General features: G+C 65.8%; 108 protein-coding genes and 6 pseudogenes (1 of these 114 cut by a window edge). 58 read left to right on the forward strand and 56 right to left on the reverse strand.

Features of this window, described 5'->3' with window-relative positions:
- The 5 genes in view from ACSQ89_RS30120 to ACSQ89_RS30140 are tightly spaced (at most 34 nt apart) and all read left to right on the forward strand, a layout consistent with a single transcriptional unit that may run on beyond the window.
- Positions 1-497, forward strand: the 3' portion of a protein-coding gene (locus tag ACSQ89_RS30120; protein WP_436296689.1) for an SDR family NAD(P)-dependent oxidoreductase. Its footprint begins 262 nt before the window's first position; the window shows 497 of its 759 coding nt (coding positions 263-759); its start codon lies off the left edge, out of view; the stop codon is at positions 495-497.
- 10 nt (positions 498-507) lie between these two features.
- Positions 508-1260, forward strand: coding sequence for an SDR family NAD(P)-dependent oxidoreductase (locus ACSQ89_RS30125; protein ID WP_436296690.1), 753 nt, complete (start codon positions 508-510; stop codon positions 1258-1260).
- 26 nt (positions 1261-1286) lie between these two features.
- Positions 1287-2663: an amidase gene (locus tag ACSQ89_RS30130; RefSeq protein WP_436296691.1), complete on the forward strand. Its 1377-nt coding sequence runs from the start codon at positions 1287-1289 to the stop codon at positions 2661-2663.
- 34 nt (positions 2664-2697) lie between these two features.
- A complete protein-coding gene (locus tag ACSQ89_RS30135; protein ID WP_436296692.1) occupies positions 2698-3687 on the forward strand; it encodes a Bug family tripartite tricarboxylate transporter substrate binding protein in 990 nt (329 codons plus the stop codon).
- Between the two features lie 20 nt (positions 3688-3707).
- The gene (locus ACSQ89_RS30140) at positions 3708-5138 is read left to right on the forward strand and encodes an amidase (RefSeq protein ID WP_436296693.1); all 1431 of its coding nucleotides are present in this window, start codon (positions 3708-3710) and stop codon (positions 5136-5138) included.
- A 298-nt stretch (positions 5139-5436) separates the two neighbouring features.
- Here the strand turns inward: ACSQ89_RS30140 and ACSQ89_RS30145 are convergent.
- Positions 5437-5540: pseudogene (locus ACSQ89_RS30145) on the reverse strand (P-type conjugative transfer protein TrbG); the annotation flags it as partial.
- A 166-nt stretch (positions 5541-5706) separates the two neighbouring features.
- Between ACSQ89_RS30145 and ACSQ89_RS30150 the strand changes: the two are divergent.
- The gene (locus tag ACSQ89_RS30150; RefSeq protein ID WP_436296694.1) at positions 5707-5928 is read left to right on the forward strand and encodes a hypothetical protein; all 222 of its coding nucleotides are present in this window, start codon (positions 5707-5709) and stop codon (positions 5926-5928) included.
- Positions 5929-6092: 164 nt separating this feature from the next.
- On the opposite strand, the gene ACSQ89_RS30155 is transcribed toward ACSQ89_RS30150, so the two are convergent.
- The 13 genes from ACSQ89_RS30155 to ACSQ89_RS30215 are packed head-to-tail and all read right to left on the reverse strand — an operon-like array spanning position 6093 to position 17688.
- Positions 6093-6878: a pyrroline-5-carboxylate reductase gene (locus ACSQ89_RS30155; protein ID WP_436296695.1), complete on the reverse strand. Its 786-nt coding sequence runs from the start codon at positions 6876-6878 to the stop codon at positions 6093-6095.
- Between the two features lie 13 nt (positions 6879-6891).
- Positions 6892-8127 (reverse strand): amidohydrolase family protein, encoded by a 1236-nt coding sequence (locus ACSQ89_RS30160; RefSeq protein WP_436297258.1) that lies wholly within the window; start codon positions 8125-8127, stop codon positions 6892-6894.
- A 25-nt stretch (positions 8128-8152) separates the two neighbouring features.
- Entirely contained in the window at positions 8153-8692 is a 540-nt protein-coding gene (locus ACSQ89_RS30165; RefSeq protein WP_436296696.1) for a GAF domain-containing protein, read from the reverse strand.
- A 5-nt stretch (positions 8693-8697) separates the two neighbouring features.
- On the reverse strand, positions 8698-9600 hold the full coding sequence (locus tag ACSQ89_RS30170; RefSeq protein ID WP_436296697.1) for a branched-chain amino acid ABC transporter permease: 903 nt from the start codon (positions 9598-9600) through the stop codon (positions 8698-8700).
- Positions 9600-10466, reverse strand: a complete 867-nt coding sequence (locus ACSQ89_RS30175; protein WP_436296698.1) for a branched-chain amino acid ABC transporter permease — start codon at positions 10464-10466, stop codon at positions 9600-9602. Before ACSQ89_RS30175 ends, ACSQ89_RS30170 begins: the two co-directional genes overlap by 1 nt.
- A 10-nt stretch (positions 10467-10476) precedes the next feature.
- Positions 10477-11691, reverse strand: coding sequence for an ABC transporter substrate-binding protein (locus ACSQ89_RS30180; RefSeq protein WP_436296699.1), 1215 nt, complete (start codon positions 11689-11691; stop codon positions 10477-10479).
- 45 nt (positions 11692-11736) lie between these two features.
- Positions 11737-12444, reverse strand: a complete 708-nt coding sequence (locus ACSQ89_RS30185; protein ID WP_436296700.1) for an ABC transporter ATP-binding protein — start codon at positions 12442-12444, stop codon at positions 11737-11739.
- Positions 12441-13196 carry an ABC transporter ATP-binding protein gene (locus ACSQ89_RS30190; protein WP_436296701.1) on the reverse strand — a complete coding sequence of 252 codons (756 nt, stop codon included), beginning with the start codon at positions 13194-13196 and terminating at the stop codon, positions 12441-12443. Before ACSQ89_RS30190 ends, ACSQ89_RS30185 begins: the two co-directional genes overlap by 4 nt.
- 31 nt (positions 13197-13227) lie before the next feature.
- Entirely contained in the window at positions 13228-13935 is a 708-nt protein-coding gene (locus ACSQ89_RS30195; RefSeq protein WP_436296702.1) for an ABC transporter ATP-binding protein, read from the reverse strand.
- Positions 13932-14687, reverse strand: coding sequence for an ABC transporter ATP-binding protein (locus ACSQ89_RS30200; RefSeq protein ID WP_436296703.1), 756 nt, complete (start codon positions 14685-14687; stop codon positions 13932-13934). Before ACSQ89_RS30200 ends, ACSQ89_RS30195 begins: the two co-directional genes overlap by 4 nt.
- Positions 14688-14704: 17 nt before the next feature.
- Entirely contained in the window at positions 14705-15595 is an 891-nt protein-coding gene (locus ACSQ89_RS30205) for a branched-chain amino acid ABC transporter permease (protein WP_436296704.1), read from the reverse strand.
- Positions 15595-16467: a branched-chain amino acid ABC transporter permease gene (locus ACSQ89_RS30210; RefSeq protein WP_436296705.1), complete on the reverse strand. Its 873-nt coding sequence runs from the start codon at positions 16465-16467 to the stop codon at positions 15595-15597. Before ACSQ89_RS30210 ends, ACSQ89_RS30205 begins: the two co-directional genes overlap by 1 nt.
- Positions 16468-16476: 9 nt before the next feature.
- The gene (locus tag ACSQ89_RS30215; RefSeq protein ID WP_436296706.1) at positions 16477-17688 is read right to left on the reverse strand and encodes an ABC transporter substrate-binding protein; all 1212 of its coding nucleotides are present in this window, start codon (positions 17686-17688) and stop codon (positions 16477-16479) included.
- 180 nt (positions 17689-17868) lie between these two features.
- On the opposite strand from ACSQ89_RS30215, the gene ACSQ89_RS30220 reads away from it, so the two are divergent.
- Positions 17869-18468, forward strand: a complete 600-nt coding sequence (locus tag ACSQ89_RS30220) for a LuxR C-terminal-related transcriptional regulator (protein WP_436296707.1) — start codon at positions 17869-17871, stop codon at positions 18466-18468.
- A 249-nt stretch (positions 18469-18717) separates the two neighbouring features.
- On the opposite strand, the gene ACSQ89_RS30225 is transcribed toward ACSQ89_RS30220, so the two are convergent.
- The 5 genes from ACSQ89_RS30225 to ACSQ89_RS30245 all read right to left on the reverse strand — a co-directional run bounded on the left by ACSQ89_RS30225 (position 18718) and on the right by ACSQ89_RS30245 (position 24082).
- The gene (locus ACSQ89_RS30225; protein ID WP_436296708.1) at positions 18718-19581 is read right to left on the reverse strand and encodes a tripartite tricarboxylate transporter substrate binding protein; all 864 of its coding nucleotides are present in this window, start codon (positions 19579-19581) and stop codon (positions 18718-18720) included.
- A 177-nt stretch (positions 19582-19758) separates the two neighbouring features.
- Complete coding sequence (locus ACSQ89_RS30230; RefSeq protein ID WP_436296709.1) at positions 19759-20997, reverse strand: NAD(P)/FAD-dependent oxidoreductase; 1239 nt, start codon at positions 20995-20997, stop codon at positions 19759-19761.
- Positions 20998-21035: 38 nt separating this feature from the next.
- Positions 21036-22052 carry an Ldh family oxidoreductase gene (locus ACSQ89_RS30235; protein WP_436296710.1) on the reverse strand — a complete coding sequence of 339 codons (1017 nt, stop codon included), beginning with the start codon at positions 22050-22052 and terminating at the stop codon, positions 21036-21038.
- A gap of 19 nt (positions 22053-22071) precedes the next feature.
- Positions 22072-23076, reverse strand: coding sequence for a 4-hydroxyproline epimerase (locus ACSQ89_RS30240; RefSeq protein WP_436296711.1), 1005 nt, complete (start codon positions 23074-23076; stop codon positions 22072-22074).
- Between the two features lie 97 nt (positions 23077-23173).
- A complete protein-coding gene (locus ACSQ89_RS30245) occupies positions 23174-24082 on the reverse strand; it encodes a dihydrodipicolinate synthase family protein (RefSeq protein WP_436296712.1) in 909 nt (302 codons plus the stop codon).
- Between the two features lie 463 nt (positions 24083-24545).
- Here ACSQ89_RS30245 and ACSQ89_RS30250 point away from each other — a divergent pair, with 463 nt between their 5' ends.
- The 3 genes from ACSQ89_RS30250 to ACSQ89_RS30260 are packed head-to-tail and all read left to right on the forward strand — an operon-like array spanning position 24546 to position 26915.
- Positions 24546-25178, forward strand: a complete 633-nt coding sequence (locus ACSQ89_RS30250) for a GntR family transcriptional regulator (protein ID WP_436296713.1) — start codon at positions 24546-24548, stop codon at positions 25176-25178.
- A gap of 29 nt (positions 25179-25207) precedes the next feature.
- Entirely contained in the window at positions 25208-26461 is a 1254-nt protein-coding gene (locus ACSQ89_RS30255; RefSeq protein ID WP_436296714.1) for an aconitase X, read from the forward strand.
- Positions 26451-26915, forward strand: coding sequence for an aconitase X swivel domain-containing protein (locus ACSQ89_RS30260; RefSeq protein WP_436296715.1), 465 nt, complete (start codon positions 26451-26453; stop codon positions 26913-26915). The genes ACSQ89_RS30255 and ACSQ89_RS30260 overlap by 11 nt, the downstream gene beginning before the upstream one ends.
- Positions 26916-26925: 10 nt before the next feature.
- On the opposite strand, the gene ACSQ89_RS30265 is transcribed toward ACSQ89_RS30260, so the two are convergent.
- Positions 26926-27870, reverse strand: coding sequence for a LysR family transcriptional regulator (locus ACSQ89_RS30265; RefSeq protein WP_436296716.1), 945 nt, complete (start codon positions 27868-27870; stop codon positions 26926-26928).
- Between the two features lie 93 nt (positions 27871-27963).
- On the opposite strand from ACSQ89_RS30265, the gene ACSQ89_RS30270 reads away from it, so the two are divergent.
- The 3 genes and pseudogenes from ACSQ89_RS30270 (at position 27964) to ACSQ89_RS30280 (ending at position 31329) form a co-directional block, all read left to right on the forward strand.
- Positions 27964-29799: a gamma-glutamyltransferase family protein gene (locus tag ACSQ89_RS30270; RefSeq protein WP_436296717.1), complete on the forward strand. Its 1836-nt coding sequence runs from the start codon at positions 27964-27966 to the stop codon at positions 29797-29799.
- A 47-nt stretch (positions 29800-29846) separates the two neighbouring features.
- Positions 29847-30812, forward strand: a pseudogene (locus tag ACSQ89_RS30275) (Bug family tripartite tricarboxylate transporter substrate binding protein).
- Between the two features lies 1 nt (position 30813).
- Entirely contained in the window at positions 30814-31329 is a 516-nt protein-coding gene (locus ACSQ89_RS30280; RefSeq protein ID WP_436297259.1) for a GAF domain-containing protein, read from the forward strand.
- A gap of 636 nt (positions 31330-31965) precedes the next feature.
- Here ACSQ89_RS30280 and ACSQ89_RS30285 read toward each other — a convergent pair.
- Entirely contained in the window at positions 31966-32160 is a 195-nt protein-coding gene (locus ACSQ89_RS30285) for a DUF1508 domain-containing protein (RefSeq protein ID WP_436296718.1), read from the reverse strand.
- 89 nt (positions 32161-32249) lie between these two features.
- Here ACSQ89_RS30285 and ACSQ89_RS30290 point away from each other — a divergent pair, with 89 nt between their 5' ends.
- The gene (locus ACSQ89_RS30290) at positions 32250-32948 is read left to right on the forward strand and encodes a LysR family transcriptional regulator (protein WP_436296719.1); all 699 of its coding nucleotides are present in this window, start codon (positions 32250-32252) and stop codon (positions 32946-32948) included.
- On the opposite strand, the pseudogene ACSQ89_RS30295 reads toward ACSQ89_RS30290, so the two are convergent.
- Positions 32924-33295, reverse strand: a pseudogene (locus tag ACSQ89_RS30295) (LysR substrate-binding domain-containing protein); the annotation flags it as partial. The gene ACSQ89_RS30290 and the pseudogene ACSQ89_RS30295 sit on opposite strands and share 25 nt — an antisense overlap.
- Before the next feature lie 7 nt (positions 33296-33302).
- Here ACSQ89_RS30295 and ACSQ89_RS30300 point away from each other — a divergent pair.
- Complete coding sequence (locus ACSQ89_RS30300) at positions 33303-34259, forward strand: site-specific integrase (RefSeq protein ID WP_436297260.1); 957 nt, start codon at positions 33303-33305, stop codon at positions 34257-34259.
- A 291-nt stretch (positions 34260-34550) separates the two neighbouring features.
- Here ACSQ89_RS30300 and ACSQ89_RS30305 read toward each other — a convergent pair whose 3' ends face one another.
- The 4 genes from ACSQ89_RS30305 to ACSQ89_RS30320 all read right to left on the reverse strand — a co-directional run bounded on the left by ACSQ89_RS30305 (position 34551) and on the right by ACSQ89_RS30320 (position 36127).
- Positions 34551-34949 (reverse strand): PIN domain-containing protein, encoded by a 399-nt coding sequence (locus tag ACSQ89_RS30305; RefSeq protein WP_436296720.1) that lies wholly within the window; start codon positions 34947-34949, stop codon positions 34551-34553.
- Positions 34949-35170 (reverse strand): AbrB/MazE/SpoVT family DNA-binding domain-containing protein, encoded by a 222-nt coding sequence (locus tag ACSQ89_RS30310; protein WP_436296721.1) that lies wholly within the window; start codon positions 35168-35170, stop codon positions 34949-34951. Before ACSQ89_RS30310 ends, ACSQ89_RS30305 begins: the two co-directional genes overlap by 1 nt.
- Before the next feature lie 131 nt (positions 35171-35301).
- A complete protein-coding gene (locus ACSQ89_RS30315; RefSeq protein WP_436296722.1) occupies positions 35302-35784 on the reverse strand; it encodes an ATP-binding cassette domain-containing protein in 483 nt (160 codons plus the stop codon).
- A gap of 103 nt (positions 35785-35887) precedes the next feature.
- On the reverse strand, positions 35888-36127 hold the full coding sequence (locus ACSQ89_RS30320) for an Atu4866 domain-containing protein (RefSeq protein ID WP_436296723.1): 240 nt from the start codon (positions 36125-36127) through the stop codon (positions 35888-35890).
- A gap of 155 nt (positions 36128-36282) precedes the next feature.
- Between ACSQ89_RS30320 and ACSQ89_RS30325 the strand changes: the two genes are divergently transcribed.
- The 12 genes from ACSQ89_RS30325 (at position 36283) to ACSQ89_RS30380 (ending at position 46905) form a co-directional block, all read left to right on the forward strand.
- Positions 36283-37002, forward strand: coding sequence for a TetR/AcrR family transcriptional regulator (locus ACSQ89_RS30325; RefSeq protein ID WP_436296724.1), 720 nt, complete (start codon positions 36283-36285; stop codon positions 37000-37002).
- A gap of 128 nt (positions 37003-37130) precedes the next feature.
- Entirely contained in the window at positions 37131-38828 is a 1698-nt protein-coding gene (locus ACSQ89_RS30330) for an MBL fold metallo-hydrolase (RefSeq protein ID WP_436296725.1), read from the forward strand.
- Between the two features lie 23 nt (positions 38829-38851).
- Positions 38852-40114, forward strand: coding sequence for an alpha/beta hydrolase (locus ACSQ89_RS30335; protein ID WP_436296726.1), 1263 nt, complete (start codon positions 38852-38854; stop codon positions 40112-40114).
- 18 nt (positions 40115-40132) lie between these two features.
- A complete protein-coding gene (locus ACSQ89_RS30340; RefSeq protein WP_436296727.1) occupies positions 40133-41014 on the forward strand; it encodes a VOC family protein in 882 nt (293 codons plus the stop codon).
- 27 nt (positions 41015-41041) lie between these two features.
- The gene (locus ACSQ89_RS30345; protein WP_436296728.1) at positions 41042-42712 is read left to right on the forward strand and encodes an AMP-binding protein; all 1671 of its coding nucleotides are present in this window, start codon (positions 41042-41044) and stop codon (positions 42710-42712) included.
- A complete protein-coding gene (locus tag ACSQ89_RS30350) occupies positions 42709-43182 on the forward strand; it encodes an acyl-CoA thioesterase (RefSeq protein WP_436296729.1) in 474 nt (157 codons plus the stop codon). Before ACSQ89_RS30345 ends, ACSQ89_RS30350 begins: the two co-directional genes overlap by 4 nt.
- The gene (locus ACSQ89_RS30355; RefSeq protein WP_436296730.1) at positions 43179-44318 is read left to right on the forward strand and encodes an FAD-dependent monooxygenase; all 1140 of its coding nucleotides are present in this window, start codon (positions 43179-43181) and stop codon (positions 44316-44318) included. The genes ACSQ89_RS30350 and ACSQ89_RS30355 overlap by 4 nt, the downstream gene beginning before the upstream one ends.
- 13 nt (positions 44319-44331) lie before the next feature.
- Positions 44332-44628 carry a hypothetical protein gene (locus tag ACSQ89_RS30360; RefSeq protein WP_436296731.1) on the forward strand — a complete coding sequence of 99 codons (297 nt, stop codon included), beginning with the start codon at positions 44332-44334 and terminating at the stop codon, positions 44626-44628.
- Complete coding sequence (locus ACSQ89_RS30365) at positions 44625-45311, forward strand: Bug family tripartite tricarboxylate transporter substrate binding protein (RefSeq protein ID WP_436296732.1); 687 nt, start codon at positions 44625-44627, stop codon at positions 45309-45311. The genes ACSQ89_RS30360 and ACSQ89_RS30365 overlap by 4 nt, the downstream gene beginning before the upstream one ends.
- A gap of 11 nt (positions 45312-45322) precedes the next feature.
- On the forward strand, positions 45323-46072 hold the full coding sequence (locus ACSQ89_RS30370) for a maleate cis-trans isomerase family protein (RefSeq protein ID WP_436296733.1): 750 nt from the start codon (positions 45323-45325) through the stop codon (positions 46070-46072).
- Complete coding sequence (locus ACSQ89_RS30375) at positions 46065-46325, forward strand: helix-turn-helix domain-containing protein (RefSeq protein WP_436296734.1); 261 nt, start codon at positions 46065-46067, stop codon at positions 46323-46325. Before ACSQ89_RS30370 ends, ACSQ89_RS30375 begins: the two co-directional genes overlap by 8 nt.
- A gap of 184 nt (positions 46326-46509) precedes the next feature.
- A complete protein-coding gene (locus tag ACSQ89_RS30380; RefSeq protein ID WP_436296735.1) occupies positions 46510-46905 on the forward strand; it encodes an avidin/streptavidin family protein in 396 nt (131 codons plus the stop codon).
- Between the two features lie 4 nt (positions 46906-46909).
- Here ACSQ89_RS30380 and ACSQ89_RS30385 read toward each other — a convergent pair whose 3' ends face one another.
- Together ACSQ89_RS30385 and ACSQ89_RS30390 are read right to left on the reverse strand one after the other, a co-directional pair.
- A complete protein-coding gene (locus ACSQ89_RS30385; RefSeq protein ID WP_436296736.1) occupies positions 46910-47713 on the reverse strand; it encodes a BPL-N domain-containing protein in 804 nt (267 codons plus the stop codon).
- 236 nt (positions 47714-47949) lie between these two features.
- A complete protein-coding gene (locus ACSQ89_RS30390) occupies positions 47950-49581 on the reverse strand; it encodes a long-chain fatty acid--CoA ligase (RefSeq protein ID WP_436296737.1) in 1632 nt (543 codons plus the stop codon).
- Positions 49582-49736: 155 nt separating this feature from the next.
- Between ACSQ89_RS30390 and ACSQ89_RS30395 the strand changes: the two genes are divergently transcribed.
- Positions 49737-50561, forward strand: a complete 825-nt coding sequence (locus ACSQ89_RS30395; RefSeq protein ID WP_436296738.1) for an SDR family oxidoreductase — start codon at positions 49737-49739, stop codon at positions 50559-50561.
- Positions 50561-52075 (forward strand): AMP-binding protein, encoded by a 1515-nt coding sequence (locus ACSQ89_RS30400; RefSeq protein WP_436296739.1) that lies wholly within the window; start codon positions 50561-50563, stop codon positions 52073-52075. Before ACSQ89_RS30395 ends, ACSQ89_RS30400 begins: the two co-directional genes overlap by 1 nt.
- Positions 52076-52117: 42 nt before the next feature.
- On the opposite strand, the gene ACSQ89_RS30405 is transcribed toward ACSQ89_RS30400, so the two are convergent.
- The 14 genes from ACSQ89_RS30405 to ACSQ89_RS30470 are packed head-to-tail and all read right to left on the reverse strand — an operon-like array spanning position 52118 to position 65768.
- On the reverse strand, positions 52118-52897 hold the full coding sequence (locus tag ACSQ89_RS30405; protein WP_436296740.1) for an enoyl-CoA hydratase/isomerase family protein: 780 nt from the start codon (positions 52895-52897) through the stop codon (positions 52118-52120).
- 31 nt (positions 52898-52928) lie between these two features.
- Entirely contained in the window at positions 52929-53783 is an 855-nt protein-coding gene (locus ACSQ89_RS30410) for an ABC transporter ATP-binding protein (RefSeq protein ID WP_436297262.1), read from the reverse strand.
- 5 nt (positions 53784-53788) lie between these two features.
- The gene (locus ACSQ89_RS30415) at positions 53789-55024 is read right to left on the reverse strand and encodes an ABC transporter substrate-binding protein (protein WP_436296741.1); all 1236 of its coding nucleotides are present in this window, start codon (positions 55022-55024) and stop codon (positions 53789-53791) included.
- Between the two features lie 59 nt (positions 55025-55083).
- The gene (locus ACSQ89_RS30420; protein WP_436296742.1) at positions 55084-56136 is read right to left on the reverse strand and encodes a branched-chain amino acid ABC transporter permease; all 1053 of its coding nucleotides are present in this window, start codon (positions 56134-56136) and stop codon (positions 55084-55086) included.
- 1 nt (position 56137) lies between these two features.
- Entirely contained in the window at positions 56138-57019 is an 882-nt protein-coding gene (locus tag ACSQ89_RS30425; RefSeq protein WP_436296743.1) for a branched-chain amino acid ABC transporter permease, read from the reverse strand.
- On the reverse strand, positions 57019-59004 hold the full coding sequence (locus tag ACSQ89_RS30430) for an AMP-dependent synthetase/ligase (protein ID WP_436296744.1): 1986 nt from the start codon (positions 59002-59004) through the stop codon (positions 57019-57021). The genes ACSQ89_RS30425 and ACSQ89_RS30430 overlap by 1 nt, the downstream gene beginning before the upstream one ends.
- The gene (locus ACSQ89_RS30435) at positions 59001-59789 is read right to left on the reverse strand and encodes an ABC transporter ATP-binding protein (RefSeq protein WP_436296745.1); all 789 of its coding nucleotides are present in this window, start codon (positions 59787-59789) and stop codon (positions 59001-59003) included. The genes ACSQ89_RS30430 and ACSQ89_RS30435 overlap by 4 nt, the downstream gene beginning before the upstream one ends.
- Before the next feature lie 10 nt (positions 59790-59799).
- Positions 59800-60636 (reverse strand): SDR family NAD(P)-dependent oxidoreductase, encoded by an 837-nt coding sequence (locus ACSQ89_RS30440; RefSeq protein ID WP_436296746.1) that lies wholly within the window; start codon positions 60634-60636, stop codon positions 59800-59802.
- Positions 60633-61064, reverse strand: a complete 432-nt coding sequence (locus ACSQ89_RS30445; RefSeq protein WP_436296747.1) for a MaoC/PaaZ C-terminal domain-containing protein — start codon at positions 61062-61064, stop codon at positions 60633-60635. Before ACSQ89_RS30445 ends, ACSQ89_RS30440 begins: the two co-directional genes overlap by 4 nt.
- A gap of 1 nt (position 61065) precedes the next feature.
- Complete coding sequence (locus ACSQ89_RS30450) at positions 61066-61515, reverse strand: MaoC family dehydratase N-terminal domain-containing protein (RefSeq protein ID WP_436296748.1); 450 nt, start codon at positions 61513-61515, stop codon at positions 61066-61068.
- 9 nt (positions 61516-61524) lie between these two features.
- On the reverse strand, positions 61525-62706 hold the full coding sequence (locus ACSQ89_RS30455) for a lipid-transfer protein (RefSeq protein ID WP_436296749.1): 1182 nt from the start codon (positions 62704-62706) through the stop codon (positions 61525-61527).
- A gap of 8 nt (positions 62707-62714) precedes the next feature.
- On the reverse strand, positions 62715-63644 hold the full coding sequence (locus ACSQ89_RS30460; protein ID WP_436296750.1) for a 3-keto-5-aminohexanoate cleavage protein: 930 nt from the start codon (positions 63642-63644) through the stop codon (positions 62715-62717).
- On the reverse strand, positions 63637-64551 hold the full coding sequence (locus tag ACSQ89_RS30465) for an SDR family oxidoreductase (protein WP_436296751.1): 915 nt from the start codon (positions 64549-64551) through the stop codon (positions 63637-63639). Before ACSQ89_RS30465 ends, ACSQ89_RS30460 begins: the two co-directional genes overlap by 8 nt.
- 5 nt (positions 64552-64556) lie before the next feature.
- Positions 64557-65768, reverse strand: coding sequence for an acyl-CoA dehydrogenase family protein (locus ACSQ89_RS30470; RefSeq protein ID WP_436296752.1), 1212 nt, complete (start codon positions 65766-65768; stop codon positions 64557-64559).
- Between the two features lie 196 nt (positions 65769-65964).
- On the opposite strand from ACSQ89_RS30470, the gene ACSQ89_RS30475 reads away from it, so the two are divergent.
- From ACSQ89_RS30475 to ACSQ89_RS30555, 17 genes and pseudogenes are all read left to right on the forward strand, one after another.
- Complete coding sequence (locus ACSQ89_RS30475) at positions 65965-67449, forward strand: acetyl-CoA carboxylase biotin carboxylase subunit (protein ID WP_436296753.1); 1485 nt, start codon at positions 65965-65967, stop codon at positions 67447-67449.
- Positions 67449-67955, forward strand: a complete 507-nt coding sequence (locus ACSQ89_RS30480; RefSeq protein WP_436296754.1) for a biotin/lipoyl-containing protein — start codon at positions 67449-67451, stop codon at positions 67953-67955. The genes ACSQ89_RS30475 and ACSQ89_RS30480 overlap by 1 nt, the downstream gene beginning before the upstream one ends.
- The gene (locus ACSQ89_RS30485; protein ID WP_436296755.1) at positions 67952-69559 is read left to right on the forward strand and encodes an acyl-CoA carboxylase subunit beta; all 1608 of its coding nucleotides are present in this window, start codon (positions 67952-67954) and stop codon (positions 69557-69559) included. Before ACSQ89_RS30480 ends, ACSQ89_RS30485 begins: the two co-directional genes overlap by 4 nt.
- 8 nt (positions 69560-69567) lie before the next feature.
- Positions 69568-70359, forward strand: coding sequence for an enoyl-CoA hydratase/isomerase family protein (locus ACSQ89_RS30490; protein WP_436296756.1), 792 nt, complete (start codon positions 69568-69570; stop codon positions 70357-70359).
- 21 nt (positions 70360-70380) lie between these two features.
- On the forward strand, positions 70381-70833 hold the full coding sequence (locus ACSQ89_RS30495; RefSeq protein WP_436296757.1) for a MaoC family dehydratase: 453 nt from the start codon (positions 70381-70383) through the stop codon (positions 70831-70833).
- Between the two features lie 20 nt (positions 70834-70853).
- Positions 70854-71708 (forward strand): HpcH/HpaI aldolase/citrate lyase family protein, encoded by an 855-nt coding sequence (locus ACSQ89_RS30500; RefSeq protein WP_436297263.1) that lies wholly within the window; start codon positions 70854-70856, stop codon positions 71706-71708.
- 62 nt (positions 71709-71770) lie between these two features.
- Positions 71771-72520, forward strand: a complete 750-nt coding sequence (locus ACSQ89_RS30505) for a TetR/AcrR family transcriptional regulator (protein WP_436296758.1) — start codon at positions 71771-71773, stop codon at positions 72518-72520.
- A 233-nt stretch (positions 72521-72753) separates the two neighbouring features.
- Entirely contained in the window at positions 72754-73566 is an 813-nt protein-coding gene (locus ACSQ89_RS30510) for an ABC transporter ATP-binding protein (protein WP_436296759.1), read from the forward strand.
- Entirely contained in the window at positions 73563-75614 is a 2052-nt protein-coding gene (locus tag ACSQ89_RS30515) for an AMP-dependent synthetase/ligase (RefSeq protein WP_436296760.1), read from the forward strand. The genes ACSQ89_RS30510 and ACSQ89_RS30515 overlap by 4 nt, the downstream gene beginning before the upstream one ends.
- Positions 75614-76501, forward strand: a complete 888-nt coding sequence (locus ACSQ89_RS30520; RefSeq protein ID WP_436296761.1) for a branched-chain amino acid ABC transporter permease — start codon at positions 75614-75616, stop codon at positions 76499-76501. The genes ACSQ89_RS30515 and ACSQ89_RS30520 overlap by 1 nt, the downstream gene beginning before the upstream one ends.
- A gap of 4 nt (positions 76502-76505) precedes the next feature.
- Positions 76506-77582, forward strand: coding sequence for a branched-chain amino acid ABC transporter permease (locus ACSQ89_RS30525; RefSeq protein ID WP_436296762.1), 1077 nt, complete (start codon positions 76506-76508; stop codon positions 77580-77582).
- 239 nt (positions 77583-77821) lie between these two features.
- Positions 77822-78103 (forward strand): annotated as a pseudogene (locus ACSQ89_RS30530) (ABC transporter substrate-binding protein); the annotation flags it as partial.
- A gap of 32 nt (positions 78104-78135) precedes the next feature.
- Positions 78136-78915, forward strand: coding sequence for an ABC transporter substrate-binding protein (locus ACSQ89_RS30535; protein ID WP_436296763.1), 780 nt, complete (start codon positions 78136-78138; stop codon positions 78913-78915).
- Between the two features lies 1 nt (position 78916).
- Positions 78917-79714, forward strand: a complete 798-nt coding sequence (locus tag ACSQ89_RS30540; protein ID WP_436296764.1) for an ABC transporter ATP-binding protein — start codon at positions 78917-78919, stop codon at positions 79712-79714.
- Positions 79715-80065: 351 nt separating this feature from the next.
- Positions 80066-80920, forward strand: a complete 855-nt coding sequence (locus ACSQ89_RS30545) for a DUF4158 domain-containing protein (RefSeq protein WP_436296765.1) — start codon at positions 80066-80068, stop codon at positions 80918-80920.
- A 1280-nt stretch (positions 80921-82200) separates the two neighbouring features.
- Positions 82201-82890: a YfbU family protein gene (locus ACSQ89_RS30550; protein ID WP_436296766.1), complete on the forward strand. Its 690-nt coding sequence runs from the start codon at positions 82201-82203 to the stop codon at positions 82888-82890.
- Between the two features lie 529 nt (positions 82891-83419).
- The gene (locus tag ACSQ89_RS30555; RefSeq protein ID WP_436296767.1) at positions 83420-84205 is read left to right on the forward strand and encodes a hypothetical protein; all 786 of its coding nucleotides are present in this window, start codon (positions 83420-83422) and stop codon (positions 84203-84205) included.
- Positions 84206-84415: 210 nt separating this feature from the next.
- Here ACSQ89_RS30555 and ACSQ89_RS30560 read toward each other — a convergent pair whose 3' ends face one another.
- Positions 84416-85462 (reverse strand): ParB/RepB/Spo0J family partition protein, encoded by a 1047-nt coding sequence (locus ACSQ89_RS30560; RefSeq protein WP_093111848.1) that lies wholly within the window; start codon positions 85460-85462, stop codon positions 84416-84418.
- Between the two features lies 1 nt (position 85463).
- The gene (locus tag ACSQ89_RS30565; protein WP_436296768.1) at positions 85464-86660 is read right to left on the reverse strand and encodes a ParA family protein; all 1197 of its coding nucleotides are present in this window, start codon (positions 86658-86660) and stop codon (positions 85464-85466) included.
- A 625-nt stretch (positions 86661-87285) separates the two neighbouring features.
- On the opposite strand from ACSQ89_RS30565, the gene ACSQ89_RS30570 reads away from it, so the two are divergent.
- The 3 genes from ACSQ89_RS30570 (at position 87286) to ACSQ89_RS30580 (ending at position 90552) form a co-directional block, all read left to right on the forward strand.
- Positions 87286-88638, forward strand: coding sequence for a hypothetical protein (locus ACSQ89_RS30570; protein ID WP_436296769.1), 1353 nt, complete (start codon positions 87286-87288; stop codon positions 88636-88638).
- Positions 88639-88916: 278 nt separating this feature from the next.
- Positions 88917-89228 (forward strand): helix-turn-helix domain-containing protein, encoded by a 312-nt coding sequence (locus tag ACSQ89_RS30575; RefSeq protein ID WP_436296770.1) that lies wholly within the window; start codon positions 88917-88919, stop codon positions 89226-89228.
- Positions 89221-90552, forward strand: coding sequence for a HipA domain-containing protein (locus ACSQ89_RS30580; RefSeq protein WP_436296771.1), 1332 nt, complete (start codon positions 89221-89223; stop codon positions 90550-90552). The genes ACSQ89_RS30575 and ACSQ89_RS30580 overlap by 8 nt, the downstream gene beginning before the upstream one ends.
- Before the next feature lie 581 nt (positions 90553-91133).
- Here ACSQ89_RS30580 and ACSQ89_RS30585 read toward each other — a convergent pair.
- From ACSQ89_RS30585 to ACSQ89_RS30615, 7 genes are all read right to left on the reverse strand, one after another.
- The gene (locus tag ACSQ89_RS30585) at positions 91134-92363 is read right to left on the reverse strand and encodes a porin (protein WP_436296772.1); all 1230 of its coding nucleotides are present in this window, start codon (positions 92361-92363) and stop codon (positions 91134-91136) included.
- Positions 92364-92455: 92 nt separating this feature from the next.
- The gene (locus ACSQ89_RS30590; RefSeq protein WP_436296773.1) at positions 92456-93466 is read right to left on the reverse strand and encodes a YeiH family protein; all 1011 of its coding nucleotides are present in this window, start codon (positions 93464-93466) and stop codon (positions 92456-92458) included.
- Between the two features lie 7 nt (positions 93467-93473).
- Positions 93474-95102 (reverse strand): 3-(methylthio)propionyl-CoA ligase, encoded by a 1629-nt coding sequence (locus ACSQ89_RS30595; protein ID WP_436296774.1) that lies wholly within the window; start codon positions 95100-95102, stop codon positions 93474-93476.
- A 122-nt stretch (positions 95103-95224) separates the two neighbouring features.
- Positions 95225-96196, reverse strand: coding sequence for a quinone oxidoreductase family protein (locus tag ACSQ89_RS30600; RefSeq protein WP_093111857.1), 972 nt, complete (start codon positions 96194-96196; stop codon positions 95225-95227).
- A 66-nt stretch (positions 96197-96262) separates the two neighbouring features.
- Positions 96263-97234, reverse strand: coding sequence for a Bug family tripartite tricarboxylate transporter substrate binding protein (locus ACSQ89_RS30605; protein ID WP_436296775.1), 972 nt, complete (start codon positions 97232-97234; stop codon positions 96263-96265).
- A 20-nt stretch (positions 97235-97254) separates the two neighbouring features.
- A complete protein-coding gene (locus ACSQ89_RS30610) occupies positions 97255-98313 on the reverse strand; it encodes a 3-keto-5-aminohexanoate cleavage protein (protein WP_436296776.1) in 1059 nt (352 codons plus the stop codon).
- 46 nt (positions 98314-98359) lie between these two features.
- Positions 98360-99208, reverse strand: a complete 849-nt coding sequence (locus ACSQ89_RS30615; protein ID WP_436293132.1) for a TauD/TfdA dioxygenase family protein — start codon at positions 99206-99208, stop codon at positions 98360-98362.
- Between the two features lie 117 nt (positions 99209-99325).
- Here ACSQ89_RS30615 and ACSQ89_RS30620 point away from each other — a divergent pair, with 117 nt between their 5' ends.
- The 3 genes and pseudogenes from ACSQ89_RS30620 to ACSQ89_RS30630 all read left to right on the forward strand — a co-directional run bounded on the left by ACSQ89_RS30620 (position 99326) and on the right by ACSQ89_RS30630 (position 101382).
- The gene (locus ACSQ89_RS30620) at positions 99326-100375 is read left to right on the forward strand and encodes an AraC family transcriptional regulator (RefSeq protein WP_436293131.1); all 1050 of its coding nucleotides are present in this window, start codon (positions 99326-99328) and stop codon (positions 100373-100375) included.
- Positions 100376-100516: 141 nt separating this feature from the next.
- Positions 100517-101053 (forward strand): annotated as a pseudogene (locus ACSQ89_RS30625) (3-keto-5-aminohexanoate cleavage protein); the annotation flags it as partial.
- Positions 101054-101088: 35 nt separating this feature from the next.
- Positions 101089-101382 carry a hypothetical protein gene (locus ACSQ89_RS30630; RefSeq protein WP_436293130.1) on the forward strand — a complete coding sequence of 98 codons (294 nt, stop codon included), beginning with the start codon at positions 101089-101091 and terminating at the stop codon, positions 101380-101382.
- Between the two features lie 39 nt (positions 101383-101421).
- On the opposite strand, the gene ACSQ89_RS30635 is transcribed toward ACSQ89_RS30630, so the two are convergent.
- Genes ACSQ89_RS30635 through ACSQ89_RS30645 form a run of 3 tightly spaced genes read right to left on the reverse strand, consistent with a single transcriptional unit; the run spans position 101422 to position 104154 of the window.
- Positions 101422-102702, reverse strand: a complete 1281-nt coding sequence (locus tag ACSQ89_RS30635; RefSeq protein ID WP_436293129.1) for an MFS transporter — start codon at positions 102700-102702, stop codon at positions 101422-101424.
- A gap of 12 nt (positions 102703-102714) precedes the next feature.
- Complete coding sequence (locus ACSQ89_RS30640; protein ID WP_436293128.1) at positions 102715-103470, reverse strand: MBL fold metallo-hydrolase; 756 nt, start codon at positions 103468-103470, stop codon at positions 102715-102717.
- A 30-nt stretch (positions 103471-103500) separates the two neighbouring features.
- Entirely contained in the window at positions 103501-104154 is a 654-nt protein-coding gene (locus ACSQ89_RS30645) for an ArsR/SmtB family transcription factor (protein ID WP_436293127.1), read from the reverse strand.
- A 156-nt stretch (positions 104155-104310) separates the two neighbouring features.
- Between ACSQ89_RS30645 and ACSQ89_RS30650 the strand changes: the two genes are divergently transcribed.
- Positions 104311-104622, forward strand: a complete 312-nt coding sequence (locus ACSQ89_RS30650) for a hypothetical protein (protein WP_436293126.1) — start codon at positions 104311-104313, stop codon at positions 104620-104622.
- Between the two features lie 72 nt (positions 104623-104694).
- On the opposite strand, the gene ACSQ89_RS30655 is transcribed toward ACSQ89_RS30650, so the two are convergent.
- Positions 104695-105033, reverse strand: a complete 339-nt coding sequence (locus tag ACSQ89_RS30655) for a MerR family DNA-binding protein (RefSeq protein ID WP_436293125.1) — start codon at positions 105031-105033, stop codon at positions 104695-104697.
- A gap of 143 nt (positions 105034-105176) precedes the next feature.
- Here ACSQ89_RS30655 and ACSQ89_RS30660 point away from each other — a divergent pair, with 143 nt between their 5' ends.
- Together ACSQ89_RS30660 and ACSQ89_RS30665 are read left to right on the forward strand one after the other, a co-directional pair.
- Complete coding sequence (locus ACSQ89_RS30660) at positions 105177-106199, forward strand: PDDEXK nuclease domain-containing protein (protein ID WP_436296777.1); 1023 nt, start codon at positions 105177-105179, stop codon at positions 106197-106199.
- A 297-nt stretch (positions 106200-106496) separates the two neighbouring features.
- Positions 106497-106712: a hypothetical protein gene (locus tag ACSQ89_RS30665; protein WP_436296778.1), complete on the forward strand. Its 216-nt coding sequence runs from the start codon at positions 106497-106499 to the stop codon at positions 106710-106712.
- A gap of 342 nt (positions 106713-107054) precedes the next feature.
- On the opposite strand, the gene ACSQ89_RS30670 is transcribed toward ACSQ89_RS30665, so the two are convergent.
- Positions 107055-108026 carry a Bug family tripartite tricarboxylate transporter substrate binding protein gene (locus tag ACSQ89_RS30670; RefSeq protein ID WP_436293122.1) on the reverse strand — a complete coding sequence of 324 codons (972 nt, stop codon included), beginning with the start codon at positions 108024-108026 and terminating at the stop codon, positions 107055-107057.
- A gap of 125 nt (positions 108027-108151) precedes the next feature.
- On the opposite strand from ACSQ89_RS30670, the gene ACSQ89_RS30675 reads away from it, so the two are divergent.
- From ACSQ89_RS30675 to ACSQ89_RS30685, 3 genes and pseudogenes are all read left to right on the forward strand, one after another.
- Positions 108152-108952 (forward strand): IclR family transcriptional regulator, encoded by an 801-nt coding sequence (locus ACSQ89_RS30675; RefSeq protein WP_436293121.1) that lies wholly within the window; start codon positions 108152-108154, stop codon positions 108950-108952.
- Between the two features lie 84 nt (positions 108953-109036).
- Positions 109037-110245 (forward strand): alpha-hydroxy acid oxidase, encoded by a 1209-nt coding sequence (locus tag ACSQ89_RS30680; protein ID WP_436293120.1) that lies wholly within the window; start codon positions 109037-109039, stop codon positions 110243-110245.
- Between the two features lie 46 nt (positions 110246-110291).
- Positions 110292-110684, forward strand: a pseudogene (locus ACSQ89_RS30685) (RraA family protein); the annotation flags it as partial.
- Positions 110685-111272: the final 588 nt, after the last annotated feature.

A 111272-nucleotide genomic window follows, 5' to 3' on the forward strand; every position in this document is an offset into this window, starting at 1 on the left:
CGGCCGGCGTGGATGCGCTCAAGCCGCTCGAAGAGACCGGCGATGCCGAATGGGCGCACATCATGGCAGTCAATCTCACGGGGCCGATGCTGGTGTGCCGCGCCGCGATGCCGCATTTGCGTGCGGCCGGCGGCGGCAGCATCGTCAACATCGCTTCGGGCGCCGGGCTGCGGCCGCTACCGCACCGCACGGCCTACTGCGCCACCAAAGCCGCGGTCATCATGTTCGGCAAGGCGCTGGCCATCGAGGCAGCGGCCGATGGCATCCGCGTTAACGCGGTGTGCCCGGGCGCGATCGACACGCCGCTCTTTCGCACCAGCTACGAGCGCAGCGACGATCCGCAACGCGCGCTCGACGAAATTCGCCAGCGCTACGCCCTGGGCCGCGTGGCCGCGCCGGAAGAGGTTGCCGAGGCCGTGCTCTACCTGAGCGGGCCGGGCGCCAGCTACATCACGGGCACCGCGCTGGCCGTCGACGGCGGGCGCACCTTTCATTGAAGAACCGGCCATGTCATTCGACAAGCGCATCGCCGTCGTCACCGGGGGCGGCCAGGGCATCGGTGCCGCCACGGTGCTCGACTTCCTCGCGCGCGGCGCGCGCGTGGCGGTCCTCGACCTCGACTGCGCGCCGCTGCAGCAGCAGCTCGCCGCGCGGCCCCAGGCGGCAGGCCGCTGCCTGTGCGTTTCGGGCGACTGCACCGACGCCGCCGTGGTCGCTGCCTTCTTCGACCGGGTCGAATCGGAAATGGGCGCAGTCGACATCCTGTTCAACAATGTCGGCCAGAGCGCACGCGAACGCGGCGGTGCATTCATCGAATCGGACGAGGCCGTGTGGCGCTTCGTCATCGAGGTCTCACTGCTGACGGCGATGCGCGCCTCGCGCCGTGTCGCGCCGGGCATGAAGGCGCGCGGCTTCGGCCGCATCGTCAACATGAGCACCGATGCGGCCTTCGTCGGCGACGTGGGGCTGGCCGACTACGCTGCCGCCAAGATGGGCGTGGTGGGCTTCACGCGCTCGCTGGCGCGCGAACTCGCGACGCACGGCGTCACCGTGAACGCCGTGTGCCCTGGCGCGATCCGAACGCGCGCGCACGAGCGGCTGCGGCCGGAGGTGCTCGCGAAGATCGTCGCCGACACGCCCGCCGGCTTCATCGGCGCGCCCGAAGACGTGGCCGCCGCAGTGCGCTTTCTCGCGAGCGACGACGCCCGCTTCATCACCGGCCAGACGCTGCTGATCGACGGCGGTCGCTGGATGCTTTGACCGACTCTTCCGCAAAGGACACGACCATGGACTTGATGGACCACAACGCGCGCGATCTGGCCGCGCTGATCCGCAAGAAGGAGGTGTCGCCCGTGGACGCCGTGCGCGCGGCGTTGGCGCGCATCGAGGCGCGCAACAAGCTCAACGCCTTCATCACCGTGACCGGCGAGCAGGCGCTGGAGGCCGCGCGCCGCGCCGAGGCCGCGGTGATGGCCGGCGACACGCTCGGCCCGCTGCACGGCGTGCCGTACTCGGTGAAGGACCTGACGCTGACAGCCGGCGTGCGCACCACCATGGGCTCGGCCATCTATGCAGACTCCGTGCCGAAGGAAGACGCGGTGGCGGTGGCGCGAGCCAAGGCCGCGGGTGCGATCCTGATCGGCAAGACCACCACGCCCGAGTTCGGCCACAAGCAGGTGCCGACCGCGCCGATCTTCGGGCGCACGCTGAACCCGATCGACGCGCGCTACACGCCGGGCGCGTCGAGCAGCGGCGCGGCCGTGGCGGTCGCGGCCGGCTTGGGCTCCCTCGCGCTCGGCACCGATGGCGGCGGCTCGATCCGCATCCCGGCCTCGTGCTGCGGCATCGTCGGCCTCAAGGCGACGCTGGGCGTGGTGCCGCACCTGCAGGCGCCCGACCTGTACTCGGCCAACTCCTTCACCGGGCCGATGGCGCGCGACGTGGCCGACACGCAGCTGCTGTTCGACACGATCAAGGGCTTCGATCGACGCGATCCCTATGGTCTCGGCGGCCCGATGCCAAGGCGCGCCGTTCCCGCTTCGCTGCGCGGCCTCAAGGTGGCCTGGTTGCTCACCGCCGGCAACCCGGTCGATCCCGAAGTGGAAGCCGTGACCACGGCGGCCGTGCGGGCGATGGAGCGCGAAGGCGCGATCGTCGAGACCGTGCAGCTCGACCTCGTGGCGCTCGAACGCCACTTCCTCGTGATGCTGCAATCGATGCTGGCCGCGCGCGTCGGCGCCAATCTCGAGCGCTTCGGCGACCGGCTCGACGCCACGCTGATCGATGCCGTGCACAAGGGCCGCCGCCACAGCGCGGTCGACCTGCACGAAGCCACCTTCGCCAAGACGCGCTGCTTCACCGAACTGCAGGGCCTGTTCGAACGCTTCGACGTGCTGGTGTCGCCCACGGTGTCGGCGCCGCCGCTGCCCATCGACATGGACGTGAGCGGCGAGGTCGAGATCGCCGGCAAGCCTGCGGGCACCATCCGCGGCGCCTGGTACCCGTACACCTACCCGATGAACCTCACGGGCCATCCAGCGCTCTCGATGCCCTGCGGCAAGAGCGCGATCGGCCTTCCCATCGGGCTGCAGCTCGCCGGTCGTTGGTACGACGACGACTACCTGCTGGCCATCGCGCGGCTCGTCGAGCAGGCGCTCGGCTGAACTTTCCTTTCTTCTTTTCACCACCGAGGTTTCCATGCGAGCGTCCTCCCTTCGCCTTCTCTGCATCGCCGCCTGCGCCGCGGCCACCGTCCAGGCAGCGCAAGCCGAACTGCCGCCGGGCCTTGCGGGCGGCAACCTCAAGATCGTCGTGGGCTACGCGGCCGGCGGCGCGGCCGACACGGTGGCGCGGCTCTACGCCGAGCAGCTCAAGGACGCGGGCTTCGGCAGCATCGTCGTGGACAACAAGCCGGGCGCGTCGGCGCGGCTGGCCTGGGACGTGGTGAAGAAGTCCAAGGCGGACGGCCTCACGCTCTACCTCGCGCCCTCGCCGCTGCTCACCATCCTGCCACTTACCTACAAGACGCCGGGCTACGACGCCGAGAAAGACCTCACGCCGGTTGCGCTGCTGGTGGAGATTCCCACCGCCGTCGTCACGGGGGCCTCGCAGCCGTATAGCTCCATGAAGCAGTATGTGGAATGGGCAAAGAAGAACCCGACCAAGGCCACGCTCGGGCTCGCGACCATCGGCAGTTCCGGGCACCTGGGCGCCTTCGCGCTCGCCAAGGCGCAAGGCTTCGAGATCACACCCGTGGCGTACCGCGGCGCATCGCCCATGCTGGTCGATGTGGTCGGCGGCGAACTCTCGATGGGCTGGGACGCCGCCGCCAGCATGATGCCGCTCTACAAAGGCGGCAAGATCAAGTTCCTGGGCCTGAGCGGCGACCGCCGGCTGCCTGCGCTGCCCGAGGTGCCCACGGCCAAGGAGCAGGGCTTTCCGGAGTTCGTGGCGGCGACCAGTTGGTATGGCGTGTACGCGCCCGCCGGCACGCCGCCGGCCGCGCTGGCCGCGCTCGAGAAGAGCTTCCTGGCCGCCGCCGCGAAGCCCGAGCTCGTGCGCAGCCTCGAAGCCGCAGGGCTCGTGGCGCATTCGGAAGGCCGCGCCGACCTGGCCCAGCGCGCGCAGCGCGAGCGCAGGAACTGGGAGCCGATCGTCAAGGCCGCGGGCATCGTCGTCGACGAATGACCAAGGAAAGCAGAGCCACCATGTCCGACGAAGCCCTCTTCTTCACGCCCGCCACCGAGTTGGCGAGCCTCCTGCGTTCGGGCAAGCTGTCGCCGGTCGAGCTGGTCAGGGCCGTGCTCGACCGCGCCAAGCGCCTGCAGCCACGGCTGAACTGCTTCATCACGCTCACGGCCGAGCGCGCCCTGGCCGAGGCACGCCGTGCCGAAGCTGACATCGTGGCTGGCCGCCCGCTCGGCGCGCTCCACGGCATTCCGTTCACCGTGAAGGACCTCGTGAACACCGAGGGCGTGCCCACCACCTTCGGCACCGTCGTCCATCGCGACAACGTGCCGTCCGAAGATGCCGTCAGCGTGGCGCGGCTGCGCGCGGCCGGCGCGATTCTGATCGGCAAGACGACGACGCCAGAGTTCGGCTCTGGCCCGATGACCAACTCGCCGTTGTTCGGCAGCACGCGCAACCCGTGGGACGCCTCGCGCACGAGCGGCGGCTCCAGCGGCGGCGCGGCAGCCGCCACTGCGGCGGGCATCGCTCCGCTGGCCGTCGCGACCGACGGCGGCGGCTCGACGCGCATTCCGGCCGCCTGCAACGGCGTGGTCGGCCTCAAGCAGTCCAACGGCGTGATCCCGCACAGCCAGGCGCAGGACCTGTTCGGCAACCAGACTTACGTCACGCCGACGACGCGCACAGTGGCAGACACCGCGTTGATGCTGCAGGTGATGGCCGGTCCTTCCGCGGTGGATCCCTGGTCGATCGGCCTGCGCGCCCACGACTATGCCGAGGCTGCGCGACCGCAGGGCGACCTGCGCGGCAAACGCGTGCTGCATTGCGTCGCGCCGCCGGGCCGGCCGGTGTCGAAGGACGTGGAACGCAGCTTCGAATCCGCCCTGCAGACGCTCGCCGGCCTCGGCGCCACGCTGGAGCCTTTCGCTGGCGGCGGCTTCGATGTCGAGCCCATCTGGCGCGCCATCAATCACACCGTGTGGCGCGCACGCTTCGCGCCGCTGGTCGAAAAACACCCCGAGACCTTTAGCGAAACCTTCAAGCGGCAGATCGCATCGGCGGCCAGCGTGAGCGGCGTCGAATACCAGGAAGCGATGTTCGCGCGCTCGGCACTCTTCAAGCGGGTGCAGGGGCTTTTCGAACGCGCCGACGTGCTGGCGACGCCGACGCTGTCGCGCTCGGCGCTGCCGATCGACCAGGATCTTTTCGGCGCGATCGACATCGACGGGCAACGTTTCGACAACGTGCGTGCGTACTGGTACCCGTGGACCATGCTGTTCAACATGACGGGGCATCCCGCCATCAACCTGCCCAGCGGGTTCGGCAGCGACGGCATGCCGCTGGGCCTGCAATTGGTAGGACGGTTCCAGGAAGACGCGCAGTTGCTGCAGATCGCGAGCCATTTCGAAGCGGCATCGAACTTCGCAATGCACCGGCCTTCCGGCCTCTAGGAATCAGGACCGCCGACCATTTACCTGTATTGGTTGAAAGCCAGCTCAAGGCACGATCCAGCCTGACGACGGGCCGACCATGAAATAACTTATGCCCACTGCGCCCTGAGCCCAATCGACCTCGTGACTGACTTCACCCCGATGCTTGGCTCGTCGATGACGACTCTTCTGGACATCGACCCAAGGCTGAAGCTTGTTCCATCGAGGCACTCTAGGTCGCCGCGAGGCTTTCTGCACCGAAGCGCGGCGCGTGCGATAGCCACGACCTGACTGGATGAATGAGCTCAACATGTGCGGGATCAGCGAGCTGCCCATCGCCCTGTGGCCCCTCACGAACAACGGCGGCAGTTCGCCTTGTCCGACTCCGCCCGGGAACTGGATGTACACCCGCTGCCCGTCGTTCCCACTGTTTCCCCTACCGCCCCCCCCGTCTTCGGCGCCCCGCGTCGAAAAAGGCCGTTATCAGCGCTGTGAATGACAAACATCAGGAAGCTGAACTTCCCATACCTAAGGGAAAACCCTAATATCCGGTCTTCGGCCTTGGCCACTTGTTCCTGGGAGGAACACGATGACTTCTTTCGTCGACCTGCGTCCGCAGCGCGCAATGGGGAACACCGCGTTTTCCTTGGCCAGCCAGATTTGGGGCCGTACCGCCGCCGCGGTGCAGGGTTTGGCGCAGCGCCGTGCCAACGCCTTGGCCGACGAGCGCTTCCTGGAGCGCGCCAGGCGCGATCCGCGCCTGCTCGCAGAACTGCAGGCAGCGATTGCGCGCCATCAATTCACCTCCTGAAGGTCCGCCGCCGCAGCATCCAGTCGCCGAGGCTGTGCGGGTAAGCAGGGCTCCTGCTGCACGCATCGCCTTGCATGGAGAGCACGCGTTCTAAGTGAGCGTTTTGCTCCGTTCCCGGTGTCCTTTGCACGGAAAGACATAAGCGCCAAGCCGGAGCTGTGCACTCAAGCCTGCGTTGAGGTGCCGCCCCGAAGCCGCTCCATGACACCGTCCAAGGCGCTGTAGACGGCACTGAACACCCCAGCAGCCGCCAGGGCCTGAGCCAGCTGCTCGTTCAAACCACCTTTCGTGGAGAATTCTTCTCGCATTGCTGCGAAATCCCCGCTGGGGGCGGACCTGGCGGTGCTCCCCAGGGCATAGAAGATCTGCGAAGCAAATCGCGCTCCCAGGTCCTCCGATATCCCCGCTCCGGCGAGCCAAGTCGACACGGTGTGGAGCAACTCGAAGTACGAGCCCATGATGGACGTTGCGGCCATCAACGCGTCGAACGCCTCTTCGGATTCGACCGGAATGGCGCTGCCCAAATGACCGAAAAGCTCTACGACGGCCTCGGGCGCGGCATACAGGGCCATCGGCCCGATCAGGTTCGCAACGAATGGCAACGGCGCTGCGCGTGCAACGGTTGCCGCGGGAGCCACCATGGATCGGACGCAGTCAATCGGCCATGTGGCAACCAAGCTCACAACATGATGGACGCGCCTGAAGCGAAGTCCGCGCAGCACCTCCTCGGCGACCTGCGGTCGCACGGAAAGCACGACGAGGTCGCTGGCATCCAGTACGGCCTGATTCGACTTCGCCACGCGGACGTTGGCGAAACGCGCTTCGAGCTCCTGCGCGATCGTCGCATTGCGAGGCGAAACAACGATCTCCAAGTAAGACACCTCGGCCTTGGACAGCCCCTCGACGATGGCCGTAGCGATCGCGCCGGTGCCGATGAATCCGAGCCTCATCGCTCGCGGATCATCAAACGCCGGTGCGACTGGCCCATGCGCCCGCCTTCAGGACGCCAACGATGCGTTCTCCCTGGCCGCCGAGAACACGGATGTCGGCCAGAGGATCGCCATCCACAACGAGCAGGTCCGCAAAAGCGCCTGCCTTGACGATGCCGAGTTCGTCCTTCTTCCCAACGATCTCGGCGCCTACTGCGGTGGCCTGGCAGATTACTTCGAAGGTGCCAAGGATCTCGGCGCGAATGCTCAGCTCGTCGCTTTGGAACTGCTGCATGTCGCCCAGCAGGTCGCTGCCCAGGCCCATTTTCACGCCGTGACGCTTGAAGATCTCCAGCGCCTTCAACCCTTGCAGCCTGACCGACTCGTTCTTGGCGAGCACGTCTGCCGACAAACCCATTTGGGCGCCGACGCGACTCATCGCGTCATAAGTGACCAAGGTAGGCACCGCGAAAGCGCCGTGCTTGGCCATTGACGCGGCAGCCTCGTCGTCCACGAGGTTGCCGTGCTCGATCGTGCGAATGCCAAGCTCGACCACGCGTTTGATCGCCTTGCCGGTGTAGGCATGGGCCATCACATAGGTTTGATGCGACGCGGCCTCTTCCACGATCGCCCTGACCTCGTCCACCGAGAACTGCAGATTGCCGATCGGATCCGTCGGCGAGGCGACGCCGCCTGAGGCCATGATCTTGATCTGGTGGGCGCCGGCGCGCATCTCTTCTCGAACCGCCTTGCGCACCTCGTCGACGCCGTCGACGATACGACCGATGGCGCCGAGGTTGCGATTGCAACCGCACGGATCGGGGTCGGAGTTGTCGAACCGATCCCTGAAGTCGCCGTGGCCGCCGGTCTGGGAGAGCGCCTTGCCTGCAACGAAAAGTCGCGGACCCGCAATCACGCCCTCCTCGATGGCCTTGGACATCGCGTAGTCCGCGCCACCGGCGTCACGCACCGTGGTGAAGCCGCGGCGCAGCATGCCGGCAAGGATGGGCACCGCGCGCAGCAACGCAAAGGTGTTGGGCAGACGCCCGTTGAGGCCCAGGTTGGCAACGGACGCGATCACATGCGCGTGGCAGTCGACCATCCCCGGCATCACGGTGCGGCCGCCGACGTCGATGACCTCTGCGCCGTCCCGATCGATGGGTCGGGTCGTTACTTCGCGAATGCGATCGCCTTCGATCAGGATGGAATAACGACCATCGTCGGCTTCGTGGTCGGCGTCGAGGACGCGCGCGTTGGTGAGAATGATCATGAGAGGACTTTCGGGGACGTGGAATTCAGACGTGTTCCAGGGGGCCGTCGTCGGACGGTCCGGCCGGCGCATGCGCCAGGTATTCGGCCAGAGGAGCCGCGGCGAGTTGCGCGAAGACGAGCGCCGCGGGCCCGCTGGCTGCGTCGTACTGCCCGGCCCCGTCAAGCAAGTTCAATGTACCGATCGTGACGCCGTTCTTGCGCACAGGGATGTTCAGCACGCTGTCGCAGCCGATCGAGGCGAGCAGCTCATGTTCCGAGAACACCGCCTTGATGTCGGCCTTGTTCGACCCGACATAGATCCGGCCCTCGCGCAGCACGTGCCGCGTCCAGTCGCTGTCGGTCACCGCCTTGGCGCCGCCCACCGGATTGATGTCGGGCCGGCTGCTGTGCACGCGTCGCAGGCGTCCTTTCGCCATGTCGAAGGCCAGCACGGTGAACAGCCGGTGGCCGAACGCCGTGGAGAGTGCACGCTCGAACTCGAGCCAGATGTTCACCTCGCCCGGCGCGCGCTGCAGCGTGGAGGCGAGACCGGCAATGCTGGCGAAGGGTTCAGTCAGGTTCATGGTGATCAGGTGCGAGGGGTAGCGAGCGCAATCCGCTCGGAAAGGAGGCCCGTCGGTTTCCACAACAACACGATGAGCAGCGCGGCGCCGACCAGCATCTCTCGCACAGCGGCGAGCTGGACGGGTTGCAGGCCTGGCAGGACATCCGCGAAGAACCGTGTGGCTTCCAGGAAGACCACCACGGCATACGCCCCTACCACCGCGCCGAGCGGCCGCCCGACGCCGCCCGCCGTGACGGCGAGGAAGATGTAGATGGTGATGAGCGACTGGAAGTGGTCGGGCGAGACGTAGGACTGGAAGTGCCCGTAGAGGGCGCCCGCCACTGCAGCGATCGCGGCAGCCAGCGCGAACGCTTCGTACTTAAAGCGCAGCACCGGCTTTCCTGCAAACCGTGCCAGCTCCTGATCCTCCCGGATCGCCTTCAGCGTCCGACCGTACGGCGAAAGGTCGAGCCGCCGAAGTGCGAGCCAAACCAGGCACACGATGGCCGATACGAGGATCAGGTAGAAGATCGGGAAGCCGGTCTGCCCCAGCGATTGCTTGAAGGGGCCGGGGATCCCGGAAATGCCATCGGCGCCGTTGGTGAGCCAACGCTCGTTCAGCGCGACCAAGCGCACGACTTCGCCGAAACCCAGCGTCACGATGGCGAGGTAGTCATCGCGAAGCCGCAGCGTTGCGAAGGTGATGACCAATCCCGCGACCACGCCGCAAGCAATGGCGATCAGCCAGCCAAGAATGACCGGCGCGCCGCTGCCCGTGACGATCGCCGACGCGTACGCCCCGACGGCAAAGAAACCAGCCAGGCCAAGGTTGACCATGCCCGCCATGCCCCACACCAGGTTGAGGCTCAACGCCAGAAGCGCATAGATGCCGCCGATGGTCAGCGTGAACAGAACGTACGAGGCCATCAGGTGCTCCTTTCGCCGAGCAGGCCGCGCGGGCGGAACGTCAATATCGCAAGAATCGCGAAGAATGCGATGGCGCCGCGGTACGTCGCCGGCACCGCCAGGAGCGAGACCTCCTCGGCCACGCCAATGGCAAGAGCGCCGACCACCGCGCCAGGAATGGATCCGAGGCCGCCAAGGACCGCGGCGGCAAATACCGAGAGCAGCACGCGATATCCGGTCAGCGGATCAATGGACGTGTCCATGCCAAGAAGCACCCCGCCCACGCCGGCCAACGCCGCACCCACAGCAACGGCGAAACCGGAGATGATCTTCGGGTCGATGCCTTTGAGGCGCGCCAAGTCATCGTTGTCCGCGACCGCGCGCATCGCCCGGCCGAAGCGACTGAATCGAAGGAAGGCGAAAACGCCGCCCATGACCACGACTGCAATGGCGAGGTTCTGAAGCTGCTGCGATCCAACACGGATGGGACCGAAACGCATGTCCGGGTGGATGGGGAGGTCGAAGCCCTGCAGGTCGTTACCGAAACTGAAGCGGACGATGTTTTCCAACACCACGTTCAGCGCGATCGATCCGATAGCCGCGGTCAAGGCGCCAGCCGGACGCAGTGGCGCCAGCGCGGTCTGTTCGGCGAGCAGGCCCACCAATCCCGAGACGACAGCGGCGAGCAGCAGGAGCGGAACGATGCCCATCCCGAAATGCTGGTTCGCATAGATAGCCGCGAAGCCGCCGATCGTCATGTAGGCGGCGATGGCGAAGCTGGGATATCGCAACACGGCGAAGATTGTCGTGAACCCGATGGCGGGGAGCGCCATGAGCGATCCCGTCATCAGGCCACTCACGATCGCCTGGAGCAAAGATGAAAACATCAACGGCCGATCAGACGATCTTGAGCAACGCCAACTTGCCAGCCTTCACCTGCTCGTAGCGGAACTTGCTGTCGATGATGTCGCCGATGTCGGTGAAATCGCAAGGACCACTCGCACCGTCGTAGTCGATCTTTTTCTTGGCGGCCAGTTGCTTCATGCCTTCGACGGCGTTGTCCACCTTGATCCGGTCCGACCCCTGACTGATCGTGCGCACGTTGGTCTTGATCGTGGTGCCGTTCATGTCGCTGCCGCCAACGGCAAGGGCAAGAATCACCAGGTTGATCTGGTCGTACATCTGCACCGTGTACGGATCCGGGTTGGACATTCCCGCCAGCTTGGCCACCCGGGCATAAGCGTTGGATCCTTCGGCCGGCGACGGCGAGATCGTGAACGTGCCTTCGACGATCTCGGGCTGGACGCTCTCGATCAGCTTCTGATTGACGGCATAGGCGAAGGCAATCTTCTTGCCCTTGTAGCCTGCGCGGAAGAGATCCTTCAGCATCACGGTCGTGTCGGGCGTGTAGCCACCGAAGATGATGGCGTCGGGCTCGAATCGGAGGATCTCGTCGACTTCCGAGCGGTACGAGGGACGCTTGTCGTCATAGACCAGCGATCCAACGGAGCCTCCGGCTTTCTTCACTGCCGCGGTGATGCCTTCGAGCTGGGTCTTGACGAACGGCGTCTGGGGGGAGATGAAGAAGACCTTTTTCGCGCCGTTCTCGACCGCGAAGGCGCCGAACTTCTGCCCTTGCAAAGTCGTGTTCGGCTGGGTGCGGATGAGGTAGCCCTGATGCGGCAGGAGCGTGATCGAATCGGCGCCCGAGGTGGTGGTCTGGAAGGTCTTCGACTCCCAGCACAGCGGCGCCACCGCCGTGGTCACCGCTGATGCCCATGTCCCCATCACCGCCGCGACCTTGTCGACGTCGATGAGCTTGCGCGCAGCGCGCACGGCTGCTTCCGCACTTGTCTGGTCGTCTTCGATGAAGAGCTCGACCTTGCGTCCAAGGATGCCCCCGGCCGCATTGACCTCATCGACCACGCCCTTTGCCACCTTGGCCATGGGACCGCCGTACGGGCCGCCGGAGCCCGTCAGCGGAAGCAGCGCACCCAGCCGCACCCGCGCGCCCTGCGCCCACGCGGAAGTTCCGGCAAGTACGCCGGCGGAGGCCAGCGCACCCAACTGGAGGATGTCGCGGCGGTTCCAACGAATGATTTGCTGATTCATGATGGGCTTCCTGTGAAGTGGAATCGAGGTTGCTGGGTTTAGCGGTCATCCGCCAAGGAAAAGGCGTCGCGTTTCTGGATCTGCGGCGAGCGCAGGGCCCGTGCCTTCAGACGCGGCTCGGCCTGCCACCAGGACATAGCCGCGCGTCGAGATCGCCAATGCCTCGACCGCATGCTGCTCGACCATCAGCACCGGCAGCCCGCTTTGATTGAGCGCGACGATGGCCTCGAACAGTTCGTCGGCGGTCTTGGGTGACAGCCCTGCCGTCGGCTCGTCCAGCAGGATCAGCTTGGGATCCGTCATGAGGCCCATGGCCATTGCCAGGATCTGCCTTTGCCCGCCCGACAGTGTTCGAGCCATGGCACGCCGCTTCTCGGCGAGCATCGGGTAGCGCTCGAAGGCTTGCTCAGCCCGCTGCTTCTGCAGCCGTGGCGCCGAGAACGCGCTGATCATGAGGTTCTCGAGGACGCTGAGCGTGCCGAACACATTGCGCTCCTGCGGCACGAAGGAGATGCCGGACTTTGAGCGGCCGAGGGCATCGGCGGCGGTGACGTCCGCGCCGTCCAGCGTGATGCAGCCTTCCTTCGCCTTCACCAATCCGGCGACGGCCTTCAGCAAAGTCGACTTGCCTGCGCCGTTCGGCCCGATGATGGTTACGATCTCGCCGGCGCCGACGTCGATGGAAGCGCCCTTGAGAATCTGTTCCGAAGCGCCGTAGCCGGCAATCACGTCCTTGACGACGAGAAGAGTCAATGCCGCCTCCCCAGATACGCTTCCTGGACGCGGGAATCGGCCACGACATCGTCGAAGCGGCCGGCGGTCAGCGTCTTGCCATCGGCCATCACGATCACGGGATCGCAAAGATCGCGGATAAGCGCCATGTCGTGCTCGATGAGACAGATCGTGATCCCGGACTTGTTCAGGGACACCAGGTGCTCGCCGATCTGCGCGGTCAGCGTCGGATTGACGCCAGCCATCGGCTCGTCGAGGAGAATCATTCGTGGGTCGGCCATCAATGCGCGGCCGATCTCCACCAGCTTCTTCTGCCCGCCGGACAGCGCCGTGACGGGGTTGTCGATCACGGGGTCCAGCCGGAGTCGCTTGGCAATCTGCCAGGCCTTTTCCGAAAGTTGCTCTTCTCGCTCACGAGAGCGGCGGCTGCTCGTCAGCGCATCCCACAAGCCCTCGCCCGGCTGCGCCGGCCCATAGAGCATCAAATGCTGGAACACCGAAAGCTTGGGGAATCCGCGCGCCAGTTGAAAGGTCCGGATCAGCCCGCGACGAACGATGTCGTCGGGTTGCCTTCCCGTGATCTCCTGGCCATCGAACTTGATGCTTCCGATATTCGGTGCGTAGAGACCCGAGACAACGTTGAAGAGCGTCGACTTGCCTGCACCATTGGGCCCGATCAAGCCGGTGATCGTGCCGCGCGCGATGGACAGGTCGACGCCACGCAACGCGGCCACGCCGTAGAAGCTGCGGACAACGCCCGAGATGGTCAGCATGATCGGGCCCTCGCGATGTCTGCAACGCCCCTCATTCGTGCTTCCCCAGGAACAGATCCGACGCCTTCGGGTCGTTGAGCAGGTCGGCCGCGAGACCGGTCATGGCGACACGCCCTTGATCGATGATGTAGCCGCGCTGGCTGATCGCAAGCGACTGGCGCGCGCGCTGCTCCACCATCAGCACCGTGACACCGCTCTGCGGAAGCACACGAACGTAGTCGAGGATTTCGTTCACCCGCGCCGGCGACAACGCCGCCGTCGGCTCGTCGAGCAGCAGCGTGCTGGGCTCGCGCATGAGTGCGCGGGCAAAGGCCAACTGCTGGCGCTCGCCGCCGGAGAGCGTGCCGGCCGCGCGGCGTCGATAGCCGGCCAGGGCCGGGAACAGCGCGTACATCGCGTCCGCACGATCGCGCGGACGCTTCACGCCCTGCACCACCAGCAGGTTCTCGTGCACGGAGAGGGAGGCGAACACGTTCGCGACCTGCGGGACGTAGCCGATGCCGCAATCGAGCCGGGCCTCGACGGACTTGTTCGCAAGGTCGAGTTCACCCAGCATCACCGAACCGGCGCTGCGGGGCAGCAGGCCCATGATCGCCTTGATCACCGTGGACTTGCCGGCGCCGTTGGTGCCGGCGATCGTCACGATCTCGCTGGGATGGACCTCGAGCGACACGCCCTTCAGGATGTCGACCTCGTTGTAGCCGCCCGTGAGGTCGTCCACTTTGAGTAGCGGCTTCATGCGGCGGCTCCCATGTAGGCGGCTCGCACCTGCGGATGCTCGAGCACGGCACCGGGCTCGCCATGGGCGATCAGCTTGCCGGTATCCAGTACGTAGAGGTCGGTGACCAGGCGATTGAGCGCCATGAGGTTGTGCTCGATGATGAGAAAGCCGATGCCACGCTCCTTGTTGATCTCGCGGATGCGCTCGGAGATCTCCTCGATCAGCACGGGGTTCACGCCTGCATAGGGCTCGTCAAGCAAGATGAAGGACGGCTCGGACATGAGCGCGCGGCCGAGTTCGAGCAGCTTCTTCTGGCCGCCGGAGAGTCCCCCTGCGGGCTTGTCGGCCACTGCATGAAGCTTCAGAAAGTCGATCAGCTGATCGGCCCTGGCCATCACCTCGTCTTCGAATCGCTTGACCTTTGCGGGCATCAAGAAGAGTTCGACCAAGGACTCGCCAGGCTGCTTGCGCGGCCCCACCATCAGGTTCTGGCGGACCGTGAGATGCTTGAACTCGCGCGGAATCTGGAACGTGCGTCCCAAACCGAGTTGCGCGCGCCGCGCGGGCGACGCATGTCCGAACGAGTTCTCCCCAAAATGGATCTCGCCGCCATCGGGCTTCATGAGGCCGCTCAACACGGAGAACAAGGTGCTCTTGCCCGCGCCGTTGGGGCCGATCATCCCGTGCAGCCCATTCAGGGAGACGTCGAAGCTCACGCCCTGCAGGACTTTGAAGTCGCCATAGGAAAGCGAGATGTCCCGCGTGCTCATCTGGGTCGCGCCGGAATTCACGTTGCTCCCCGTGAGCCGAACACGCCTTGCGGCCGCCAGCGCATGAACAGGATCAGGACCAGGCCGACGATGCCGAGCTGCAGGCTCCCCATGTGGGCATCGGAGACGCCTGGAATGACGCCGCGCAAGAAGCGCACGCCTTCCGTGAAGAAGACCAGGATGACCGCACCCACGATGGCGCCGGACAGCCGCGCCACGCCGCCCATGATGATGGCCATCCAGATGTAGAAGGTCACGAGCGGCACGAACAGGTCGGGCACGATGTAGGTCATGTAGTGCGCGTAGAAGGCACCCGCGAGACCGGCGATGGCGCCACCGAGCATCAGGATCTGCGTCTTGAAGACGGCAGGTTCCTTGCCGAGGACACGCACGGCGATCTCATCGTCGCGAATCGCCTGGATCGTTCGACCGTAGGGGCTCGCGGTCAGCCGCCGCAGAAAGAGGATCACCAGGACGATGCACAGGACCAGCATGCCGAGCAGGAAGAACTCGCTGAACCGTGGATTGCCCCAGCCGGCGCCCAGGCGCGGAACGCCGGCGATACCTCGGACGCCTTCGGTGAGCCATTGCTCCTGCACCAGCACCAGCCGAACGATCTCGGAGAATCCCAGCGTGACGATGGCCAGGTAGTCATCGCGCAGCCGAAGCGCCACGCGCCCGATGGGCCACGCAAGCAAGGCGGCAAGGATCGCGGCCGCAGGGAACGACAGCAGCGGACTCAGGCCGGCGCGCATGGTCAGCAGCGCCGAGGTGTACGCGCCGACCGCAAAGAACCCTGCGAGGCCGAAGTTGATCAGCCCGGTGAACCCGTACTGCAGGTCGAGCGACAGGCTCAGCAACACGTAGATGCCGACGATGACGGCAATGGTGAGGAGGTAGGTGTCCATCAGCGCACCTGCTGAACGCGGTTGAACAGGCCCTGCGGGCGAACCAGCAAGACGATCACCATGACGACGTAGCCGATCGCAATCTTGTAGACGAACCCAGTAAAGGGAGTCGCCAGTTCCTGCAGCACGCCGAGGAGGATGGCACCGATGACCGCACCCACGGGATTGCCCAGGCCACCAATCACCGCCGCAGCGAACGCCGGCAGCAGCAGGTTCCATCCCGAGTCGGGATAGACCACCGTTCGCATGCCCGAGACTGTCCCTGCGATGCCGCAAACGACGCCTGCCATGGTCCACATCGCGAGCATCGAGCGTTCCTTTCGGATGCCGCTCACCCGGGCCAGATCAGGGTCGTCGGCGATGGCGCGCAGCGAGCGTCCGAGCGGCGTCCAGAAGAGAATCGCGAACACGGCGACCAAAACCGCGATGGTCAGCGCAGCCAGGCTGACGTCCGCGGGGAGAATCGCCACATCGCCGAAGCGCATCGCGCGCTGCAGCGGCATGTCGAAGGCCTTGGGCTCGTGCCCGAAGGCGACGCCGAGTGCCGAGCGGTAGACGAAGCCGACGCCGATCGAGGTCAGCATCAGCGTGATGACCGATCGACGGATGACGGGCCGAAAGGCAAGCCAGTACGCCAGCAGCGCAGCCGCGGCACCGGCCGCCGCGCCGCCCAGCCCGGCGATGATCAACGAGCCGGTGAGCTGGTGGGCAGCGAAGCCGCCGAAGCCGCCCACCGCCACGAAATCGCCCGTCGCCGCGTTGGGGAACCGCGCCAACCCATAGATCAGCGTCAGAGCGAGCGCAGGCAGCGCCATGACCAGCCCCTCAACGAGACCGTTGATCGCCAGATTGATGAAGTCAGCGTAGTTCACGTCCGAGCCTTACAGCTTCACGACGTACTTGCGGACCAGTTGGCCTTTCTCGATGAAGGATGCGGCGAAGTCGGGCGTGACGTCGTTGAACTCATCGAAATTCAGCGCGCTGGACGCGCCGATGTAGCTGATACGCCCACCTGCCTCAAGCTTTTTCTTGCCCTCGGCGAACGTGTAGACCTGCGTGCCGCCGGCCGAGCCGATCTCGTGCACCTTCTTCGCCAGATCCGGGCCGCTGGCGTTCGGGCCCAGCGCCTGGACTGCCAAGCCGAGGATGATGGCCTGGTCGTAGGCCATGGCGGCATACGCGTTGCCCTGAACGTTGATGCCCGCCTTTTGCGCCGCATCGGCGTAGTGCTTGAAACTGGGTGCGGTCTCGTTGGACACGGTCTCCACCGAGATGATGCCCTCCGTCACCTGCGGGCCCAGCGCCTTGATCAGGTCCGAATTGGCGGCCCATCCCGGAATGATCCACTTGGTGTCGACGCCCGACTGGTACCACTCGCGCAGGATGATGGTGGTGTCCGCGAGGTAGGAGCCCGTGACGATCACGTCAGGCTTGGCACGAAGCACCGACTGCAGCTCCGAGCGGTACGACGGGCGGTTGGGTTCGTAGACCACACTGGCCACGACGTCCTTGCCTTGGGTCGCCTTCCAGGCTGCGGCAAAGCCTTCGGTGTTGCCGAGGCCCGAGGCGTTATTGAACGCCATGGTCGCGGGCTTCGTATAGCCCTGCCTCTTGGCAATCTCGGCAAATGCGCGACCGAAACGCCCGTTGGTTGCCTGGAAGCGGAAGCCGAGTTTTTTCTCGTTCACGGGAGCGCCGCTCAGCGCGGGAGCGCCCGATGCGTGCATCAGCAGCACGTTCGCTTCGTTGGTCAGCGGGATCACGGCGAGCGATTCACCCGAACTCCAGACACCAATCACGGCGCGGGCGCCGGACACGGAGATCAACTTCTTCGCGCCGAGAACGGCCGCCTGAGGCGCGCTTTGCGAGTCCTCCGAGGCCAGGACCAGCTTGGCGCCCTTCGCGCCGCCAGCCGTGTTGATTTCGGCCAAGGCCATCTCGATGGCCTTGGACATCCCGCCGCCATACGGCGCGCCGGCCCCGGTGACCGGCGTCAGGGCACCGACGGAGAACGTCGAGTTCTGCGCTTGGGCACTCCACGAAAAACTGGCAAGCGCGAGCGCGCATGCGGAAAGTCTGAGCACATGGTTCATTGCTGTCACTCCTGAGTTTTCGATGTGATGAATGGAATCAGCGTGTTAGCGGCTGTCAGGCTTGCCGGGAGAGTCGCTATGTAATCTCCGCAACACCTAAGGCGTTAAGACTATATATGAGTCCTATACTCTTGCGCCAATAGGTGTCGCACACCTAAGGGGTAGTACCAAGGAGCACCAATGACGCGCAAGAAGGCACAGACTTTGGGCAGCAGCACCACGCTGGGTGCGGTGGACTATCGGAGGGCGTTCCAAGACGCACCCGTAGGTCAGATGATTTGTAGGGGCCGCGTGATCGTTGACGTCAACTACGTCTTCGCAGAGATGTTCCGCTGCACGAGGGAAGACCTCATCGGTCACTCGACGCAGCGACTTTTCCCGTCGGCATCGCACTACGAGGAGACCGGAAAGCGCATCGCTCCGTTGCTCGGCAAGAAGTGGGTCTATGCGGACAACCGTGTCATGCGGCGTCAGGACGACGAGCTGTTCTGGGTCCATGTCAGCGGCTTCTCCTGGACGCCGGAGGATCCGCATCGCGAGACCATCTGGGCGTTCACCGACCTCTCGGAAGGAAAAAAGCTCAATTCGGAGCTCCGCGGTTCTATGACCCCACGCGAGCGCGACATCGCCGCGCTGCTGATCGACGGCAAGAATGCAAAGGAGATCGGCAAGGCCCTCGGCATCAGCTTTCGGACCGTGGACATCTACAAGACGAGGCTCTTGCGGAAGTATTCGGTGGCAAGCACCCCGGAGCTGGTGAAGCGGATGCTGCAGATCTGAGCCGATGCAGTCGCGGACGATGCCCGTTCGTCCCGCTGCACGCTCGAAAGAACCGCTCAGTGGGCTCTCCAGTACGCCGGTTGGTCGGGGTCTTATGCTCAAGCAGCCCCCAATCTGTCGGCGCCAACAGTCCAACTTTTGGAAGAGATTGACAACCCGTTCGACAAGCCGGCGCGCACCATGAAACGGACCCAATATATTGGATACATCCCGTAGAGAGGTTCTGCGCGCCCGAAAGGTGCTTGCTGCCTACTGCTTCAAATCCAGCTTGGGCACGAGCTTCTTGAACGCATCGTTCTGACGCGTGATCGCACCCGCAAACTCAGGCGTGTCCGCGTAGGCCAGCGTGAGGTTCTGCTTCTTGATCGTTTCCTGGAACGCCGGGGTGTCGTAAATCTTGTGGGCCGCTTCGCGCCACTTTTCAACGACTTCCTTGGCCGCGCCCTTAGGCAGACCGATGCCGCGCCAGACGCTGAACTGCAGGTCGGCGCCCTTTTCCTTCATGGTTGGCGCATCGAGGCCGGTCACCCGCTTGTCAGACATCACGGCCAGGGTCTTCAGCTTGCCGCTCTCCACGTGGGGGCGCAGCTCGGCATACGCAACCGTCGTGGCCTGCACGTCACCCGACAGCAAGCCCATGATGGCCGGTGCGGAGCCTTGATACGGAACGTGCGTGAACGACGTGCCGGTCTTGTCGCCCAGCGCGGCAGCCGCCATGTGCGGGATCGTGCCGTTGCCTGCGTTGCTGATCGCGACCTTGGCAGGGTTCGCCTTGGCATACGCGAGGAACTCTTCAATGGTCTTCCAGGGCGCGTCCGCGCGCACCGTGACTGACGACGGATCGTCGGTGAAGCGCGCGATCGCCTGGAAGTCATCGACTGTGGTCTTGCCGATGCCCATGAGCGGGACCACGAGCATCTCGGGGGTCATCAGGACAAGCCGATAGCCGTCTGGCGCCGTGCTGGCGACGTAGGACCAGCCGATCGAGCCGCTGGCACCCGGTTTGTTGACCACGATGGTCGGCTGCGGCAGGAACGGCCTTGCCGCCTCAGCGATGGCGCGCGCTGTGTTGTCGCTGCCGCCGCCTGGCTGGTAGGCGACCATGAGTTCCATCGGCTTGGTCGGATACGGGTCGGCCGCGTTCGCGGTGGCCACGCCTCCCGCGCATAGCGCGGACACGATAAGGAGACGAAAGATTTCCATGATGCAGGCTCGCTGTAAAAGTACGTTAGTGGCGCCGGTTTGTCTCAGTTCTCTCGCCGTGGCGCCGGTGCCGACGAGGGCTCGGGTTTAGAAACGGGTGATGGCGTACGGCGCCAAGTCCACCGACGGCTTCTCATGGGCGAGGATCTCGCCCACAAGCGCACCGGTCGTGGCCGACTGCGTGAGCCCAAGATGACCGTGGCCGAAGGCGTAGACGACGCCAGGAGCGGAGGCCGACTTGCCAATGACGGGGAGTGAATCGGGCGTGGTAGGACGATGTCCCATCCACTGCTTCGCGCCGCTTTCGTCCAGATCGGGAAGGTAGCGATGGGCGAGCTTCAAGAGCGCGGCGCTGCGCTGATAGTTCGGCGGTGCATCCAGCCCTGCGAACTCGGCGGCCCCACCGATGCGTAGGCCGATCTGCAGTGGTGTTGCAACGAATTTGCGCTCCGCAAAGATCACCTCTCGATTCAGGCGGGTCGCGCTGGCCGGCAGTGTCGTGTTGTAGCCGCGCTCGCTTTCCAGCAGCGCTCGGTCGCCGATGGTCTTGGACAGGCGTGCAGACCACGCCCCCACGGCCACCACCAGGCGATCACCGTCGAAGCGTTGGCCGCCAGCGAGGATGACAGCGGGCCGCGCGGAGTTGGCCGCGTCGAGTCGAACGGCATCGCCCCTGATGAAAGTTGCACCCAGCGCGTTAACGCGATTTCGCAGTGCCGTCACGACCCGCTCAGGATCGTTCAGATGGGCCCAATCCTCAAGCATGACGGCACGCACGAAGACCGGCGCGAGCTGAGGCTCCAGTGCGCGCAGTTCGGCGACATCCACATTGCGAAACCGGACGCCGAGCGAGCGCTTGAGCTCCCATTCGTCGACGTCATTCGCGAAGGCTTCATGGGTCTCGTACACCGTCAGCGCGCCGCGCTTGTGAATGTCTGCGCTCAAGCCGATGTCAGCGAGCACGGCCTCGAAGTCACGCAGCGCACGGTTGTTCAGCGCGGCCAGCGCCTTCGCGATGCGCAGATAGTTCGCGGGTTCGGCGACCTTGCGCAACGCAAGGAACCAAGGCAGGAGGCTCGGCGCATGGGCCGCGCGGATCGCCAGCGGGCCCAGGGGATCCATGAGCCACTTCAGGGGTTGAAGGCCGAGGCCGGACAGATTCAGCGGCGCGCACTCGCTGACAGCGATCCCGCCGGCATTGCCGTGGGAGGCGCGATCCCCCTCGAAATCGCGATCGACGATCGTGACTTGCCACCCGCGGCGCTGCGCCGCCCAGGCGCAGCTCAAGCCTACGATTCCTGCGCCGACGATGATTGCTTTGGGCATGTTTCCGGTCCTATTGGAGTTTTTCTGATATCGCCGAATCACCGCAGCAAAGCGAGAACCTCGGAATAGAGAGCGCGCGGAAGCGTCACGCCATGCGCCACGCTGCGCGCTCGTGCTTCGAAGCGTCGCTGCGAAGGAAGGCGGGCGCCTTGCCCCGTGATGGTCTCAAAGAGACGCTCCGCACGGGCCCGGTCGCCCTGCAGATCGCCGAGGCCGAAGGCGGCGGGGTCGAACGCGAGAATCAGTTCCCCGTGGCACGGCGTGCCACCTTCCCCGGCGTCCAAGGCGAGGGAATCGATGCTGGTCAAATCGCCGATCAAGGGACCCGCCAACATCTCCACCATGGTCGACAGCGCCGAGCCCTTGTGGCCGCCAAACGTCAGCATGGCGCCACCGTTGACCACTGCCGACGGATCAGTTGTCGGACTGCCTGTAGCGTCCACACCCCAGCCCAGCGGAATCTCTTTGCCGCTGCGGCGATGCAGTTCGATCTCGCCTCGCGCGGCCGCGCTGGTGGCGAAGTCGAAGACATAGGGTGACTTGCCGGGGCGCGGCCAGCCAAAGGCCAGCGGATTGGTTCCCAAGGCGGGCCGCGAGCCGCCAGCGGGCGCGACCCATGCGTGGCTCGGCGTCATCGCCAAGGCGACGAGACCTTGCTCGGCGAGCATCTCGACCTCCGGCCACAGCGCCGAGAAGTGGTAGCAGTTGTTGATGGCCAGTGCCGCAATGCCGGTGCGCCGAGCCTTCTCTGCAAGGACCTTGCTACCAACTTCGAAGGCAAGCTGAGAGAAGGCGAACTGTGCGTCGACCGCCACGATCGCTGGCGAGCGGTCGCTAACGATGGGCTCCGCCGTGCCCGAGACCTTTCCCTTCCGCAGCGTGTGCGTGGTCACCAGCAGGCGGTAGACGCCATGCGAATGGCACTCGTCGCGCTGGCCGGCAGTGATCACGCGCGCGATGGCCTGCGCATGCGCATCCGACATCCCGTTGTGGGACAGCACGCGCACGGCGAGCGCGTGCACCTCGTGCAGGGAGAGTTGAACGGTCTCGCTCATCGACTTGTCCTGCGCCTGATCACTTGAGCAGGAAACCGTTGCGAAGCGGGTCGCGATCGTTGACGAAGATCGTGTTGTGCCCCGTCACGCGAGCCCAGCCTTCGACGCTCGGTCGGATGCCCTCGTACTCGCCGACCTTCACACGCTCGAGGGCCAAGCCATTGAATGACGTGCCGATGATGCTTTCGTGAACAAATTTCTCGTTGATCCCCAGCTGCCCCTTGGCGACGAGCTGCGCCATGCGAGCCGAGGTGCCGGTGCCGCACGGCGAACGGTCGATGGCCTTGTCGCCATAGAACACGGCATTGCGCGCCGTTGCGCCCTTCATCTTCGGCTTGCCTGTCCACATCACGTGCGACAGGCCATTGATCTCGGGCGTCTCGGGATGCACGAAGCTGTATTTTTCGTTGGCCTTCTGGCGCAGCACCGGGCTCAGGCGCTGGATGTCCGAGGGCTTCAAAGCTTCGAGATCGTCGTACGACGCTTGGCTCTCGACGATCGCGTAGAAGTTGCCGCCATAGGCGACGTCGAACGTCACTTCACCGAAGCCTTCGAGCTCTACCGAAAGATCACGCGAGTGAAGATACGAAGGCACGATCGTGAGACGCACCGAATCGACGTATTGCCCGGTGTCGTCCATCTTGTAGTTCGCAATGACGAGGCCGGCAGGCGTGTCGAGACGCAGCTCACCCGGAGTCCGAGGCTCCACGAGGCCGTGCTCGATCATGAAGGTGACGGTGCCAATCGTGCCGTGGCCGCACATGGCAAGGCAGCCGCTGACCTCGATGAAGAGGATCGCGATATCGCAGTCCGGTCGCGTAGGCGGATACAGGATCGTCCCGCTCATGACGTCGTGTCCACGCGGCTCGAACATCAACGCGGTGCGAACCCAGTCGAAGTCCCGCTCGAAGTGAGCACGGCGCTCGATCATCGAGTTGCCATCCAGCGCCGGCGCGCCGCCGGAGACGAGTCGCACCGGGTTGCCGCAGGTGTGGCCGTCGATGCAGAAGAAGGTGTGATTCATGGTTCGGCCTCTCGTCGTTGGATGTCAGTTCAGCACGCGTTGCAAGAACTGTCGCGTGCGCTCTTACTCTCGCGGAAGGAGATCTGCCTTGACCTATTCAGAAGCCCAGGGCCTTAAGGTCGGCCATGGCTTTCTTGGTGATGGCGATCGTGCGTTCGCGCTCTTCGCCGACCAGGTTGAGCCGCGGCGGTTTCACGGTTTCGGCAGTGCCGCTGACGATGTTCTCGGCCAGCTTGATGTGCTGGACCAGCTTCACGACCGTGTCCAGATAGAACAGCGGATCCAAAGCCGCGTAGAGCTTGCGTGCCTTCACGAAGTCGCCTGCAACGGCGAGTTTCAGGAGTTCGACCGAAGCTTTCGGAACGGCGTTGGCCATGCCCGAAACCCAGCAGCTGACGCCCAGCGCAGCACTTTCGACAATGAGGTTGTCCACGCCGCAGACCACGGCCAGGCGATCGCCGAAGCGGGAGATCAGGTCGGTCACCCGATGCGTCTCGTACGACTCTTCCTTGATCGCGACGATCGTCTTTTCTTCGAGCAGCTTCGCGATCACGTCGCTCGTGAGGTCGACGCCGTAGCCGCGCGGGTTGTTGTACAGAAGGATGGAAAGGCTGCTCGCGCGCGCCACGGCCTTGTAGAACTCGACCGTCTCGTACGCGTCCGACTTGTAGGTCAGGCCGGGAAACACCATCAGGCCGTCGACGCCGATCTTTTCAGCTTCCTTGGCGAACGCCACGGCCAACTCGGTATTGGTTTCGGCCAGGCCGGAGATGATCGGCACGTGGCCCTTCACAACCTCCTTGGCCGTGCGCAGGACGGTGAGCTTCTCTTGCGGCGACAGCTGGGCGTTTTCGCCAACCATTCCCATCATCACGACGCCACCGACGCCCGCGTCGATGAGGCGCTCGAGACCGGCCTTGATCGCGTCGATGTCGAGGGAGAAATCAGCCTTCAGCTTGGTGGTGACGGCGGGGAACACGCCCTTCCAATTGACGGTGGATGCCATGTGCAAAATCCTTTCGAAGTGCCGCTTCGTGCGGCGAAGTGGTTGAGACGGAAAGCGCGAAAAATCGAAATGTTTGGACACAATATATTGGATACAATTCATGCAAGCGACGCAGGAATCGTGCCGCGACATGGAATCTGCTCCCCAAACCATCGCGCTGCGGAGTCTCCCTGCGACTGGCTATTGGATACAATATAATCCGAATTAGACCATCAACTGGCCGACCGCAGCAAGGGGTTTCCCACTAGTTCGAGTTGCATGAATGGCATGCGCTCCGCACGATTTCGATGCACCAGCATGAGGTCCGCGTCTTCCAGCCAAATGGTCGCACCAGAGAGACACAATGCCCAAGCCACGAACCGACCTCGATGTGCTCAAAGACCCCCCGCCCTCTCCAGGGCTCGGCAGCGCAGCTCGCGCTGCAAGCGGTCGCTTGGTTCGCAAGACTGCAGTGGAGCTGGTTGTGGACGAACTCCGCTCGCGCATCCTGTCAGGCCAGCTGGCACCGGGCTCGGCGCTGCGCCAAGAGGCGCTGGCCGACGAGCTCGGGGTCAGCCGTATTCCCCTTCGGGAAGCCATGCGTCTTCTCAGTTCGGAAGGCTTGGTCGACGTGTACCCGCACAAGGGGGCCTACGTCTCAATGTTGTCCAAGGACGAGGTGCGAGAGTTCTTTGACCTGCGCCTTCGTTTGGAGCCGTGGCTTTTCCATGAGGCAGCGATGCGCACTTCGATCGCCGAGCTGGACCGAGCCGAACGGCTGGTCCACAAGATGGATGATGTCGGCGCGGCGCAATGGGGCGCCTTGAACTGGGAGCTGCATGAGCTGCTGTACTCGGCAGCGGAGCGGCCGGCAGCCATGAGCATCGTGCGCGCACTGCACGAGAAGTCCGAACGCTACTTTCGCTTCCAGGTCGTCAACGCGCCGATCCGCCAGCAGGCACACGAAGAACACTTGGCGCTCATCGCCCTGTGCCGGCATCGGCAGGCAGACAAGGCGCAGACGGCGTTGGAGCAACACATCGCCGATGCGGCTGAGCAGATCCTTGCGATCGTCGGCCGCTTGCTCGACGAAGCGCCGACCGAGCGCGCGGCATAAGACCGCGCTCGCCGACAGATCGGACAGCAGTGATCGAGCTCACACTGAATGACCAGCAGATGCTGGATGGCGAGCGAGGCCAAGCCGCCGCGCTGGCGATGCGCATCCTCGTGCGCTCGGCCGCAGTAATGGGCGCCCAGCGGCTCCTGGACATCGAGGGTGCGCATATCGATGGGTGCCTGTACCACGGCCAGGCAAGCCTCGATTTTGTCGAACGCTTGGTACGGGACGGCGGTAAGGTCGTGGTGCCGACGACGCTGAACGTCGGCTCGCTGGACCTCATCCACCCCGAGCTCTTCCGAGGCGACGAGGCGCTGCGTTCCAACGGACGACGCCTGATGGAGGCGCATCTCGCGCTCGGCTGCGAGTCGAGCTTCACTTGCGCCCCCTATCAGCTCAAAAACCGCCCCAAGCTCGGGCAACAGATCGCATGGGCTGAATCCAATGCGATCGTGTTCGCCAATTCCGTGCTCGGCGCGCGGACGAATCGCTACGGCGACTTCATCGATCTCTGCGCAGCCATCACCGGCCGCGCCCCCATGAGCGGCCTCCACCTGGCCGAGAACCGGTTCGGGCAGGTACTGTTCCTCGTCGAGGACTTCCCCTCGGACTCGAGCAGTCGCGACATCTCGTTCGCATCGCTCGGATTCCTTGTCGGCCAGCGCGCGAAAGGACTGATCCCGGTGATCGCCGGCTTGCCGCTCGACACCACCGAAGACGAGTTGAAGGCGCTCGGCGCGGCCGCGGCGGCGAGCGGTGCCATCGCCATGTTTCATGCCGTGGGCATCACGCCCGAAGCACGCAGTCTGGATGTCGCCTTGGGATCGTGCGAGCCGCAAAGCACCCTTCATGTTTCTGCGGCTCAGCTTGTCGAGACTCGTGCACGCCTCAACCGCGCCCGAGCTGGTGACGCGATCGCGGCAGTCAGCGTCGGAACGCCGCACTTTTCGCTATCCGAGTTCACGAACCTGGAACGGCTTCTGAATGAAGCCGATGCGCCTCTGCGCAGCGACTTCTACGTCAACACCAGCCGATTCATCCTGTGGCAACTCGAAGGCAGCGAGATTGCGCGAAAGCTGCGGCAGCGCGGCGTCGAGATCGTGACGGATACATGCACCTACATCACCCCGATCATGAAGAACACCAACGGCCTGGTCATGACGAACTCCGGCAAATGGGCGCACTATGCGCCGTCGAAACTCGGCGTCGAGGTTGCGTTCGGCAGCCTGCGCGAGTGCGTTCAATCTGCCGTGCTCGGGAAGGTGTGGTTCGATGCTGCCTGATGCCGCCATTCTTTCGGCGTGGCTCGCCGTAGAAGGAGAAGGATTCGGCCCGATCCTCAAGCTGGAGGCGCCCCTGAGCTTCTGGGGAGGCCTCGATTCAGGCACCGGCCTGATCATCGAGCGCACGCATCCGCAGTTCGGCGCGTCATTGAGCGGGAAGGTTCTGGTGATGGAGCGGGCCAAGGGATCGAGTTCGAGCAGCAGTGTGCTGGCAGAGGCCATCAGAAACAGCAAAGGGCCCGCTGCCATCGTGATGCGCCATCCCGACCTGATCGTGGCGCTCGGTTGCATCGTGGCATCGGAACTCTATGGGATCCACGTCCCACTCGTGGGTGCGGACGATGCCCTCTATATCGCCTTGGGGAGGGCCGACGGTGACACGACAGTTCACGTCAGCTCGGGAGCAACGCACGGCTCGGCGCAGCGCGCCGCGTGCGATGTACGGATTGCCTAGTCGACTCTCGCTAGGGTTTCGCGACGCGGGCGCGCCGCAGCCCCTCGGTCAACGCATCCACGATGCCCGCATTGGCGGCATCGCGCAGCCGCACCACGCCCACCGGCGGCAGGTTCCACTGCAGGCGCTGGGGCATCACGCGGGCGCCGCTCGCATCGGCCACTTCCTGCGCGATATCGTCGGGCAGGATGGTGATCGCGTCGGGCATGTGGCGCAGCACCGAGACCAGCGTCTTGTGCGCGTAAGCCTCCAGCATGGGCACGGGCACCGGTTGCCCCGCCGAAGCAAAGATGGAATGGATCATCTGGCGGATCGGCGTATCGGCCGGCGGAAAGATCCAGCGCAGGGACACGAAAGCCTCCCAATCCAGTCCGCGCCGCAGCAGCCGCTGGGCGGCTGCGCGCGACACCACGAGGCGCGGCTCCTGCTTGTAGAGAAACTGCTGCGCCAGTCCGGCTTCGGCGCTGGCCGGCGTGAAGCGGCAGATTGCGCAGTCCAGCGTCCGTGCCTGCACCGCCTGCACGAGCGCATGGGTCGTGGCCTCTTCCACCACGAAGCCCAGGCGCGGCCGCAGTGCCAGCAAGTGCTGCCAGACGGCATCCTGCGTGACGCGCGAAAGGAAGGGGATGACGCCGAGGCGCAGCCGCCCCTGCAGCCCCGTGCCGAGCGCCGCCAGATCCTGGCCCAGCGATTCGGCATCGGCCAGCGCCACCCGTGCCCGCGCCAGCACCAGCGCGCCCGCGGCCGTGGGCTCCAGGCCGCGCCGGCTGCGGGTGAACAACGCGGTCATGAAGATGTTCTCGATCTCGCCGAGCGCGCGCGTGACGGTGGGCTGGCTCAGGCCGAGGTGCTGTGCCGCGCGGCTGACCGAGCGCTGGCGGTCGAGTTCCGCGAGAAGGGCGAAATGGCGCAGCTTCAGCCGTAGCGCGAGATGTTGCAGGGTGGGCGCGGACATCCCGCCATCCTAAGCAAGATGCATAGCAGCCAATGCATGCATTCATCAGAAAATATGCAGCCGCGGCTATTCAGGATTTCTAAACTCGCCTGGATGTTCACCACCCGCCCCGAAATCGTCGGCACCTTCGGCGTCGCCTCCTCGACCCACTGGCTGGCCTCGCAGACCGCGATGGGCGTGCTCGAGCGCGGCGGCAACGCCTTCGACGCCGCCGTTGCCGCAGGCTTCGTGCTGCAGGTGGTGGAGCCGCATCTCAACGGCCCCGGCGGCGAGGCACCGATCCTGCTGTGGAGCGAGCGCGAGCGGCGCATGCGCGCCATCCGCGGACAAGGCTGCGCACCGGCCGAGGCCAGCCCCGCAGCCTTCCGCGCCCTCGGTTTCGAGCAGGTGCCGGGCATCGGCCTGTTGGCGGCGACGGTGCCGGGCGCCTTTTCCGCGTGGCTCACGATGCTGCGCGAGCACGGCACCTGGTCGCTGGGCGAGGTGCTGGCGCCGGCGATCGGCTATGCGCGCGACGGCTTTCCGCTGGTGCCGCGCGTCGCGCAGGCGATCCTTGCCGTGCGCAGCCTGTTCCTCGAGCACTGGCGCTCATCGGCCGATGTCTGGCTGCCCGGCGGCAAGCTGCCCCAGCCCGGTTCGCTGTTCCGCCTGCCGATGCTGGCCGCCACCTATCAACGCATCGTCGAGACCGCCGAGTGCGAGGGCAGCGGCCGCACCGGCGTGATCGATGCGGCGATGCGCACCTGGCAGCAGGGATTCGTGGCGCGCGAGATCGATCGCTACTGCCGCGGCACGGCCGTGCGCGACAGCAGCGGCGAGGCGCACGCCGGCCTGCTGCGCTACGAAGACATGGCCGCCTGGACCGTCCACACCGAAGCGCCGCTCACGGCGGACTTCGGGCGCTACACGGTCGCCAAGTGCGGCTTCTGGAGCCAGGGCCCCGCCTTCCTGCAGCAGATCGGCATGCTGCGGCACGCAGGGCTCGAGGACCACCTGCCGGGCACGGCGGGTTTCGTGCACCGCATCACCGAAGCCGCCAAGCTGGCGCTGGCCGACCGGCTGGCGTGGTACGGCGCGGCGCCCGGTGCGCGCGCCGACACCCAGCAGGCGCTGCTGTCCGAGGTCTACCTGCGCGAACGCTGGGCCATAATCGATCCGCAGCGTGCGTCCGACGTGCTGCGCCCCGGCCAGCCCCATGGCCTCGCGCCGCGCCTCCCCGACCTGGACGTGAGTGCGCGGACCCTGCGCACGGCCGACACGCGCTTCGGCATCGGCGAGCCCACCTTCGCCGCGCTGCCGCCGGTCGCCGAATGGGCGGAGCGGGAGATCTTCGTGGGCGACACCTGCCACATCGACGTGATCGACCGGCACGGCAACATGGTCGCGGCCACGCCCTCGGGCGGCTGGCTGTCCTCCAGCCCCGCGATTCCGGCGCTGGGCTTCGCGCTCAGCACGCGACTGCAGATGACCTGGCTCGACGAGGGGTTGCCCAACTCGCTCGCACCGCGCATCGCGCCTTGCACCACGCTGTCGCCGTCGATGGCGCTGCGCGACGGCGAACCCTACATGGCGTTCGGCACGCCCGGCGGCGACCAGCAGGACCAGTGGTCGGTCGGCTTCTTCCTGCGCCATGCGGTGCACGGCCTGAACCTGCAGGAAGCCATCGACGCGCCGGCCTGGCACGTCAAGCACGCACCCAGCTCCTTCTGGCCGCGCCAGACCACGCTCAACACGCTCACGCTGGAATCGCGCTTCGACCCCGAGGTGCTCGAGCGGCTGCGCGCGATGGGCCACGGCGTGCAGGTCGGCGATGCCTGGTCAGAAAGCCGCATGTCCGCCTGCAGCCGCGAGCACGACGCCCAGGGCCGGCTGGTGCTGCGCGCCGGCGCCAACCCGCGCGGCATGCAAGGCTATGCGGTGGGCCGCTGAGCTCCGTCTTCCTTCAACTTCTTCATCTTCGTTCCAAGGACATCGCCATGCTCCAACGTGTCTTCCGGGGTCTGCTTCTGCTGGCCCTCTCATGTGCCGCGCAGGCCGCCCTGGCCGCCTACCCAGAGAAGCCGATCACACTGATCGTCCCCTGAGCCGCCGGCGGTTCGACGGACATCCTGGCGCGCGCCATTGCCGAGCAACTGAGCAAGTCGATGGGCCAGCCCGTGGTCGTCGACAACCGCGTCGGCGCCTCCGGCAACATCGGCTCCAACTTCGTCGCCAAGGGCAAGCCCGACGGCTACACGCTGCTGATCGGTTCCATGAGCACGCATGCCATGAACCCGACGCTGATGCCCGGCATGCCCTTCAAGGGCGCGGAGGACTTCACGCCCATTGCGCTGGTGGCCAACGTCATCAACACGATGGTGATCAACCCCTCGGTGCCGGCCAAAGACTTGCGCGAGTTCATCGCCTACGCCAAGGCCAACCCGGGCAAGCTGGCCTACGCCTCGGCCGGCGGCGGTTCCACCAACCACCTGAGCGCCGAGATGTTCAAGAAGGCGGCCGGCATCGACATGCTGCACGTGCCCTACAAGGGCGGCGCGCCGGCCGTGCTCGACACGGTGAGCAACCAGACCCAGGTGCTGTTCTCCGCCGGCACGCAGACGCTGCCGCACGTCAAGGCCGGAAAGCTGCGCCTCCTGGCCGTGACCGAGCCGAAGCGCTCTGCCCTCCTGCCCGACACGCCCACCGTCGCCGAAACGCTGCGCGGTTACGAGATGAGCGTGTGGTACGCCGCCTTCGGACCCGCGGGCATGCCGGCGGAACTGGTCACGCGGCTCAACGCCGAGATCAACAAGGCCCTGGCGGTGCCGGAAGTGCGCGCCCGCATGGACGCGATCGGCGTCGAGCTGGTGAAGAGCACGCCCGAGCAGTTGGCCGCCTCGCTGCGCAAGGACACCGAACGCTACGACAAGGTCATCAAGGACCTGGGCATCAAGCTTGAATGACGTGCTGCCCGTCGCGGTCTGCGAACGGCTTTGCGACGCGTTGCCGCGGGCAGTCACGCTCGACGCCGCGCTGTGGCACATCGAGGCTGCGCGCCAGGAGCTGCTCGGGCCGGGACTGCTCACGGTCAACCTGAACGCGACGGCCCCGGACGATCCGCCGGACGAAGTGCAGCTGCAGCGCCTCTGGTCCTCCGATCCGCAGGCCTATCCGGTGGCCGGCCGCAAGCGCAAGACACTCACCCCTTGGACGCGGCAACTGCTGCTGCGCGCCGAGGTCTTCGTCGGCGAAGGCGAGGCCGCGCTGGCCGAGGTGTTCGACGACCACGCGCTCATCGCTGCCCTGGGCCTGCGCGCCGTCGTGAATGTCCCGCTGTTGGAAGACGGCCGATGCGTGGCGACCTTCAACGTCTTGGGCACACGGCCGTACTGGGAGCCGAGGGAGGTCGCCGTAGTACGGCTGCTGGCACTGCTGGCCACGCTATGGGTGCTTCAAACGCGTCGCGAGGCGGGCTCTTGACCAACGGCCTTGCGAGCGTCTGGCACTGGCACCGGCACGAGCCCTTGCAACACGCCCACGAACACTATCCCGACATTCACCATCGTCACCCACACTGAACGCGTTCAACGATCCCCGTGGCGTCACGGGGCCGTCATGTGTGCACACGAATCGCCCTGGTGCCCCTTCTCGACCACAGCGGCGGGCGCGCCAACCTCTGGAAGGAAAGTACAGAGAGCGGCGCACCTGCGATGCCTGGACTCGATGCATTGCCCCAAACCTCGGAGCACACCCTGGCCGAACGCCTTGACGACATTTCCGCGAAGGCCCTGACAGCCTACCTGCGTAGCAAACCCGCAAGCGGGCAACCAGCCTCGGCGGCAGTGACGGCGGCTAACTTGCGCGAAGACAAGCGGCGCAGGTGGCATTCTTTGCTTCAACCCTCATGCGAATTCGGTCGCTCTTCGATTCAGGCGATCGCGCTGCCATACCCCTCGCAGGTCTGCCGTGAATTTTCTGTGGCCCGCTATGCTTGCCGCGATCGATTGGTTTCAGGCGCAGCGCTCGAACTGCGCCGCGACCGCGGGAAGGCCGAGCACGGCACCGGCGGCGAAGACCGCAAGCACGCGGCGACGGGGCGTGATGCTTGTCGTCATATCAGCGCTCTCGGACCGGCGCCTCGGACGACTGCCTGACCTTCTCGATGGCCGCAAGGCAGTCAGCCTTGTTGTAGTACTTCTCCACGTTCACCGCCATCTTGCGGTTGTCTTCACCACAGAGCGTCCAGCACCAGAGTTGGAGCTTCCCTTGGCGACGCGCCCGGCGTGGCGACGTGCTGCCGGGCTTTGACATGCCCTTCTAGACCGGCATCTTCGCATCAGCTACGCCGATTTCCGCGCCGGGGTTCCCGTGCCTGCCGGACAATCCCGCCACGATCCAGCATGAGCAAAGCGATGCCGTCCAAACCTCTCGAACCAGTTGCGCCCACACGAGTGCACTTCGACATGACGACGCTGCGCCTTTTCATCGCAACGACGGAGCTCGGTGGAGTGACGCGCGCGGCCGAGCGCATGCACGTTGCGCCGGCCGCGGCGTCGCGGCGCATTCTGGAGTTGGAGGCGCAGTTCGGCTTGAGGCTGTTCCGACGTCTGCCGCACGGGATGGCGCTGACTGACGCGGGCCGCACGATGCTGGCTCACGCACGCAGCATGACTCATACCGTCGTGCGCATGCAGGACGACGCAGCATCGTACCGACACGGCGAGAAGGGCGTGGTCCGACTGGCGGCGCCCAAGTCCGCATTGATCCAATTCCTGCCCTTCGACATCCAGCGCTGTGGCGAAACCTGCCCCGACGTTCGCATCGACCTGCAGGAAATGAACAGCCAGATCGTGCAGCAGGCACTGAGTCGAGGAGTAGTCGACCTGGGCATCTATGAAGCCGGCCTGGGTTCGATCGACCTGCCCACCCTGCCCTACCGCAGCGACCGCCTGGTGCTGGTACTGGCACGCGGTCATCCGCCGGCCGGCCGCAGCCGGGTGACCATCGACGACATCCTGTCATGGGACGTGATCGGTCTCAACGAAGGAGTCATATCCGGCGCGATGCCCCCGCATCATCCGATTCCGTGTGTCTTCTGAAGGTCCCGCGCGAATGCAGCGGCGATAAAGTCCACGAACGAGCGCACCCGCCCCGCGAACTGATGCCGATGCGGATAGACGGCATAGATGTCCGCGGGCGGTGTCTCGTAGTTCTCCAACACCTGCTTGAGACGACCCGTGCGCAGGTACTTCGTCAGATCCCACTCGGCGCGCATCAGGATGCCATGGCCGTCCAGGGCCCAATTGACGGCGACGTCCCCGTCGTTCGTGCTCATCGCACCTTGAACTTTCACCACCTCCTCTCGACGTCCTGAACGCAGGCGCCAGACGCCATAGGCGTCCTCGCCGTGGCGAATGCTGATGCAGTTGTGCGTGGCAAGTTCGCTGTTGCGCATGCCCGTGTCGGTACCGGTCGTCATCCAGTTCATCGTCGACCACGCCGCGCGCAAATCCGACGCGCGAGACCCGGACGGCGAAGCCGGCCTGTTGACGGACTTGAAAACCGGCTTGGTCAGCGAGCTGCCGCCCGACGTCGACCAGGCGCTGGTCGCCAACGGCTATAAAGCCCGGCTCGGCGCGCCCGCGCTCAACACGCTCGTGCACCGCATCGCGGTGCTGTCCAAGGCGCACCAGTTGGCCAAGGAGCCGAATCCTTGCGCCGACCCGCTGGTGCGCGAGCTGCTCGGCCGGACGCGCCGTGCCTATGCCAAGCGCGGCGCGCGGCCGCACAAGCAGCGCGCACTCACCAAGGATCCATTGCAAGCCGTGCTCGCGACCTGCGACGACACCCTGCGAGGAAAACGCGATCGCGCGCTCCCCCTGTTTGCATGGGCGACCGGCGGGCGCCGGCGCTCGGAGGTGGCCGCAGCCACGCTCGAGAACCTGCGGCGGGTCGACGCGAAGTCATACCTCTATACGCTCGCGCACTCCAAAACCAACCAGGCCGGCGCGGAGCGCCCCGAAGACATGAAACCCCTGGTGGGCAGCGCGGCGGCGGCCATGCAGGACTGGCTCGCCGTGCTGAAAGAAAAAGGGATCAAGGAAGGCGCCCTCTTCCGCCGCATCCGCAAGGGCGGCCACGTCGGTGAGGCGCTCGCGCCTGCCGCGGTGCGCGACATCGTGAAGGAGCGGTGTGCGATGGCGGAACTGGACGCGGGTTTTAGCGCGCATTCGTTAAGGGCGGGGTTTGTGACCGAGGCGGGTCGGCAGAACATGTCGCTGCCCGAGACGATGGCGATGACAGGGCATCAGAGCGTTGCGACCGTGATGGGGTATTTCAGGGCCGAGAGCGCGCTGGGGAGCAAGGTCAGCCGGATGCTCGATGAAGATGAACGACCCGCGAAACCATAAGGTAGCTTCGGTGCCATCGCTACACGCAGCATCAGCAGTCGCGCGCGGTCAGCAGGAATGTGCAGCGCTGCGCGGGCGTCAGCGGACTCGCCAACATGGGTTGTGTCGCATAAACGCGCGGAGCCCTCTGACACCAAGGCCGGCCGCATGCGCTCAAATGCGAGCCAGCAGAACTTTGACGCTGTCAACTCGGCGGAGGCGCGTATGGTGAAGTCGATCGCCTTGCGACCATCCAAGCCCGGTCACGTCAGAAGCTCCACCTGCAATCCCGAGGCAGGCAAGAGAACACCCTCACACCAGGTGTGAGGCCCCATCGACCTTCGATGCGCCTTTATCGAAGGTCCACAACGGCGATTCGCCCGCCAACGCGGCCAGCGCCACATGAAGGCAATCGGCGAAATCCGCTGTGCCCTTTGAATACGCGGAAAGCGCGTGCTCCAGGGCTCCCTCCGAAGCGAAGCAAAGCTCGGTCGTCGAGAGAAGCTGCGAAAAGATCTCAATCATCTCGGCCTTGCCGAAACCGAAGGCCGAACGAAGGACCCATTCGAGCTCGATGGACACCGTCACAGGGACGTAGAGCGTTTGCCCCTCATCGATGCACTTCTGGAACAGGCGGCGTGCGGCCAACAATTGCTTGGCATCGTCCCTGACGATGTAGCGCACGAGGACATTGGTGTCGAGCGCCGCCATCAGCGCCAGGGGTTCATTTCTGCGATCGAGACGTGCTTTCCTCTGGGCGGCTTGAATGCTCCAGCCAGGTCGAGGATCGACCTGGTTTTGGCCCGAACGACAATGCTTCCGTCCGGCATCACGTGCCAGACCAAGCGAGTGCCTGGCGCGGCACCTATCTGCTCTCGCACTTCTGCGGGAACGGTTGTCTGGCCCTTCGAGGTGATGGTGGATTCGATCACGATGATTCCTTACGTATTGCCATATTGTAAGGAACGGTGATGCGCGATGCAAGTCCGTCGCCCGGGAGAACTCACCATCGACCGTCGTCGGTTCGTCTCAATCGGTGATCAGTTCCACACGATCTTGATCTTCATCGTAGCCTGGCTTCCGGGAACACCGCGAGCATGCGGCGTTGCCGATGGCGGCGCGCTGCCGCATGCCGCCGGAGAGTTCGCGCGGATAGCGGTCGCCGAACTCGGAGAGCCCGGTCAGCTTGAGCAGCTGCGCCATCGACGCGCGATACGCATCGGTCGGTTTTCCGGCGAACTCGATCGGCAGCAGGATGTTGCGCTCGATGGTGCGCCACGAGCAGCGCATCGCGCTGGAACACCATGCCCACATGATCGGGCGGCCCCGCGACGGGCCGGTCGTCGACCCGCAGCTCGCCGTCGCTGATGGTTTCCAGGCCGGCCACGCAACGCAGGAAGGTGCTCTTGCCGCAGCCGCTCGGGCCCAGGATGCTGACGAACTCGCCGGGCCGCACGTCGAGCGAGATGCCGTCGAGCGCGGTCAGCGCGCGTGCGCCTTCGTAGACCTTGCGCACACCCGCGGCATGGATCGCGGCGGCGCTCATTTGGGTGCCGCCGCGGAGAGCGTGACGGGCCGGACCAGGCCCGGGACGAAGAAGTCGCTGCCGTCCTTGATCGCCTTGAGAAGGCCGGCATCGCCGAGCGTCTTCACGCGACGCCCCAGTCGGCCGCCACCGGCGCGCCGAGCGGCTGGCCGGCGGGCGCCGGCAACTGGAAGAAGCCGCGCAATGCGTCGATCTGTCCGCGCAGCACCTTCTTGTCGAGCTTGGCCTGCGGGCGCTGCGCGACGATGGCGTCGACCGCCTCGTCATCATGACCGCTGTAGCGGCCTTGGTAGGCGCTGCGGCGGTTGCCACGGGCCTCGTCGTAGCGTCTGCCGGGCAGCAATAAGCCTCAATAAGGAGTGCGCGAATGACGACCCCGTGACGTTCAATGGCCAGCGCCACGCCATCGAAGCCGCGGCAGACACCGTTGTCGGTACGATTCGTTTGTCAAGGCGCCATGAGCCGCAGGACACATGATCGACCGATGCGAGAGAAAACATGACCACCCCGACCACTGCCGCCAAGGCGCGGCCCACGCGCAACGACGCGCAGCGCCAGGCGATCCTCGATGCCGCATCGCTGCTGTTCATCGCCAAGGGCCTCGGCGGAACCAACATCAACGACATCGCCGACGCGGTCGGGATGACGCGCACCGCGCTCTACTACTACTTCCCGAGCAAGGAGTCGATGCTCGAAGCGCTGACCGAGGAGGTCACCCAGAAGGCCAGCCAGCTCGCTCAGACGGTCTCGAACCGCGACGAGCTGCCGGCCGACGAGTCGCTGCGCGAGCTGATTCGGCAGCACGCCGATCTGATCCTGTCCCACGCGTTGCAGTTTCGTATCGTCGAGCGCAGCGAAAGCAGCCTGCCCGAACCGCACCGCTCGGCCGCGCAGAGCGCGCGGCGCACCTTGCTCGATCAATTCGTGCGCGTGATCCAGCGCGGCATCGACGGCGGCCAGTTTCGTCGTGACGCGGACGCGCGCATCGCGGCCTTCTCGATCATCGGCATGTGCAACTGGACCGCCTGGTGGTTCAACGCCGACGGCAATGTGTCCGCCGATACCGTGGCCGCCACGATCGTCGATTTCGGATTGCGCATGCTCGTGCCCGACAAGCCGCGCCGCGCGCGCGCCGCCGGCGTCGAAGACGCGATCGGCCAGATGCGCGAGGCACTTGCGGTGTTCGAAGCCCAGGCGAAACGGCCTGCCGGGCGCTGAGAAAGGCAACCGGCCAAGATCGCTGCAATCTCGGGGGTTAACACCAAAGTCAAATATTTGACACTTCTGTCGAATCCACCTAGCATTGAGTCACATCAATGAGAGGCGCCGCGCGTCGGCGACGACAGATGAGTCCATCCGCTTCCCCGGTTCAGGCCACCGCCGGCTTGCTCAACACCGACTGGAACCCGCGCGACGTGCCGGCCGGCGACCACAAGGAACCTGGTCCCATGAGGCGGTTGCTGACCATCCTGTTGCCGTTTTTCGTAGCCGCCTGCGCCACGGCACCGGAGCCGCGAGACCTGGTCAGCCGCGCCATCGACGCCATGGGCGGTGAAGCGGCGCTGGCCACGGTCAGGACCGTCGCCGTCAATGGCACGGTGCGGCAATACGACCCGGAGCAAACCTATGCGCCCGGCGATGCGCCCAGGCTCACCAACGACTCGCAGTTCACGCAGCTGACCGACCTGGTGGCGCAGGCCAGCCGCATCCAGTGGGTCAAGAATTTCCACTATCCGTACGTCGTCACGCGCACTTTCACCGAGATCGTGACCCCTGAGGCCGGCTACGTGGCGGGCATCGACAGCCTGGAGCGCAACCGCCAGAGCCTGCAGGCCACGTCGCCCGCACATGCCATGTCGGGCCTGCGCCTGGCCATGACACAGCGCGAGCTTTTGCGCGTGTCGCCCTGGCTGCTGCTGCAGATGCGCTCCCACCCCGAGCGCCTCAGCCGGCGCGCCGACGTCGTCATCGGATCGCTGGCCTATCCGGCCGTCCACTACAGCAGCGGCGAGCTGGCTTACACCGTGATGTTCGACGCCACCACCGGCCTGCCTGCACGCATTCGCACAGCGGACTACGACAACATCTGGGGCGACGTGGACATGGACGTCGTGCTGTCCGACTGGCAGCTGCAGGGCGGCGTGCGCCTGCCGATGCGCCAGCGCCATGAAATGCAAGGCCGCCTGATCCAGGAAACCGTGATCACGCAATGGGCCCTCGACACGCCGCCGGCAGCCGGCACCTTCGAGCCGCCGGCCGCGGTCAAGTCCGGCGCCCCGGCGCCCGCCACCGGCAAGCTCCACACCCAGTGGCCGATTCGCCGCCAGTTCATCGGCACCTACCTCGATTCCGACAACATCAGCTTCGACTCGCGCGCCGGCACCGATGCGGGCCTGCGGTTCACCGAGCTCGCGCCCGGTGTTCAGCACCAGGTGGGCGGGTCGCACAACAGCCTCATCGTCGAGATGCGCGACCACCTCATTGTGGTGGACGCGCCGGTCACCGACGGCCAGTCGAAATGGACCATCGCCGCCGCCCACGCCAAGTACCCCGGCAAGCCGATCCGCTACCTGGTTCTGACCCACAGGCACATGGACCACGCCGGCGGCTTGCGCGCCTTCATCGCCGAGGGCGCGCAACTGGTGGTGGGACAAGGCACGGGCGAGCATTTCCGCAAGGTGCTGGCCGCCCCGACCATGCGCAGCCCCGACCTGGCCGTGCACGACTTCAGCGGCACCCGCATCACCGAGGTGGCGGACCGCCTGGCCTTCAACGACGGCCAGCGCGAGGTCACGATGCACCGCATCGACAACCCCCACGCAGCGGACATGCTGCTGGTGTACGTGGCGCACGCGCGGCTGGGCTTCGTGGCGGACCTGTGGGCGCCCGGCCTACCCCTTCCCCCCCGCATGAACCCGGGCTTGCAAGCCCTGGTCAACGGCGTGCGGCAAGCCGGCATTGCGCCGCTGCGCTTTGCCGGCGGCCACGGCTCCGTGGCCCCCTACCAACTGCTCGAAGACTTGATGGCCCGGGGCGCGAACTGAAGCTTCAACGAGGAGACAACGACATGAGTACACCCACTTCCTCGGGGCAGGCGACCGCCGGCTTCCTCAACACCGACTGGAACCCACGCAACGTGCCGGCCGGCACGACCACCACGAACGTGGTGTTGCGCACCGCGGACAGCGCCGCCACCAGCGGCTCGCTGTACGAACCCGCCACGCCGAGCGACACCGTCGTGTGCGTGATGCACCCGCGGGAGTTCATGGCCTGCCACTACCTCATCCCCGACATCGTCGGCGCCGGCTACGCGGCCTGGTCGCAAGCGCCACGCTCGGTCGGCAACGACTTGCGGCTCGAACATGAATTCGCGCTGCACGACGTGGCCGCCGGCCTGGCGCATCTGAAGTCGCGCAGCTTCCGCCGGATCGTGCTGCTGGGCAATTCCGGCGGTGCCGGGCTCTACGCGTTCTATGCGCAGCAGTCGGCGCTGCCCTGCGCCGAACGCACCGCCAAAACGCCCGGCGGCAAGCCCACCCAACTGGCGGAGCTCGAGATGCCCGCCATCGACGGCCTGGTCTTCATCGGCCCGCACCCGGGCCAGGGTGCGCTGCTGATGAACTGCATCGACCCGTCCGTCGCGAACGAGGCCGATGCGCTGTCGGTCGACCCCGCACTCGATCCGCTGAGCTCTGCCAACGGGTATGCCGGGCTGAAGGGCACGCGCTATGAAGATGCGTTCGTCGAGCGCTACCGCGCCGCGCAGCGCGAGCGCGTGGCCCGCATCGACGCCACGGCCCGCGCGCTGATCGAAAGACGTCTCTCGGCGCGCAAGCGCGCCAAGGCGGCCGGCCCCACGGCCACGGCCGAAGACAAGCGCATCGCCGCCCACACGCCCATCATCAACGTCTGGCGCACCGACGCCGACCTGCGCTGCTTCGACCTCTCGCTCGACCCCTCGGATCGCAAGTTCGGCTCGCTCTGGGGTGCCGATCCGTACGCATCGAACTACGGCGCGGTCGGCTTCGCCCGCCAATGCACGCCGGAGAGCTGGCTCTCGACCTGGTCGGGCCTGTCGTCCAACGCCAGCCTGGCGAAGACCGCCGCGTCGATCACGCAGCCGGTGCTGGTCGTCGAATACACCGGCGACCAGGCCTGTTTCCCGGGCGACGTGCGCTGCATCGTCGACGCCATCGCCTCCACAACCAAGCGCCACGAACGGGTGCGCGGCGATCACCACGGCCGCGCACTGTCAGCCGACGAAGAGCCCGGCCGCCTGGCCGCCGGCCGCCTGCTCGCGGACTGGCTGCGCGAGACCTTTCCCGCCTGACCCGCAACTGGAGACCCCATGTCTGCCTCGACCCTTCCCACACTGGCGCTTCGCGGCGTCGACCACACCGCCCGCCCGACCTGGAAGCTGCGCGAAACGATCGAGTTCTACCGCGACAAGCTCGGCCTGCCGCTCGTGCACGTGATCTCCGCGCGCGGCTGGGGCCCGGCCACGCATCCCGACTTCCTGCACTTCTTCTTCGACAGCGGCAACGGCAGCACGATCGCGTTCTTCTACTACCTCGGCAGCGACCAGCCGGCCAGCCTCGACGGCCGCGCCGCGATGAAGCCGCTGCCGGAAGACCATGTGTTCGACGCCACCCACACAGCCTGGCTGGTCGACGGCCCAGACGAACTCCAGGCCTGGAAGCAGCGCCTCGAGGCCCAGGGCCTGGACGTGTCGGTCGAGACGCGCCACGAGGTGATCGAGTCGATCTACGTGCGCGACCCGAACGGCTACTTCGTCGAGTTCACCCGCAAGCTGCGCCCGCTCGACGACATCGATGCGACCGACGCCGCGCTCACGCTGCAGGCGGCGATCGAGGCGGAAGACGCTGCCGCGAGTGCCGGCAGGCGCGTCACCGCGATCGACGAGATCTGGTGGCGCAAGGCGGCTTTGCTGGACGAACGCGACGGCCGCAACGGCGGCGGGGTGCGCATCTACGTGCCCAAGGTCGACGAGTTCGCCGCGCTCGTGAAAGACGCGGCCGCGCGCGGTGATTGCCGCGTCCAATCCAGCGAAGGCTACGACTGCATCGAGGCCGACGAGCCGATCGAGTTCCGGCGCAAAGTCCTCGATCTGAAGCCTGCGGTCTGGTACGGCCTCTTCACGGGCGGCGTGCATGGCCGCGTCGAAGTGCTGGATCGCGAGCGCGTCGTCATTGCACCATCGCACGCCTGAGCGGAAGACAAAGTCAGGAGACACACCGTGACGAAAATTCTGAGCCCCATCGAGGGCGTGAGCTATCCACCGCCGGAGCGCGCCGCCGCGTCGCTCGCCAACGGATCATGGGTCGCCTCGACGGTCGGCGACGCACTGCGCGCCACCGCGAAGCGCTATCCTGACCGCGCCGCGTTCATCAGCGACGAGCGCACGCTGAGTTACCGCGAATTCGACATGACGACCGAACGCCTCGCGGCAGCGCTGCTTAATCTGGGCCTCGTCACCGGCGACCGCGCGATCTTCCAGCTCGGCACGAACGTCGAGACGGCCATCGTGCTGCTCGCCTGCTTCAAGGCCGGCATCGTCCCGGTGTGCTCGCTGCCGCAGCACCGCGAAGTCGAGATCGGCCAGTTGGCCCGGCAGTCCGGCGCGCGCGGGTACTTCGTACAGGCCGACTTCAACAGCTTCGACCTCGTCGGCTTCGCAGCCGGCATGGTCGAGAAGCATGCGACGCTGAAGCACCTGGTAGTCGTGCGCGGCGCGGCTGCCGGCGCATCGAGCATGGAGACCATGATCGACGGCATGCCGCTCGCCGCAGCGCAGGAGCGCCTGTCGCACCTGCCGCTGGGCAGCGAAGACGTGCTGAGCTTCCAGCTCTCGGGCGGCACCACCGGCGTGCCGAAAATCATTCCGCGCTTCCATGCCGAATACCTCGGCCATTCGGCGGGCTGGATGCGGCGCTATCGCATCACGGCCGAAAGCCGCGTGATCTGGTCGCTGTCGCTGCTGCACAACGCCGGGCAGCTGTACGCGCTGATCCCGACGGCTGCCTTCGGCGTGACCACGGTGCTGATGCCCAGAGTCGACATCCGCCGCATGCTCGAGCTGATCGAGCAGCACCGGGTCACGCACGCGCTGTCGATCGGGCCGATCGCGCCGCAACTGCTGGCCTACACCGACATCGCGCAGCACGACCTGTCGTCGCTGCAGCTGTTCGCCACGATGAGCCGCGCCGACAACCTGGAGAAGCACCTCGGCCTGCCCTGCTCCAACCTGTACGGCATCACCGAAGGGTTGCTGCTGGGCTCGCCCGCCGACGCACCGGCCTTCGCGCGGCATCACACGCAAGGCGCCTCGGGCTGTCCGCAAGACGAGATCCGCCTGCTCGTGCCCGAGAGCGAAGAACCGAGCGCGCCCGGGGAGATGGGCGAGATGTGCTTTCGAGGCCCGTCCAGCCTGACCGGCTTCTTCGACAACCCCGAGGCGAACGCGAAGGCTTTCACTGCCGACGGCTTCTACCGCACTGGCGACATGATGACTGCGCACGTCGTCGACGGCCTCACCTGCTACGCCTTCGAAGGCCGGTTGCGCGACAACATCAACCGCGGCGGCGAGAAGATCGGTTGCGAAGAGGTCGAAGGCTTCATCAGCCAGCACCCGGCGGTGGCCGACGCCAAGCTGGTGGCGATGCCCGACCCGTACTACGGCGAAAAGGCCTGCGTCTACATCGTGCCGCGCCCCGACATGACGGCGCCCGACGTGAAGGCGCTCGGCGCCTTCCTCGTCGGCCAGGGCCTCGCCAAATACAAATGCCCGGAGCGTGTCGAGGTGGTCGACAGCTTCCCGCTCACGCGCGTCGGCAAGGTCGACAAGCCCGCGCTGAAGCAGCGCATCGCCGCCCACCTGGCCGCCGAGGCCGCAGGGAGCGCACCGTGATCGCCACCGAGCAGGTGCTGAGCCAGCTGCCGCTCGTCATACGCCGCCGCGTGAAGTGGGGCGAGTGCGATCCGGCCGGCGTGGTCTACACGGTGACATTTTCAGAGTACGTGATCTCGGCTGCCGAGCTGTTCTACGGCGCGCTCTTCGGCACCACGCCGCAGCGCGCCAAGCGGGAGCAAGGCTTCGGTACGCCGAGTCGCGCGCTCAGCTTCGACTTCCAGCGCTCGCTGCGCCCCGACGACGAGTTCGACATGACCGTGACGGTGGCCGACATTCACAGCCGCACCTACGTGTTCGACATCACGGGCCGCACGCCCGAGGGCGATGTCGTGTTCGTCGCGAAGCTCACGCCGGTGTGCGTGGCGCGCGACGAACGCCGTTCAATCGAGATTCCGGACGCCTTCCGCCAGGCACTGCAGCACTATCGGGATGCCTGCACGAACGCTCCCAGGAGCCCAACACCATGAAGGTCGCCGTCATCGGCGCCGGCCCCGCCGGCATGTATTTCTCGCTGCTGGCGAAGAAGCACGATCCCTCGCACGAGATTCGCATTTACGAGCAGAACCCGGAAGGCGCCACCTACGGCTGGGGCGTCGTGTTCTCGGACATCGGGCTGGGCTTCCTGAAGGAAGCCGACCCCGAGTTCTTTGCCGAGTTCACCGCGCACCACGAGAAGTGCGACTACATGGAGGTGGTGCACCGCGGCACCCAGGTGCAGATCCACGGCAACCACTTCTCGCGCACCGCCCGCATCGACATGCTGAACACGCTGCAGCGCGCCTGCCAGCGCCTGGGCGCGCAGATCGCGTACGGCTGCCGCATCGACGACGTGCAGGCGCTGGCGCGCGAGGTCGACCTGGTGGTCGCCGCCGACGGCGGCAACAGCACGGTGCGCAGGCAGTTCGCAGACCATTTCAGGCCCAGCTTCGAAAAGCGCCGCAACAAGTTCGCCTGGTACGGCACGCGCCAGCGCTTCCACCCGGTGTCGTTGATCTTCCGCGAGACGCCGCACGGCGTATTCATCGCGCACAGCTACCAGTACAGCCCCGAGCTGAGCACCTTCCTGGTCGAGGTGGACCCCGATACCTGGCAGCGCGCCGGCCTCCACACAGCGAGCGAGGACGAGAGCCGGCGCTTCTGCGCCGAGGTGTTCCGCCCCGAGCTCGGCGGCAACGAGCTGCTGACCAACCGATCGCTCTGGTTCGAGGCCAGCATCGTCAAGAACGAGCAGTGGACGCATCGCAACATCGTGTTGCTCGGCGACGCGCTGCGCACGGTGCACTTCTCGCTCGGCTCGGGCACGCGCATGGCGATGCAGGACGCGATCGCCTTGCAGCGCGGCCTGGCGGCGCATCCGCAGGATCTGCCGACGGCCTTCGCCGTGTTCGAGGCGACGCGCCGGCCGGCCTCGTCGAGCTTCCAGAGCGCGGCAGCGAAGAGCCTCGACTGGTACGAGAGCGTCTCGGACAAGCTGCACCTCGACCCCGTCAGCTTCGCCTACGACTACATGCGGCGCACCGGCCAGGTGTGCCACGACGACCTGAAGCAGCGCGACCCGCATTTCACCGCGGCGTACGACGCACTGCACGCCCACCGCACTTGAAGGAGACATCGCCATGAACTCGTTGTTTCATACCCGCCTGCTGGGTATCGGTGCGCTGTGCCTGACCGTCGCCACCACCGCCTCCGCACAGACCTTTCCGATCAAGCCCGTTCGCGCCGTGCTCCCCTACTCCGCCGGCAGCGGCCCCGACACGGTGATGCGCAACGTCGGCGAGAGGCTCGGCCGCGAATGGGGCCACCAGGTGCTGGTCGACAACAAGCCCGGCGCCAACAGCTGGCTCGCACTCGGCGAGGTCAAACGCGCTGCGCCCACGGCCATACCCTGCTTGTCGTCGATGCCACGCCGATGACCTTGCAGCCGAACCTCTACAAGCAACTGCCCTTCGATCCGGTGAAAGACTTCGAGCCTGTCACGCCGCTGTATTCGACTCACTTCTTCATCGTCGTCGGCGCCAACTCGCCGTGGAAGAACGTGGCCGACCTGATGGCGGCCGCCAAGGCGAAGAAGGGGCAGGTCAGCTACGGCAGCTGGGGCATCGGCAGCGTGGCCCATGTGGGTACGGCCCAGCTCGAAGGCGCAACCGGCATGCAGATGATGCACGTGCCCTTCAAGGAGTTGCCGCAGCTGTACACGGCTGTCGCGACAGGCGAAGTCGACTGGGCCTTCGGCACGGCCGCCACTGTGGACCCGCTCTACCGCGCCAAGAAGGTCAGGCTGCTGGCCTATGCCGGCCCGAAGCGCCTGGCCGGCTACGAGGACGTGCCGACCGTCGCCGAGGCCGGCGGCCCGGCCGGCTTTGAACTGCGCACGTGGGTCGCGCTCTATGCGCCCAAGGGCACGCCCAAGCCGGTGATCGACCGCATCAACGCGAGCGTGGCGAAGACCCTGGCAGAGCCGGAGGTGCGCGCGCGTTTCGCAGGCTTCGGTTTCGAGCCCTGGAGCGCGCCGCCCGCCGAAATCACGCGTGTCACCGCTGTCGACACCCGCCGCTTCGCCGACATCGTCAAGCGCGCCAGCATCTCATTGGACTGAGAGGAACCCCCATGAGCCGCAACTTCCGGATCGGGCAGATCGTGCCCAGCTCCAACACCACGATGGAAACCGAAGTGCCCGCGATGCTGCGGGCTCGCGAAGCGATCCGACCCGAGCGCTTCACTTTCCATTCGAGCCGCATGCGCATGCACAAGGTGACGAAGGAAGAACTCGAAGCGATGAACAAGGAGAGCCTGCGCTGCGCAGCCGAGCTGGCCGATGCGCGGGTGGATGTGATGAGCACCGCCTGCCTGGTCGCGATCATGGCGATGGGGCTCGGTTACCACCGAGAGACCGAACGCGAGCTGACGGCGGTGGCGCGCGCCAACCAATCGCTCGCACCGGTGATGACCTCTGCCGGTGCGCTGGTCGAAGGGCTGAAGACGCTGGGCGCGAAACGGATCTCCCTCATGGCGCCCTACATGCGGCCGCTGACCGACCTGGTGGTCCAGTACATCGAGAACGAAGACATCGAAGTCATCGACTCGATCTGCTTCGAGATCCCGGACAACCTCGAGGTCGGGCTGCGCGACCCGATGCAGTTGCTCGACGACGTGAAGCGGCTCGACACCCGCGGCGCCGACGTGGTCGTCGCATCGGCCTGCGTGCAGATGCCCTCGCTGCCGGCGGTGCAGCGCATCGAGGACATGCTCGGCATCCGCACGGTTTCGACCGCGGTATGCACAGTGCGCCGCATGCTCGATCACCTGGGCCTGGAGCCGGTGGTGCCGGGCGCCGGCGCCCTGCTGGCCGGTGCTTGATCTCAACGACTTCCGCTATTTCGTCCGCATCGTGGAGTGCGGAGGGCTCACCGCTGCCAGCCGCCATCTAAACGTGCCGAAGTCGACGGTGAGTCATCGTCTCCGGCAGCTGGAGACATCGCTTGGCGTGCGGCTCATCAATCGATTGCGTTCCACAACCACACCATCCATCAACGCTCCGCTGCCGCAGAGATTGATCAGATGGGGTTTGATAAAGGAGTGCCGTGGAATGGTCGCACCGGGCTGTCACTAAGGTGGTTGGTGTCCATTTTTTCGGTCCTTGCCGCCTGCTGAGGCGAGAGCGGCGCTCGCGATGCTGGCAGTCGCCGCTTGACCTTCAACGGCGCAAAATCATCATACGCCCGTCGCCGTTACGTCGTCGGTGACGTGTTCTTCAGTGCATCGACTTCCGATCCACGCAACGCAAAGGAGACACCATGACAATCCGTATTGGCCGATGGCTCGGCCGCAACGGAGGCGGACTCGAGATTCTTTCTATCGGGCCAGGTGCCCACTTCACCGGCCGCTACCAGACCAAGGTGGGGAAGCCTAGCCCCGAAGCATGGTTCGACGCGCACGGAATGACAGACGGCGCTCTTATCGGATTCACGGTGCTCTGGAAGAATCAATCGGAGCAGCATGCCTCGCTGGCAAGCTTTGCCGGTCGTTACCTGGCCCAGGGTGAGCAGGATGGCTTCGGCGACTCATCGAGAGAGCGGATCGAGGCCCAATGGCATCTTGCCCGCCTCTACGACGATGATGATCCCAGCAAGCCGCACGCGATGTGGGAGACCTTTCTCACCAACTCTGCGGTCTGGTATTGGACGCCTTGAACGGTCAGCGTAGCGTGAGTCCGGCGTGAACAAGCAACTGGCGAAAAACCTCCAATCGCGCCTTTCCGGTCTCTGCAAGCTTGTGGCACACGTGCATGTGTGCGGCCATGTCGCTGTGTCCGCACAGTGCGTCCTTGCACTCCCGCTCCGACATCTCCAAGTGGACACCCGTCAATATGGCGCTCCCGTTGCCCACACGTGAGCTCACGATGGCGGGCGGAGCGCCCGCTATGCCCGTGTACACGGCCAGGATCTGCGCTACATCGCTCGTCGCGTCGCCGAGATCGAAGCGGCAGCCGCCATGGTAGTGCGCGTAGAGCGTCACTGGGGCGGCAGTCAGTCGATCTGTCGTCCGAATTTCAGCCGCTGCAGCGCTCCTCGGCGTTGCGTCGTAGGAGACACCCCCGGTGAGTTGGGGCAGCGAGCCCACTGCGACGGCATCCACGAACCTCAGTTCGCGTGCGCCGCAGATCGCACCATCGGTTCCGGCATGGAACGCGAGTTCCCTGCAGCCGTAGTACGCGCCTGCGCAGATGCCCAGATAGCGGCCACCTTCCTCGACGAACCGCCGAATGCGCTGGTTGGGGGCGCCGTTCAACGCTTCACAAAAAGGAAGGTCAGCACCACCCGGCATGACAAACAGAACGGCGTCATCGAAGAGCGCCGCGTCATCCTTGATGTCGCCGGCCATGACCGCTCGGATCTCGTAGGCAGCGGGAAGAAGCTGCTGTGCGATCGCTCTCATCACGCGTGACGTCCCGTCGAAAGTTCCGGCGTCGATATAGGTCAGGATCTTCGGTTTCGGCATGCTGGTTCTCCAGATCGTTTCGATTGCGTGCTGGCAGATCGAGTTCACCTTTGGGCTCGCGACCAGAGATCCTGGATGCCGCACAAGATTCTGTTCCGGCGGAATGCGATTTGCGAGAGGAACAAATCCGCGGTCGACCGCGATGGCAACGACTTTCTGCTCTGGGCCAAACTCGATACCCACAGCCGGCCCCAGTGGTCGCGCTGGCGCGACGGCGGGCGTGATCCCCCGAAGCGTCAGCTCGGCGACACCGACACGCGGTCGCGGTACATCTCGCGCATGCGTGTTTTCAGGAACTTGCCCGTCGCGGTCTTGGGAATTGCATCGACCCACTCAAAGTCATCCGGCAGTTGAAAGCGTGCGAGTTTGGGTCTCAGGAATTCGCGCAACGTCGCCGCATCGACCTTCGCTCCCGGGCGCTTCACGACCACCACCAGTGGACGCTCGCCCCACTTCGAATGCTGAATCGCCACCACCGCAGCTTCTGCCACGCCAGGATGGCCCATCACAAGATTTTCGAGGTCGACCGAACTGATCCATTCGCCGCCCGACTTGATGAGGTCCTTGCTGCGGTCAACCAGGTGCATGTAGCCATGGGCGTCGATGGTGCCCACATCGCCGGTGCGCAGCCAGCCATCGGCGGTGAACTTGCCAGGGTCATCGGGCGTCGCGTGGTAGCTGCCCGTGATCCATGGCCCGCGCACTTGCACCTCGCCGGCGGCCTTGCCGTCCCATGGCTGCACGCCATCAACCTCATCGACGATGCGCATCTCGACCATGGGCGCAGCCACACCCTGCATCGCGCGGATGGCGTGTTGCTTCTCCTCCGGCAGCAGGGCATGCTCCGGCTTCATGATCGGGAAGCTGCCCATCGGCGAGGTCTCGGTCATGCCCCAACCTTGCACGATGTGCATGTCGTATCGCTCAAAGTTGGCGATCATCGACTGCGGCACCGCCGCGCCGCCGATCAGCATGCGCATGCCCTTGACCAGGTTGCGCTGACGGGTTGGCTGATCGAGCGCCTGGTAAATCATCATCCAGATGGTCGGCACGCCAAGGGCCATGGTGGCCTGCCCTTCTTCCATCAGGTCGAGCAGGTCTTCACCGCCAAGGTGTGGGCCGGGCAGGATCTGGTTCGCACCGACCATCATGGCCGAGAAGGGCACCGCCCATGCGTTGGCGTGGAACATGGGCGTGACCATCATCACCCGGTCGCGCGCCGACAGCGAGAACAGGTCGGGAATGCAGCCGGTGATGGCGTGGAGCACCATCGAGCGGTGCGAATACACCACGCCTTTGGGCCGCCCGGTGGTGCCGGAGGTGTAGCACATGCCGACGGCTTCGTTCTCGTCCTGCTCCGGATACTGGTAGCCGGCGGCGTCGCCGGCGATGAAGTCTTCGTAGCTCTCCGCGCCCTCGGCCAGCGGCGTGCCGCCAAAGGGCACGACGATGACGCGCGGCGGATCCTTCAGCAAAGGCCGGACACGCTCCCAGATCGGCAACAACACGTCGTCGATGACGAGCACGCGATCGCCGGCGTCTTCCATGATGTAGGCGATGTCCTCGGGGGACAGCCGCAGGTTGAGCGTGTGCAGCACGGCGCCGGCTGCCGGGATGCCAAAGTAGCACTCCAGGTGCCAGGCATGGTTCCAGCTCATCGTGGCGACAGCCTCGCCCCTCGCGATCCCGGCCTTGTCCCGCAAGGCCTGTGCGAGCTGACGGGCACGCCGGTAGATCTCCGCATAGCTGCGTCGGTAGGTGGACTTGTCGGGTAAGCGGCCGAGCACACTCTGGTCGCCGAAATAAGTGCCGGCGCGCTCGAGGATCAGATTGGTGCTGAGCTGCACCGGCATCATGGTCGATTTCATACTGCTCTTGCCCCTTCTTGACTCGATCTCTGATCTACTTTGAGCTACTCTCAATTATGAATTTCCAAGCGCACGAACAATCATAGGGAAAACGACATTGGCGTGAAATTGAGCTTCACTCAAAATATCAAGCTCGATCCAAACATGAGGTGTCGATGCGTATCGATCTGCAGTTCAAAGGACGTCATGTCATTGTCTTCGGGGGTACCACCGGGATCAACTTCGGCATTGCCGACGCCTTTGCCCGGCAGGGCGCGGACGTGAGCGTGGTGAGCCGCCGGCGCGAGAACGTCGACCATGCCGTCGCCGCACTGACCGGGCACGGGCATCGCGTGGCGGGCTTTTGCGCTGATGTACGCGATTTCGAGGCGGTCGGACAAGCCATGGCCGAAGCGGTCGCGAAGTTCGGCGCGGTCGATGTGATGGTGTCGGGTGCCGCAGGCAATTTCTTCGCTCAGGCGCGACATATGTCGGCCAACGGGTTCAAGGCCGTCGTCGACATCGATCTGCTCGGTACCTTTCACGTCATGCGACAGGCTTACGAGCACCTACGCAAGCCCGGCGCCTCGGTCATCAACATCACGGCGCCCCAATCGACGATCCCGATGCGCTTTCAGTCGCACGCCTGTGCGGCAAAGGCCGGGGTCGATCAGCTCACCCGCGTGCTCGCGCTCGAGTGGGGCGTAGACGGGATTCGGATCAACGCCATCTCGCCGGGCCCGATCGATGGTACCGAGGGCGTCAAGCGCCTCATGGCGCAAAGCGACGAGGAACTCGCGCAGGCCACGAGCATGGTCCCGCTGAAGCGGCTTGGAACGCTGGACGACATCGCCAACCTGGCGCTGTTCCTCGCTTCACCCTACGCCAGCTACATCTCGGGCGCCGTGATCCCCTGCGATGGCGGCGGCGCATTGGAAAGCGTCAAGCCCGTTCTCGAGGCCACGGGCCGGCTGGCCGAGGCCCAGGCAAGGAAGGTGTGATGGAGCGCGCGAGCGACTACACGCTGGCCGACGTATTGCGCCGCAACGCCACGGTCCATGGCGACGGCATCGCGTTTCGCGAGCAGGACGGCGCGGTCACGCACCAGGCGCATTGGCGGCGCGTCCAGCAATTGGCCGCCGGTTTGCACCGGCTCGGCGTCGCGCAAGGCGATCGCGTCGCCATCCTGTCGAAGAACCGGATCGAGTACGTGGAGTTGCTCGGCGCTGCGGCGCAGCTGGGCGCCATCGTGTCCGCGATCAACTGGCGCCTGTCCGCTGCCGAAGTGCTGGCCGTGCTGGAGAACGACACGCCGAAGACGGTTCTGGCCGAGGATGAGTTCTGGCCCTTGCTCGATCTCGCCCTTGCGCGCACCGGCCCGGATCTGGAACCGATCACCATCGGAATTCGCCGCGAGGGCTTCCAATGCCTCGACGATCTGTACATCGACGACGGCCCTCCCCCATCGACGCCCCTGTCTGCCGACGCCCCGCTGCTGCTGATCCATACCGCCTGGACCGACGGCCGTCCCAAAGCGGCCACGCTCTCGCACGCCAACCTGATTTCTAACGCCATCCAACTGCAAGGCGCATGGAAGCTCGGAGCTGACGACGTTCATCTGTGCTGCCTGCCCTTGTTCCATTCGACGGCCATCTCGCTGGTGCTCGCCGTCCAGTTGGCCGGTGGCGGCAGCGTGCTGACGCGCCAGTACGAACCGCAGGAAGCAGCCTTGCTGGTGGAGCGCCACCGAGCCACCGTGCTCGGCGAATTCGCGCCCATGCTCGACGGCCTGCTCTCCGCGTGCGATGGCATGCCTTCGCGGCTGCGCAGCCTCCGGCATGTGTGCGGCCTCGACTCGCCCGAGACGATTCGCCGCTTTGAAGTCGCCTGCCCTGACGCCACCTTCTGGGCCGGCTACGGGCAGACCGAGGTGTCGGGGCTGGCGACACTCGGGCGTTTTCGCGATGCGCCCGGCACCGCCGGATTTTCGTTGGCGCTGTGCGCGATTGGCATCGAAGGCGACGACGGCCGGCTTGTGCCAGACGGCGAGGCTGGCGAAATCGTCGTGCGCGGGCCGTCGGCCTGCCTGGGCTACTGGCAGCGTCCGGAGGACAACGCGCGTCTGCTGCGCGGCGGCTGGCTGCACACGGGCGACAGCGGTCGCATCGATGAGCATGGCCGCCTCTGGTACACGGGCCGGCTGGCCGCCAAGGAACTGATCAAGACGGGGGGTGAGAACGTCTACCCCTCCGAAGTCGAGGCCGTGATCCGCCAGCACGCCGGCATTGCGGAGGTCGCCGTGATCGGCGTGCCGGATGCCCAGTGGGGCGAGTCGATCAAGGCGATCTGCGTGGCCGCGCACACGCCGCCACCCGCGCAGGAAGAAGTCGCCGATTTCGTCGCCAGCCGCATCGCGCGTTACAAGCGGCCCCGTTTCGTGGTGTTCGCGGATTCGCTGCCGAAAAGGCCGGACGGATCGGCGGATCGCGAACAGATTCGCAAGCTTCACGGTTAGCACCCCCGGCCCGCGTAGACCTCACGCGGACCGGTGATCGGCTCACCGCCCGTTGAACCGCGGCCGCTGCTTCTGCAGGAAGGCCGCGACCGCGCCTGTGAAATCTTCCGTTCGCGCATTGGCGACGAATTCCTCTTGCTCCAGGTCGAGTTGCGTCGGTAGGTCGTTCTCCAACGAAGCGCGGATGAGCCGCTTCATGCGACCGATGGCCAATGTCGGGCCGGCGGCCAGGCGCTGCGCCACCGCGTCCACGCCGGCGTCGAGCTCCGCCAGCGGCACCACCTTGTTGACAAGGCCATAGCGCCAGGCCTCGGCCGCATCGAAGCTTTCGCCGAGCAGCGCGATCGCCATCGCATTGCGCATCCCGGCGACGCGCGGCAGCGACCATGAGGCCGACCCGTCGCAGGTGGCGCCGATGTTTACGTAGGCCAGGTTGAATTTCGTGCCCTCGGCGGCGATCGCCAGGTCGCACGCCATGGCCAGGCTCAGGCTGCCGCCGGCGACCACGCCATGCAGGCGGGCGATGAAGGGCACGTCCAGCCTGGCCATCAGCTTGACCGCCTCGTGCACCGGCCCGATGAGGCCCGGCACCGCCGAGGCCGCATCGTCACCGGCGAGTTCGTTGAGGTCACCGCCGACGCCGAAGACATCGCCCTCCCCGCTGAGCACGACGGCGCGGATGTCCGGGGACGCCGCGATCGCCTGGCAGCAGGCGAGGAAGGCGCGGGCCATCGGCACGTTCACCGCATTGAGTTGCGCGGGGCGGTTGAAGCGCAGGCGGGCGACGGCGCCCTCGCGCTGCAGGATGACGGGTTCGCTCATGAAAGATCCCTTGAAAGAAGGCCAATGCGCATCAACCGAGCCACCGTTTTCGGCGACGATAGTGCTTGGTCGCGCGATAGTTCTTGCGCTCGCCCGCGACGCTGACCCCGAGATAGAACTCCCGGATGTCCTCGTTCGCGCGCAGCTGTTCGGCCGGCGCTTCGAGCACCACGCGACCGCCTTCCATGACGTAGCCATGGTCGGCCAGTCCCAAGGCAGCCTGCGCGTTCTGCTCGACGATGAGCAGCGACAGCCCCTGGGTCTTGAGCTTGGCGAGCAGCGCGAAGATCTCCTCGATCATCTTCGGCGCCAGACCCAGCGATGGCTCGTCGATCAGCATCAGCCGCGGCTTGCCCATCATCGCGCGCCCGATCAAGAGCTGCTGCTGCTCGCCGCCCGAAAGGTAGCCGGAGGTGCGGTCGCGAAGTTCGGCGAGCCGGGGGATCGTCGCGTAGACGAATTCCAGTCGCTCGCGCACGCTCGCCATGCCGGGCAGCAGATGGCCGCCGATGACCAGGTTCTGTTCCACGTTCAGGTGGCGCAGCACCTTGCGCCCCTCGACGACGTGAATCAGTCCGCGAGCCACCGTGTCCAGCGCAGCCAGGCCGGTGATGGCCTGGCCGCCGAAGCGGATGCTGCCGGCCGACACCGCGCCGTCGTCGATCGACAGGATGCCCGAGATGGCCTTGAGCGTCGTGCTCTTGCCGGCGCCGTTCGGCCCCAGCAGGACCGTGCAGCGGCCCTCCTCCACGCGCAGGTTCACACCCTTGAGCGCAAGGATCACCTTGGCGTAGAGCACCTCGAGGTTCTCGATCGCGAGCAGTTCGCTGTGCGCAGCCTCCTGCGCCACGGTCGCCGCGGGCCGCTCCATCACCGCCGCGTCCATGTCGTTCACCAGAGGTCCATCTTCGGGACTGAATAGCCCAGGACTGCCGGCATCAGCTTGCCGTCCTTGACGACGCCGATGTTCACCTTCGGGTTCTGCACCGGGAACGGCGCGGAAATGTCGTACTTGATATCGCTCGAGTACCCGAACAGGCTGGCGCTCGTGAAGGTGGTCTCCAGCAGCGTCTTGTGGATCAGCTCGCCGGTCAGCTTGTCGGGCCCGTACTTCTTCGCGCCCGCCTCGACCGCGCGCACCAGCAGCAGCGCCTGCGCGATACCGCCGATCGTGATGCCGTTCCACGGTGCCTTGAGGCCGTACTTCGCCGCCAGCATGTCGTAGAAGCGCTTGACTTCGGTGTCGTCGTCCGTGGCCAGGGCGCCGCCCTGGGTTTCGAAGTCTCCTTCCATCGAGCCGATGCCGCCCATCGGCTTGGCGATGAAGCCCGGCGCGTTGTGCATCGCGAAGGCCACCGGCACCTTCTTGTTGAGCGCCTGCAGCGCGCGCTTGATGGCGATCGCCTGCTGGATCGATGCCGGCGCGAGGATGACTTCGGCGCCCGAATTGGTCACGCGCCGCATCTGCAGCGTCAGGTCGGCCGGCTGCGCTTCGGCGAACACCACCTCGACCAACTCGACCACCTTCGGATTCGCCTTCGCGAACGCGGTCACGCCCTTGGCCACATCGACATAGCTCGGCGACGACTCGGAGGTGACCAATGCCACCTTGATCGGGCGCTTGCCTTCCGCCTTGGTCTTCTGGTACCAGTCGATGAAGCCCACGAACTCATGAACGAAGGTGGGCCTCAGCGACAGAATCCACTGGTTGGGCCGCCACGCGAAGCCGTTGCTGGCCGAGGCGCTGAACATCACCACCTTGTCATTGGGCAGACGCTGCTGCAGCGCCGCGGTGTCGGGCCCCCCGAGCGCGAAGCCGACCAACGGCTTCTCGGCCAGGATGCCGGGCCACAGGCTTGCCGTCTGCGCGGTTTCGAAGCGCGTGTCGTAAGCCTTCATCTGCAGCTTGATGCCCTGCTTGGCGCCGACTTCCGCGTTCCACCAGTTGATGACCGCCTCGCGGCCGCCGCCGATGGAAGGCATGACCGTCGAGAACGGCCCTGAAAAGTCGGACAGCGAGGGCACAACGTAGGTCGTCTGCGCATGGGCCATGCGCGGTGCGATCGAGCAGGCCAGCGCGGCCGTGGCGAGCGCCGCAGCGTATCGGATGGATGCGGTGAGTCTCATGATGTGTCTCCGGTGTAGTGGGCTAACAGGGGCGCCGTCGCGCAGGGAAAAATCCGCCGTCAATAAGGGAAAGGCCAACGCCGCCAGGCCTGCTTCGTCGTGTTCACACGGTGCATCAATCCCTTGGGCTCGAACAGCAGGAACAGGATCACCACCGTTCCGAGCAGCACGTTCATGCTGGCGAAGACGATGTCCTGCCCGACGATCGGGAAGGTCTGCGACAGCGACGAGCCGAGGCTCGCGACGCCTTCGCGCGCCAACTGGATCAGCACGGTGCCGATCAACGCGCCGACGATGGAGCCGAGGCCGCCGACGATCATCATGGAGATCAGCCAGATCGAGCTGAACAGCGTGAACTGCTCGACCGACACGTGCCTCAGCGCGATTGCCCACAGCCCGCCCGCGATGCCGGCATAGAACGCGCCGACGAGGAAGGCGCGCATCTTCGTCATCATGACGTTGATGCCCATCATCCCGGCCGCGACATCGTCGTCGCGCACGGCCTCGAAAGCGCGGCCGTGGCGGGAGCGCACGATGCCGAAGGCACCGAAGGTCATGATCACCAGCACGATCAGCGCGAAGTAGTAGATCGCCGTGTCGTTGGCCAGATTGATGCCGAAGGCCGTCGCGCCCTCCAGGTGCACGCCGCCCGGCCCGCCGAACCAGTTACGCGGCAGGTTGAGCGCGAAGAAATGGAACAGTGCCTGCGCGGCGATGGTCGTCAAGGCCAGGTAGAAGCCCTTGATGCGCGCCGCGGAGAGTCCGAACAGCGAACCGAAGATGGCCGCCGCCACGCCGCCGAAGACGAGCGCCAGCGGCACCGGAAAGGACCAGTGCGCCACTGCGACCGCGCAGGCATAGGCGCCGACCCCCATGAAGGCCGACTGCCCGATGTTGATCTGCCCGGCATAGCCGGTGCAGATCTGCAGGCCGATTACCGCCACCGCGGTGATGAAGATCGTGTAGCCCATGCTGATCCAACGCTCGGGCGCTACCCAGGGCAGCACCACCAGGGCCAACACGAACAATGCAAGAGCCACCCACTGCGGTCGGGTGCGGATCAGCGAACGGTCGCCGCCGTAGCTTGTGAAGTAAACACCGGAGGCATCCATTTCAGACCCTTTCGATCGCGCGCCATCCGAAAAGGCCGGTCGGACGTACGAAAAGCATGAACAGCATGAAGACGTAGGGCACGATGGTCGATGCGGAGCCGCCGACCGCCGGGTCCACATAGGCGCTCACCAGCGACTGCAGGATGCCCATCACCGCGCCCGCCAGCAGCAGGCCGAAGATCGACTCGAGGCCCGCGAACAGCGCCACCGGCAGCGCCGCCAGCCCGATCTCGGCGGACACCAGCGTCAGCGAGCGGCCGTTGAGGTAGACGATGGCGCCGAGCGTGGAGATCGCCGCACCCATCATCCAGGCCAGCGTGGTGGCGCGCTTGACCGAGATGCCCAGTGAGATCGCGGTGGCCGGATCCTCGGCCACCGCCGTGAGCGTGAGGCCGAAGCGCGAGCGGTTGAAAAACCACCACAGCCCCGCCGCCAGGACCACGGTCAGCACGGCGCCAATCGTGAGCGAGGTCGGCAGGATCAGGTCGCCGACGATGATGGGCGCTGCCGGCAGCAGCGCCGGGAACTGCCGGTCCATCGGCCCCCAGATCACGAGGATCAACCCGCGGATCAGGATCACGAGGCCGATCGTGACCATCACCATCGAGAACACCGACTCGCCGATCAGTCGCGAGAAGAAAAGGCGCTCGATGATGACGCCGTAGGCCAGCGCGGCGACGAAGGCCAGCGGCAGCGCCACCACCGTCGGCAGCCCGCTGGCCATGGTGAGCGTCCACACGGTGAACGCGCCTACCAGCATCAGCTCGCCCTGCGCGAAATTGAAGACCTTGCTGGCCCGGTAGATGACGACGAAGCCGAGCGCCAGCAGCGCATAGAGCTGCCCGATCAGCACGCCGTTGAGGACGTAGTTGAGAAATTCCATCATTGCACCTCTTGAGCCTCGAGGGTCGACAAGGTCGGGGCCGGCGGCCGAACGGGGGCGTCCTGCGCCGGCGGGCTGGCGGTGCCGAGCCGCATCGCGGCGCGCAGCGTGCCGCTGCGACCGTCCTGGTAGCGCACGGGGATCGCGACGTCGAGCTGTGAAATTCCGGCGTACAGCGCCTCGATCACGTCGCGGTAGCGCTCCTCGATGAACTCGCGCTTGAGCTTGCGCGTGCGCGTCAGCTCGCCCTCGTCTGCATCGAGCTCCTTGGGGAGGTTCGAGAAGCGCAACACGCGGGCCGCCGGTTCCAGCTTGGCGTTGACGGCGCGGATCTCCGCAGCCACCTGCTCGACGATCTCCGGCCGTTGCGACAGGTCAGTGAAGGTCGTGAAGCCGATGTTGCGCTGCTCGGCCCAGCGGGAGAACACCACCTCGTCGATGTTGACCAGCGCGACCACGAAGTCGTGCTGCGGGCCGCCGATGACCAGCACCTCCTTGATGTAGGGCGAGAAGCGCAAGCGCACCTCGATGAACTGCTTCGGGTACTTGGCCCCCGAGCGCAGCTCGCTCATGTGCTCGATGCGGTCGTAGTAGATCAGCTCCGAGGCGGGCGAGCGGCCCACCGCGTCACCCGTGCGGTACCAGTCGCCGTCCAACTTCTCGGCCGTCTTCTCGGGCCGCCTCCAGTAGCCGGTGAAGCCCGCGCCGCCGCGCAACTGCAGTTCGCCCGCGTCGGAGATGCGCCATTGCAGCGCTTCGCCCCACTCGGTGGGTTCGGTCAGAGGCCGCCCGATCGTTTCGGGATCGTACTGCGCGCCGGTGTGTGCCGACACGAGGCCGAACTCGCTGCAGGCGTAGATGTTCCGCAGCGCGATCCCCATGCCTGCGAACAGGCGCACCACGTCGGGCGACATCGCCGCGCCGCCGGTGATCGCAACCCTGACGCGCTTGAGGCCCAGCTGGTCGCGCAGCCCACGCAGCACGCTCCATTCCGCGACGACGTTGGCCAGCCGCGCCATCGGCGTCGACTCGCGGCCTTCGATGCGCGCCAGGTTCACCTTCTTGCCGGCGCTCAGGGCCCAGTCGACCCACTTCCGCCGCAGCCACCCTGCATCGATCATGCGGCTGAATACGCCCGAGGCCAGGTTCTCCCACTGGCGCGGACCGAGCACGATCACGTCGACGGCCAGCTCGCGGATCGCTTCCTGTACCTGGTCCGGCCGTTCGGCGAAGCTGACCCGCATCGGCAGCGACATGCCCAACGTCACGCCGAACCACTGCTCAGGCACCCACGAGAGCGGGATGTACGACAGGTACTCACTGTGGGGCCGGATCTCCAGCGCCCGCCGCAACCGCTCGGCGCAGTCGAGCAGTGCCCGGTGCGTCGTGATCACGCCCTTGGGGTGGCCGGTCGTGCCCGAGGTGTAGGCGAGCAGCGCGATGTCGTCGGTCTGCCCGCGCTCGATCTCCTGCTCGATGCGCTGCGGGAATTCGCGCGCCAGCGACTGGCCGCCTTCGGTCACGGCGTCCAGGCTCTGCAGCGCCGGCTGCCGGTAGTCCCAAAGGCCGCCCGGCTCACAATAGAAGATCGTGCGCACCCGCGGGCAGCGCGCCAGTGCCGAGAGCGACTTGTCGACCTGCTCCTGGTCCTCGGCGAAGATGGCCACCACCTCCGCATCGTCCGCGACGTAGCGCAATTCGTCCTCGGACGAGTCCGGGTACAGCGTCACGGTCTTCGCGCCGATCGCCATCGCGGCCCACTCGACCCAGTAGATCTCGGGACGGTTCTCGCCGATAACCATCACGGTCTGCCCGCGCTCGATGCCCAGCGTCAGCAGGCCGAAGGCCGTGCCTTGCACCTTCTCGTAGATCCGGCGCCAGCTGTACTCGGCCCAGATGCCACGCTGCTTGTAGCGGTGGCCGACGAGCTCGGCGCGTTCCCGGCTGTTGTACAGCAGCCATTGCGGCACGGTCTGCGGCTTCATGCCTTGGCTCCCAAGTAGGCGGAGATCACCGCCGGGTCGTTTTGCACCTCGGCGGGTGTGCCCTCGGCGATCTTGCGGCCGAAATTCAGCACCACCACGCGGTCGGCGATGTCCATCACCACGCCCATGTCGTGCTCGACGAGCACCACGGGAATCTTCTTGAATTCGCGCACGTCGAGGATGAAGCGCGCGAGATCTTCCTTCTCCTCGGCGTTCATGCCGGCCATCGGCTCGTCGAGCAACAGTACCTGCGGCTCGGTCGCCAGCGCGCGGCCAAGGTCGACGCGCTTGCGCATGCCGTAGCCGAGCGTGCCGACCGGCTGGTGGCGGATGTGCTCGATCTCGAGGAAGTCGATGATCTCCTCGGCCTTCTCGCGGTGGCAGACCTCTTCGCGGTGCGCGAACGGAAAATAGGCGAAGGCCTGCAGCAGGCTGCTGTTCATGTGCGCGAACCGGCCGACCATGATGTTGTCGATCACGCTCATGCGCCCGAGCAGGTGCGTGCCCTGGAAAGTGCGCGCCATGCCCGCCACCGCCACGCGGTGCACCGGCCAGCCGCCGATGTCGGCGCCCTTGTAGCGCACGCTGCCGACCTGCGGTCGGTAGAAGCCCGACAGCACGTTGAGGAAGGAACTCTTCCCGGCGCCGTTCGGACCGATCAGCGCCACAAGCTCGTCGGCGTGCACCTCGATCGAAAGCTTCTCGAGCGCGGTCACACCGCCGAAGCGCAGGGTGACGTCGCGCACGTCGATGACGTTGCCGGCCGCCTGCTGGGTGCTGTTCATCGCGCGTCGCCTACGACAGCGTGAAGCCACCGCCGCAGACGATGGTCTGGCCGGAGATGTAGTTGGACTCGGGCGTGCAGAACAGGTAGACCGCACCGGCCGCCTCCTCGGGCGTGCCGCCGCGGCCCAGCGGGATCTGCACTTCCATCGCCTTCATCAGGTCCGGGTTCACGCCGACCTTGATCTCGCGTCCCTCGATGTCGATCTGCGCATTGGCGTCGGCCGTGGCCTCGGTCAGGCGCGTATGGATCAGCCCGAAGGCCACCGTGTTCACGTTCACGCGCAGACGGCCCCACTCCTTGGACAGCGCCTTGGTCAGTCCCGTCACGCCGGCCTTTGCCGCCGCGTAGTTGGCCTGGCCGGCATTGCCGCCGAGCCCTGCGATGGACGAGATGTTGACCACCTTGCGGTAGTTCTGCACACCGGCCTCCGCATCGGCCTTGACCAGCGAGCGGATCGCCGGATGTGCGGCGCGCAGGATGCGGAACGGTGCCGTCAGGTGGCAGTCGAGCATGGCGTACCACTGCTCGTCGGTCATCTTCTGGATCACGTTGTCCCAGGTGTAGCCGGCGTTGTTGACGATGATGTCCAGGCCCTGGTAGGTATCGACCGCTGACTTGATGAAGCGGTCGGCGAAGTCCGGCGCGGTCACGTTGCCCCAGCACGCGACAGCCTCGCCGCCGGCGGCCTTGATCTCCTGCGCCGCCTGCTCCGCGACATCGCGGTCCAGGTCGTTGACGACCAGCCGCGCGCCCTCGGCCGCCAGCTTCAGCGCCAGCGCACGGCCGATGCCGCGGCCCGAGCCGCTGACCAGCGCGACCTTGCCGTTGAGATTTCCCGTTGTCATTGAAGTTCTCCGATCGATACGACGGCTTCGCCAAGCACCTTGGCCTCGCCATACTGGTTGTTCAGGTGGATCTCGACCCGCACGGCGCGCTCGCCGCCGTCCAGCGTGATCTGCTCGACCACGCGGCCGCTGCAATGGGCCTCGTTGTAGAGTTGGAAGATGCCGACGAAGCGCAGCTCGATGCTGCGGATGCGGTCCTGCTCGACCCAGTTCGTCAGCAGGCGGCCGAGCCAGGCGGCGCTCAGCATGCCGTGACCGAAGACGTCGGGCGCGCCGGCCTTGCGGGCTGCGTCGGTGTCGATGTGCAGCGGCACGTGATCGCCAGAAGCGCCCGCGTAGAGCGCCAGCGTCGCCCGCGTCAGCGGCGGGACGACGAGTTCCGGCAATGCGGCGCCGACCTCGAAGGAAGGAGTCGATGGACGGCTCATGTCATTTGCCCTTCGCGTAGGCAGGATCACGGTAGATCACGGTCGAGGACAGCGTGGCAATGCGCGCATCGCTCTGGTTGCGGACCTCGGTCTTCTTGAAGATGAACTGCAGCGCCCCGCCCTTCTTCTCCTGGATGTCCTCGATGGAAGCGTCGAAGCTCAGCACGTCGCCCGCGAAGGCCGGCGCGTGGTAGTCGAAGCGCTGCTGCCCGTGCAGGATGTGCAGCAGGTTGACGCCCAGGTCCGTCAGCCAGTCGAGCGGTTCGGGGCCGTCGATCATTTCCAGGCAGAACAGGTAGGTCGGCGGCACCTGCAGCGCCTGCCCCGCTTCCTTGGCCGCGAACGCCTTGTCCTTGTCGCCGATGACATTCAGGAAGAAGCGCAGTTGCCCGGCCTCCACCGTGCGCGTCACGCGCCGCAGCGAGCGGCCGATGTGTGTGCGATCCAGCATGCGCGACTCCTAGGCCTGGCCGTACATGGTGACCACGGCAGCGCCGCCGAGGCCCAGGTTGTGCTGCAACGCGAAGCGCGCGCGCGCCACCTGCGTGCCTTCGGCCGTGCCGCGCAACTGGCGCGTCAGCTCGTAGCACTGCGCCAGGCCCGTGGCGCCCAGCGGATGGCCCTTGGACAGCAGGCCGCCCGATGGGTTGACGACCACGTCGCCGCCATAGGTGTTGCGCGCCTCGTCGACGAATCGGGCTCCCTCGCCGACCGGGCAGAAGCCCAGCGCCTCGTAGCTGAGCAGCTCGTTCTGCGCGAAGCAGTCGTGCAGCTCGCAGACGTCGACCTCCTTCGGGCCGATACCGGCTTCCTCGTAGACCTTGGCGGCGGCATCCTCGCTGAGATGGAAGCCGACGAGGTCGATCATCGAGCGCGAGTCGAAGCTGTTCGCGCGGTCCGTCGTCATCGCCTGGCCGAGGATCTGCACGCGCGGCGTCAGTCCCTTGCGCGCCGCGAATTCCTTCGAGACCAGAATGGCCGCAGCCCCGCCACAGGTCGGCGGACAGGCCATGAGCCGCGTCAGCACGCCCTCCCACAGCACCGGCGAGGCCAGCACCTCCTCGGGCGTGACCTCCTTTCGGAACAGCGCGAGCGGATTGCGCGCCGCATGGCGGCTGGCCTTGGCGCGGATCTTCGCGAAGGTCTCGAGCGTCGTGCCGTATTTCGCCATGTGCTCGCGGCCGGCACCGCCGAAGTAGCGCAGCGCCAACGGCAGCTTCACGCCGTCCGTCAGGCTGTCGCACAGCGCATCGAAATTCTCGAAGGCATTGGGGCGGTCCTGCCAGTGCATGGCCAGGGCGCCGGGCTGCATCTGCTCGAAGCCGACGGCGATCGCGCAGTCCACCGCGCCGCTGGCCACCGCCTGGCGGGCCAGGAACAGCGCCGTCGAACCGGTCGAGCAGTTGTTGTTGACGTTGACGACCGGAATGCCGCTCATGCCGACCTCGTACAGCGCGCGCTGGCCGCTGGTCGAGTCGCCGTACACGTAGCCGGCATAGGCCTGCTGCACCTCGTCGTAGTGCAGCCCCGCATCGGCGAGGGCCTGGCGTGCTGCCTGCGCACCCATCTCGTGGTACGGCAGGCTGTCGCCCGGCTTCTTGAACGGGATCATGCCGACCCCTGCGACCAGTACTTGCTTCATCTCTGTCCTCAAAAAGAGACCTTGTCCGCGCCCTTGAGCGCGAGGATCGCGCGCGCCTCGTCGGGCGTCGCGACCTCGAGGCCCAGGCCCTCGACGATGGCGCACGCCTGGCGCACCTGCTGCGCATTCGACTCGGCGAGCCGCCCCTTGCCGGCCCACAGCGAGTCCTCCAGGCCAACGCGCACGTTGCCGCCTTGCGCCGCGCCCATCGCCACCAGCGGCATCTGGCTGCGACCGGCGCCGAGCACCGACCAGCGGTAGTTGTCGCCGAACAGCCGGTCGGCCGTGCGTTTCATGTGCTGCACGTCCTCGGGATGCGCACCGATGCCGCCCAGCAGCCCGAACACGGTCTGGATGAACAGCGGCGCCTGCACCAGGCCCTCCTGCCAGAAGTGGTGCAGGTTGTAGAGATGGCTGGTGTCGTAGCACTCGAACTCGTAGCGCGTACCGGTCTCGTTGAGCGTGCGCAGCGCGTAGCCGATGTCCTTGAAGGAGTTGCGGAACACCAGGTCGCGCGAGTTCTCCAGCATCTCCGACTCCCAGGCGTGCTTGAAGTCCTTGAAGCGCTTGAGCATCGGAAACAGGCCGAAATTCATCGAGCCCATGTTCAGGCTCGCTACCTCGGGCTTCCAGACGGCGGCCGGGCGAATGCGCTCCTCCACCGACATGAAGGGCGAGCCGCCTGTGGTCAGGTTCACAACCACGTTGGAGCGGCGCTTGATCTCGTGCAAGAAAGACTCGAAGGCTCCGGGCGACTGGTCGGGCCGGCCGTCGGCGGGCTTGCGCGCATGCAGGTGCACGATGGCCGCTCCAGCCTCGGCGGCGCCGATGGCCGCCTCGGCGATCTCCTCGGCCGTCACCGGCAGGTGCGGCGACATCGAGGGCGTGTGGATCGAACCCGTGACGGCACAGGTGATGATGACTTTGCGTTCAGGCATGCATACTTCCTTCGGATGGAGGTGATTCGCTGAAGTGGTCGGGGCGACCGGCGGTCCAGAGTTCGCCCCACAGGCGCCCGCCTCCGTCGACGGTCATGACCTCGCCGGTCATGAAGCTGGCGGCCGGACTCGCGAGGAACACGGCCGACTCGGCGATCTCGCGCAGGCTGCCCGGTCGGCGCAGCGGATTGGCGCGATGGAATTCGCGGCGCGCCTCGGGCGGATAGACCTCCAGCCCTTCGCTGGCCGTCAGCCCCGGCGCGAGGCAGTTGACGCGCACGCCCAGCGGCGCCCATTCGACGGCCACCGTGCGCGTGGCGCCGATCACGCCGGCACGCGCCGCGATCGAATGCGCGATACCCGGGATGCCGCGCTCGACGACGGCCACCACGTTGACGATCGCGCCGGGCGCCGCGGCGTCGCGCCAGTGGCGCGCGGCCGCCTGCATCATGTGCCAGGTACCGTTGAGGTTGGTGTCGATCACCGCGTTCCAACCCTTGGCCGAGAAGTCGATCGCCGGCTGCGGGTACTGTCCGCCGGCGTTGTTGACCACCGCCGTCAAAGTGCCGCACTCCGAGGCAATGCGCGCGAACAGCGCTTCCACCTGCTGCGGGTCGCGCACATTGGCCGCGATGGGCAGCATGCGCGCACCCTTCTCCTTCGCGAAGGCGGTCACCTGGTCGAGCTTTTCCTGCGTGCGCCCGGAGACGATCACCTGCGCGCCGAGCCGCGCGAACAGCAGCGCGATGGCGCGGCCGATGCCGCTGCCGCCGCCCGACACGAGCACGCTGCGGCCCTCGAACAGGCTCGCGTGATAGACCGTCGGCTCTGCCCAGAGCGATTCAGCCATCGATGCCGCGATCGAGTTCGCGCTTGAAGCCGACGGCGTGGAGATGCTCGCGCTCATGGCCGTCACCCGCGCAGCAGTTCGCCGCTGATGATCAGCTTGCGCACTTCGGTCGTACCGGCGCCGATCTCCAGCAGCTTGATTGACCTATAGAGCCGATTGATCTCGGATTCCCAGATGTAGCCATAGCCGCCATGCACCTGCACGGCTTCGTCGAGCACCGCATTCATGGTGTTGGCGGCGAACATGACGGAGGCGGCCGTCAGCTTGTGAATCTCGCCGCGGCCCGCGTCGCCACCGTGCAGCGCACTGACCGCCCGCAGGGTTTGGTAGGTGAACAGCCGCATGGCCTCCACCCCGACGTACATCTTCGCCAGCTTGTCCTGGATCATCTGGAAGTTGCCGATCGACTGGCCGAACTGCTGGCGCGTGCGCGCGTACTCGATGCTCAGCTCCAGCGCGCGCTCGGCGATGCCCAGGCACAGCGGCGCGATCATGGCGCGCTCGAGGTCAAGCCCGCTCATCACCACCTTGACGCCGGTGTTCTCCTCGCCGATGCGGTTGACGGCCGGCACGCGGCAGTTGTCGAACACCAGCTCGCCGGTCTGGCTGCCGCGAAAGCCCATCTTTTCGAGCTTCTGCGCCACGCGGAAGCCCGGCGCGTCCTTGTCGACCAGGAAGGCCGAGATACCACGCGAGCCCAGCGATCTGTCGGTCTTGGCATACACCAACAGCACGTCGGCGACCGGCCCGTTGGTGATGAAGATCTTCGTGCCGTTGAGCACGTAGTCGTCGCCGTCGCGCACCGCCGTCGTGCGCATCGAGCCCAGCGCGTCGGAGCCCGCGCCCGGCTCGGTCAGCCCGAGGGCACCGACCCGCTGACCGCTGCACATGCCGGGCACGTAGCGCGCCTTCTGCTGCTCGTCGGCGTTGCGCAGCACGTTGTGCAGGCACAGGTTCTCGTGCGCCACCCAGCTCAGGGCCAGCGCGTGGTTCCAGCGCGCAAAGGCCTGCAGGACGAGGCCGCTCGTGAACAGACTCAGCCCGGCACCACCCAGCGCTTCCGGCGCGGTGATGCCGAAGTAGCCGTTGGCACCGATTTTCACGAACGCCTCGGCCGGCCACCATTCCTCGTCGTCCATGCGCTGTGCCAGCGGGTAGAGCTCGGCCTTGGCGAAGCGGTCGGCCTGCGACAGCATTTCCACCTCGTCGTCGGACAGGCCACTGAAGACCTGTGCGATCGGGCGTTGGGCTGCGGACAAAACACTCTCGGACATCGGTACTCCAGACGGTCGGCGGCCGAAGACGGCGCCTTGTTCACAAGCTTCCACTGCGAAGCGTTAATTGAGTCAGCCTCATAAAGTTACCACCACATGCGCCATCTTCGACTGGGGAAAACCATCATGTGATTAAATGAGTTGAACTCAATAATGAAAATCCGACGGGCCGAAGGCTCGCAAATATGGAGTGCAAGTGCAAAAAGACTGGCCGTTCGATTCGGTACTGATCGCCAACCGGGGCGAGATCGCGCTTCGCATCGTTCGCAGCGTGCAGCGGCTGGGACTCAAGGCGGTGGTGGTCCACCACGCCGTCGATGCCTCGTCGCTCGCGGTGCGCCACGCCGACGCGGCGGTCGAGATCCACGGCAGCACGCCGGTGGCCGCCTACCTCGACGGGGCGCAGATCATCGAGGCTGCCGGGCAGTCGGGGGCAGGCGCCGTCCACCCCGGCTACGGCTTCCTGTCGGAGAACGCCGGCTTCGCGCGCGCCTGTCAGGCGGCCGGACTGGTGTTTGTGGGACCCGCGCCGGAAGTCATCGACCTGATGGGCGACAAGGTCACGGCCCGCGCCTTCGTCGCGCGCAGCGGCTTTCCGGTCGCGCCGTCGGCCATCGAAGACGACGACCCGGCCAGCTTCGTCGAGCGTGCCCGCGCGGTGAGTTTTCCCCTGCTCATCAAGCCGGCGGCCGGCGGCGGCGGCAAGGGCATGCGCATCGTGCGCGATCCGAAGCTGCTGGCCCCGGAGATCGAACGCGCGCGCAGCGAAGGCCAGCGCTACTTCGGCGACGGCCGCCTGTACGTCGAGCGCTTCGTCGAGAACCCGCGCCACATCGAGGTCCAGGTACTCGGGGACAGCCACGGCAATGTGCTCCACCTCTTCGAGCGCGAATGTTCGGTCCAGCGGCGCTTCCAGAAGATCGTGGAGGAGACGCCCTCCCCGGCACTGACGCCCGAACTGCGCCGCGACATCTGCGCGACAGCGGCCGGCATCGCGCGCAGCGCCAAGTACAGCAACGCGGGCACCGTGGAGTTCATCTACGGTGACGGCGTCTTCTACTTCCTCGAGATGAACACGCGGCTGCAGGTCGAGCATCCGGTGACCGAAGAACTCCTGGGTCTCGATCTGGTCGAGCAGCAACTCCGCGTGGCGGCCGGAGAGCGGCTGGGCTTCGGGCAGGACGACCTGCGGCCCCAAGGCCACGCAATCGAATTCCGCGTCTATGCCGAAGACCCCGCCGCCGGCTACCTGCCGACCACCGGCGCGATCCTCGCGTTGCACGAGCCCGACGGGCCTGGTGTGCGCATCGACGCCGGCATCGCGGCCGGGCAGGACGTCACGGCCGCCTTCGACCCGATGCTGGCCAAGCTGATCGTCTCCGGCGCGACGCGCGCGGCAGCGATCGAACGTGCGCAGCAAGCCCTGCGCGACTATGTGCTGCTCGGCTGCAAGACCAACATCGGCTTCCTGCGGCGGCTGCTGTCGCATCCCGCATTCGCAGCCGGCGAGATCCACACCGGCTTTCTCGACGCACACCCGGAGGTCGCCGCCGAGCCCGCACTCGACACGGCCAAGCTGCACAAGCTGCTGGCTGTCGCAGCACTGGCCTCGCGGCCCGTGCGCGACGCGGCCGATGCCGTGCCCACCTTGCATGCCGCCATCGGCGCCTGGAGGAATTGATGGCCCATGCATTCCACCTGCTCGGCGCCGAACACGAAGTCTGGCTCGCGCGCGCGGGCACCACCTACCGGCTGCACGTCGGCGATGGGAGTCTGGCCGTGGCCATGTCGCCGCGCGGCGACCATGCGCACGAACTGATCTTGCACGACGACAGCCACCGAGTGTTCGTCGCACGGCGCGGCGACGACGTCCACATCCACCTCGACGGCGACACCTACCTGCTGCACTACTCGCACAGCCTGGCGCGCTTCGCCGACCAGACGGTCGACGAAGGCGAGGCCGTCGCGCGCGCGCCGATGCCCGGCTCGGTGATCTCCGTCGCCGTACAGCAAGGCGAAGTCGTGCAGCGCGGACAGGCACTGCTCGTGATCGAGAGCATGAAGATGGAAACGACGATCAACGCCAGTTGCGATGGCGTCGTCCAGGCCCTGCACGTCGGCCTGGGCCAGACCTTTGAACGTGACGCTCCGCTGGTGACACTGGAGCGAGGAACAGCAGCGCCATGAAACGCATCGACTCTGCACTCAACACGCGCTCTGCCGACTTCCAGGCCAACCGCCAGCACAATCTGGCGCTGGTGGAAGGGCTGCGGCAGCAACAGGCCAGCGTGCGCCACGTCCGCCCGGAGCGTGACATGGAGCGCCTGGCCCGGCAGAACAAACTCTTCGTGCGCGAGCGGCTGCAGCAGTTGCTCGACCCCGGAACGCCCTTCCTGGAACTCTCCACCCTCGCCGCCAACGCGGACTACGACGGCGAGGTGCCGGGCGCCGGCGTGGTCACCGGCATCGGCGTCGTCAGCGGGCGCGAGGTGATGGTGAACGCATCGGACGCCAGCGTCAAAGGCGGCGCCTGGTACCCGCTGTCGGTCAAGAAGATCGTGCGCGCCACCGACATCGCGGTCGAGAGCCGGCTGCCGATGGTCCACCTGTGCGACAGCGCCGGCGGCTTCCTGCCGCTGCAGGCCGATCTCTTTCCGGACCGCCACAACGCCGGGCGCATCTTCCGCAACCAATCCATCCTCTCGAAGATGGGCGTGCCGCAGGTCTCCATCGTGCTAGGCCATTGCACGGCCGGCGGCGCCTACGTGCCGGCGCTGTCGGACTACAGCGTCATCGTGCGCGGCAACGGCGCCATCTTCCTCGGCGGCCCGCCGCTGGTGAAGGCGGCCACGGGCGAAGAAGTCAGCGCCGACGAGCTAGGCGGCTGCGACGTGCACACGCGGATCTCGGGGACCGCCGACTATCCGGCCAGCAACGAATACGAAGCCATCGCCATCGCGCGCGATGTGGTCGCGCAATGGAAGCGCCCGGTCAAGGCCGACGTGCAATGGCAGGAGCCCGAGGCCCCCCTCTACGACCCGCAGGAGCTGTACGGCATCATCCCGCGCGACATCAAGGTGCAGTTCGACATGCGCGAGATCATCGCGCGCATGGTCGACGGCAGCCGCTTCCACGAGTACCAGCCGGCCTACGCGCCCACGCTGCTGTGCGGCTTCGCGAACCTGTGGGGATACAAGGTCGGCATCCTGGCCAACAACGGCGTGCTGTTCAACGAGAGCGCGCAAAAGGGCACGCACTTCATCGAGCTGTGCAATCAGAACCGCACGCCGCTGATCTTCCTGCAGAACATCACCGGCTTTATGGTCGGGCGCGACTACGAGCGCCGCGGCATCACCAAGGACGGCGCCAAGATGATCATGGCGGTGGCGGGCTCCGAGGTGCCCAAGTTCACCGTGATCTGCAACGGCTCCTTCGGCGCGGGCAACTACGGCATGTCGGGCCGGGCCTTCGATCCACGCTTCCTGTTCATGTGGCCACAGAGCCAGATCTCGGTGATGGGGGCCGAGCAGGCGGCCAACGTGCTGGCCGACGTGAAGTTGCGGCAGCTGGCTCGCACGGGCGCGAACCTGAGCCTCGAGGAAGTCGCGGCCATCCGCGACCCGGTGCTGGAGGACTACCGCCGCCAGTCGAGCGCGCTCTATTCCACCTCGAAGATCTGGGACGACGGCATCCTCGACCCGGTCGACACGCGCAACGCACTGGGTATCGCGATCTCGGCGGCGCTGAACCAACCGATCGCGCCGCCCAGCTACGGCGTGTTCCGCATTTGAGGCCGATGGTGTCCGAAGACGACGCGCGAGTCCATGCCGCACGGCCCGAAACCGGCGTGGCGGTGCTGACGCTGCGCCGCAAAGCAGGGCCGAACGTCATCGACGGCGCCTTCTGCGAAGGGCTGAGCAGCGCCTGCGACTCCTTCGCTAAAGACGATACCCTGCATGCGGTGCTGCTGCGTGCCGAGGGACCGGCCTTCTGCGTCGGCGCCGACATCGACCAGATGCGAGCCCGCCTGGACGACCTCCCGGTCTACCTCAGCGAGTTGATCGACCAGGCGCATGCGGCGGTGCTGGCGCTCAGCGGCCTGCCGGTGCCGGTCATCGCTTGCGTACACGCCGTGGCCGCCGGCGGCGGCTTCTCGCTGGCGCTCGCTTGCGACAGCGTGATCGCGTCGCGCTCGGCGCGCTTCGTCGTCGCCTATCCGCAGCTCGGCGCCACGCCGGACACCGGTTTCACGCATTCGCTCGCGGCGCGGGTCGGTCCGCACCGCGCGCTGGAGATCTGCCTTTCGCCGGCACCCCTGGGGGCCGAGCTGGCGCATCGGCTTGGCATCGTCAGCGAACTGGTCGATGAAGGGGGGCTCGATGATGCAGGCCTGGCGGCCGCCCGGCGCCTGGCCGCGCTGCCGCGTCTGGCGGTGGCCGGCGCGAAGGCCCTGCTCCAGGCCAGCGCACTGCCGGCCCTTGAGGAACGCCTGCGGCGCGAGAAGGAATGGTTCCTCCGCTGCGCTCGCACAGAGGTGCTGCGCGAGCGCGTGCGCGCCTTTGCGCAGCGCACCACCGGCGCCGCACATTGAACATTTTCAAGGAGCAAGACGATGGCAGGCCACTGGTTCGAGGAGTTCAGCGTCGGACAGGCGTTCGAGCACGAGATACGCCGCACCGTCACCGAAGCGGACAACATGTGGTTCAGCAATGCGACCTGCAATCCGGCCGCGATCCACATCGACGCCGAATACTGCAAGGGCACCGAGTTCGGCCGCCCACTGGTCAACAGCATCTTCACGCTCGGGCTGGTGATAGGCCTGTCGGTGCAGGATACGACGCTGGGCACGACGGTAGCGAACCTTGGCATGACCGACACACGCTTTCCCTTCCCAGTATTCGCCGGCGACACGATCCGCTCGCGCACCATCGTGAAGGAGCTGCGCGAAAGCAAATCGCGCCCGAACGCGGGCATCGCGACCTTCCTGCATCAGGGCTTCAACCAGCGCGATGAAGAGGTCTGTTCCTGCACACGGCAAGCGCTGATGCTCAGGAGGCCGGCGTGAGCAGTTTCAAGCTTCGCTCGATGCTGTTCGTCCCGGCCGACAGCGAACGCAAGCTCGCCAAATCAGTGGAGAGCGAGGCAGATGTGCTGATCCTCGACCTCGAGGATTCAGTGGCGGATTCGCGAAAGGCCGGTGCGCGGGGCAGCGCGGCCGCGTTCATCGGTGCGCAGGCAGCCACATTGGCCTCGCGGCTCTTCGTGCGCATCAACCAGCTCGACACGGCGCTGGCGATGGATGATCTGGCCGTGGTTGTCATCCGGGGCTTGGCCGGCATTCTGCTGCCCAAGATCCGCAGCGCCGCGGACATCGTCCACCTCGGCCATTGCCTGGATGTGCTGGAAGCGCGCGCCGGCATCGTGCCGGGCACCATCCGCATCGTGCCGGTTGCGACCGAGACGCCGCAGGCGATTCTCGGCATGCAGTCATTCAGCACGCCCCTGCCACGGCTGGCTGGCCTGACCTGGGGCGCCGAGGACCTTTCGACGGCCGTCTGCGCGGTCTCCAACCGCGAGGAAGATGGCGCGGATTCGCCGCTGTACACGCTGGCCAACTCGCTGTGCTTGTGCGCCGCGGCCGCAGCTGGCGTGCCGGCGATCGATACGCTTCACGCCGACTTCCGCGACGCCGCAGGTCTCGAGGCCGCCTGCCGAGTGTCGCGTCGTCGCGGTTTCCGTGGGCGCATCGCGATCCATCCCGACCAGGTGGCAACGATCAACGCGGCCTACTCGCCGACAGAGGCCGAACTGGCGCATGCGCGCCGCATCGTTGACGCCTTCGCCGCACAGCCGGAGGCCGGCACGCTCAGCATTGACGGGCAGATGGTGGACAAGCCCCATCTCACGCAGGCAGTGCGGACCCTGGGTCTTGCGGCATGAACGCCCGGCCCGAGCCGCATAGTAAGCTCCGCTCGAAGACAACAGGCGCAATATTGCACCCTATGAAGATCAGCACAAAGCGACCGCGCGTCAAGAGCGAAAAGGCCGACAAGCGCGCCACGGACAGCGCGCTCGCCCCGCTGTCGGAGCGGCGCCAGCGCCGCGCCAACGAGATCCTCGCCGCCGCGCGCGAGGTGTTTCTGGAAAAAGGCTTCCAGGGCACCTCCGTCAGCGAGATCGCGAGCCGCGTCGGCATCGTCGAAGGCCTGGTATTCAGTTATTTCCCGACCAAGCGCGACCTGCTCCACGAAGTGCTGCGCGAGCTCTACGAGCCACTGATCCGAGATGTCGGCGAGGGCTACGCGCGGCTCCGGGGCCTGCGCGCGCGCCTGCGCTTCATCATCTGGCGCCACGTGCGCGTCTACGTCGAGACGCCAGGCCTCGCCAAGCTGGTGCTGCACGAGGTGCGCACCGGTCCCGAATACACGAGCTCCGGCCTGCACGCGCTTCACGTGCGATACACGCAGTACGTCAGGCTCGCGCTCGAGGATGCGGCCCGGGATGGCGAACTCGGCGCCTCCGTCGACGTCGAATTCGTGCGTTCGATGCTCTACGGTGGGCTGGAGCACCTGATGTGGCCCGTGCTCTTCGGCACGCAGCGCGTCGACGTGGAGCTCGTCGCCGACCGCTATACCGACCTCATGCTGCGAGGCTTGCAACCTGCGCAGGAGCTCCGCGAGGACAACATGGAGTCGCGACTCGCGCGACTCGAGGCACTGGTCACCAAGGCCACGCAGCGAAAATCCTCCTGACCCTCTTCTGAATCTCACTCAAAGGCCGCCGGCGACATCGCCCGCGGCCTTTCTCATTCGGGAACCTCCAAGGCAAACTAAGTGTTTGCACCTAAGGCTCATTCATTTTTTTGACTTAGACTCAAATTGTCGCGAGCCGAAGCTGGCCGATGGCTGTTGACAGTCTTCGAACCTAAAACGAGCTCGACTCAAACAATCGCGCCCTGACACGGCGGTACTGGAACGGAGACAGCGTGAGCGCAACGGAATCCGGGAGCCCTGTGGTCCTCGAATGCGAGGGCATCGAACGCTCGTTCGGCGGCCTGAAGGCGCTCAAGGGCGTGAGCTTCGCCGTTCGCCAGGGCGAGATCTTCGGGCTCGTGGGCCCGAACGGCAGCGGCAAGACGACCATGATCAACGTCGTCACCGGCTTCTACCCGCCGCAGGCAGGCCGCGTGCACCTCTTCGGCCAGGACATCACCGGCATGCGGCCCTACCGCATCGCGCAGCAGGCCGTGGCGCGCACCTTCCAGAACCTCGCACTCTTTCGCGGCATGAGCGTGCTCGACAACATCCTGCTCGGTCGCCACGTCCACATGCGCCCGAGCGCGCTGGCCTCGCTGTGCTACTGGGTCTGGGCGGCGCGCGAGGAAACGGCGCACCGCCGCGTCGTCGAGGAGATCATCGATTTCATGCAGTTGCAGGACATCCGCGACGAACCGATCGAGTCGATCCCGCCAGGCCTGCAGAAGAGCGTTGAACTGGCGCGCGCCCTCGCCTCGGAGCCGAAGTTCCTGATCCTCGATGAGCCGATGGCCGGCATGAACCAGGAGGAGAAGGAATACCTCGCGCGCTACATCCTCGATGCGCGCGACGAGCGTGGCGTTTCCATCCTCCTGATCGAGCACCACATGGACGTGGTCACCTCGCTGTGCGACCAGGTGCTCGTCCTCAGCTACGGCGAGGCCATCGCGCAAGGACCGGCCCGCGAGGCGATCTCGTCGCCGGCCGTGGTCGAAGCCTATCTGGGCCATCGAGCAGCGCAGCGCGCGGGGGCGATCGCATGAGTGCCACCCGAACGAGCGAAGGCGCTCGCCTCCGCTTTCAGGAGGGGGCAGGGGCGGCAGACGAAGTGGCGCAGTCTGGCGGAGAAGGCCGTGCAACCGAACTGCGCACGCGCCTCGTTGCCGCCAGCGAACGCTGGCAAGGCGGCAGCGAAGGCGAACCCGCATCGTTGATCGCGGCCATGGCGCACAACGTGCTCGCGTATCCAGCGCGCGTCGCGGTGCGCGAGCGCGATCGCGGCATCTGGGTCGAACACGACTGGGTGGCGATCCTCGGCGACGTGATCGCCCTGGCCGCCGGACTCCAGGAAGCCGGCGTGCGGCCCGGCCACGCGGTGATGGTGATCGGCGACAACCGTCTGCGACTGTACGAGGCGATGCTCGCCACCATGGCGCTGTGCGCCTTCCCCGCCCCCATCTATCCCGACGTTCCGCCGTCGGAGCTCAAGCACTACAGCCAGTTGGGCCACCCGGAGGTGGCCATCGTCGAAGACCAGGAGCAGGTCGACAAGCTGCTGGAGTTGCGCAAGCACAGCGACGGCCAGCCGCGCACCATCGTCTACCACGACCCGCGCGGTCTCAAGGCTTGCAACGAGCCGGGGCTTGTCTCGCTGGAGGCGCTTCTCGAGCGTGGACGCGCACGGCTGGGCCGCGAGCCGGCGCTCATCGACGCACTGATGATGCAGGCGACGGCGCGGGACACGGCCGTGCTGCTTCACTCCTCGGGCACCACGGGCATGCCCAAGGGCATTCCGCTGAGTCAGGCGAACATCATCGGCGGCGTGCGCAACGCGGCCGCCGCGGGCTACTTCCGGCTGCACGAGGAGCACTACGCCTACCTGCCGATGGCCTGGGTCGGCGACTTCGTCTTCACGCTCGGCGCGGGACTGGTGCTGGCCTTCACGATCAACATTCCCGAGCGCCAGGAGACGGTGCTGCACGATCTGCGCGAGGTGGCGCCCACGATGTATCTTGCGGCGCCGCGCGCCTGGGACCACATGCTCACGCGCGTGCAGGTCGGCATGGCCGAGTCGACGCGCTTCAAGCGCTTTCTTTACGAGTGGTTCATGGGCCGCGCCATCGAGGTCGAGCGACGGCGCCTGGACGGGCACGCGCCAAACATTGGCGAACGCTTCGTGCGGCAGCTCGGCGAATGGCTGGTCTTCGCGCCGATCCGGGACATCCTGGGCCTCTCGCGCGCGCGGCGTGCCTACACGGGGGGCGAGGCGCTCGGAGAAGACACGTTCCTGACCTTTCGCGCACTGGGCATCAACCTGCGTCAGTTCTACGGACAGACCGAAACAGCGGCGCTCACGGCCGCCCAGGGCGATGGCGATGTCAAGCTGCACACCGTCGGCCGGCCGATGCCCAACGTCGAGGTGCGCATCGACGAGCGCGGCGAGATCCTGGTCCGATCGACCTCGGTGTTCGACGGTTACTACGAGAACCCCGACGCTACGGCCGAGGCATTGCACGAAGGCTGGCTCTCAACGGGCGACACCGGCTACTTCGAGCCTGACGGGCAACTGGTCGTACTGGGCCGCGTCAGCGAGGTCATGCACACCGCGGGCGGCGAGCGCTTCGTTCCGAACTACATCGAGAACCGGCTCAAGTTCAGCCCCTACATCCGCAATGCGGCCGTGATCGGTGCGGGCCGCGAGCGCCTCGGCGCGCTGGTATGCATCGACTTCGAGGCGGTGGGCCACTGGGCCGAAGAACGCGCCCTCCCCTACACCTCCTATGCGGATCTTTCACAACGCCCGGAGGTGGTGGCGCTGATCGCAGGCGTGTTCGAGCGCGTCAACCGCGTGCTCAAGCCGGAGCTGGCCTTGCGCCGCTTCGTCAACCTGCCCAAGGATTTCGATGCCGACGACGGCGAGATCACGCGCACCCGCAAGCTGCGCCGCCGCACGGTCGAGGAGCGCTATGCGGTGGTGATCGAGGCACTGTATGGCGCTGCCGAGACGGTCGATTTCGACACCGCCATCACCTACGAAAGCGGCCAGACCAGCGCGATGCGCCGCACCTTGCAACTCAAGAGGGTCGACTGATGGACATCCTGCTGTATGCGGAACTCACGATCAATGGCGCCCTGGTGGGCCTGATGTACGCGCTCGTGGCGCTGGGCATCGTGCTGGTCTACAAGGCCTCGGGCTATGCCAACTTGGCGCAGGGGGCCTTCGCGATGGCGGGCGGCTACGCCTGCCTGCTGATCACGACGGCACTCGGGCTGCCGGTCTGGGCCGCAGCCCTGCTGTCGCTGGTGGTGCTGTTCTTGGCGGGCATGCTGGTCGAGCGCCTTCTGCTGCGTCGCATGATCGGCCAGCCCGTGGTGATGGTCATCATGCTCACGCTCGGTCTCGAGATCCTGTTGCGCGGACTGGTTCCTGGGTTGCTGGGCTCCTCGGTGAAGCGGCTGGACCTGGGGATCCCGCAGGCGCCGGTGCTGCTGGGCGACATCCTGGTCAACCGCGCCTATCTCGCGGGCGGCCTGATCGCCCTGGTGCTGATCGTTGGCTCGATGGCCTTCTTCAACTCGCCGCTGGGCGTGCGCATGCGTGCGGTGTCGGACGACAAGATTGCGGCCTGGTCGGTCGGCATCCGGGTCGAGCACGTGATCGCGGTCGCCTGGGGCCTGGCGGGCGTGTCCGCCGGGGCCGCGGGCATCCTCTGGGGCTCGGTGCAGGGCGTCGACTGGACACTGTCGCTACTGCTGCTCAAGGCGCTCGCGATCGCGATCCTCGGCGGGCTCGACAGCGTGCCGGGCGTGCTGGTCGCCGGCCTCGTGATCGGCATCGCGGAGAGCATCGCGGCCGGCGTGCTGGACCCGCTCCTGGGCGGCGGCACACGCGACATCGTTGCCTCGGTCTTCATTCTGCTGACGGTGCTGGTGCGGCCATACGGCCTGTTCGGCAGCGAGCACATCGAACGGGTCTGACACCATGTTCTACCGCGCCGCCGGCATCCGCCACGTCAACTACCTGCAGGCGCGCAAGCTCTGGCCGCTGCCGGCCGACCGAGCGACGCTCGGCATCATCGCGGCGCTGTTCCTCACGGCGCCCTGGCTGTTGAGCGCCCTGTACCTGAACTCCTACCTGACGCCGCTGCTGCTGTGGACCAGCGCGGCACTGGGCCTGAACCTGCTGATGGGCGGCGCGGGCCAGGTCCACCTGGGCTACGGCGCGGTGATGGCGATCGGCGCATACGGCACCGTGCATATGACGCGCGCGGGCCTGCCCTTCGAGCTGGCGCTGCTGCTGGGCGGCACGCTGGCGGCGCTGGTGGGCACCGTGTTCGGTGCGGCGGCGCTGCGGGTCAAGGGCCTGTACCTCGCGGTGTCCACGCTGGCGCTGCAGTACCTGACCGACTTCGTCATCGTGCACGTGCCAGCGATCAGCGGCGGCTCGCAGGCCTCGCTGCAGGTGCCGGTGCTGCGGCTGCTGGGCATGCCGGTCACGTCCGACGCCGGGATGTACTTCGTCGCGCTGGGCGTCTGCGCGCTGCTGACGGTCTGGATGCTCAACATCCGGCGCACCAGCTTCGGCCGCGCGTTGGCGGCGATCCGCGAGAAGGACTACGCGGCGGAGATCCTCGGCGTGAGCGCCTTCCGCTACAAGCTGCTGGCCTTCTGGGTCAGCTCCTTCATCGGCGGCATCGTCGGCGCGCTGTACGCCTTCTGCTACTACAAGGCGGTGTCGCCCGAGCAGTTCCACATCGAGCTGTCGATCCAGCTGCTCGCCACCGTCATCGTCGGCGGCCTGGGCAGCGTGCTGGGCTGCTACTTCGGCGCGGCGCTGATCCTGCTCGCGCCGCCCCTGCTCAACAACGCACTGGCAGCGCTGTCGCGCCAGTACGGCGGCACGATCGGCAGCGACCTGCTGACCCATGCGCCGCTGATCCTCTACGGCGCGCTGATCGTCAGCTTCCTGCTCTTCGAGCCGCTCGGGCTGGCCAAGATCTACGACAACGTGCGCAAAAGCCTGCTGGTCTGGCCTTTCCGACACACGCGGCGCCAGTGAGCAGGGCGTGACGCACGAGCCTTTCGACAAACCAGCAGCCAACCGTCGCCAGGGCGCCCGCCTGGACGGTTCGGGCGCCCCGGGACGGGTGCCCTGGCAACTCTGACCGGGCGAACAAGGAGACAGACATCATGACGGTTGACAGACGACAGTTCGTGGCGGCCGGCGCGGCGACCGCTCTCATCGGCGCCCTGCCGCACACGCGCGCCCAGGCGCAGGAAAAGATCATCAAGTTCGGCATGGCGCAGGACTTCACGGTCGTCTACACCTTCGTGACCGCCGAATACAGCCAGGGCCAGCGCGATTACTTCTCGCTGGTCAACGAGCGCGGTGGCGTGAGCGGCTGGAAGATCGCGGCCGACATCGTCGACACGGGCAACGCGCCGCAGCGCGGCATCGAGGCCTACGAGCGCTTCAAGCGCAACGGCGTCGTGCTGGTCGACCCGCTGTCCACGCCGGTGAGCCGGGCGCTCGTCTCGCGCGCGCTGCAGGACAAGATCAACTTGGTGACCACTTTCTCGGGGCGCAGCGACGCCGCCGACGGTACGAGTACATGGCGCGCCAGGACAAGGACCTCAAGGGCAAGAAGATCGCCTTCGTCCACATCGACACGCCCTACGGCCGGGAACCTCTGCCCCTCCTGCAGGCGTTGGCCAAGCGCCGCGGCTTCGAACTGCTGCCCTTCCCCTATGCGCCGCCCGGCAACGAGCAGTCGGCCGTCTGGACGCAGCTGCGGCGCGCGCGGCCGGACTGGACTTTGATCTGGGGCGGCGGCGTCGGCCAGACGGTGTCGCTCAAGGAGGCCTTGCGCAATGGCATCGCGCCCGATCGCATCGCGTCCGTCGTGTGGCTGTCGGAGTCGGACATGAAGGTGGTCGGACCCGATCAAGTCAAGGGCGTCCTCAAGTTCGAAGGCGCAGCCGCAGGCAGCGAACCCAAGTTGATCCAGGACATCCTTCGCGACGTCGTCGGCAAGGGCAAAGGTGCGGGCTCGCGCGAGATGGTCGGTACCACCTACTACAACATCGGTGTGATGGCCGCTGCGGTCATGGTCGAGGGCGTGCGCCGGGCGCTCGAAGTGACCAAAGGCGGGCCGGTCACCGCGGAAGCCCTCAACGAAGGGCTGCGCAGCATCAAGAACTTCACCGCCGACGGACTGATTCCGCCGCTGACGACGAGCAAGACCGATCACCAGGGCGGCGGCATGGGCCGCGTCGCCCAATGGGACGGCAGCCGCTGGGTGCCCAAGAGCGACTGGCTCGCGAGCGACCAGGACGTGGTCTGGCAACTGATCCGCGCCTCGTCGGAAGAGTTCAAGAAGACGGGAACCTGAGATGCCCCTCCTGGCGCTCAACAACGTCGAGGTCGTCTACGACAACGTGTCGCTGGCCGTCAAGGGCGTCTCCATCGACATCGAGGCGCGCGGGCTGGTCGCGCTGCTCGGCGCGAACGGCGCGGGCAAGAGCACCGTGCTCAAGGCGATCAGCGGCCTGCTGAGCGCCGAGCGCGGCCAGGTGAGCGGAGGTGGCATCACCTTCGATGGCGCTGACCTGCTGGGCCTCGGCGCGCCCGAGCGCGTGCGCCGGGGCATCGCCCACGTGCTCGAAGGCCGGCGCGTCTTCGAGCACCTGACGCCAGCTGAGAACCTGCTCGCCGCATCGTCGATGCACCGCGACCGTGGCCATGTCAGCGAATTGATGGACAAGGTGATGGCCTGGTTCCCGCGCTTGGCGCAGAGGGCGGGATCGCCGGCGGGCTATCTCTCCGGCGGCGAACAGCAGATGCTGGCCATTGGCCGCGCCCTGATGACCGAACCGCGCCTGCTGATGCTCGACGAACCCAGCCTCGGCCTGGCGCCGCTGCTGGTCGACGAGATCTTCGACATCGTGCGGCGCATCAACGCCGACGCGGGGCTGTCGGTGCTGCTGGTGGAGCAGAACGCCGTTGCGGCGCTCGGCATCGCGCAGCGAGCCTACCTGATCGAGAATGGACGGGTCGTCATGACCGGCAGCGCCGATTCCTTGAGCAGCAATCCCGACGTTCAGGAGTTCTATCTTGGGGGCGCGCAGGGTCAGCAGAAGGATTACCACGCCGTGAAGCACTACCGCCGGAGAAAGCGGTGGCTGACATAAGCAACAGCGGGATCTCCATCTCTGGAATGGTTCATTCTTGCGGGCGATCGCGCAAGGACTCTGCAACCTGAAGCTCGCCAATGAATATTTCCCAGGCTCCAACGCCGCCTCCGGACCTCGCGCAGCGCAGCATTGCCGCGATCTGGCACCCCTGCACGCAGATGAAGCGTACCGATACGGTGCCACCCCTGGACGGGGTAGACGTACTTTTTATGCAAATCGGTGCGCTTTGCCTGGAAACCCAATATCCATGCGGCTTCCCGGCTGACGCCGCATCGCCAGCCCACGATCGCCCTCCCCTGCCGGACGCCAAACCGGTACATTGATGCTCCGCACCGTCGACCCCCAGCCATGCCGTCCTTCGCCTTGCGATTCGTCGGTCAGGAAGCCCTGCCTTCCCGGCTGAGCGAATTCGACCGCGATCAGTTCTTCGAACTCACGCCGGCGGACGTTGCGGCGATCCGGGACCAGTTCCGCACCGACCATCGCCTGCCGGCCGCCTTGATGGTCATGTTTATGCGCGTCGCGGGTCGACCCCTGAACGGCTTCAACGTGCTGCCGCGCAATCTGCTGAAGCACACGGCCAGGATGGTTGGTGTCGCGCCGCCGTCGATCGCAGCGCTGCGATCGCCTTGCCGCGCAGCGAGTGACAGAAGACTTACACCACTTCCTGGGACATCAACCGATTTTCGTCGGAGCCGTCAACGGGACGGCACTCAAGCTACTGGCAGCCGGACTCTGTCGCAGCCGTTGCATAGGGCGTCTTTGCGGCCGCGTCGCCTTTTCTGCCTGGGACCGTGCTGCCCTTTCCTGACGCAAGAGGAAGCCCTCTGCTTCCATCCAAGGGGATTCTCGCGACCAGTATGGATGATTATTTGTCATCCCTCATGTTTCGAGCCCAATGCGACGCCTCGAGCCGATGGCAATACGCGCGCAACGCGTGTCGGTCGGGCTATGCCGCCCCACCCTCCCCCTTCAACCCCACCGGGCGGCGGTCGGTTATGGCCTGGCCAAGCCCTGCAGCGCCGGCGCCGTCACGACGCGATCCGCGTCGCGCAGGATCAGCCATGCCGCCGCTGGATTCTTTCCCGCCGCGCGGTTGCGCCCTCGTCTTGGTCCAAGCGACGCGGCACTCCTCGAACCGCAAGGACTCGCCCCAGGTCGCGCGCGCTTGTTCGCGTCTCGAACAAGCGCCACAAGAAGTAAATGCTCACTGTTTTACAGGGTGCCGATTTTTCACCTGGTATTCCAGCGTTATGCACGGCACCGGAGAGCTTTTCCCGCTTGCGACGGCGGGTCGAGTGCACAACCGCGGCGAGGCGATCGAACGGGCGCCATGGGGTGAAGGCGGCCGCTGCAATCTTCCTTCACCGGCCTTGGCCCACTAGAGGTCATGCGCGTCGGCCACAGGCAGAAGCGGCCGTGTGATTTAAGACACGATTTGCAGACCTGCCGGAACTGTCCAGCTTTTAATCGGGGCGACTTCCACAAGCCATGAGTTCAAAGATGGGCGAGTTGCGGCGGCGTTGGAAAGGGGTCCGCGGCCATGGCTTCAGGCGAGAGTTGACGGCCGCGCGGCCGCTCGGCTCGCAACTAGATCGCTACGACGGCCCCGAAGCTCTACACCGCGAGGATCAACGGTCCGCGCTCGGCGACGACTTGCATATAGGCGGCGTGGAGAAAGTGGAGGAATGCTGGGCCCTCCAGGGATGGAACTGTGCAATCCCGCCATCGAATAGGCGCCCAGAATGGGAAAAGGCCCACGGCGCGAACGCCAGGGCCATGGTGAAGGGAAGAGCAGGCGGAGCTCAGGGTGCGCCGGGCTTGGTGGGCGCGAAGGCGGTCCGTGCACTGAAACCGTGATGTTCGCACGGCGCCGGCGTCCGCCGCGGTGTCCTCACTTTTCGTACCCCCCCGCCTTGCCGGGCTTCAACTCGCCGGCGCGCGCGGAAGACTCAAAGATCCGGCACAACCGCGATGTGGCGGTGCGCGCGCGCTGTCTGCCCCAAAAAGCGAAGAGCGCTCTAACGCCGCTTGGCCCGGTCCAGCACTGCCCCACCGTCGAGCCGCCGAACCTCATTTCATCATCCGAGAACTGGAGAACAAATAGTGTCGCATCCGCTCAACTACTGTGTCGCATGACACGCATGACAGAAGTTAGGGCAAGAATGTCGCGCGTCACCAAATCCCCTTCTCTACTATCAAGCGCGACGCGCACTTGCGCAGGTTTAGTGTCGTGCGGCGGTGGCGACCGCGACAGCATTTCCTGTGTCCTCAACGGCGCGCGTCACTAATTCCGGTTCTACGTCCGCCGGCCAGGGGGAACCCGACGGCCGGTTCAGGACCGCAACCGGGCGCACAGGAGCCTAAATCGCCTTGGGTCTCTACTAGGATCTGCCGTTGTGAACTTCACGTGACGACTAGGGCCGTACTGCCGTACATTTGTACGTACACCCGGTGTTTCGCCGGATAACCGGAGATCTACCATGGCAAAAGCCGAACGACTTGAACTGCGACTCGACGACGAACTCGTCGATCGCATTAACACCTGGATGAATGAGACGGGGCAAGCCAGCTCTCGCTCCGACGCTGTTCGCCAGCTAGTGAACATCGGGCTCGGCACGGTGACGGGCAAGAGCATTCACCTCACGGACGGCGACAAGCTGAACTTCATGATGCTGCGAGACATCATGAAGCACCTGAAGATCAAGGACGCCGAAACCGATGTCGATTTCGTCGCCGAGACCATCTACGGCGGTCACTACTGGGCTCCGACGTGGGAGATGCAGGGTCTGTTCCATCAGCACACAGACCGCCCCGCAGACGTCACTCTGGTGGTCGACACGCTGGACATGTGGGACTTCATCGAAGGATGCATCGAGAAGCTGAAGCCCGAAGAGACCGAGCGCCTGAAGGCGGCGAACCATGGCTACCTGCCCAAGTTCGCGGGCTTCGACGGCAACAACGAGAGCTCGTTGATGAGCATCGCCCGCTTCATTGTCGAGAAGATGGATCGCTTCTCCCGCTTCAAGAAGCGCGACTTCAACTCGCACGCCCCGACCGCTGCGCGCTATCGCCGCATGACCACGGTGTTTGAGCCGATCCGGGCGACCCTGGGCTTCGGCCGCGACCTCGGCGTTGACCAGATCATCGAGTTGCTCAAGGTCGAGCGCTGAGTAGGGCGCTCCGTCAGCAAGCCCGCCACGTGCGGGCTTCTCCCCTGTCCTTCACGCGACGCGCGGTTGATTGAATAGGAACTCAAGCGAGCCGTGCCCGAAGCCATCGATGAAGAAGTGCGAACGATCAGCGCCGGCAAACCAGTACCGCTCGACGTAGGCGTCCCTCTCTGGTTGAACTAGGATTCGCGCGCGCCTGGCGATCCCGCCACTTAGCATTGCTTCCTTCCAACAGCTCCGCGACCTCATATTTCACGATCCGGAAGATGAAGCACAAATAGTGTCGCATCGGCTTGGCTACTGTGTCGCACGACAAGAATCAGCGCATCTCGGATTCCGTGAAACATTGCGCCTCCCAATTGGAGCAAGAATCCGCAAGACTTTTTCTGAAGTGCGACAACAACTTAGCTTGCGCGCTGTGCCTTGGGCAAAAAATTGTTTCACGGAAATCGGGGCCGGAAAAGCTCTTTGGCAATAGCGGGCTGATAATTCGGTTATTCAGTAACCAAATCATTCAGGCGTGGCGCATTTGTCCTCCTTACCCACCGATCGTGCTTCAGAACAGGTTGTGGATCTCGGAGAATTCCGTGATGCCGCATGGCCGGAAATCAGCAGTGTCGCGGACCTCGGTCGCATTCTGGTCATCCTGCACGGGGCCAGCGCGCCGTCGGAAGCAATGCTGAAAAAGTGGAGTGCGAGCGGCGAATTCAGGGAATGTCTCATCGCGTCGCGCGGGGAGGCCGACCCGGGCGGTCAGGATGGCGCGAACGCCAAGGGCACCGTGCTGCCTGGCAAACCGGGCCGGCCAGGACTGCGCCTGGCCACGGACAAGGCGATCGCACGGGTCTATGAGTTGTGGCCGCAGCTTGCGGACTCAGACCCGAAGGCCGTCTTCGAGGAAGCCGTGGCGCGCACGGCCCGCCAGCTGTCTGCGGTGCTGCGCCCGCTGATGCACGACCAGGTGGCACCTGCGGCGCCCGCTCACCGATTCCACGAAGCGCCGCCCTCGGAGGAACTTGCAGAGTGGCAGCAGCGCATTGAGCAGGTGCTCGTGACGCTGGGTGACGACGTGCGAGAAATGCGGCGCGAGATGGCCCAGTTCGCTGCGCTGCGCAACAACCTGATTACCCGGCTTGACGAGGTGGTGGCGCGTTCCAGAGAGACCTTGCTCGCCGCTGCGCGCACGGAAGGGGGTGGCGGCAATCCCATTGTCGAGGCCCGGCGCGACAGGGACATGGGTGTTCTGAAGTCGACGATCGATCAGATCCTGTCGTCGCTCGAGCGTCTCGAGGCGTCTCGCGGCTCGCAGTCATAAGAGGCGTGAGGGTGGTTGCGGCCTAATCGCCGTCGCTGTTCGGAGGGGTGTAGTACGGTACTACACGCGGTTCGGTACCGACGACTTCCCCGCCCGGGTCGCTTAGATCGCAGGGTGTAGTACCGTACTACACCTCCCGATTCGGATATTCGAAGCCAACAAAAAAGGCGCCCAAGGCGCCTTTTTTGTTGGCCCCGCGGGAATCTCTCTTTATCCTTCCGCTACAAACTGCTTGAGCAACCGGGCGAGCTCCAGCTGACGCGCCGCGGTCAATCCGACATGAATCCGGATGGAAGGCCGGGCTTCCCCATCGACCTTCATCGTCGCGATCGTCGTACCCGCCTTCTCGAAAGTCTGAATCGACGGGTGCGACGGGGCCCGCATTGCCGCCTGCGGCGACGTCAGCCGCGCGAAGATCTCCTTCGCGCTCATCGTGCCGCGGTCCGCCGCGATCTCGGCCGCCCGAGCTTCCAATCCCGCGGGGTCGCTCTCCACCGCGGCCTTGAACGCCGTCGACCAGCGAAACTGAAGATCCAGCGGTGACGCGAAGGCCTGCAGCACCGCCTGCGGCAGGCGCGCCAGCACCAGCGCCTTCGAGAGATTGGTCGGGTCCACGCCGATCGCGGTGGCCATCTGGCGCAAGGACGGATAGAGGCCGCGGTCCAGCGCACGTGCGTACATCACGCCCTGCTCCCAGGCCGACAGATCGGCACGCTCCCGATTCTCGCGCTCCATCTCCTCGAACAGCGCGCGATCGTCCAGGTTGTCCACGAACGCCAGAACCTGCAAGCCCAGCTGCAGACACGCCTCGTGCCGGCGATGCCCGAACACGATCTCGTACTTGGGACCATCGCCCGGACTCGCGATCGGGCGCACCTTGATGGGCTGGATATTGCCCCCGGCCTCCTTGATCTCGCGCTTGAGATCCTCGAAGTCCTCGAGCCGAAAACTCGACTCGTGGCGATTGGCATAGTCGCTGCGCTTGATCTCGCGCGGGTCGAGCAAGCGCGTCGCCTTGGCGCCGTCCCAGGTGTGGAGCTCGGTCACGGCGTCGTTCAGGCGTCCCTCCAGCTCCGCCGCCCGCGCGGCTTGCCCGCGCAGCAGGTCGTTCTCGCGCAGGAGTTCGGAACGCTGGTCGTTGGCCAGGGCCATCATCGCGCCCGGCGCCGTCTTCGGCTTGGTGACGTCGGGCGTGGGTGCCGCCACCGGCATCAACGATGCGAAGTCGATCTTGGAGGCCTTGTCTTTCAGTCCCATGTCAAACCACCGTTTCCAGAACCTGCCGCTCCGCCACCTGGTGCGCCCACACCGCTTCGATCTGCTGCTCGATCAGCTCGCACATCCGATCGTAGGCAACCCGCGCGCGGGAAAATGTCTTGGAGTTCACCGAGCCGCGCGGCAGGTCATAGACGGTTCCGAACTCCGCGCTGGCGGTGGCCGCCACCGCGGTCTTCGGAATCTCGATCGGCAGCACCTTGTCGCCGTAGCCCTCGAGCACCCACTGGCGCACCACCGAGCTGGCCGTGTCCGAGGCCTCGACCCGCGACAACAGCACATCGATGAACTCGAAGCTCTTGTCCTTGCCACGGCTTCGGACCAGCTGGTTGCACAGGTCGGAGAACAGGTCCCAGAACTGGGCCGAGCTCGCGAAGTCGAGCGCGGAAGGGGGCAGGGGCATGATGACGCCGTCGGCCGCCATCAGCGCGTTGATCGTCACGTAGCTCAGGGACGGCGGGGTGTCGATCACGATCACGTCGTAGGCCTCGCGCGTCAGGTCCAGGCCGCGGTCCAGCACGCGCCAGAACTCGAAGCCCGCGTCCCGCGCCTGGCGCGCCGGCAGGTGGAATTCCGCGCCGTAGAGAAGCGGCGCCGCGCAGACCAGGTCGATGTTCGGCCAGTAGGTCGAGCGGATCGCATACTGCAGGTTGTCCTGCTCCCCGGTGAACAGCGACATCGCCGTGTGCTCGGTCTCGACTTCGGCGTCCGGCAGCACCCCGAACAGGGTGGTGGCGGAGCCCTGCGGATCCAGGTCCAGCAACAGCACCTTGTGCCCGCGCATCGAGAGCCCCTGGGCGAGCGTGACCGCCGAGGTGGTCTTGGCCACGCCGCCCTTGAAGTTGGCGACGGTGATCGTGATGCCGGCGGCGCCATCCGGGCGCAGGTGGTCGGCACGCAGCTCACGGGCCCAGGCCTGGGCCTCCGCCATCGTCCATTCACGACTGTTGCCATGGATCTCGCCACTGGGCAGGTCGCCGCGCGTAAGCCGGTAAGCTATCTTGGACTTGTCGACCCCACACAGCTCGGCCAGCTGCACGGCCTTGAGCGTCGGCGCGGTCTTGGTGGCGGTCGGTGCCAGCATCGCAACCCGGATGCGCTCCATCATGCCCGCGACCTTGTGCGCCTGGTGCTCGATGTCCTCGAGATTCTGGCGCCGGATGGTTTGCTTGATGTCCACGAAGTCTGCCCCGGAAGTTGAAGAGTGCTGCGATTATGCCCATCACCTTCGCAAAAACGAAGAATCTTCAACAATCATCCTGCGCGGACGCCGCTCTGTGACGGTCTTCGTATTCCGTTCTCCATCCACCTCTCCCGAGATTAAAAGATATTGAATACCTTAAAGAGATTAAGCCCCTGGCAAATTCAATTTTCTCTTTATAGATCAATAGCTTACGAGACAATATTCGCGTGCGCCGTCCGGGTTTTGATCGCTTGCGTCCAGCTTCTAATCGCATCTGTCCAGACTCTGATCGGCAACCGTCCAGCCGGTGACGCGATGCCTCGCAGCTTATCCACAGCGGTGCTGAGGCCCCAAAATCTGCCCATTTGCCTTCGCAAGAGGGCAATGTCCAGGTTCTAACCACCCCAGTGAAGACCCTCAGAACAGGCTGCGAGGCGAACTGTCCGGGTTTTAATCGGGCCGGCTGAAGCGCCAGAGGCAGGGGAGTTCACCAAGTGTCCAGCTTTTAATCGGGCTCCGTCTTGATTGTCTACCCCTCGGCGCCCAGCGCGTGAGAGAGGGTGCCGACTGGACGGCGGTTTCGCTTGTGTCCAATCGGAGTTGGACATACGATCAGGTCCTCATGAACAGTCAGAAGAACGTCGCGGCGCCTGATGCCGACGAAGCGCTCGAGTTGCGCAAGCCGCACGAGATGATCGTGATGATGCCGCGCTCGGCGCGCGTGACGCTGACCGGCCGCCGTATCTACACGGCGCTGCTGCAGATCTCCCAGACGCGGCTGGTGGCCATGCCGGCCATGCCCTCGGCCGACTTCATGTTCGAGGCACCCCTGGCGGCTGTGCTGCGCACCACCGGCTCCAGCGGCAGCGAGCGCACCGCGGCGAAGCGCTATCTGCTGGAAATGCGCAGCCTGGAGGTCGATTGGGAGTCGACGGCGCCCGGGGATGGCGTGAAGTGGCGGGGCTTCTCCATGCTCTCGGAAGTCGCGCTGGAAGTGCGCCGCGGCGAGAACTGGGTCAGTTGGTCCTATCCGCCCACGATCATGTCCGCGCTGCGCGAGCCGCAGCGCTGGGCCACCATCGATCTGGAGGTTCTCGGCAAGCTTGGCTCCTACACGGCCGTTGCGCTCTACGAGATCTGCATTCGCTATCGGGACAATCCGAGCGGGGTCACCAGTCGCAAGCCCGTGGCGTGGTGGGTCGACGCCTTGAGCAACGGCCCGGGCCCCGAGCGGCGCGAGTGGCGCAAGTTCAAGAACGAGCGCGTGAAGGATGCGGTGGCCGAGATCAACAGCGACACGGACCTGGAGATCGAGCTCATCGAGCACAAGCAGGGCAGGCTGATCCACGAGGTCCAATTCGCCGTCAGGAAGAAGCGCCAGGCGTCGTTGCCACGGGCGGCCTCGAATCAACCCGTGGATGCCAACCTGATCCTGCGGGCCGAAACACTCGGCATCCGGGAGATCAAGCTCGAAGGCCTGATCAAGGAGTTCGGTGACGACCGTGTCCGCGATCAGATCGCCGTGCTGGAACGACGTGCCGGCAACAAGAGCCTGCGCGCCGTCGACAACGCTTTCTCCTATCTGCGCTCGCTGCTGCGCAATGAGACGGAGCCCGATGCGCCAACGGGGCCGGCGCCCGCCACCCCTTCGCTGCCCGTGGCTGCGCCCGCGCCGGTCGCGCCCGCGCAGCCCGCAGCCTCCGACGGGTCGACCTGGTTGCGCGAGCAGATCGAAGCCATGAAGAAAGAGGTCGCCGCCCTGGAGCCGGCCAAGCTCAACGGCTGGGTCAATCGGGCCCTTCAGGATCTGGCGCGCAAAGGCGCACTGAACGCGGTCATCAGTCGCAGAGCTGCGCAGGGAGACGTTCTTCACGGGCTCCTCGGATCAGCAGTGGTCTACGCCTATGCGGATGCGACCTACGGCCCGGACTGGAAGGTCGATCGGCAGCTGTTCGATGCGCCGGCCGGCAAATAGGCCCATTCCCACTGACCTCAGGATCCGGCGCCATGGTCCCGGCTTGACCAACGATTCAGCTACTGCAACCGCTTCCAATGATGTGAGTGCTCACATCATTGGAAGGGCGCTTGAAGGGGGAACAGCCACCCCGGCAATCCGTCCAGTGCTCTTGGGAGATTTTAATTCCGTGATCACGGAACAATGGATTGAGAGACTGCAAGCGGGGATAATTCCGGCATTGCGGAACAATCGACTCTACTCCAGGGCTCCAGAATTAGTTCCGTGAAGGCGGAACTATGACACGCAAGCTTCCTATCCCCGATGAAACCGTTTCCCCCGTGGTGCGGAACCTGGCCGATCTTGGGCGGCTGGTGCGCAACCAGCGCGCTCACGCCCGTCTGCGCATCGACGATGCGGCTTCCCTCAGCCTGGTGTCGCCGGACATGCTGTCGCGACTGGAGAACGGAAAGCCGGTCACCGTGGACAAGTTGATGCTGGTCCTGGAGGGGCTGGGCCTGCGAATACTCGTCGTGCCTGCGCGCGCGTTGCCCCACGTGGAAAGCGCCCTCAGGTCGTCCTCCCACACGACGGAGCGTAGCCATGGATGACTACGCCCTGCATCTCTACGCCGGGGAAGTCTTTGTCGGCGCATTGAAGTTCGACCCCGGGAGCGAGGAATTCGCTCTCGAGTACGACCCCGCCTGGGTAAAGAATCCAGCCGGATTCCCGCTGTCACCCCTCCTTCCTCTTGCAGGGGATGCATCGTCAGGCACGGTCAAACGCTTTGTAGAGAATCTGCTGCCCGAGGGCAATGCGTTGGACGTTGCGTCGAAGCACTCCAACATCATGAAGAACAACATCTTCGGTCTCATCCGCCATCTTGGACGCGAGACTGCAGGCGCATTGAGCTTCGTCCCCGTGGGCCAGAAGCCAGGCGAGGGGGGCCCACAGGCTCGCGAAATACCCTTCGCGGAGCTCGACGAGCGCATCCAGCGTCGAGCCCAGCAGCCCTTCAGCGTCTGGGATGGCAAGGTGCGCATGTCGGTCGCCGGCTTCCAGGACAAGCTGCTGGTGCTGAAGGACGGCGACAAGCTCTTCCTGGCCGATGGCTCGCTCGCCTCGACGCACATCCTGAAGCCGCAACCGCTCAGCGAGGCCATGCCCTTCATGGTGGCCAACGAGCACTTCTGTATGAAGCTCGCGAACCGCATCAGCCAGCGCCGCTTCAACGCGGACTATGCCGCCGAAGTGGAGATCCTGAGAGTGCCGTCGGCCGTGCTGGCAGTGAAACGGTTCGACCGCCGCAGGACCAAGGACTCGGTCGATCGACTGCACATCATCGATGCGTGCCAGGCACTCGACATGTCAGTGACCGCCAAGTACGAGCGGAACATGGGCGAAGGAGAGGATGTGAAGCACATTCGCGATGGCGTGAGCTTCCAGAAGCTCATGGATGTGCGCAAGGACCTGATCGACCAAGCGCTGGGCGTGCAACGAATCGTGCTCTGGGCGGTGACGACGCTCTTGCTGGGCAACAGCGATGCGCACGGCAAGAACCTCTCCTTCTACAGCCAGAACGCCGGTCTCGCAGTGACCGAGCTCTACGATCTGGTGAGCGTCGTGCAGTACAAGAACATCCACCACGATCTCGCGATGGCATTCGGAGACGAGTTCGAACTCAACGGCATCAAGTCGTTCGCGCTTGCGGACTTTTGCGAGCGCACTCGCATTCCACGACCCTACTTTGCGCGGGAGCTCACGAAGCTGTGCGAGCTCGCGATCGTGCAGGCCAAGCTGCAGGCCGAGGATTCTGTCTACGTCGACGAAGAAAGAAAGTTCGTATCCGGCCTGGCCAACTTCATTGTGGAGCGCGCGGCAAATCTCCTCAAGATGGCCGGGGACATCCCCAAATTCAAAAAAGATAACTTCTAGCCAGGCACACCCACCAACTGGCCGAGGTGTGGCGAACGAAGAGGGTGAGCAGACCGCTCTCAATCCTGCAACCATGGACCCAGCGGGCCACTTCCTGCGTGACGTCCACGAGACCTCGGCCGGCCGTCTCGACCTCCAGTGTCGTGCTGTTCTGGCGAAGCATGCCGCAGCATCGGCGCTGGCGCGATCGTGCGCACCGAGCCTGGAATGCAGCTGCGACCTGGGGGAGGGGCAGGGCGCGGGCGGCGGGCACCTGCGCCAGACGGCCAGTTCGTCCGAGCACTGGCTCGAACGCCCGTCACGCCCCGACCTTGGACCCAGATACCCCGGAGGCCACCATGACATGCCATCCACCGAGATGCTGACCGAGAACGCTTGACAAACAAGTCCTCATAGAAGCCGACCTTCAATGGGAGTCATTTGCCGATCAGGATGGGCTAGATGCGGACGCGTGACCAGAACACAGCGTTCTGCTGTGGGGACAGGCGCTCAGAGCAAAGGACCACCGGCGTACATCATCGGGATGTATGCGAACACAAGAAGGCTGGTGAGCACGCCCGCGGTGGCCGCACGCGCGAAGGTCAGAAGGCGTGCCTGATGCCGAAGTCGTAGCCGATGGACCTGCGAGGCTCCATTCCATTGGTGCTGACGTAGGCAGGCTGAGGCAGGATGGCAGGGAGACTCAGCACCAGAGGGGTGACGCCCATCACGGTCGGGTTGTTGTGGCCGTTTCGGATGCCGATGCGCGCCACCGACGCATACAACGCCGTGCGCTTGGACAGGTTGTGCACGTAGCCCAGCGCCAGCTTGTTGACCGAGGCATCGCTGTCCGGCAGGCCGTTGCCGTTCCTGAATTTCACCCGCGCAAACGATGCGCGAATGATGCCTGGGCCCACCGGCACGTTCACGCCGGCGACGAGGCCGTCGTAGCGGTCCGTCGAGCGTGCAGGGAGGGCCGTGGTGCCATCGCGCACATCGCGCACGCGCGACCATTCGCCGAGGACCTTCACTACCCCGAAGTCGTAGGAGCCGCCGATGTTCAAGCTCTTGATCTTCTCGCCACCGGGGGTTGTGCTGGCCAAGGTGCTTTCACCATAGCCCAGCGCCACGTCGGCCTTGGCGTCGGTCCAGCCCAGGCGGCCGCCCGCATAGCGCCCGCGCTCGGACGGACCACCGGGCACGGTGCTGACTTCCACGTTCTCGTGAAGCGCGTACTGCACCTGCCCATAGAGGCCTGCCAGTCCCGGAGGCAAGAAGTAGCTGACCGCATTGCTCGTGCGCAGATAGCTGTCGGTGCCGGCGGACAGTCCCCCGCCGAGCAGACCGCCGGTGGCCAGCGCCCGCGAAGCCGCCAGATTGCTGTTGACCACCGCGATCAGATTGGTGCCGACGCCGTTGACGCCGAAGGGATCGAACACGGCGTCGTTCCAGAAGGAGGCGGTGTAGTCGCGGCCCAGTCGAAGCTCGCCGAAGGGGCCGGACAGGCTGACGGTGGAGCGACGGCCGAAGTTCGATATGGCGCTGGCACCCGAGTCGTTGGCCATTGGCGCCTCCAGCCAGAAGCTGGCCGCCAGCCCGCCGCCCAGATCCTCGGTACCTCGAAAACCGAACCTGCTGGAGTTGTAGCCCGAGCTCGACAGCACCTTCTGGCTTTGCGTCACCTGCCGCGGCAGCGTCGGCTCCCAGGATCGACTCGTGGCGCGGTAGTAGCTGAAACCGGCATCGACAACGCCGAACATGGTGACGGACGATTGCGCGGCGGCAGCTCCCGCAACCGCGAGCGCGCAAAGCGCCAGTGCGAGTTTCTTCATGGATGGGTTCTCCTCACATCGATCAGTGGATTGCAACGCGGACGTGTCCGTTGCGCTACGTTTGGCGGTCCCGACATGGCCAGCCACCTGCATCAGGGCATCCAGCGCAACAGGGCGATCGCCAGAACTGCCAGGAACACGGTTTCGCCCACCATCAGCACCACCGGCTTGAGGCCGACGGCGACCAGGTCGCGCAGTTGGGTCTTCATGCCGATGCCGGCCATCGCCGCCACCAGCAACCAGCCGGAGAGGTCGCTGCCCATGCGGGTGAGCGACCTCGGCAGCCAACCGGTGCTGTTGAGCGCCACCAGCACCGCGAAGCCGACGGCGAACCACGGCAGCAGCGGTGGCCGGGGGCCGTCGCCTGCCTTCCCGCCGCGGCGCGTGAACGCCACGGCGAGCAGAATCACCGGCAGCAGCGCCGCCACGCGCACCAGCTTGACCAGGGTGGCGGTATCGCCGACCTCCTGCGACATTCCGTAGCCGGCGCCCACCACCTGCGCCACGTCGTGGATGGTGGCGCCGAGGAACACGCCCGCGGTCTGCGTGTCCATGCCCAGCGCGCGCGCAAGCATGGGGTAGAGGATCATCGTGAAGGTGGAGAGCGCCGACACGCCGACCACGGTGAACAGCGTGGCGCGCTCCTTGAGCGGGTGCGGCGGCAGCGCCGCCGAGAGCGCCAGCGCGGCCGAGGCGCCGCAGATGGCGGTGGCGCCGCCGCTGAGCAGGCCGAACAGGATGTTGAAGCCCATCAGCCGCGCCACGATCATCGACACGCAGATGGTCAACACCAGCGAGAACGCGACCACCAGCACCGGGGACCAGCCCAGCGCGATGACCTGCGCCGCCGTGATGCGCAGTCCCAGCAGCGCCACGCCCCAGCGCAACACCTGGCGCGCGGTGAACTCGATACCCGGCTTGCACGGCCCATCGCCGGAGAGGAAGTTCATCGCCATGCCCAGCATGAGCGCGAACAGCATCACCGGCGCACCGTAGTGCTGCGACAAGAAGGTGGCCGCGGCCGCGACCACGGCGCATGCGAGCACGCCGGGGAAGAGCTCGCGCCCGCGTGAATGCCAGCTGGCGAGGGAGAGGCTCGTCATGGGTGCCTCAGGCCTTGGCCAGCAAGTGGTCGCCCCAGGCATCGCGCAGCAGGTTCTTCTGCACCTTGCCGGTCGCGCCCAGGGGAATGCTGTCGACGAACACCACGTCGTCCGGCGTCCACCACTTGGCGATCTTGCCTTCGTAGAAGCCGAGCAGTTCGTCGCGCGTCACTGCATGGCCCGATTTTTTCGCGACCACCAGCAGCGGCCGTTCGTCCCACTTGGCGTGGCGCGCGGCGATGCAGGCGGCCATGGCGACGGCGGGGTGCGCCATGGCGATGTTCTCCAGGTCGATGGAGCCGATCCACTCGCCCCCGGACTTGATCACGTCCTTGCTGCGATCGGTGATCTGCATGAAACCGTCGGCATCGATGGTGGACACGTCACCGGTCGGGAACCAGCCGTCCACCAGCGCGCCGGTCCCCTCGCCGCGGAAATAGCCCGCAGCGATCCAGGGCCCCCGCACCATCAGTTCGCCCGCGGCCCGGCCGTCGTGCGGCAGCCGCTCGCCCTGGGCGCCGACGATCTTCATCTCCACGCCGAACACCGCGCGGCCCTGCCTGGACTGGATGGCCAGGCGCTGTGGCGCGTCGAGTGCCTGATGTTGCGGCTTGAGCCTGCACACCGTGCCCAGGGGGCTGGTTTCCGTCATGCCCCAGGCGTGCACCACCTGTACACCATGGCGTTCCTGGAAGGACTGCACCATGGCAGGCGGGCAGGCCGAGCCGCCAACAATGGTGCGGCGCATGGTGCTGAATGTCAGCCCGTTGGCTTCCACGTGCGCGAGCAGTCCCTGCCACACCGTAGGCACACCGGCAGACACAGTGACGCCTTCGGCCTCGAACAACTCGTGCAGCGACTTGCCATCGAGCCGCGGGCCGGGAAACACCAGCTTGGCCCCCACCATGCAGGCGATGTACGGAATGCCCCAGGCGTTCACGTGGAACATGGGCACCACAGGCAGCACGGTATCGCTGCTGGCGTAGCTCAGCGCATCCGGCAGCGCCGCCGCATAGGCGTGCAGGAGCGTGGAGCGGTGGCTGTAGAGCACGCCCTTGGGCTTGCCGGTGGTGCCGGACGTGTAGCACAGCGACGAGGCGCTGCGCTCGTCGAACTCGGGCCAGTCGAACGCGGGCGAATGGGCCTCGAGCAGATCCTCGTAGCACAGCAGGTTCGGGACCGTCGTGGAGACGGGCATGTGCGCGCGGTCGGTCATCGCGACGAAGGTCCTGATGGTCGCCACGTGCGGCGCGATGGCTTCGACCAGGGGAAGGAAGGTGAGGTCGAAGAACAGGATCCGGTCTTCGGCGTGATCGGCGATCCACGCCACCTGATCGGCATGCAGGCGTGGATTGATCGTATGCAGCACGGCGCCCGTGCCCGACACGGCGTAGTAGAGCTCCATGTGGCGGTGGCCGTTCCAGGCCAGCGTGGCCACACGCTCGCCCTGCGCGATGCCATGCGCCGCCAGCGCGTTGGCCAGCCGGCGAGCGCGCCGGCCGAGATCACGGTAGGTCATGCGGTGCAGGTCGCCCTCGACGCGGCGCGACACGATCTCCTGGTCGCCGTGCTGGCTCTCTGCATGCGTGAGCAGGCTGGAGATCAGCAGCGGCCGATCCATCATCAAACCGTTCATGGGAAATGCTCTCAGGTTGTTGGAGGCGAAGCAGGCCCGGCGCGGCCCGGACAAGCAGTCGTCGGCGCCGGCGTCGCTCGGGAGGAAGGCATGCATCCGGATGGCCATCGCCATCCGGCGGTTCAGGGCACCAGGACGGTCGATCCGGTGGTCTTGCGCGACTCCAGCGCGCGATGGGCTTCGGCCGCATCCTCGAGCTGGAACACCTGCTTGGGCTCGCTGACGATGCGCCCGGCGAGCACGTGGTCGAACAGTTCGCGGGCCATGTCCAGCATGTGGGCGCGCGGCTGGATGTAGTGCACCATCGCCGGCCGCGTGACCCAGAGCGAACCCTTGGCGGCCAGCATCTGCGAGTCGATCACCACCGGGCCCGACGATGTGCCGTTGCTGACCAACGAGCCCCGGGGCTGCAGGCAGCCCAGCGACGCCTCGAGCGTGTCCTTGCCCACCGAGTCGTAGACGACCGGCACGCCCTTGCCGCCGGTGATCTCCCTGACGCGCTGGACGATGTTCTCGCGCGAGGTCACGATGGTGTGGGCGCAGCCGTTGGCCTTGGCGAGCTCGGCCTTCTCGTCGGTGCTGACCGTGCCGATCATGGTCACGCCCATGGCACGCGCCCATTGGCAGGCGATCAGGCCCACGCCGCCGGCTGCCGCGTGGTAGAGGATGGTCTCGCCGCCCTGGAGCGGGAACACCTGACGGAACAGGTACTGCGCCGTCATGCCCTTCATCATCAAGGTGGCGGCTGTGCGGTCCGATACGCCGTCGGGCAGCGGGATCAGCACCTCGGCCGGCATCACGCGCACCTGCGAGTACGCGCCCTGCGGTCCGATCAGATAGCCCACGCGGTCGCCGACCCGGATGTCCGTCACGCCCGGGCCCACGGCTTCGACCACGCCCACTGCATCGGAGCCCAGCCCGTTGGGCAACGCAAGCGGATAGCGTCCGGTCCGGAAATAGACGTCGATGAAGTTCAGCGCGATGTAGCTGTGGCGCACTCGTGCCTGGCCGGGGCCGGGATCCCCGACCTCGACGTCTTCGAGCTTCAAAACATCGGGCGTGCCGGTCTCGTAAAAGCGGATGGCCTTGACCATTTCGTGTCTCCTGTTCTTCAGTTGGGGAGCCCGGCGTGCAACATCTGCCCGCGGCGGCCTCGGTGCTCAGTTGAGCTTGATGTCGAAGGTCTTGACGATGTCGGCGTTGCGGTCGTATTCCTCCCGCAGTTCGCTCTGCGCCTGCGCCAGCGAGCGCTCCGGCATCGGCTCGAAGCCGGCACCGATCAGGCGCTCGCGCACCGCTGCGTTCGCCGCGACCTTCTGCAGCGCCGCATGAATCTTCTCGGCCAACGGTGCCGGCATCTGGGACGAGGCGATCACGCCGGTCCAGTTGCTGAAGTTCAGCTGCGGGTAGCCGAGCTCCGCGAGCGTGGGCACGTTCGGAAACTCCGGCAAGCGGGTCTTGGTCGCGACCGCCAGCAGTCGCACCTTCCCGGCAGCGATCAGGCTCCTGGAGGTGACGGCCCCGTCGAACATCAACGGAACCTGGCCGCCCATCAACTGCGCCAGCGCGGGCGCCGACCCCGGGTAGGGCACATGCTGCATGTCCAGTCCCGCCGCCTTGTTCAGGATGGCTCCGGCGTACTGGGATGCCGTTCCCGCGCTGTAGGAGGCATAGGACACCTGGCCGGGATGCGCCTTCACGTAGGCAATGGCTTCCTTCGCGTCCCTGGCAGGGAACTGGGGCGAACAAATGAAGAGCATCGAGGAGAGCGCCATCAGCGAGAGGGGCTTGACATCCTTGAGCGGATCGAAGCCGCCCTTGAGCACGTGCGGCACCTCGGTGAGAACGTTGCTGGCCGTCACCATCAGTGCCTGGCCGTCAGCCGGCTGCGAGAGCAGGTACTTCACTGCGATGGCGCCGCCGGCGCCGGGCTTGTTCTCGACCACCACCGGCTGGCCGATGTCGCGCGAGAGCTGATCGCTCACGATGCGCGCCATCACGTCGATGGTGCCTCCTGGCGGCGCGGGCACGATCATCTTGATCGGCTTGTCGGCAAAAGCGAGCGCCGAAGCCGGCACCACCCCCGCGACGGCGACCGCGGCACACAAGGCGAGGCGGAAGAAGTGCTTCATGGTTTTTTCCCGTGCCGCGCTCAGGCGGCCTTGCGCAGGAAGCCCTGCTGGCCGCCATTGCGATTGGGTGCGAAACCGTTGGCCAGCAGCGTCTCTTCCGCCGTGTCGTAGAACACGCCGATCTTGCAGATCTCGCGCGCCTCCTGCGCGGTCGCGATGGGGCGGCCGAATTCACCAGCAATGCGCACCAGCTGCTCGATCTGCGCCACAGTGCCGATCTTTGCGCTGCGCGACTGGTTCCAGAGGTTGTCTTCGGTGCCGCAGCGCACATGCAGGCCCATGGCGATGCCCATCATGTTGATCGGCAACACGTTGAGCACCGAGCTCTCCACCGTCAACATCGCACCATCGGGCACGGCGCGCACGAAGTTGGCGAGGTTGTAGATGTTCGGCGCGTCCATGCCGCCGCTGATGGCCACCCAGTTCATCACCAGCGGGCCTTTGTAGACGCCGCGGCGCATCAGCCGCTCGACCGACTCGAAGCTGTTGATGTTGTAGCACTGGAATGCACTCTGGATGCCCGCAGCCGACAGGCGACGGATGTGCTCCTCGGCCCAGCCGGGCTGGGCAGGCACGGTCATCTCCTTGTAGGCATTGAAGACGGCCGGATCTTCCATCGAAGTGCCCTGGATGTCCCGGGCGTCGAACTGCTCCAGGATGTTCATCTGCGAGGTGTTGATCGTCACCGTCACCTGGTCGGGCTTGGGGTCCAGCTCCGCCAGCATGTGGCGCGTGTCATCGCTCAGCCACTTGGCGGCGGCGCCATCGGTCTCGGGCGCAAAGCTGATGGAGCCGCCCACTTGAACGATCATCTCCGGCACACGGGCGCGCACGCCGGCGATCAACTCGTTGAACTTGGAAAGTCGCTTGGAACCCTTGCCGTCGAGTTCGCGAACGTGCAGGTGCAGTACCGTTGCGCCGGCCTCGTAGCAGTCCACCGCCTTCTGGATCTGCTCTTCCATCGTCACGGCGATCTCGCCGGGAAAATCGGAGGGCACCCACGAAGGGGCGTAGGGGGCCGCCGTGATGACCAGCGGCTGCTGGTTCTCGGGGAACAGGTGACCGTCGAGGAAGTTCATTGAATGCTCCGGGGAATGTCGTGGGGATGGGGCGACGAGGCGCGGGTCAGGACGTGGGCGTGCCGATGATTCCGGCGCGTTCCATCTTGCGGTGGCAGGGCGGGTAGTCCATCACCGCGTAGTGCTGCGTGGCCCGGTTGTCCCAGATCGCCACGCTGTCGGGCTGCCAACGCCAGCGCACCTGGTACTCGGGAATGGCGGCCTGGCTCTGCAGGTACTGCAGCAGTGAGGACGAGCCCTGAACGAAGTCCTGTCCATAGCGCACGTTGGCCGGCGTATGGAAGTTGGTGAAGTGCGTGGTGAAACTGTTGACGAACAGCACCTTCTCGCCGGTCTCGGGGTGGGTGCGAACCACGGGATGCTCGGCGTCCGGGTACTGGGCCTTGAGCGCCAGCCGCTTCTCGATCGGCATGGCCGCGCCGAATGTCGCCTCGATGCTGTGGCGCGCCCGCAGCGGGGCGATCAGCGTCTTGATGTGCTCGGGCAGCCTTTCGTAGGCCAGCGCCATGTTCGCCCACATGGTATCCCCGCCGACCGGCGGGCACTCGACACAGCGCAGCACGCAGCCCATCGGGGGCACCTCGCGCCAGGTGGCGTCCGTGTGCCAACTGTTCTCGTAGCGATCGTTGGGTGCATCGGGCGTCTTGTAGATGCGCACCAGCCCGGGGTGCTCGGGATCGCTGCCGGCGACGGGGTGGTCTTCCAGTTCTCCGAAGCGGCGAGCAAAGGCCACGTGGTCCTCGCGACTGAATGTCTGATTGCGCAGGAACAGCACCTTGTGGCGCAACAGCGCAGCCTTGATCTCGGAGAACAGTTCGACGCTGCGAACTGCGTCGGCAAGGCTGACGCCATTGAGCTGTGCGCCGATGGCGCACGTCAGCGGTTCGATCTGCATGCTTGTCTCCTTCTTGGTGACTGAACTGTAGGAGTCGCGCTGTATTGGCGCTTTGCAGTTCATGCCATTCGCTTGACATTTGATGCCAGAATCGGCGCACGACTGGAACGCTTCACGATGGCAGCCTTGGTGCGCGCAGCCGCGCTGACGAACTTCTCCGAAGTTGCACAAGAGCTCGGATTCGATCCGGGCGCGGCACTGCGCAGGGCGGGACTGCGCGCAGAGCTGATTCGCCAGCCGGACCAGCTGATCGAAGCGGATCGGGTTGCACGCCTGTTCGAGGATGCGGCCCGCGAGACCGGTTGCGAGTCCTTCGGCCTGCGCATGGCAGCGCGGCGCCAGCTCTCGAACTTCGGCGTCGTCAGTCTGCTGCTCATGCACCAACCCACGCTGCGGCAGGTACTGCTGACGCTGATCGATCACCTGCACCTGCTCAACGAGAGATTGGCGATCGAGGTCGAGGACGTCGGGAACCTGGTCGTGCTGCGCGAGGAGCTGGTTCTTCCGGTCGCCGCGCGCCAATCCATCGAACTGGCGATCGGCGTTCTCTACCGGCTGGGCGAGGGACTTCTTCAGGAGCGCTGGCGACCGACGAGCGTGAGCTTCACGCACCCACCGCCGGCGAACCCGGCGTTTCATCGTCGCTTCTTCAAGTGCCGCATCGAGTTCAATGGCGCCTTCAATGGGCTGGTGTGCCGGGCGGCCGATCTGGATGTGGCCAATTCGGCGGCCGATCCTGTGCTGGCCGAATATGCCAAGAAGATGATTGCGGCGCTGCCCGATGATCGGCAGCGCTCGATTGACCAGGAGGTTCGCAAGGCGATCTACCTGATGCTGCCGACGGGTCGCGCGACATGCAAGTCCGTCGCATCCGGCCTGGGGATCAGCATGCGCACGCTGCAGCGAGAGCTCGACGGATGCGGACTCACCTTCAAGGCCTTGATCAGTGAAGTGAGGCAGGAACTCGCGCGCCGCTATGTCGCCAATACCCACCACAGCCTTGGCGAGGTGGCGGCGATGCTGGGCTACACCACGCACAGCGCATTCACCCGGTGGTTCGGCACCCAGTTCGGCTGTTCGCCGGAAACGTGGCGCACACGGTCGGCGCCTTCGGCAAGCCGTGCCGTCCGCCAGCGCCGTCCGCACGCGGGGCGAGGCGCGGCATAGCGCCTTTGAACGCCGGCAGCTGCAGGCAGTGTCGTGAAAAGCCAAGCGGGCGACGCCAAGCGTCAAGCGGGCCGTGGCGCGAATCCAGAAGATGCAACCGTCCCGCACAACGCGGGCGTCCATCTTTCCACGGAGACCCACATGCACTTTCTCGACGACTCCCTTCTGCCCGAAAACCAGGAACCGCTTGTCATCCAGGCCGCACCCTACGGACCTCAATGGCTTCCGGGCGACTCCGACGACGTTCCCGTCTCGATGGCTGACCAGGTCCAGAAAGCGGTGGATTGCTACAACGCCGGTGCCACCGTGCTGCACGTGCATGTCCGCGAAGCCGACGGCAAGGGATCGAAGCGGCTCTCGATGTTCAACGAAATGCTTGATCGCCTGCGCACCGCCGTTCCGAAGATGGTGTTGCAGGTGGGCGGATCCATTTCCTTTGCGCCGGAGAATGAAGGAGACACCGCGAAGTGGCTCTCCGACGACACGCGCCACGGCCTTGCCGAACTGACGCCCCGGCCCGACCAGGTGACGGTTGCCGTCAACACGAACCAGATGAACACGGCGGAGATGAAGACGCCTTCGGATGTCGAAGGTACTTCGTGGGTAGACCTGAAGAACAGCGCCTACCGGGAGATGGTGATTCCCGCGGGCCCCGCATTCGTGGAGGAGCACATCAGACCGAAGTGAGTCAATGACTCGTCGAGGGTCCGGCGATGTACATCGTCCATATTGAAGGTCGGCCGGTTAAGCCCGACGATCGCGGCCATGGTGCGCCTGCGCCAATCGTTGGCGATGGCATGCCAATCGGCTTGCGAAGCCTGTTGTTGGTGAGCGACCCGACGGAGAGCTTGCACGACACCGCTGTGCCAATCGAGCACAGTTCCACCGGTGTCGAAGGTGATGGCGCGAAGTTTCATATTGCCTCGGTGTCCTTGAAGGTTCGCACGGCCGCCGCGATCTTGCTGGTTGGATCCGTAGGCGGGCGGCGCTGTCGAGTTTCTTACTAATAGACCGAGCCAGGCACCGGCCACGTGGGTCGATTGCATTCAACGGGCGGCGCTGAGCCGCGGATGCGTCTCCTCGCCCAACAGGTGTAGCGCGAGGCCCGACAGCCCCATCGCCACGGCCACGAACCAGAACGCGCTCTCGATGTGGCCACCCAGCGCCGCGGCGCCGCCGAGCGCCAGGGCACCGATGCCGTAGCCGAGGTCCCGCCAGAAACGGTAGATACCGATCGCCGAGGCGCGCCAGTTCGGTTGCGCGATGTCGGCAACTGCGGCACTCAGGTTCGGGTAGAGCATCGCCATACCCAGGCCCGCGACGGCGGCCGAGAGGCTCCACCAAGCCGAGCCCGTACCCATCGGCAGCAAGGCCACGCCCACGCCGCAGATCCACATGCCCCAGGTGTTGAGCCGATGGCGTCCGACGCGGTCCGAGAGGCGGCCGGTGATGAGTTGCGCGCCGCCCCAGGTGAAACCGTAGACGCCGACGATCCAGCCGATGCCGGGCAGGCTCACGCCGTGCTGGTGCAGGTAGACCGGCCAGAACACCCAGACCAGCGCGTCGACGAACTTCTCGACCAGGCCGGCCTGGCAGAGCGCGGCCATGCGGCGGTCGCGCCAGCTCATCAGCGCGAATATCTCGCCGGTGGACGGCTGCGCGCTCAGCGTGATCGGATGGCGCGGGCGCAGGTCCTGCGTGGCTTGTCCTGCGGCGTGGCGCCGGGCCTCGGCATGGGCCCAGGGCAGCGTCTCGGCGACTGCCGCCCACGCCAGCAGCGTCGCAAGCCCGATGACGATGACACCGAACCACAGCAGTCCTGCGCGCGGCCCGGCCAGCGCGGCGGCGTAGCCGGTGATCACCGCGGCGAGTGCGACGCCGACATAGCCGGAGAATTCGTTGAGCCCGATGACCAGACCGCGCTGGTCCGCGCGGGTGATGTCGAGCTTGGCCGTCTGTGTCATCGACCAGGTGAGCCCCTGATTCACGCCCAGCAGCAACGTGGCCAGGACGATCCAGCTCCACGAACTCGCGAAGTAGATCAGCGCCGGGATGGGCAGCGCGACCAGCCAGCCGAGGAGCAGCACCCGGCGGCGGCCGATGCGCTCGGCCAGGCGGCCCGCGACGAAGTTGAGCGCGCCCTTGACGAAGCCGAAGGCCACCACGAAAGCCGCCAGCAGCATGAAGGACCCTCGAGGTACGCCGAATTCGCTTTCGGCCAGCGCCGGCACGACATTGCGCATCATGCCGAGGGTCATGCCCACGAACAGCACCTGCAGCAACTGCTGCAGGACCTGTCCCAAATTGGCGCGAATGCCGTATTCCATGGCGCGCGTGGCTCAAGCGCGAACGAGCTCGGGCAGCGCGCCGCGCAGGTTGGCCTCGATGATGTGCGCCATCTCCTGCGGCTGCGGCGCGATGTCACGCGTCAACGCTGCAACGAACTCCTCGCGCGGCATCGACAGCATGGGATTGCAGCGCTTTTCGAAGCCAAGGGTCGACGCCGGCTTGCCCGACAAGCCCACGCCGCAGGCGCTGCCGGCCTGATGGCCCGGGTAGATCTCGAGGTCGCCAGGCAACGCGAGCAGCTTGCGGTGCAAGGAATCGTGCAGCTGTGCCGCCATCTCTCGCTCCCGGCCCGCCAGATCGGGGCGGCCGACCGCACCGACGAACAGCGTATCGCCGGTGATGACGAACCAGGGCTCGTCGCCCCGGCGCAGGTCACGCACCAGCAGGCAGACGCTATCGGGCGTATGGCCCGGCGTGTGCAGCACGTCGACGAGCACGTTGCCCGCGTCGAGCCGTTGCCCATCGGTCAGCGGCGTGAAGTCGAAGCTCACCCGCCCCAGGTTGCTCTCGTGCAGCCAGTAGGCGGCGCCGGCGCGACGTGCCAGCGCGAAGCCGCCGGAGTAGTGGTCGGCATGAACATGGGTGTCGATGACGTGAGCGATCGCCGCGCCCGCTTTCCCGGCCTCGGCGAGGAACCAGTCCTCATCGCCCGCGACGACGTCCACCGCAATGCCCAGGCCGCGCCCCGAGCAACCGAAGAAGTACGAGAGCGTCGCGCCGTCAGTGGCTCGCTGCTTGAAGAACATCGTTGTCTCCCGGCTCAATTCGTTTGGACGCTAGACCTCGACCGGCAACCCGTGCGCGCGCCACTCCGCGACGCCGTCTCTGAGGCGGAACGCGTTGTAGCCCTTCTTGCGCAGCAGCTCCACTGCGTCTCGCGCCATCAGGCAGAACGGGCCTCGGCAATAGGCAACCACGGGGGTGTCCTTCGGCAGTTCGGCGAGCTTCTTCTTGAGTTCGTTCAACGGCAGCGAACGCGCGTGGGGCAAGTGGCCGCTGGCGAACTCATCCGCCGGCCGGACATCGAGAACCACCACCTCACCGGTCTTGGCCCTCCTCAGGATGTCGCGCCGGTCGACGCCTTCGAGGTCATCGCCATGCTCGACGAGGGCCGCCAATGCGGCTTGCAACTCGACCAGCCGTGCCTCGGCCTCGCCGCGAAGCGCCACCCACAGGTCGGCTACCCCCGGGTCCGCCAGCCGGTACAGCACATACTTTCCGTCCTTGCGGGTCTCGACCAACTTCGATTGCCTCAGTTCCTTGAGGTGCGCGCTGGCCAGCTTCACGCTGATCTGCGCCTGTGCCGCAAGCGTCTCGACCGCCTTCTCCCTCTGGCACAGAAGCTCGATGAGTTCCAGGCGCTTGGGACTCGACAGGGCCTTGCCCAGGCGGGCGACCTGCTCGTACAGATGGTCTTTCAACTCTCTCATTGACTATATTCCAACAATCGTTAGATTGATTGTAGATAGAACTCTGCGTCGCATCCAGCGTTGACGCTGGCACGTATATACGGCTGTCTGCCCGGTGCGCGCCTGACGCGTCACCGGCAGCGACTTGTTGTTGTCCATGCTGAAAGGAGGCACATCATGATGATTGCGCGCTGGCATATCGACGCCCGCTTCGGGCACAAGCAGACCGTCATCGACGCCCTGAAAACGTGGTGTGGCGATATCGGGGAACAGGTCGGCTGGAGCGCCGACAAGCTGCGCCTCACGACCGGTTCGATCGGGGCTTTGGAGTCCACCATCGAGCTGGAAGTCAGCGTTCAAGACCTTGCCGAGTTGAACGATTCGTGGACCAAGCTGGGCGCCATTGAAGCCCACAAGCAGTGGAGCAAGGATATGGAGCCCCATGTTGTCTCGGCAACGCCGCGCTGGGAGATCCTGAGGGTGGTGTGACGCTGCCTGTTCAATGCTTGCGCGTGGCCCAGAAATCGAGGCCCGCGGGAGGCCGCAGCCGATCGTTGCCCGCTATGGCTCTTCCTGCAGCGCGGCGATCAATGGGCAAGACACCCTGGCACGGCTCGCGCAGCAGTCGTCAATCAAGGTGGCCAGGACCGACTCGATGCGATGCAGGTCCGCCAGCTTGGCACGCACATCGGCGAGTTTTTGCTCCGCGAGTTGGCGCGCCTCGTCGCAATGCGCGGCATCGTCCAGGGTGAGCAATCCGGCGATCTCGTCGAGGCTGAAGCCCAGGCGCTGGGCAGACTTGACGAATCCGACCCGCGCCACATCGGCCTTGCCGTAGCGCCGTATGCTGCCGTATGGCTTCTCTGGTTCCGGCAGCAGTCCGGAGCTGCTGGCGCGCATCCGTCATATCTGGGAAGCGGCACGCATCCAGGCGGCACGTTCGGTGAGCACGGCGCATGTGTGCGCGAACTGGCTGATCGGCCGGCAGATCGTGGAGGCGCGGCGCCAGGCGCGCGGGCTACGGTCAGGCGCTGCTGAAGAGCTTGTCGGCACAACTGAGCAGCGAGTACGGGAGCGGATTTTCGGTCAGCGCGCTGCAGTACATGCGCGGATTTTACCTGGCCTACCCCGATCTACTGGCGAATCGACACGCGCTGCGTGTCGATTTCGACCCGCAGACCATCGACGCCCTTGTGATTCAACACGCGGCGCGTGTTGAATCCGGCGCCCATACCCATACCGATGCCGATGGCGCGTGGCGGGCCGGCACCTTGCATCCCGGGTTGTCGTGGACGCACTACCGCCTGCTCGTCAAGGTGGCGCGGCCCGAGGTGCGCAATTTCTACGAGATCGAGGCCATCCGCAACGGGTGGTCGGCGCGCCAGCTGGAGCGGCAGATCGCCTCGCTGCTGTTCGAACGCCTGCTCAAGAGCCGCGACAGGCAGGGCGTGCTGACACTGGCTAATGAAGGCCAGTTGCCGGCGCACCCAAAGGATGCGATCAAGGATCCTTACGTACTGGAGTTTCTGGACCTGCCGGCATCGCATCGGCTGGTCGAGTCGCAGGTCGAGGAGGCCTTGCTCAACCAGTTGCAGGCCTTCTTGCTGGAGCTGGGCGGCGGCTTTGCCTTCGTGGGCCGACAGCGACGGCTGACGCTGGACGGCGATCACTTCTACCCCGACTTGGTCTTCTACCACGTCAAGCTCAAGTGCTACGTGGTTATCGATCTCAAGGTGGGCAAGCTCACCCACGGGGATCTGGGCCAGATGCTGCTGTATGTGAACTACTACGACCGCGAGGTCGCGTCCAAGGACGACAACCCGACCATCGGCTTGATCCTGTGCAGCGAGAAAAACGACGCCGTCGCGCGCTACGTGCTGGCCGACAAGAACGAACAGGTCTTCGCCAGCCGATACCAGTTTGTGCTGCCGAGTGTCGATCAACTGCGCGCCGAGATGCAGCGCGAACTGGAGCACCTCGGGCAGACCGTTCCCGACGAAGAACTCGCGACCAAGCCCACAAAGCGGCGGAAAAGCACGGGCAAGATCAAAGGGAGAAAACAATGAACTTGTGTGGGACGCCGAGGTGTTTGCGGTCACACTGATGGATGCAGTTGTGGATGACGATGCGGTTGTCCCGCTTTGCGGCTTGCGCGGCGTCCAGCAAATCGCGCTCGACGCCTCGCGGCTCTCCGTTGCGACCATCGCGGCGTTGGCAGGCATCACGGGGTTGCAGTCGCTTGTGCTCTCGGGACGAGCGTTAACCGAGGGTCAGCGTAGCGAGCTCAGTCGATCTGGCCCGGAGATTCTCGAGGTCGACGAGGCGGCCACAACTATACGTCCAACTCGAAGGCAGAATTTGGCATGCAATCGAAGCAGCTTCTCGAGCAGAACATCGAGTTCGGCAACGCCGGCGATATGGACACCCAAGAGACCGGCTGTTTATCGGATTCAGCGACTGGACCAAGGGGGCATCAAGCCACCTCCGCCACGTGCCTGCTGACGAACCTGCTGCTGGGCTATGCGTCAAGTGGTTCTCTCATCCGGCAGGCAATCCAAACGGCGAATTCAAGCCGCTGAGCGACGGGAGGACGATGTCAGTCTTGGTGAGCCCGACCAGCGAATTCAGGATTGAGTTCTCGGTAGCCGCCGACTTCGCGTCGCAGGATGTTATGGCGCACACCCTGCGCCGCCATGGTGACTTTGTCATTTGGGGCCCAGGCCTCTTCCATCGCGCCTTTGGAGTCCAGCCGGCATGCATACTCACCGTCCGCTGGTCTCCGCAGCGATAGACGGCAGCCGGCCAGCAGCGGACATCAGCCGGAGCCCGCGCAGCTTTAGCGTAGGCGGCGTGTCACCCCAACTTGACGTCAGCCCATAGGGTGCGGAAAAGTCACTCCAGTTGACCTTTCGTTTCACCAACTAGTTCAGTTCGATCTTCGCGTCGCGGATCACCTTGTCCCACACGGCGATTTCCTTGTGCACGGCGGCGGCGAGCTGGGCCGAGTTGGCCAAGGCGATGTCTACGCCCTGTTCATCAAACCGCTTCGCCAAGCCCTTGTCGGTTGAGGCCTTGGCCATGGCGATGTAGAGCTGCTCGATGAGCGGTGCCGGTGTGCCGACGGGCACAAAGATTCCGTTCCAGCTGCTGTACTGGAAACCGGGCACTGTCCTGGCAATCAGTGGCAGATTTTTCAAGGGCGTGGCGCCGCTGGGGGCGGTAATGCCCAAGGCGCGTATAGCGCCTTTCTCGATCATGCCGGTGAACGAAGGCATGGTGCCGAACATCCCTTGCACCTGGCCTGAAACGAGATCAGTCATGGCCTGGGCCGCGCCCTTGTAGGGCACGTGGGTGATGCTGATGCCGGCCGCGCGGGCGAACAGTTCGGTTCCCAGGTGGGCAAGGCCGCCCACGCCCGCCGAGCCGAAGTTCAGAGTGCCAGGGTGCGCCTTTGCATAGGCCACGAGTTCACCCACCGTGTGCACCGGCAGCTTGGCGCTGACCACCAGCACGTGCGGCGCAGTGGCGACCATCCCGACGGGCGTCAATTGGCTGAGGATGTCCACGCGGTTCTTGGCCAATAAAGGCTGCGCGGTGATATTGCCCGACGCACAGAAGAACGTGGTGTACCCATCGGCGGGCGAGCGTGCCACCGTGTTGAGGGCGGGCACGCCAGCGCCTCCGCCCATGTTTTCCACCACGAAGGACTGGCCGAGCGTGGCCGTCATGGCCTGGGCAAGGTCGCGGCCCAGCACGTCGGTGGCGCCACCCGCGGCAAACGGGATGACCATGCGGATCGGCCGGTTCGGGTAGGCCCCCTGTGCCCGCGCACCAAACGCTGCGAGGGCTGCAGCCGAAGTGAGGAAGGTGCGACGTGGCAGGTTGCGAGTCATGGCAAAGGTCCTTGGTGGTTGAAAGGTGCCGCATCATGTAGAGGGGCTCCGCATCCGACAATGCGTTTCGTATGGCGTAACAGATCGGCAAGCTTGCTACCATAGCCCGCAGCGTGGAGATCGATATGCCAAGCAAGAAAACCCAGGAAGTACCTGTGCGCACGGCGGCCCTGCTCAAGCAATTGCTGCTGGACAAACCCGTGTCCGTGCCCGGGCAGGAGACGGTGAAGGCAGTGGTGCGGGCGATGTCCATCCTCACGGCCTTCGATGGGGACGAGGTGTACTTGCCGCTGAACGAGCTGGCGCGCCGCACCGGCATGCACAAGCCTACAACGCTGCGGCTCGCGCGCAGCCTGGCTACCGCACGCTTCCTGGTGTGGCGCGAGGACGGGGCCTGGCGCCTGGGCCCGGCAGCAGGCTGGATAGGTTCGCGCTACCAGGCGCAGTTCGATCTGGATTCGGCGATAGAGCCGATGCTGCGACAGCTGAGTGCGCTCACGGGAGAGACGGCCTCCTTCTTCATTTTCGAGGGCAACCTGCGCAGTTGCCTGATGCGCTGCGAGGGGCCGAAGGGAATACAGCACCACATCCGCACCGGCGAGGTTTTTCCGCTGGACCGAGGCTCAGCGGGCCGGGTGATCCTTGCGGCACTGGGGGAACCGGGGGACCTGTACGAGGGCATACGCCGCCAGGGCTTCCACCTGACGCGGGGGGAGGGACGCTCCAGCATCGCCAGCGTGTCGGTGGCAGTGCGGGGGCGGCACGGGGCAGTGCTGGGCTCTGTCAGCAGCTCGGGCCCAATGGAGCGTATGACGGCGCCACGCCTGCGGCGCTACGCGGCTCCGACCCTTATGGCCGCGCGAATGCTGGGAGAGGCGCTGGGCGCCATGCCGGCGACCGCGCTTCGGGCTTCCTGGCACCCCTGAGCGGAGCCTTCCCACACCCCGGCCTGCGTTTCGCTAGACGTAACGGATTGAGGTGCGGGCGCGGCGGGTTGTCCAATGCGAGCCATGAACTCACCAAGACAGCAGTCTGGGCCCGCCCCCAATGCCCGGCGCCACTTGCCGGCCAGCCTGCGGCCCATCCTCAGCCTGGGCGATCTGGAGCCTGCGGCCCGAAGCCGCCTGCCGCGCCCGGTGTTCGGCTACCTCTCGGGCGGGGTAGAGGACAACGTGAGTCTGGATGCCAACCTGGCCGCCTTCCGCCGCTGGATGTTCCGCACCAACGTGCTGGTGAACGTGTCGGACCGGCAGCAGCGCACCCGGTTGATGGGTATGGAATACCAAGCGCCTTTCGGCATCGCGCCCATGGGGCTGTGCGCGCTGTTTGCCTTCAATGGAGACGTGGTCATGGCGGAGGCTGCGGAGGCTGCCGGCATACCGTATGTGTTGAGCGGCGCGTCGCTGACGCGCATGGAGGAGGTGGCGCAAGCGGCGCCCACATGCGGCTGGTTCCAGGCCTACATACCGGGCGATCCGGCGCATATCGAGGGCCTGCTCGAGCGGGTGAAGGCCGCGGGCTTCGAGACTCTGGTAGTGACAGTGGATACCGCCACGCTGGCCAATCGCGAGAACAATGTGCGCGTGGGTTTCTCCACCCCCCTGCGGCCCAGCGTGCGCCTGGCGTGGGACGGGCTGACGCGCCCACGCTGGCTGTTAGGCACGCTGGCGAAGACACTGCTTCAGCGGGGCATGCCGCACTTCGAGAACGCCAGCGCGCAGCGGGGTGTGCCCATCATCTCCAGCGGCGTGGTGCGGCAGTTCGGCCTGCGCGACCACCTCTCGTGGGAGCACCTGGCGCTGATACGCAGGTCTTGGCCCGGCAAGCTGGTGGTGAAGGGCCTGAGCGCGGCCGACGATGTGCGGCGCGCTGAGCAGGCCGGGGCTGATGGGGTGATTCTTTCCAACCACGGCGGCCGCCAGCTGGACGGAACTATGCCGCCCCTGCTGGCCCTGCCCGAGGCGGCCCGCGCCAAAGGCGGCATGGCGCTGATGCTGGACAGCGGTGTGCGCCGCGGCACCGATGTGCTGAAGGCCCTTGCGCTGGGGGCAGATCACGTGTTCGTGGGCCGCCCCATGGCCTATGCCGCGGCGCTGGCGGGCCGCGCCGGGGTGGCCCATGCCATCACGCTGCTGCGCGACGAGGTGCACCGTGACATGGCACTGCTGGGCGTGAACCGTCTAAACGACCTGGGGCCCGCACGACTGGTGCAGGTATAGGTTCTTCTTTCCTTTCTCGTCTTCTGCTTTATACAAAAGAACCGACATGACCACGCTCCCCGACATCGTCCGCGAAATCACTCGCGTCGCTCCCGACGTAGTAGCACGGGCCGCGACTTTCCAGGCCGCTATTTTGGCCGACGTAGCGGGCCGCCGCGGGACGCTGCATGGCCGCGTGGCGGCAGTGGACGCACGCATGTCCTGCGCCGGTCCCGCGGTTACGGTAGAGGTGCGCCCGGGCGACAACCTGGCCATCCATGCCGCCATGGCGCTAGCCCGGCCGGGCGATGTCCTGGTGGTGGACGGCAAGGGCGACCAGACAGCCGCGCTCATGGGAATGCTGATGCTGAGCGTCTGCAAGAAGATTGGCCTGACCGGCGTCGTGGTGGACGGCGCCATACGTGACCGGCTGGAATTGCTGGAGCTGGGTATGCCAGTTAAGCTTGGCCTTGACCAACGTCGCCAGCATTGATTGCCGACCACACACGTCGGCTCGATGCGTCGACCAGTTGGAGCCGCGGAACCTGCGCCCAACGACGGACGCCCACCGCGCGCTGGATTGCGTGCCGCCGTACCGCTAGGATTGGTCGACAGCCGTTATCGGCCATCAGCTGCCGCTGGTGACGGGCGGCAATACGGCGTATCAGCTAGGCGCGACTGTCCAAGAAGTCTTCGAGATCTACCGCGATTGTGACGGTCGCCGCACGAACGCGGTGGTTGTGCGCACGCGACGGAAGCCACCCCATCTTGCGCATGCACGACTCACAGGCATCGAGCTCTTCTTCCACCTCGTGTTCGTGTTCGCGGCGACGCAGCTGTCGCACACCCTGCTCGCGCACCTGGGCTGGTTGTACCGGCATCGAGACGACGCTGCTCTTCCTCGCCCCCATGGTTGATCTGGACGTACATTACTTGACACGGCTCGCTCCGTCACGACGTTCGACCGCTGACGCCAACCGCGAGCGTGGCCGGAGCTGATTTTCAACAACCGATGAGGTTCCTACTCGAACACCGCTCCATGGTCTCG

Origin of the sequence: Variovorax sp. LjRoot175 (genome assembly GCF_964253805.1) — a bacterium.
GTDB lineage: Bacteria > Pseudomonadota > Gammaproteobacteria > Burkholderiales > Burkholderiaceae_C > Variovorax.

Bases quoted from the DNA above. Each gene is read 5' to 3' on its own strand.
- ACSQ89_RS30315 (WP_436296722.1), bottom strand. From the start codon at position 35,784: ATGAGCGCCGCCGCGATCCATGCCGCGGGTGTGCGCAAGGTCTACGAA.
- ACSQ89_RS30385 (WP_436296736.1), bottom strand. From the start codon at position 47,713: ATGCCGAAACCGAAGATCCTGACCTATATCGACGCCGGAACTTTCGAC.
- ACSQ89_RS30405 (WP_436296740.1), bottom strand. From the start codon at position 52,897: ATGAGCGAACCCGTCATCCTGCAGCGCGAGGGCGCCGTCGCCCGCCTG.
- ACSQ89_RS30615 (WP_436293132.1), bottom strand. From the start codon at position 99,208: ATGCAGATCGAACCGCTGACGTGCGCCATCGGCGCACAGCTCAATGGC.
- ACSQ89_RS30415 (WP_436296741.1), bottom strand. From the start codon at position 55,024: ATGAGACTCACCGCATCCATCCGATACGCTGCGGCGCTCGCCACGGCC.
- ACSQ89_RS30360 (WP_436296731.1), top strand. From the start codon at position 44,332: ATGAACTCGTTGTTTCATACCCGCCTGCTGGGTATCGGTGCGCTGTGC.
- ACSQ89_RS30560 (WP_093111848.1), bottom strand. From the start codon at position 85,462: ATGGGACTGAAAGACAAGGCCTCCAAGATCGACTTCGCATCGTTGATG.
- ACSQ89_RS30585 (WP_436296772.1), bottom strand. From the start codon at position 92,363: ATGAAGAAACTCGCACTGGCGCTTTGCGCGCTCGCGGTTGCGGGAGCT.
- ACSQ89_RS30515 (WP_436296760.1), top strand. From the start codon at position 73,563: ATGAGTGCCACCCGAACGAGCGAAGGCGCTCGCCTCCGCTTTCAGGAG.
- ACSQ89_RS30570 (WP_436296769.1), top strand. From the start codon at position 87,286: ATGAACAGTCAGAAGAACGTCGCGGCGCCTGATGCCGACGAAGCGCTC.
- ACSQ89_RS30460 (WP_436296750.1), bottom strand. From the start codon at position 63,644: ATGCCTGAACGCAAAGTCATCATCACCTGTGCCGTCACGGGTTCGATC.
- ACSQ89_RS30260 (WP_436296715.1), top strand. From the start codon at position 26,451: ATGCTGCCTGATGCCGCCATTCTTTCGGCGTGGCTCGCCGTAGAAGGA.
- ACSQ89_RS30420 (WP_436296742.1), bottom strand. From the start codon at position 56,136: ATGGATGCCTCCGGTGTTTACTTCACAAGCTACGGCGGCGACCGTTCG.
- ACSQ89_RS30425 (WP_436296743.1), bottom strand. From the start codon at position 57,019: ATGGAATTTCTCAACTACGTCCTCAACGGCGTGCTGATCGGGCAGCTC.
- ACSQ89_RS30215 (WP_436296706.1), bottom strand. From the start codon at position 17,688: ATGAACCATGTGCTCAGACTTTCCGCATGCGCGCTCGCGCTTGCCAGT.
- ACSQ89_RS30365 (WP_436296732.1), top strand. From the start codon at position 44,625: ATGACCTTGCAGCCGAACCTCTACAAGCAACTGCCCTTCGATCCGGTG.
- ACSQ89_RS30520 (WP_436296761.1), top strand. From the start codon at position 75,614: ATGGACATCCTGCTGTATGCGGAACTCACGATCAATGGCGCCCTGGTG.
- ACSQ89_RS30465 (WP_436296751.1), bottom strand. From the start codon at position 64,551: ATGAGCGCGAGCATCTCCACGCCGTCGGCTTCAAGCGCGAACTCGATC.
- ACSQ89_RS30680 (WP_436293120.1), top strand. From the start codon at position 109,037: ATGAACTCACCAAGACAGCAGTCTGGGCCCGCCCCCAATGCCCGGCGC.
- ACSQ89_RS30440 (WP_436296746.1), bottom strand. From the start codon at position 60,636: ATGACAACGGGAAATCTCAACGGCAAGGTCGCGCTGGTCAGCGGCTCG.
- ACSQ89_RS30135 (WP_436296692.1), top strand. From the start codon at position 2,698: ATGCGAGCGTCCTCCCTTCGCCTTCTCTGCATCGCCGCCTGCGCCGCG.
- ACSQ89_RS30655 (WP_436293125.1), bottom strand. From the start codon at position 105,033: ATGCGCGCCAGCAGCTCCGGACTGCTGCCGGAACCAGAGAAGCCATAC.
- ACSQ89_RS30575 (WP_436296770.1), top strand. From the start codon at position 88,917: ATGACACGCAAGCTTCCTATCCCCGATGAAACCGTTTCCCCCGTGGTG.
- ACSQ89_RS30670 (WP_436293122.1), bottom strand. From the start codon at position 108,026: ATGACTCGCAACCTGCCACGTCGCACCTTCCTCACTTCGGCTGCAGCC.
- ACSQ89_RS30240 (WP_436296711.1), bottom strand. From the start codon at position 23,076: ATGAATCACACCTTCTTCTGCATCGACGGCCACACCTGCGGCAACCCG.
- ACSQ89_RS30605 (WP_436296775.1), bottom strand. From the start codon at position 97,234: ATGAAGCACTTCTTCCGCCTCGCCTTGTGTGCCGCGGTCGCCGTCGCG.
- ACSQ89_RS30500 (WP_436297263.1), top strand. From the start codon at position 70,854: ATGCTGTTCGTCCCGGCCGACAGCGAACGCAAGCTCGCCAAATCAGTG.
- ACSQ89_RS30395 (WP_436296738.1), top strand. From the start codon at position 49,737: ATGCGTATCGATCTGCAGTTCAAAGGACGTCATGTCATTGTCTTCGGG.
- ACSQ89_RS30165 (WP_436296696.1), bottom strand. From the start codon at position 8,692: ATGAACCTGACTGAACCCTTCGCCAGCATTGCCGGTCTCGCCTCCACG.
- ACSQ89_RS30495 (WP_436296757.1), top strand. From the start codon at position 70,381: ATGGCAGGCCACTGGTTCGAGGAGTTCAGCGTCGGACAGGCGTTCGAG.
- ACSQ89_RS30480 (WP_436296754.1), top strand. From the start codon at position 67,449: ATGGCCCATGCATTCCACCTGCTCGGCGCCGAACACGAAGTCTGGCTC.
- ACSQ89_RS30650 (WP_436293126.1), top strand. From the start codon at position 104,311: ATGATGATTGCGCGCTGGCATATCGACGCCCGCTTCGGGCACAAGCAG.
- ACSQ89_RS30200 (WP_436296703.1), bottom strand. From the start codon at position 14,687: ATGAGCACGCGGGACATCTCGCTTTCCTATGGCGACTTCAAAGTCCTG.
- ACSQ89_RS30450 (WP_436296748.1), bottom strand. From the start codon at position 61,515: ATGCTGGATCGCACACACATCGGCCGCTCGCTGCGGCGCGTGACGCGC.
- ACSQ89_RS30330 (WP_436296725.1), top strand. From the start codon at position 37,131: ATGAGTCCATCCGCTTCCCCGGTTCAGGCCACCGCCGGCTTGCTCAAC.
- ACSQ89_RS30600 (WP_093111857.1), bottom strand. From the start codon at position 96,196: ATGGTCAAGGCCATCCGCTTTTACGAGACCGGCACGCCCGATGTTTTG.
- ACSQ89_RS30230 (WP_436296709.1), bottom strand. From the start codon at position 20,997: ATGCCCAAAGCAATCATCGTCGGCGCAGGAATCGTAGGCTTGAGCTGC.
- ACSQ89_RS30190 (WP_436296701.1), bottom strand. From the start codon at position 13,196: ATGCTGACCATCTCGGGCGTTGTCCGCAGCTTCTACGGCGTGGCCGCG.
- ACSQ89_RS30160 (WP_436297258.1), bottom strand. From the start codon at position 8,127: ATGATCATTCTCACCAACGCGCGCGTCCTCGACGCCGACCACGAAGCC.
- ACSQ89_RS30485 (WP_436296755.1), top strand. From the start codon at position 67,952: ATGAAACGCATCGACTCTGCACTCAACACGCGCTCTGCCGACTTCCAG.
- ACSQ89_RS30595 (WP_436296774.1), bottom strand. From the start codon at position 95,102: ATGAACGGTTTGATGATGGATCGGCCGCTGCTGATCTCCAGCCTGCTC.
- ACSQ89_RS30505 (WP_436296758.1), top strand. From the start codon at position 71,771: ATGAAGATCAGCACAAAGCGACCGCGCGTCAAGAGCGAAAAGGCCGAC.
- ACSQ89_RS30370 (WP_436296733.1), top strand. From the start codon at position 45,323: ATGAGCCGCAACTTCCGGATCGGGCAGATCGTGCCCAGCTCCAACACC.
- ACSQ89_RS30225 (WP_436296708.1), bottom strand. From the start codon at position 19,581: ATGGAACTCATGGTCGCCTACCAGCCAGGCGGCGGCAGCGACAACACA.
- ACSQ89_RS30305 (WP_436296720.1), bottom strand. From the start codon at position 34,949: ATGGCGGCGCTCGACACCAATGTCCTCGTGCGCTACATCGTCAGGGAC.
- ACSQ89_RS30550 (WP_436296766.1), top strand. From the start codon at position 82,201: ATGGCAAAAGCCGAACGACTTGAACTGCGACTCGACGACGAACTCGTC.
- ACSQ89_RS30535 (WP_436296763.1), top strand. From the start codon at position 78,136: ATGGCGCGCCAGGACAAGGACCTCAAGGGCAAGAAGATCGCCTTCGTC.
- ACSQ89_RS30610 (WP_436296776.1), bottom strand. From the start codon at position 98,313: ATGAACTTCCTCGACGGTCACCTGTTCCCCGAGAACCAGCAGCCGCTG.
- ACSQ89_RS30235 (WP_436296710.1), bottom strand. From the start codon at position 22,052: ATGAGCGAGACCGTTCAACTCTCCCTGCACGAGGTGCACGCGCTCGCC.
- ACSQ89_RS30270 (WP_436296717.1), top strand. From the start codon at position 27,964: ATGTTCACCACCCGCCCCGAAATCGTCGGCACCTTCGGCGTCGCCTCC.
- ACSQ89_RS30175 (WP_436296698.1), bottom strand. From the start codon at position 10,466: ATGTTTTCATCTTTGCTCCAGGCGATCGTGAGTGGCCTGATGACGGGA.
- ACSQ89_RS30355 (WP_436296730.1), top strand. From the start codon at position 43,179: ATGAAGGTCGCCGTCATCGGCGCCGGCCCCGCCGGCATGTATTTCTCG.
- ACSQ89_RS30400 (WP_436296739.1), top strand. From the start codon at position 50,561: ATGGAGCGCGCGAGCGACTACACGCTGGCCGACGTATTGCGCCGCAAC.
- ACSQ89_RS30455 (WP_436296749.1), bottom strand. From the start codon at position 62,706: ATGAAGCAAGTACTGGTCGCAGGGGTCGGCATGATCCCGTTCAAGAAG.
- ACSQ89_RS30435 (WP_436296745.1), bottom strand. From the start codon at position 59,789: ATGAACAGCACCCAGCAGGCGGCCGGCAACGTCATCGACGTGCGCGAC.
- ACSQ89_RS30540 (WP_436296764.1), top strand. From the start codon at position 78,917: ATGCCCCTCCTGGCGCTCAACAACGTCGAGGTCGTCTACGACAACGTG.
- ACSQ89_RS30335 (WP_436296726.1), top strand. From the start codon at position 38,852: ATGAGTACACCCACTTCCTCGGGGCAGGCGACCGCCGGCTTCCTCAAC.
- ACSQ89_RS30645 (WP_436293127.1), bottom strand. From the start codon at position 104,154: ATGAGAGAGTTGAAAGACCATCTGTACGAGCAGGTCGCCCGCCTGGGC.
- ACSQ89_RS30180 (WP_436296699.1), bottom strand. From the start codon at position 11,691: ATGAATCAGCAAATCATTCGTTGGAACCGCCGCGACATCCTCCAGTTG.
- ACSQ89_RS30545 (WP_436296765.1), top strand. From the start codon at position 80,066: ATGCCGTCCTTCGCCTTGCGATTCGTCGGTCAGGAAGCCCTGCCTTCC.
- ACSQ89_RS30635 (WP_436293129.1), bottom strand. From the start codon at position 102,702: ATGGAATACGGCATTCGCGCCAATTTGGGACAGGTCCTGCAGCAGTTG.
- ACSQ89_RS30470 (WP_436296752.1), bottom strand. From the start codon at position 65,768: ATGTCCGAGAGTGTTTTGTCCGCAGCCCAACGCCCGATCGCACAGGTC.
- ACSQ89_RS30410 (WP_436297262.1), bottom strand. From the start codon at position 53,783: ATGGACGCGGCGGTGATGGAGCGGCCCGCGGCGACCGTGGCGCAGGAG.
- ACSQ89_RS30590 (WP_436296773.1), bottom strand. From the start codon at position 93,466: ATGACGAGCCTCTCCCTCGCCAGCTGGCATTCACGCGGGCGCGAGCTC.
- ACSQ89_RS30205 (WP_436296704.1), bottom strand. From the start codon at position 15,595: ATGGACACCTACCTCCTCACCATTGCCGTCATCGTCGGCATCTACGTG.
- ACSQ89_RS30430 (WP_436296744.1), bottom strand. From the start codon at position 59,004: ATGAAGCCGCAGACCGTGCCGCAATGGCTGCTGTACAACAGCCGGGAA.
- ACSQ89_RS30525 (WP_436296762.1), top strand. From the start codon at position 76,506: ATGTTCTACCGCGCCGCCGGCATCCGCCACGTCAACTACCTGCAGGCG.
- ACSQ89_RS30265 (WP_436296716.1), bottom strand. From the start codon at position 27,870: ATGTCCGCGCCCACCCTGCAACATCTCGCGCTACGGCTGAAGCTGCGC.
- ACSQ89_RS30155 (WP_436296695.1), bottom strand. From the start codon at position 6,878: ATGAGGCTCGGATTCATCGGCACCGGCGCGATCGCTACGGCCATCGTC.
- ACSQ89_RS30245 (WP_436296712.1), bottom strand. From the start codon at position 24,082: ATGGCATCCACCGTCAATTGGAAGGGCGTGTTCCCCGCCGTCACCACC.
- ACSQ89_RS30380 (WP_436296735.1), top strand. From the start codon at position 46,510: ATGACAATCCGTATTGGCCGATGGCTCGGCCGCAACGGAGGCGGACTC.
- ACSQ89_RS30325 (WP_436296724.1), top strand. From the start codon at position 36,283: ATGACCACCCCGACCACTGCCGCCAAGGCGCGGCCCACGCGCAACGAC.
- ACSQ89_RS30640 (WP_436293128.1), bottom strand. From the start codon at position 103,470: ATGTTCTTCAAGCAGCGAGCCACTGACGGCGCGACGCTCTCGTACTTC.
- ACSQ89_RS30195 (WP_436296702.1), bottom strand. From the start codon at position 13,935: ATGAAGCCGCTACTCAAAGTGGACGACCTCACGGGCGGCTACAACGAG.
- ACSQ89_RS30290 (WP_436296719.1), top strand. From the start codon at position 32,250: ATGAGCAAAGCGATGCCGTCCAAACCTCTCGAACCAGTTGCGCCCACA.
- ACSQ89_RS30580 (WP_436296771.1), top strand. From the start codon at position 89,221: ATGGATGACTACGCCCTGCATCTCTACGCCGGGGAAGTCTTTGTCGGC.
- ACSQ89_RS30340 (WP_436296727.1), top strand. From the start codon at position 40,133: ATGTCTGCCTCGACCCTTCCCACACTGGCGCTTCGCGGCGTCGACCAC.
- ACSQ89_RS30620 (WP_436293131.1), top strand. From the start codon at position 99,326: ATGGCAGCCTTGGTGCGCGCAGCCGCGCTGACGAACTTCTCCGAAGTT.
- ACSQ89_RS30665 (WP_436296778.1), top strand. From the start codon at position 106,497: ATGCAATCGAAGCAGCTTCTCGAGCAGAACATCGAGTTCGGCAACGCC.
- ACSQ89_RS30630 (WP_436293130.1), top strand. From the start codon at position 101,089: ATGTACATCGTCCATATTGAAGGTCGGCCGGTTAAGCCCGACGATCGC.
- ACSQ89_RS30220 (WP_436296707.1), top strand. From the start codon at position 17,869: ATGACGCGCAAGAAGGCACAGACTTTGGGCAGCAGCACCACGCTGGGT.
- ACSQ89_RS30300 (WP_436297260.1), top strand. From the start codon at position 33,303: ATGCCCGTGTCGGTACCGGTCGTCATCCAGTTCATCGTCGACCACGCC.
- ACSQ89_RS30445 (WP_436296747.1), bottom strand. From the start codon at position 61,064: ATGAGCCGTCCATCGACTCCTTCCTTCGAGGTCGGCGCCGCATTGCCG.
- ACSQ89_RS30125 (WP_436296690.1), top strand. From the start codon at position 508: ATGTCATTCGACAAGCGCATCGCCGTCGTCACCGGGGGCGGCCAGGGC.
- ACSQ89_RS30140 (WP_436296693.1), top strand. From the start codon at position 3,708: ATGTCCGACGAAGCCCTCTTCTTCACGCCCGCCACCGAGTTGGCGAGC.
- ACSQ89_RS30150 (WP_436296694.1), top strand. From the start codon at position 5,707: ATGACTTCTTTCGTCGACCTGCGTCCGCAGCGCGCAATGGGGAACACC.
- ACSQ89_RS30170 (WP_436296697.1), bottom strand. From the start codon at position 9,600: ATGGCCTCGTACGTTCTGTTCACGCTGACCATCGGCGGCATCTATGCG.
- ACSQ89_RS30390 (WP_436296737.1), bottom strand. From the start codon at position 49,581: ATGAAATCGACCATGATGCCGGTGCAGCTCAGCACCAATCTGATCCTC.
- ACSQ89_RS30675 (WP_436293121.1), top strand. From the start codon at position 108,152: ATGCCAAGCAAGAAAACCCAGGAAGTACCTGTGCGCACGGCGGCCCTG.
- ACSQ89_RS30285 (WP_436296718.1), bottom strand. From the start codon at position 32,160: ATGTCAAAGCCCGGCAGCACGTCGCCACGCCGGGCGCGTCGCCAAGGG.
- ACSQ89_RS30130 (WP_436296691.1), top strand. From the start codon at position 1,287: ATGGACTTGATGGACCACAACGCGCGCGATCTGGCCGCGCTGATCCGC.